Origin of the sequence: Sphingomonas sp. TX0543, from assembly GCF_048565505.1 — a bacterium.
Lineage (GTDB): Bacteria > Pseudomonadota > Alphaproteobacteria > Sphingomonadales > Sphingomonadaceae > Sphingomonas.
On record NZ_JBLZUS010000002.1, the window covers coordinates 277,245 to 389,400 of the forward strand.

General features: G+C 64.8%; 115 protein-coding genes, 1 tRNA gene and 4 pseudogenes (2 of these 120 only partly in view). 55 read left to right on the forward strand and 65 right to left on the reverse strand.

Annotation, left to right across the window (positions count from 1 at the left end):
* The 9 genes from ACM61V_RS01870 to gluQRS all read right to left on the reverse strand — a co-directional run.
* Positions 1-209 carry the 5' portion of an SURF1 family cytochrome oxidase biogenesis protein gene (locus ACM61V_RS01870; RefSeq protein WP_137785396.1) on the reverse strand. The gene continues 409 nt to the left of window position 1, outside the view, so only the first 209 of its 618 coding nucleotides appear in the window; its start codon is at positions 207-209; the stop codon falls past the left edge of the window.
* Positions 206-562 (reverse strand): DUF983 domain-containing protein, encoded by a 357-nt coding sequence (locus ACM61V_RS01875; protein ID WP_137785562.1) that lies wholly within the window; start codon positions 560-562, stop codon positions 206-208. Before ACM61V_RS01875 ends, ACM61V_RS01870 begins: the two co-directional genes overlap by 4 nt.
* Before the next feature lie 82 nt (positions 563-644).
* On the reverse strand, positions 645-1,571 hold the full coding sequence (locus ACM61V_RS01880; RefSeq protein ID WP_137785397.1) for a cytochrome c oxidase subunit 3: 927 nt from the start codon (positions 1,569-1,571) through the stop codon (positions 645-647).
* A 34-nt stretch (positions 1,572-1,605) separates the two neighbouring features.
* On the reverse strand, positions 1,606-2,145 hold the full coding sequence (locus tag ACM61V_RS01885; RefSeq protein WP_137785398.1) for a cytochrome c oxidase assembly protein: 540 nt from the start codon (positions 2,143-2,145) through the stop codon (positions 1,606-1,608).
* Positions 2,142-2,282: a hypothetical protein gene (locus ACM61V_RS01890; RefSeq protein WP_171007464.1), complete on the reverse strand. Its 141-nt coding sequence runs from the start codon at positions 2,280-2,282 to the stop codon at positions 2,142-2,144. The genes ACM61V_RS01885 and ACM61V_RS01890 overlap by 4 nt, the downstream gene beginning before the upstream one ends.
* A complete protein-coding gene (locus tag ACM61V_RS01895; RefSeq protein WP_137785399.1) occupies positions 2,279-3,190 on the reverse strand; it encodes a heme o synthase in 912 nt (303 codons plus the stop codon). Before ACM61V_RS01895 ends, ACM61V_RS01890 begins: the two co-directional genes overlap by 4 nt.
* A gap of 255 nt (positions 3,191-3,445) precedes the next feature.
* Positions 3,446-4,003: a cob(I)yrinic acid a,c-diamide adenosyltransferase gene (locus ACM61V_RS01900; protein ID WP_137785400.1), complete on the reverse strand. Its 558-nt coding sequence runs from the start codon at positions 4,001-4,003 to the stop codon at positions 3,446-3,448.
* A gap of 95 nt (positions 4,004-4,098) precedes the next feature.
* Positions 4,099-4,335 carry a twin transmembrane helix small protein gene (locus tag ACM61V_RS01905; RefSeq protein WP_137785401.1) on the reverse strand — a complete coding sequence of 79 codons (237 nt, stop codon included), beginning with the start codon at positions 4,333-4,335 and terminating at the stop codon, positions 4,099-4,101.
* A gap of 9 nt (positions 4,336-4,344) precedes the next feature.
* A complete protein-coding gene (gluQRS, locus tag ACM61V_RS01910; RefSeq protein ID WP_137785402.1) occupies positions 4,345-5,190 on the reverse strand; it encodes a tRNA glutamyl-Q(34) synthetase GluQRS in 846 nt (281 codons plus the stop codon).
* Between the two features lie 133 nt (positions 5,191-5,323).
* Here gluQRS and ACM61V_RS01915 point away from each other — a divergent pair, with 133 nt between their 5' ends.
* The 5 genes from ACM61V_RS01915 (at position 5,324) to ACM61V_RS01935 (ending at position 11,160) form a co-directional block, all read left to right on the forward strand.
* The gene (locus ACM61V_RS01915; RefSeq protein ID WP_419714238.1) at positions 5,324-6,688 is read left to right on the forward strand and encodes a glycosyl transferase family protein; all 1,365 of its coding nucleotides are present in this window, start codon (positions 5,324-5,326) and stop codon (positions 6,686-6,688) included.
* Entirely contained in the window at positions 6,685-7,692 is a 1,008-nt protein-coding gene (locus ACM61V_RS01920; protein ID WP_249341390.1) for a hypothetical protein, read from the forward strand. Before ACM61V_RS01915 ends, ACM61V_RS01920 begins: the two co-directional genes overlap by 4 nt.
* Positions 7,693-7,736: 44 nt before the next feature.
* Positions 7,737-8,651, forward strand: coding sequence for a sulfite exporter TauE/SafE family protein (locus tag ACM61V_RS01925; RefSeq protein WP_137785404.1), 915 nt, complete (start codon positions 7,737-7,739; stop codon positions 8,649-8,651).
* 41 nt (positions 8,652-8,692) lie between these two features.
* Positions 8,693-9,415: a TIGR02186 family protein gene (locus ACM61V_RS01930; protein WP_137785564.1), complete on the forward strand. Its 723-nt coding sequence runs from the start codon at positions 8,693-8,695 to the stop codon at positions 9,413-9,415.
* 80 nt (positions 9,416-9,495) lie between these two features.
* The gene (locus ACM61V_RS01935; RefSeq protein ID WP_137785405.1) at positions 9,496-11,160 is read left to right on the forward strand and encodes an ATP-binding protein; all 1,665 of its coding nucleotides are present in this window, start codon (positions 9,496-9,498) and stop codon (positions 11,158-11,160) included.
* A gap of 36 nt (positions 11,161-11,196) precedes the next feature.
* Here the strand turns inward: ACM61V_RS01935 and ACM61V_RS01940 are convergent, their stop codons facing one another.
* Positions 11,197-12,657, reverse strand: a complete 1,461-nt coding sequence (locus tag ACM61V_RS01940) for a M23 family metallopeptidase (RefSeq protein WP_137785406.1) — start codon at positions 12,655-12,657, stop codon at positions 11,197-11,199.
* 196 nt (positions 12,658-12,853) lie between these two features.
* Between ACM61V_RS01940 and ACM61V_RS01945 the strand changes: the two genes are divergently transcribed.
* The 7 genes from ACM61V_RS01945 (at position 12,854) to ACM61V_RS01975 (ending at position 19,210) form a co-directional block, all read left to right on the forward strand.
* Entirely contained in the window at positions 12,854-15,331 is a 2,478-nt protein-coding gene (locus tag ACM61V_RS01945; RefSeq protein ID WP_137785407.1) for a helicase-related protein, read from the forward strand.
* 13 nt (positions 15,332-15,344) lie between these two features.
* Positions 15,345-15,647, forward strand: coding sequence for an RNA-binding S4 domain-containing protein (locus ACM61V_RS01950; RefSeq protein ID WP_137785565.1), 303 nt, complete (start codon positions 15,345-15,347; stop codon positions 15,645-15,647).
* Between the two features lie 37 nt (positions 15,648-15,684).
* Positions 15,685-16,026 (forward strand): ferredoxin FdxA, encoded by a 342-nt coding sequence (gene fdxA / locus ACM61V_RS01955; protein WP_137785408.1) that lies wholly within the window; start codon positions 15,685-15,687, stop codon positions 16,024-16,026.
* Between the two features lie 259 nt (positions 16,027-16,285).
* Positions 16,286-16,819: a CarD family transcriptional regulator gene (locus ACM61V_RS01960; RefSeq protein ID WP_137785409.1), complete on the forward strand. Its 534-nt coding sequence runs from the start codon at positions 16,286-16,288 to the stop codon at positions 16,817-16,819.
* Positions 16,820-16,931: 112 nt separating this feature from the next.
* Complete coding sequence (locus tag ACM61V_RS01965) at positions 16,932-17,675, forward strand: GIN domain-containing protein (RefSeq protein ID WP_137785410.1); 744 nt, start codon at positions 16,932-16,934, stop codon at positions 17,673-17,675.
* A 56-nt stretch (positions 17,676-17,731) separates the two neighbouring features.
* The gene (locus ACM61V_RS01970) at positions 17,732-18,460 is read left to right on the forward strand and encodes a head GIN domain-containing protein (RefSeq protein ID WP_137785411.1); all 729 of its coding nucleotides are present in this window, start codon (positions 17,732-17,734) and stop codon (positions 18,458-18,460) included.
* A 45-nt stretch (positions 18,461-18,505) separates the two neighbouring features.
* Positions 18,506-19,210, forward strand: a complete 705-nt coding sequence (locus tag ACM61V_RS01975; protein ID WP_137785412.1) for a GIN domain-containing protein — start codon at positions 18,506-18,508, stop codon at positions 19,208-19,210.
* 9 nt (positions 19,211-19,219) lie between these two features.
* On the opposite strand, the gene ACM61V_RS01980 is transcribed toward ACM61V_RS01975, so the two are convergent.
* Positions 19,220-20,479 (reverse strand): aspartate kinase, encoded by a 1,260-nt coding sequence (locus ACM61V_RS01980; RefSeq protein ID WP_137785413.1) that lies wholly within the window; start codon positions 20,477-20,479, stop codon positions 19,220-19,222.
* 59 nt (positions 20,480-20,538) lie between these two features.
* Between ACM61V_RS01980 and ubiG the strand changes: the two genes are divergently transcribed.
* Complete coding sequence (gene ubiG, locus ACM61V_RS01985; protein ID WP_137785414.1) at positions 20,539-21,294, forward strand: bifunctional 2-polyprenyl-6-hydroxyphenol methylase/3-demethylubiquinol 3-O-methyltransferase UbiG; 756 nt, start codon at positions 20,539-20,541, stop codon at positions 21,292-21,294.
* A gap of 3 nt (positions 21,295-21,297) precedes the next feature.
* On the opposite strand, the gene ACM61V_RS01990 is transcribed toward ubiG, so the two are convergent.
* A complete protein-coding gene (locus ACM61V_RS01990; RefSeq protein ID WP_137785415.1) occupies positions 21,298-21,528 on the reverse strand; it encodes a hypothetical protein in 231 nt (76 codons plus the stop codon).
* A 102-nt stretch (positions 21,529-21,630) separates the two neighbouring features.
* On the opposite strand from ACM61V_RS01990, the gene ACM61V_RS01995 reads away from it, so the two are divergent.
* Positions 21,631-23,451, forward strand: a complete 1,821-nt coding sequence (locus ACM61V_RS01995; RefSeq protein WP_137785416.1) for an ABCB family ABC transporter ATP-binding protein/permease — start codon at positions 21,631-21,633, stop codon at positions 23,449-23,451.
* Positions 23,452-23,461: 10 nt separating this feature from the next.
* Here ACM61V_RS01995 and ACM61V_RS02000 read toward each other — a convergent pair whose 3' ends face one another.
* A complete protein-coding gene (locus ACM61V_RS02000; protein WP_137785417.1) occupies positions 23,462-23,734 on the reverse strand; it encodes a GNAT family N-acetyltransferase in 273 nt (90 codons plus the stop codon).
* 73 nt (positions 23,735-23,807) lie between these two features.
* On the opposite strand from ACM61V_RS02000, the gene recQ reads away from it, so the two are divergent.
* The 4 genes from recQ to ACM61V_RS02020 are packed head-to-tail and all read left to right on the forward strand — an operon-like array spanning position 23,808 to position 27,461.
* Positions 23,808-25,574 (forward strand): DNA helicase RecQ, encoded by a 1,767-nt coding sequence (recQ, locus tag ACM61V_RS02005; protein WP_137785418.1) that lies wholly within the window; start codon positions 23,808-23,810, stop codon positions 25,572-25,574.
* Positions 25,575-25,621: 47 nt separating this feature from the next.
* Positions 25,622-26,056: a TIGR01244 family sulfur transferase gene (locus tag ACM61V_RS02010; RefSeq protein ID WP_137785419.1), complete on the forward strand. Its 435-nt coding sequence runs from the start codon at positions 25,622-25,624 to the stop codon at positions 26,054-26,056.
* Between the two features lie 15 nt (positions 26,057-26,071).
* A complete protein-coding gene (locus tag ACM61V_RS02015) occupies positions 26,072-26,467 on the forward strand; it encodes a hypothetical protein (protein WP_137785420.1) in 396 nt (131 codons plus the stop codon).
* A 10-nt stretch (positions 26,468-26,477) separates the two neighbouring features.
* Positions 26,478-27,461: a sterol desaturase family protein gene (locus ACM61V_RS02020; protein ID WP_137785421.1), complete on the forward strand. Its 984-nt coding sequence runs from the start codon at positions 26,478-26,480 to the stop codon at positions 27,459-27,461.
* Here ACM61V_RS02020 and ACM61V_RS02025 read toward each other — a convergent pair.
* Complete coding sequence (locus ACM61V_RS02025) at positions 27,356-27,754, reverse strand: DUF1489 family protein (RefSeq protein ID WP_137785422.1); 399 nt, start codon at positions 27,752-27,754, stop codon at positions 27,356-27,358. The two genes, ACM61V_RS02020 and ACM61V_RS02025, sit on opposite strands and share 106 nt — an antisense overlap.
* 15 nt (positions 27,755-27,769) lie before the next feature.
* Positions 27,770-29,167: a magnesium transporter gene (mgtE, locus tag ACM61V_RS02030; RefSeq protein WP_137785423.1), complete on the reverse strand. Its 1,398-nt coding sequence runs from the start codon at positions 29,165-29,167 to the stop codon at positions 27,770-27,772.
* A gap of 142 nt (positions 29,168-29,309) precedes the next feature.
* On the opposite strand from mgtE (ACM61V_RS02030), the gene ACM61V_RS02035 reads away from it, so the two are divergent.
* Positions 29,310-29,765, forward strand: a complete 456-nt coding sequence (locus tag ACM61V_RS02035; protein ID WP_137785424.1) for a peptidylprolyl isomerase — start codon at positions 29,310-29,312, stop codon at positions 29,763-29,765.
* A 52-nt stretch (positions 29,766-29,817) separates the two neighbouring features.
* Here the strand turns inward: ACM61V_RS02035 and ACM61V_RS02040 are convergent, their stop codons facing one another.
* Positions 29,818-30,711: a LysR substrate-binding domain-containing protein gene (locus tag ACM61V_RS02040; protein ID WP_137785425.1), complete on the reverse strand. Its 894-nt coding sequence runs from the start codon at positions 30,709-30,711 to the stop codon at positions 29,818-29,820.
* Positions 30,712-31,015: 304 nt separating this feature from the next.
* On the opposite strand from ACM61V_RS02040, the gene ACM61V_RS02045 reads away from it, so the two are divergent.
* Complete coding sequence (locus ACM61V_RS02045) at positions 31,016-33,307, forward strand: CDC48 family AAA ATPase (RefSeq protein WP_137785426.1); 2,292 nt, start codon at positions 31,016-31,018, stop codon at positions 33,305-33,307.
* Positions 33,308-33,312: 5 nt separating this feature from the next.
* Here the strand turns inward: ACM61V_RS02045 and ACM61V_RS02050 are convergent, their stop codons facing one another.
* On the reverse strand, positions 33,313-34,581 hold the full coding sequence (locus ACM61V_RS02050) for an MFS transporter (protein ID WP_137785566.1): 1,269 nt from the start codon (positions 34,579-34,581) through the stop codon (positions 33,313-33,315).
* A 41-nt stretch (positions 34,582-34,622) separates the two neighbouring features.
* Positions 34,623-34,958, reverse strand: coding sequence for an antibiotic biosynthesis monooxygenase family protein (locus ACM61V_RS02055; RefSeq protein ID WP_137785427.1), 336 nt, complete (start codon positions 34,956-34,958; stop codon positions 34,623-34,625).
* Between the two features lie 133 nt (positions 34,959-35,091).
* Here ACM61V_RS02055 and ACM61V_RS02060 point away from each other — a divergent pair, with 133 nt between their 5' ends.
* A complete protein-coding gene (locus ACM61V_RS02060; RefSeq protein WP_137785428.1) occupies positions 35,092-35,712 on the forward strand; it encodes a class I SAM-dependent methyltransferase in 621 nt (206 codons plus the stop codon).
* 25 nt (positions 35,713-35,737) lie between these two features.
* Here ACM61V_RS02060 and ACM61V_RS02065 read toward each other — a convergent pair whose 3' ends face one another.
* Positions 35,738-36,883 carry a phospholipase D-like domain-containing protein gene (locus ACM61V_RS02065; protein WP_137785567.1) on the reverse strand — a complete coding sequence of 382 codons (1,146 nt, stop codon included), beginning with the start codon at positions 36,881-36,883 and terminating at the stop codon, positions 35,738-35,740.
* A gap of 118 nt (positions 36,884-37,001) precedes the next feature.
* Between ACM61V_RS02065 and rpoZ the strand changes: the two genes are divergently transcribed.
* Positions 37,002-37,346: a DNA-directed RNA polymerase subunit omega gene (rpoZ, locus tag ACM61V_RS02070; protein WP_137785429.1), complete on the forward strand. Its 345-nt coding sequence runs from the start codon at positions 37,002-37,004 to the stop codon at positions 37,344-37,346.
* An 81-nt stretch (positions 37,347-37,427) separates the two neighbouring features.
* Here the strand turns inward: rpoZ and ACM61V_RS02075 are convergent, their stop codons facing one another.
* Complete coding sequence (locus ACM61V_RS02075) at positions 37,428-38,090, reverse strand: MBL fold metallo-hydrolase (RefSeq protein ID WP_137785430.1); 663 nt, start codon at positions 38,088-38,090, stop codon at positions 37,428-37,430.
* 89 nt (positions 38,091-38,179) lie between these two features.
* Between ACM61V_RS02075 and pabB the strand changes: the two genes are divergently transcribed.
* The 4 genes from pabB to msrA all read left to right on the forward strand — a co-directional run bounded on the left by pabB (position 38,180) and on the right by msrA (position 42,260).
* Positions 38,180-39,970, forward strand: a complete 1,791-nt coding sequence (pabB, locus tag ACM61V_RS02080; RefSeq protein WP_137785568.1) for an aminodeoxychorismate synthase component I — start codon at positions 38,180-38,182, stop codon at positions 39,968-39,970.
* A 62-nt stretch (positions 39,971-40,032) separates the two neighbouring features.
* Positions 40,033-41,232, forward strand: coding sequence for a pyridoxal phosphate-dependent aminotransferase (locus tag ACM61V_RS02085; RefSeq protein WP_137785431.1), 1,200 nt, complete (start codon positions 40,033-40,035; stop codon positions 41,230-41,232).
* Positions 41,233-41,427: 195 nt separating this feature from the next.
* On the forward strand, positions 41,428-41,568 hold the full coding sequence (locus tag ACM61V_RS02090) for a hypothetical protein (protein WP_171007465.1): 141 nt from the start codon (positions 41,428-41,430) through the stop codon (positions 41,566-41,568).
* Positions 41,568-42,260 (forward strand): peptide-methionine (S)-S-oxide reductase MsrA, encoded by a 693-nt coding sequence (gene msrA / locus ACM61V_RS02095; protein ID WP_171007466.1) that lies wholly within the window; start codon positions 41,568-41,570, stop codon positions 42,258-42,260. Before ACM61V_RS02090 ends, msrA begins: the two co-directional genes overlap by 1 nt.
* Here the strand turns inward: msrA and ACM61V_RS02100 are convergent.
* The 8 genes from ACM61V_RS02100 to ACM61V_RS02135 form a co-directional block, all read right to left on the reverse strand.
* Entirely contained in the window at positions 42,244-42,420 is a 177-nt protein-coding gene (locus tag ACM61V_RS02100) for a Trm112 family protein (RefSeq protein WP_137785432.1), read from the reverse strand. The genes msrA and ACM61V_RS02100 overlap by 17 nt on opposite strands.
* Positions 42,417-43,022: an LON peptidase substrate-binding domain-containing protein gene (locus ACM61V_RS02105; protein ID WP_419713772.1), complete on the reverse strand. Its 606-nt coding sequence runs from the start codon at positions 43,020-43,022 to the stop codon at positions 42,417-42,419. Before ACM61V_RS02105 ends, ACM61V_RS02100 begins: the two co-directional genes overlap by 4 nt.
* A 1-nt stretch (position 43,023) precedes the next feature.
* Entirely contained in the window at positions 43,024-43,920 is an 897-nt protein-coding gene (locus tag ACM61V_RS02110; RefSeq protein ID WP_137785570.1) for a tetratricopeptide repeat protein, read from the reverse strand.
* Between the two features lie 110 nt (positions 43,921-44,030).
* Positions 44,031-44,879 (reverse strand): TorF family putative porin, encoded by an 849-nt coding sequence (locus ACM61V_RS02115; protein WP_137785434.1) that lies wholly within the window; start codon positions 44,877-44,879, stop codon positions 44,031-44,033.
* A gap of 155 nt (positions 44,880-45,034) precedes the next feature.
* The gene (locus tag ACM61V_RS02120; RefSeq protein WP_419714239.1) at positions 45,035-46,540 is read right to left on the reverse strand and encodes a SulP family inorganic anion transporter; all 1,506 of its coding nucleotides are present in this window, start codon (positions 46,538-46,540) and stop codon (positions 45,035-45,037) included.
* Between the two features lie 26 nt (positions 46,541-46,566).
* The gene (locus ACM61V_RS02125; RefSeq protein WP_137785435.1) at positions 46,567-47,262 is read right to left on the reverse strand and encodes a carbonic anhydrase; all 696 of its coding nucleotides are present in this window, start codon (positions 47,260-47,262) and stop codon (positions 46,567-46,569) included.
* 69 nt (positions 47,263-47,331) lie between these two features.
* Positions 47,332-48,648: an ATP-binding protein gene (locus ACM61V_RS02130; RefSeq protein ID WP_137785436.1), complete on the reverse strand. Its 1,317-nt coding sequence runs from the start codon at positions 48,646-48,648 to the stop codon at positions 47,332-47,334.
* Positions 48,645-49,355 (reverse strand): response regulator transcription factor, encoded by a 711-nt coding sequence (locus tag ACM61V_RS02135; protein ID WP_137785437.1) that lies wholly within the window; start codon positions 49,353-49,355, stop codon positions 48,645-48,647. The genes ACM61V_RS02130 and ACM61V_RS02135 overlap by 4 nt, the downstream gene beginning before the upstream one ends.
* Before the next feature lie 122 nt (positions 49,356-49,477).
* Here ACM61V_RS02135 and ACM61V_RS02140 point away from each other — a divergent pair.
* Positions 49,478-49,552, forward strand: a tRNA-Gly gene (locus ACM61V_RS02140).
* A gap of 572 nt (positions 49,553-50,124) precedes the next feature.
* Here ACM61V_RS02140 and ACM61V_RS02145 read toward each other — a convergent pair.
* The 3 genes and pseudogenes from ACM61V_RS02145 to ACM61V_RS02155 form a co-directional block, all read right to left on the reverse strand.
* A pseudogene (locus ACM61V_RS02145) lies at positions 50,125-51,162 on the reverse strand (recombinase family protein); the annotation flags it as partial.
* A 2-nt stretch (positions 51,163-51,164) separates the two neighbouring features.
* The gene (locus tag ACM61V_RS02150; RefSeq protein ID WP_171007468.1) at positions 51,165-51,620 is read right to left on the reverse strand and encodes a recombinase family protein; all 456 of its coding nucleotides are present in this window, start codon (positions 51,618-51,620) and stop codon (positions 51,165-51,167) included.
* Positions 51,617-52,354: a hypothetical protein gene (locus tag ACM61V_RS02155; RefSeq protein ID WP_137785439.1), complete on the reverse strand. Its 738-nt coding sequence runs from the start codon at positions 52,352-52,354 to the stop codon at positions 51,617-51,619. Before ACM61V_RS02155 ends, ACM61V_RS02150 begins: the two co-directional genes overlap by 4 nt.
* Positions 52,355-52,840: 486 nt before the next feature.
* Between ACM61V_RS02155 and ACM61V_RS02160 the strand changes: the two genes are divergently transcribed.
* Positions 52,841-53,140, forward strand: coding sequence for a hypothetical protein (locus ACM61V_RS02160; RefSeq protein WP_137785440.1), 300 nt, complete (start codon positions 52,841-52,843; stop codon positions 53,138-53,140).
* Between the two features lie 33 nt (positions 53,141-53,173).
* Here the strand turns inward: ACM61V_RS02160 and ACM61V_RS02165 are convergent, their stop codons facing one another.
* From ACM61V_RS02165 to ACM61V_RS02180, 4 genes are read right to left on the reverse strand one after another with little or no spacing between them, the layout of a single operon-like run.
* A complete protein-coding gene (locus ACM61V_RS02165) occupies positions 53,174-53,929 on the reverse strand; it encodes a ThiF family adenylyltransferase (protein WP_137785441.1) in 756 nt (251 codons plus the stop codon).
* Positions 53,930-53,940: 11 nt separating this feature from the next.
* The gene (locus ACM61V_RS02170) at positions 53,941-54,339 is read right to left on the reverse strand and encodes a multiubiquitin domain-containing protein (RefSeq protein ID WP_137785442.1); all 399 of its coding nucleotides are present in this window, start codon (positions 54,337-54,339) and stop codon (positions 53,941-53,943) included.
* Positions 54,340-54,353: 14 nt separating this feature from the next.
* Complete coding sequence (locus ACM61V_RS02175) at positions 54,354-55,247, reverse strand: hypothetical protein (RefSeq protein WP_137785443.1); 894 nt, start codon at positions 55,245-55,247, stop codon at positions 54,354-54,356.
* Positions 55,244-55,918 (reverse strand): hypothetical protein, encoded by a 675-nt coding sequence (locus ACM61V_RS02180; RefSeq protein ID WP_137785444.1) that lies wholly within the window; start codon positions 55,916-55,918, stop codon positions 55,244-55,246. Before ACM61V_RS02180 ends, ACM61V_RS02175 begins: the two co-directional genes overlap by 4 nt.
* 126 nt (positions 55,919-56,044) lie before the next feature.
* On the opposite strand from ACM61V_RS02180, the gene ACM61V_RS02185 reads away from it, so the two are divergent.
* Positions 56,045-56,677, forward strand: a complete 633-nt coding sequence (locus tag ACM61V_RS02185) for a hypothetical protein (protein ID WP_137785445.1) — start codon at positions 56,045-56,047, stop codon at positions 56,675-56,677.
* 18 nt (positions 56,678-56,695) lie between these two features.
* Here the strand turns inward: ACM61V_RS02185 and ACM61V_RS02190 are convergent, their stop codons facing one another.
* The 7 genes from ACM61V_RS02190 to ACM61V_RS02220 all read right to left on the reverse strand — a co-directional run bounded on the left by ACM61V_RS02190 (position 56,696) and on the right by ACM61V_RS02220 (position 63,403).
* Complete coding sequence (locus tag ACM61V_RS02190; protein WP_137785446.1) at positions 56,696-57,523, reverse strand: hypothetical protein; 828 nt, start codon at positions 57,521-57,523, stop codon at positions 56,696-56,698.
* A 4-nt stretch (positions 57,524-57,527) separates the two neighbouring features.
* Complete coding sequence (locus tag ACM61V_RS02195; RefSeq protein ID WP_137785447.1) at positions 57,528-58,616, reverse strand: hypothetical protein; 1,089 nt, start codon at positions 58,614-58,616, stop codon at positions 57,528-57,530.
* The gene (locus ACM61V_RS02200; RefSeq protein ID WP_137785448.1) at positions 58,616-58,903 is read right to left on the reverse strand and encodes a hypothetical protein; all 288 of its coding nucleotides are present in this window, start codon (positions 58,901-58,903) and stop codon (positions 58,616-58,618) included. Before ACM61V_RS02200 ends, ACM61V_RS02195 begins: the two co-directional genes overlap by 1 nt.
* Positions 58,904-58,922: 19 nt before the next feature.
* Positions 58,923-59,783, reverse strand: a complete 861-nt coding sequence (locus tag ACM61V_RS02205; protein WP_171007469.1) for a ParB/RepB/Spo0J family partition protein — start codon at positions 59,781-59,783, stop codon at positions 58,923-58,925.
* 97 nt (positions 59,784-59,880) lie between these two features.
* Positions 59,881-62,271, reverse strand: a complete 2,391-nt coding sequence (locus tag ACM61V_RS02210; protein ID WP_137785450.1) for a hypothetical protein — start codon at positions 62,269-62,271, stop codon at positions 59,881-59,883.
* A complete protein-coding gene (locus ACM61V_RS02215) occupies positions 62,268-62,561 on the reverse strand; it encodes a hypothetical protein (RefSeq protein WP_137785451.1) in 294 nt (97 codons plus the stop codon). The genes ACM61V_RS02210 and ACM61V_RS02215 overlap by 4 nt, the downstream gene beginning before the upstream one ends.
* A complete protein-coding gene (locus ACM61V_RS02220) occupies positions 62,558-63,403 on the reverse strand; it encodes a hypothetical protein (protein ID WP_137785452.1) in 846 nt (281 codons plus the stop codon). Before ACM61V_RS02220 ends, ACM61V_RS02215 begins: the two co-directional genes overlap by 4 nt.
* A 646-nt stretch (positions 63,404-64,049) precedes the next feature.
* Between ACM61V_RS02220 and ACM61V_RS02225 the strand changes: the two genes are divergently transcribed.
* The 6 genes from ACM61V_RS02225 to ACM61V_RS02250 all read left to right on the forward strand — a co-directional run bounded on the left by ACM61V_RS02225 (position 64,050) and on the right by ACM61V_RS02250 (position 71,624).
* A complete protein-coding gene (locus ACM61V_RS02225) occupies positions 64,050-66,935 on the forward strand; it encodes a MobA/MobL family protein (RefSeq protein WP_171007471.1) in 2,886 nt (961 codons plus the stop codon).
* Between the two features lie 182 nt (positions 66,936-67,117).
* Positions 67,118-67,876, forward strand: coding sequence for a hypothetical protein (locus ACM61V_RS02230; RefSeq protein ID WP_419713773.1), 759 nt, complete (start codon positions 67,118-67,120; stop codon positions 67,874-67,876).
* Positions 67,877-67,946: 70 nt separating this feature from the next.
* Positions 67,947-68,825, forward strand: coding sequence for a 3'-5' exonuclease (locus ACM61V_RS02235; protein ID WP_137785455.1), 879 nt, complete (start codon positions 67,947-67,949; stop codon positions 68,823-68,825).
* 88 nt (positions 68,826-68,913) lie between these two features.
* Positions 68,914-69,543 (forward strand): MobA/MobL family protein, encoded by a 630-nt coding sequence (locus ACM61V_RS02240; protein WP_137785456.1) that lies wholly within the window; start codon positions 68,914-68,916, stop codon positions 69,541-69,543.
* 198 nt (positions 69,544-69,741) lie between these two features.
* A protein-coding gene (locus ACM61V_RS02245) for an IS5 family transposase (protein WP_137785457.1) occupies positions 69,742-70,499 on the forward strand; the annotation gives its coding sequence in 2 pieces (ribosomal slippage) (positions 69,742-70,063 and positions 70,063-70,499; 759 coding nt in all).
* A 93-nt stretch (positions 70,500-70,592) separates the two neighbouring features.
* The gene (locus tag ACM61V_RS02250) at positions 70,593-71,624 is read left to right on the forward strand and encodes an IS110 family transposase (RefSeq protein WP_419713774.1); all 1,032 of its coding nucleotides are present in this window, start codon (positions 70,593-70,595) and stop codon (positions 71,622-71,624) included.
* A 455-nt stretch (positions 71,625-72,079) separates the two neighbouring features.
* Here ACM61V_RS02250 and mgtA read toward each other — a convergent pair whose 3' ends face one another.
* Positions 72,080-74,638, reverse strand: coding sequence for a magnesium-translocating P-type ATPase (gene mgtA, locus ACM61V_RS02255; RefSeq protein WP_137785458.1), 2,559 nt, complete (start codon positions 74,636-74,638; stop codon positions 72,080-72,082).
* A gap of 310 nt (positions 74,639-74,948) precedes the next feature.
* Between mgtA and ACM61V_RS02260 the strand changes: the two genes are divergently transcribed.
* Entirely contained in the window at positions 74,949-77,312 is a 2,364-nt protein-coding gene (locus ACM61V_RS02260) for a phosphoketolase (RefSeq protein ID WP_137785459.1), read from the forward strand.
* Positions 77,309-78,478 carry an acetate/propionate family kinase gene (locus tag ACM61V_RS02265; RefSeq protein ID WP_419713775.1) on the forward strand — a complete coding sequence of 390 codons (1,170 nt, stop codon included), beginning with the start codon at positions 77,309-77,311 and terminating at the stop codon, positions 78,476-78,478. Before ACM61V_RS02260 ends, ACM61V_RS02265 begins: the two co-directional genes overlap by 4 nt.
* Before the next feature lie 35 nt (positions 78,479-78,513).
* Here ACM61V_RS02265 and ACM61V_RS02270 read toward each other — a convergent pair.
* From ACM61V_RS02270 to ACM61V_RS02300, 7 genes are all read right to left on the reverse strand, one after another.
* A protein-coding gene (locus ACM61V_RS02270; RefSeq protein WP_119592876.1) for an IS3 family transposase occupies positions 78,514-79,877 on the reverse strand; the annotation gives its coding sequence in 2 pieces (ribosomal slippage) (positions 78,514-79,529 and positions 79,529-79,877; 1,365 coding nt in all).
* Between the two features lie 1,176 nt (positions 79,878-81,053).
* Positions 81,054-81,260: a hypothetical protein gene (locus ACM61V_RS02275; RefSeq protein WP_137785475.1), complete on the reverse strand. Its 207-nt coding sequence runs from the start codon at positions 81,258-81,260 to the stop codon at positions 81,054-81,056.
* A gap of 65 nt (positions 81,261-81,325) precedes the next feature.
* The gene (locus ACM61V_RS02280) at positions 81,326-82,036 is read right to left on the reverse strand and encodes a Crp/Fnr family transcriptional regulator (RefSeq protein WP_171007473.1); all 711 of its coding nucleotides are present in this window, start codon (positions 82,034-82,036) and stop codon (positions 81,326-81,328) included.
* Positions 82,037-82,286: 250 nt separating this feature from the next.
* The gene (locus tag ACM61V_RS02285; protein ID WP_137785477.1) at positions 82,287-82,523 is read right to left on the reverse strand and encodes a hypothetical protein; all 237 of its coding nucleotides are present in this window, start codon (positions 82,521-82,523) and stop codon (positions 82,287-82,289) included.
* Positions 82,524-82,651: 128 nt separating this feature from the next.
* A complete protein-coding gene (locus ACM61V_RS02290; RefSeq protein WP_137785478.1) occupies positions 82,652-83,284 on the reverse strand; it encodes a YoaK family protein in 633 nt (210 codons plus the stop codon).
* A 52-nt stretch (positions 83,285-83,336) separates the two neighbouring features.
* Positions 83,337-83,738 carry a hypothetical protein gene (locus ACM61V_RS02295; protein ID WP_137785479.1) on the reverse strand — a complete coding sequence of 134 codons (402 nt, stop codon included), beginning with the start codon at positions 83,736-83,738 and terminating at the stop codon, positions 83,337-83,339.
* A 5-nt stretch (positions 83,739-83,743) separates the two neighbouring features.
* A complete protein-coding gene (locus ACM61V_RS02300; RefSeq protein ID WP_137785480.1) occupies positions 83,744-83,998 on the reverse strand; it encodes a YciI family protein in 255 nt (84 codons plus the stop codon).
* 235 nt (positions 83,999-84,233) lie between these two features.
* Between ACM61V_RS02300 and ACM61V_RS02305 the strand changes: the two genes are divergently transcribed.
* The 3 genes and pseudogenes from ACM61V_RS02305 to ACM61V_RS02315 form a co-directional block, all read left to right on the forward strand.
* The gene (locus tag ACM61V_RS02305; RefSeq protein ID WP_137785481.1) at positions 84,234-84,701 is read left to right on the forward strand and encodes a hypothetical protein; all 468 of its coding nucleotides are present in this window, start codon (positions 84,234-84,236) and stop codon (positions 84,699-84,701) included.
* Between the two features lie 293 nt (positions 84,702-84,994).
* Positions 84,995-85,792: an alpha/beta hydrolase gene (locus tag ACM61V_RS02310; protein WP_137785482.1), complete on the forward strand. Its 798-nt coding sequence runs from the start codon at positions 84,995-84,997 to the stop codon at positions 85,790-85,792.
* 137 nt (positions 85,793-85,929) lie between these two features.
* Positions 85,930-86,178, forward strand: a pseudogene (locus ACM61V_RS02315) (alcohol dehydrogenase catalytic domain-containing protein); the annotation flags it as partial.
* 129 nt (positions 86,179-86,307) lie between these two features.
* On the opposite strand, the gene ACM61V_RS02320 reads toward ACM61V_RS02315, so the two are convergent.
* Positions 86,308-86,481: a hypothetical protein gene (locus ACM61V_RS02320; protein ID WP_171007447.1), complete on the reverse strand. Its 174-nt coding sequence runs from the start codon at positions 86,479-86,481 to the stop codon at positions 86,308-86,310.
* 2 nt (positions 86,482-86,483) lie between these two features.
* Complete coding sequence (locus ACM61V_RS02325) at positions 86,484-86,729, reverse strand: DUF6582 domain-containing protein (protein ID WP_137785483.1); 246 nt, start codon at positions 86,727-86,729, stop codon at positions 86,484-86,486.
* A 185-nt stretch (positions 86,730-86,914) separates the two neighbouring features.
* Between ACM61V_RS02325 and ACM61V_RS02330 the strand changes: the two are divergent.
* From ACM61V_RS02330 to ACM61V_RS02340, 3 genes and pseudogenes are all read left to right on the forward strand, one after another.
* Positions 86,915-87,026 (forward strand): annotated as a pseudogene (locus ACM61V_RS02330) (hypothetical protein); the annotation flags it as partial.
* Positions 87,017-87,268: a TetR/AcrR family transcriptional regulator gene (locus ACM61V_RS02335; protein ID WP_349290315.1), complete on the forward strand. Its 252-nt coding sequence runs from the start codon at positions 87,017-87,019 to the stop codon at positions 87,266-87,268. The pseudogene ACM61V_RS02330 and the gene ACM61V_RS02335, both read left to right, overlap by 10 nt.
* A complete protein-coding gene (locus ACM61V_RS02340; RefSeq protein WP_212742151.1) occupies positions 87,259-87,408 on the forward strand; it encodes a hypothetical protein in 150 nt (49 codons plus the stop codon). The genes ACM61V_RS02335 and ACM61V_RS02340 overlap by 10 nt, the downstream gene beginning before the upstream one ends.
* On the opposite strand, the gene ACM61V_RS02345 is transcribed toward ACM61V_RS02340, so the two are convergent.
* Positions 87,381-88,844, reverse strand: a complete 1,464-nt coding sequence (locus ACM61V_RS02345) for an FAD-dependent oxidoreductase (protein WP_419713776.1) — start codon at positions 88,842-88,844, stop codon at positions 87,381-87,383. The genes ACM61V_RS02340 and ACM61V_RS02345 overlap by 28 nt on opposite strands.
* Positions 88,845-88,919: 75 nt before the next feature.
* Between ACM61V_RS02345 and ACM61V_RS02350 the strand changes: the two genes are divergently transcribed.
* Entirely contained in the window at positions 88,920-89,408 is a 489-nt protein-coding gene (locus ACM61V_RS02350; RefSeq protein ID WP_419713777.1) for a MarR family winged helix-turn-helix transcriptional regulator, read from the forward strand.
* Positions 89,409-89,564: 156 nt separating this feature from the next.
* Here the strand turns inward: ACM61V_RS02350 and ACM61V_RS02355 are convergent, their stop codons facing one another.
* Together ACM61V_RS02355 and ACM61V_RS02360 are read right to left on the reverse strand one after the other, a co-directional pair.
* Complete coding sequence (locus ACM61V_RS02355) at positions 89,565-91,094, reverse strand: FAD-dependent monooxygenase (protein WP_419713778.1); 1,530 nt, start codon at positions 91,092-91,094, stop codon at positions 89,565-89,567.
* The gene (locus ACM61V_RS02360; protein ID WP_419713779.1) at positions 91,084-92,232 is read right to left on the reverse strand and encodes an FAD-dependent oxidoreductase; all 1,149 of its coding nucleotides are present in this window, start codon (positions 92,230-92,232) and stop codon (positions 91,084-91,086) included. The genes ACM61V_RS02355 and ACM61V_RS02360 overlap by 11 nt, the downstream gene beginning before the upstream one ends.
* An 82-nt stretch (positions 92,233-92,314) precedes the next feature.
* Between ACM61V_RS02360 and ACM61V_RS02365 the strand changes: the two genes are divergently transcribed.
* On the forward strand, positions 92,315-93,001 hold the full coding sequence (locus ACM61V_RS02365) for a TetR/AcrR family transcriptional regulator (RefSeq protein ID WP_419713780.1): 687 nt from the start codon (positions 92,315-92,317) through the stop codon (positions 92,999-93,001).
* 71 nt (positions 93,002-93,072) lie between these two features.
* Here ACM61V_RS02365 and ACM61V_RS02370 read toward each other — a convergent pair whose 3' ends face one another.
* From ACM61V_RS02370 to ligD, 3 genes are read right to left on the reverse strand one after another with little or no spacing between them, the layout of a single operon-like run.
* Entirely contained in the window at positions 93,073-94,101 is a 1,029-nt protein-coding gene (locus tag ACM61V_RS02370; RefSeq protein ID WP_419713781.1) for an ATP-dependent DNA ligase, read from the reverse strand.
* Positions 94,098-94,895, reverse strand: a complete 798-nt coding sequence (xth, locus tag ACM61V_RS02375) for an exodeoxyribonuclease III (protein WP_137785485.1) — start codon at positions 94,893-94,895, stop codon at positions 94,098-94,100. Before xth ends, ACM61V_RS02370 begins: the two co-directional genes overlap by 4 nt.
* Positions 94,892-96,775: a DNA ligase D gene (gene ligD, locus ACM61V_RS02380; protein WP_137785574.1), complete on the reverse strand. Its 1,884-nt coding sequence runs from the start codon at positions 96,773-96,775 to the stop codon at positions 94,892-94,894. The genes xth and ligD overlap by 4 nt, the downstream gene beginning before the upstream one ends.
* A 135-nt stretch (positions 96,776-96,910) precedes the next feature.
* Between ligD and ACM61V_RS02385 the strand changes: the two genes are divergently transcribed.
* Positions 96,911-97,303 (forward strand): hypothetical protein, encoded by a 393-nt coding sequence (locus ACM61V_RS02385; protein ID WP_137785486.1) that lies wholly within the window; start codon positions 96,911-96,913, stop codon positions 97,301-97,303.
* Positions 97,300-97,479 carry a hypothetical protein gene (locus ACM61V_RS02390; protein ID WP_137785487.1) on the forward strand — a complete coding sequence of 60 codons (180 nt, stop codon included), beginning with the start codon at positions 97,300-97,302 and terminating at the stop codon, positions 97,477-97,479. The genes ACM61V_RS02385 and ACM61V_RS02390 overlap by 4 nt, the downstream gene beginning before the upstream one ends.
* Positions 97,480-97,611: 132 nt before the next feature.
* Here ACM61V_RS02390 and ACM61V_RS02395 read toward each other — a convergent pair whose 3' ends face one another.
* The 5 genes from ACM61V_RS02395 to ACM61V_RS02415 all read right to left on the reverse strand — a co-directional run bounded on the left by ACM61V_RS02395 (position 97,612) and on the right by ACM61V_RS02415 (position 102,947).
* A complete protein-coding gene (locus ACM61V_RS02395; RefSeq protein WP_171007474.1) occupies positions 97,612-97,785 on the reverse strand; it encodes a hypothetical protein in 174 nt (57 codons plus the stop codon).
* A gap of 725 nt (positions 97,786-98,510) precedes the next feature.
* A complete protein-coding gene (mgtE, locus tag ACM61V_RS02400) occupies positions 98,511-99,878 on the reverse strand; it encodes a magnesium transporter (RefSeq protein ID WP_137785488.1) in 1,368 nt (455 codons plus the stop codon).
* A 276-nt stretch (positions 99,879-100,154) separates the two neighbouring features.
* Complete coding sequence (locus ACM61V_RS02405) at positions 100,155-100,784, reverse strand: response regulator transcription factor (RefSeq protein WP_137785489.1); 630 nt, start codon at positions 100,782-100,784, stop codon at positions 100,155-100,157.
* Complete coding sequence (locus ACM61V_RS02410) at positions 100,781-101,839, reverse strand: sensor histidine kinase (RefSeq protein ID WP_419713782.1); 1,059 nt, start codon at positions 101,837-101,839, stop codon at positions 100,781-100,783. Before ACM61V_RS02410 ends, ACM61V_RS02405 begins: the two co-directional genes overlap by 4 nt.
* A gap of 775 nt (positions 101,840-102,614) precedes the next feature.
* The gene (locus ACM61V_RS02415) at positions 102,615-102,947 is read right to left on the reverse strand and encodes a hypothetical protein (protein WP_171007475.1); all 333 of its coding nucleotides are present in this window, start codon (positions 102,945-102,947) and stop codon (positions 102,615-102,617) included.
* Between ACM61V_RS02415 and ACM61V_RS02420 the strand changes: the two genes are divergently transcribed.
* From ACM61V_RS02420 to ACM61V_RS02450, 7 genes and pseudogenes are all read left to right on the forward strand, one after another.
* Positions 102,927-103,679: a magnesium transporter MgtE N-terminal domain-containing protein gene (locus tag ACM61V_RS02420; RefSeq protein WP_171007476.1), complete on the forward strand. Its 753-nt coding sequence runs from the start codon at positions 102,927-102,929 to the stop codon at positions 103,677-103,679. The genes ACM61V_RS02415 and ACM61V_RS02420 overlap by 21 nt on opposite strands.
* 35 nt (positions 103,680-103,714) lie before the next feature.
* Positions 103,715-104,992 (forward strand): annotated as a pseudogene (locus ACM61V_RS02425) (Nramp family divalent metal transporter).
* Positions 104,993-105,008: 16 nt separating this feature from the next.
* Positions 105,009-105,539: a hypothetical protein gene (locus tag ACM61V_RS02430; RefSeq protein ID WP_137785492.1), complete on the forward strand. Its 531-nt coding sequence runs from the start codon at positions 105,009-105,011 to the stop codon at positions 105,537-105,539.
* A 327-nt stretch (positions 105,540-105,866) separates the two neighbouring features.
* Positions 105,867-107,141 carry a cation:proton antiporter gene (locus tag ACM61V_RS02435; RefSeq protein ID WP_137785493.1) on the forward strand — a complete coding sequence of 425 codons (1,275 nt, stop codon included), beginning with the start codon at positions 105,867-105,869 and terminating at the stop codon, positions 107,139-107,141.
* Between the two features lie 816 nt (positions 107,142-107,957).
* Positions 107,958-108,542, forward strand: coding sequence for a hypothetical protein (locus ACM61V_RS02440; RefSeq protein ID WP_419713783.1), 585 nt, complete (start codon positions 107,958-107,960; stop codon positions 108,540-108,542).
* A 155-nt stretch (positions 108,543-108,697) separates the two neighbouring features.
* Positions 108,698-109,315 (forward strand): hypothetical protein, encoded by a 618-nt coding sequence (locus ACM61V_RS02445; protein ID WP_137785495.1) that lies wholly within the window; start codon positions 108,698-108,700, stop codon positions 109,313-109,315.
* A 14-nt stretch (positions 109,316-109,329) separates the two neighbouring features.
* Positions 109,330-110,502, forward strand: a complete 1,173-nt coding sequence (locus tag ACM61V_RS02450) for a helix-turn-helix domain-containing protein (RefSeq protein WP_137785496.1) — start codon at positions 109,330-109,332, stop codon at positions 110,500-110,502.
* Between the two features lie 93 nt (positions 110,503-110,595).
* On the opposite strand, the gene ACM61V_RS02455 is transcribed toward ACM61V_RS02450, so the two are convergent.
* Together ACM61V_RS02455 and ACM61V_RS02460 are read right to left on the reverse strand one after the other, a co-directional pair.
* Positions 110,596-111,438 (reverse strand): ImmA/IrrE family metallo-endopeptidase, encoded by an 843-nt coding sequence (locus ACM61V_RS02455; protein WP_171007477.1) that lies wholly within the window; start codon positions 111,436-111,438, stop codon positions 110,596-110,598.
* 25 nt (positions 111,439-111,463) lie between these two features.
* Positions 111,464-111,838, reverse strand: a complete 375-nt coding sequence (locus ACM61V_RS02460; RefSeq protein WP_137785498.1) for a helix-turn-helix domain-containing protein — start codon at positions 111,836-111,838, stop codon at positions 111,464-111,466.
* Positions 111,839-112,010: 172 nt separating this feature from the next.
* On the opposite strand from ACM61V_RS02460, the gene ACM61V_RS02465 reads away from it, so the two are divergent.
* Positions 112,011-112,156: the 5' end (the start) of a hypothetical protein gene (locus ACM61V_RS02465; protein WP_419713784.1), read on the forward strand. Its footprint extends 307 nt past the window's final position; only the first 146 of its 453 coding nucleotides appear in the window; its start codon is at positions 112,011-112,013; the stop codon falls past the right edge of the window.

Sequence of the window (112,156 nt, forward strand, 5' to 3'; positions counted from 1 at the left end):
AGACAGAAACCGGTCGCACGACGAAACAGCAACGCGTCATCGGGGAAGCGCGGGAAAGCGATCGCAGGCTTGCCGGGGTTGGCCGCAAGCTGCGCCAGTTGCGCTTCCTTTTCCGGCAGCCGGATCAGGAGCTGCCACAGGCCAAGCCCGATCATCGCCGCCACCGCGAGCGCGACCAGGATCGTGGGCATTACCGGCCAACGCGTCATTGCTTCAATCGCCCCTCATGCGCGGCATTGCGATATTCGAGTGCGATCAGCCAGCCCTTGGCCAGGCGCAGGCTGAACACCACGCCACCAAGCGTCACGGGGGTCCATAGCAGAAGCTGAACCCACAACGGCGGCTCGATCGTCAGCTCCAGCGCCACCGCGCCGATCACGACAAGCGTTCCCAGGATCAGCGTCAGGAACGCCGCCGGTCCGTCGCCAACGTTGAACGCGGCATAGTCCAACCAGCATATGCGACACCGATCGGCAAACTTCACCCAGCCCGCGAACAACGTCCTGCCGCCGCAACGCGGACAGACCCCCCTGAACCCACAATCGAAAGGGCGCGGCGAGATCGTTCCCGCCGCGCCCGCTTGTCCGTTATCCTCGGATCGCGAACCGGCGGGCGAATCCGCCGGTCCCGAACCGCTCTCAGCATCACCCACCGTGAACCGGCGCGCCCCAGCCGCCCCAGACGTAGATGGCGACGAACAGGAACAGCCACACCACGTCGACGAAATGCCAGTACCAGGCCGCCGCCTCGAAGCCGAAATGCTGCCGCGGCGTGAAATCGCCCTTGTATGCGCGGATAAGGCACACGGTGAGGAAGATCGTGCCGATGATGACATGGAAGCCGTGGAAACCGGTCGCCATGAAGAAGGCCGCGCCATAGTTCAGCCCCTTGAACGGGAACGGCGCGTGAATGTACTCATAGGCCTGGATCGACGAGAAGATCAGGCCGAGCACGATCGTCAGCCACAAGCCCTTGAGCACGCTGTCGCGATTGCCGACGCCGAGCAGGCCCCACAGGCCGACCTTTTCGCCGCCGCGCTGATTGTGGATCAGCGCATGGTGCGCCCAGGTGACCGTCGTTCCGCTGGTCAGCAGGATCAGTGTGTTGAGCAGCGGGAATTCGAAGGCGTTGATGACCTCCAGCCCCTTCGGCGGCCACTGAGCGGCGATCGCCGCGGCGCCATCGGCCGCATGCTCGACCTGCCCGTTGACGAAGCTGATTGCGGCGGGAAACAGCGCGAAATCGAAATAGGCCCAGAACCAGCCGACGAAGAACATCACTTCAGAGGCGATGAACAGGATCATGCCATAGCGGAAGTGAAGCTGCACCACCGGCGTATGGTCGCCCGCGTGCGCTTCCTTGATGACATTGCGCCACCAGCAGAACATCGTGAACAGCACCGCGAACAGCCCGGCGAAGAACAGGAAGCCGCCACCGTTGGGCTTGCCCACATGCCCGCCGTGCATCCACATGATGCCGCCCGCGGCCATCGCGAGCGCGGCGAACGATCCGATCAGCGGCCACGGATCGGGTGGCAGGATGTGATAATCGTGGTTCTTCGCGCCGGCCATTCGTTACGTTCCCTGTTCCTAAGTGGCTGGTTCTCTAGCTTGAGGTTTTCCCGGAATCCACCGGGTAAAATGTATAGCTGAGCGTGATCGTCTCGACATCCCTGGTATCGGGATCGGTCAGGATCTTCGGATCGACGAAGAAGATCACCGGCATTCGCACCGTCTCACCCGGCTTCAGCGTCTGCTGCGTGAAGCAGAAACACTCGATCTTCGTGAAATACTTTCCCGCCTGATATGGCGTTACGTTATACGTGGCGGTGCCAGTGATCGGCACCGCGGCGCGATTGGTGGCGGTGAAGAACGCCATGTCACGCGCGCCGACCTTCACGGTCTCGCTGCCCTGCTCCGGCGTGAAGCGCCATGGCAGATGCGTGCTGGTGTTGGCGTCGAAATCGATGCGGATCGCGCGATCCACCGCGCCCGGCGCCGCCAGCCCGCGTTGCGTGGTGCCGTTGAGGCCGGTCGCCTGGCAGAACAAGCGGTAAAGCGGCACGCTGGCAAAGGCGAGCCCGGTCATGAAGCAGATGCCGAGTACCGCCAGCAGCGCGGTGCGGGTGGTGCGCGCGACCCTCACCGCGCCACCATCCCCGCCTTGATCTTGACGATCGTGATGGCGAACACCAGCACGACGAACGCGCCAAGCAGCAGCCCCATCACGATCGCGCGGCCCTTCTGCCGCTGCCGGATCAGCTTTTCATCTTCGCTATTCATGCCATCCACCGGTCTGTCACCAGCGCGCCGAACACGACGAACAGGTAGAGGATCGAAAATTTGAACAGGGCCTTTTCAGGCTTCATCGCATCGTCGGGCTCGGCGGTGCGCGTCGCCACGCGCAGCGCGAGCCAGCCGAACCACGCCGTCATCACCACCGACACCAGCCCGTACACCTCACCCGAAAGCCCGAGCGGCCACGGCAGCACCGCAGCAACGGCCATCGGGATCGTATACAGCCCGATCTGGCGCCGCGTCGTCCGCTCGCCCGCCACAACCGGCAGCATCGGGATTCCGGCATTGGCGTAATCGGTCTTCACGAACAGCGCGAGCGCCCAGAAATGCGGCGGCGTCCACAAAAAGACGAGCAGGAACATCAGTACCGGCAGCAGCGCGATATGCCCTGTCGCCGCCGCCCAGCCGATCAGCGGCGGGAACGCGCCCGCCGCACCGCCGATCACGATGTTCTGCGGCGTGCGCGGCTTCAGCCACACGGTGTAGATCAGCACGTAGAACAGGATCGATGCCGCCAGTATCGCAGCCGCCAGCACGTTGAGCGCCAACCCCATCAGGATCACCGCGAACGCGCCGAGGCCGACACCAAAATGAAGCGCCGCCTGCCGATCCATCCGCCCGGCGGGCAGCGGCCGCGCGGCGGTGCGTCGCATCACGGCATCGATATCCGCTTCATACCATTGATTGAGCGCGCCTGCCGCCCCGGCCGCGAGCGCGATGCACAGGATCGCGGTGAAGCCGAGCACGGGATGGACGCGATGCCCGTCGATCGAGGGCGCGGCAAGCAGCCCGCACAGCCCGGTGTAAACGACGAGCGTCATCACCCGGGGCTTGGTCAGCGCCAGGAAATCCCGCCAATGTGCTGGCGGCAGAAGGGGAGAGGCGGTGCTCATGCTGGTCTGCGCGGGCCATAGCTTGTCGCGCGGCGCGGGGGAAGGGCGGGATGTCGATGGCGTCGATGCGGCGTTCGTGGCAAGTGCCGATCCAGCCAAGCGGCCATTCATCCTGCTTTTGCGGGCTGGGACTGCCGGGAACCGCGCCCATCGCCATAAGCGACGATCGTCGCACCGCCAATGACCGGCCGACCCTTATGCCATTATTGGGAGCGATGAGCGCGACCGCGACAACCGTGCGCGCCGGCCATTTTCCTATCGCGCCCCGCCGGGCACCCACAGCACATCGCCATCAGCGCGAAGGTTCACCGCACGGCAGGCGACGAACAGAAAGTCCGACAGGCGGTTAAGGTAGATCAACGCCTGCGGATTGGCGCCACCGTCGATCCCGACCGCCGATCGCTCCGCCCGTCGCGTGATCGCGCGGGCAAGGTGCAGCGCGGCGGCCGCGCCGCCCGGCAGGACGAAGCTGCGCAGCGGTTCCAGCGCCGCATTCATCTCATCGATCTCTGCCTCGAGCCGCTCGACCTGCGCGGGATCGATGCGCAGCGTCATCTCGGTCGGCGTGAAATCCTCACCGGGCGTAGCGAGATCGGCGCCGAGATCGAACAGGTCGTTCTGGATACGCAGCAGTGCCGCGCGCAACGCCGGATCGTCGATAGTGGCGATCGCGACGCCGATCGCGGAGTTCGCCTCGTCCACATCGCCGATCGCCTGCATGCGCGGATCGGTCTTGGCGACGCGGCTGCCATCGACCAGCCCGGTTGTCCCCGCATCGCCGGTGCGGGTGTAGATCTTGTTGAGCTTTACCATCGTCAATCCTCACGGCGCCGCCATCGACCGGGCTTCGGCGGCGGCGTCAGTCCATAACGGCGCGCGGGCCGCAGGCCGGCAACGCTGTTAAAATCTTACGTCCGCCCCATCGCGAACAGCAGCACGACGCAGATCAGGATCGCCAGCGCCTGAAAAAGGATGCGCTGCTGCATCATGCGGTTCGATTTGAGCTGGCTGGCGGTGGGGCCTGAGCCCACCTCGCCGCGCGCCTCCGCGCTCGCACCCTGAAGAAATGTAATGACGCCGCGCAAGAGCGCGACCACCGTGGCGATCATCGCTGCCACCAGCAGAATGACGAGGAAGATCTTCATGCTCGCTTCCTACGCCGTCACGATCCCGTTGGGAAGCCGCCCGCTCCGCAGCATCTCGGCCAGCACTCGCCCGTCCGCCCCGCCCTCGCGCATCGCCGCGAGCGTCGGGCTGCCGTGCCGTTTGGCGAGGCGCTCGCCATCGGCGCCGGCAAGCAGATCATGGTGGTGCCACGCAGGCACAGGCAAATCGAGCAATGCCTGCAACAGCCGGTGGACATGCGTGGCGGCAAACAGATCCCGCCCACGCACCACGTCCGTCACGCCCTGCGCCGCATCGTCGATCGTCACCGCGAGGTGATAGCTTGCCGGCGCGTCCTTGCGCGCGAGCACCACGTCACCCGCCGACAGCGGATCGGCCGCGATCGGCGCGCCATGATCGGCCCAGACCATCGGCCCGGCGAGCGCCGCCGCCTTCGCCATGTCGATCCGCCAGCAATGCGGCTCGTGCATTCGTCCGTCCGCGTCCAGCCCGCGACAGGTGCCGGGGTACAGCGGCTCCGGCCCATGCGGCGCGGCAAGGCTGGCGGCGGCGGAGATCTCCGCCCGCGTGCAGAAACAGGGGTAGAGCAAACCGCGCGCGCGCAACCGATCCAGCGCGTTTGCATAGAGGTCCAGTCGCCGCGACTGGAACACGACCTCCCCGTCCCACTCCAGCCCCAGCCAGCGCAGATCCTCGATGATCGCGGTGACATGCTCGCGGCGGCTGCGCGTGCCGTCGATATCCTCGATCCGCAAAAGGAAACGCCCGCCCCGCTCCCGCGCAAGGTCATGCGCTCGGATGGCGGACCATGCATGGCCGAGATGCAGTTGGCCGGTCGGCGATGGGGCGAAACGCGTGACGATCACGCACGCCATTTGGCGCTGACGCGCGGTTCCGGCAATCCTGACCAGCAAGCCGCCCGGGCTGTAAAGCTGTCATAATGATTGCGTAACTTACGTAAAATGCGAAACTGTTTGTGCCGAATCGGGGGAGCGGCGCTTGGGGGCAGTGGAAGTTCTGGCGTGGATCGATGCGGCGACCCGTGAGGTCACGCTGTTCGCCGCCGCTGGCTTCCTGATCGGGGGCGTCGATGATCTGTTGATCGATCTTGTGTGGCTCGTCCGGCGCCTCGTCCACGGCAGCGACGCCCCCGTGCTGGACGAACTCACCTCGCCCGCCGTCCCGCATCGCTTCGCGATCCTGGTGCCGGCGTGGGATGAAAGCGCGGTGATCGGCGCGATGTTGCGCGCGACGCTGGCGCGGCTCGATCATCCCGATTTCTGCATCCTGGTCGGCTGCTATCCCAACGACAGCGCCACCATCGGCGAGGTGGCGGCAGTCGCTGCGCAGGATTCGCGTGTGACGCTGGTGGTGGGAGACCGCCCCGGCCCGACAACCAAGGCCGATTGCCTCAACACGCTGTGGCGCGCGCTGGGGCGAAGCGGCGCGCCGGTCGATGCGATCGTCCTCCATGATGCGGAGGACGTGGTGCACCCGGCCGAACTTCGCCTGTTCGACGCACTGATCGATACGCACGCCGCCGTGCAAATCCCGGTACTGCCACTCCCACGCCCTGAATCGCCGCTGGTGGCCGGCCATTACATCGACGAATTCGCCGAGGCGCACGGCAAATCTCTGGTCGTGCGCACCGCGCTGAAGGCCGGCCTGCCGTTCGCCGGGGTCGGCTGCGCGATCCGCCGCGACGCGCTTGCCGCCATCACCACCGATCATGGCGCACCGTTCGACGCCGGGAGCCTCGTCGAGGATTACGAACTTGGCCTGCGCCTCGCCGCTGCGGGCCATGCCGCGCATTTCGCGCGGGTGCGGGAGCACGCTGGCGGCGCGGTTATCTCGGTGCGCGAATATTTCCCTTCGACCATCGGCGCGGCGGTGCGGCAGAAGGCCCGGTGGATGACGGGGATCGCGCTCGCCGGATGGGACCGCCTTGGCTGGGGGCGGATGCGTGATCTCGGCGATCACTGGATGCGCGTTCGAGATCGGCGCGCGACATTGGCGGTGATCGTTCTGGCCGCCGGCTATGCCGCATTGCTCGGCTGGGCAGTGTCGGCGACCGGCCACGCCCTGACGCACTCCCCGCTGCCGAATCCAGGCGCGCCGCTGGCGACCATCCTCACCATCAATCTTGCGCTGCTGCTGTGGCGCGCGGCATGGCGGATCGGCTTTACCGCGCACAATTATGGCTGGCGGGAGGCACGCTGGGCACCGTTACGGATGATCGCCGGCAATCTGATCGCACTGCTCGCGGCGCGGCGGGCGGCGATCCGCTATGCCGCGCTGCTCGCTGGCCGCGCGCCGCAGTGGGACAAGACCGCCCACGCCTTCCCCGCCAGTCTCGGCGGAACCGGGCGGTGATCGGCGAAAGCCGCCCGCTGCGCTTCGTGATGGCGATTGTCGGCGGGTGGATTGGCGTGCGCGTCGCGATCCTGTGGCCGGCGGAAGAGCCAGTGGCTGCGCTTGTCGCCGCCGCCGCGCCTCAGCTGATCGGCGCGCCCGCCGCCGATGCCGGGCCCTTCGCGCCGGCGGCGGCGGCGATCGATCGCGGCGAACCTATCGCGCGCGCCGGATGGACGCGACCGGCCCTGGCACCTGCGTCGCGACAGGGGGAGCCGCTGCTCACGCTCGCGCTCACCGCGCCCGCCCCGGTGGAGGCGATTGCGGATTCCGCACGGCTGAACGCGCCGCAACCGGGCGAAGCGATCGGTGCACCATTGCCGCCGCCCGATCGCGGTGCTGGCTCACGGCTCTCCGCCAGCGCCTGGCTGATCGCGCGCGGCGCGGGCGCGGCGGCGCAATTTTCCCCGCAACTCGGCGGCAGCCAGGCCGGCGCGCGATTGACCTATGCGCTGGGCGATTCGCGCCGCCTTTCCGTTGCGGCGCGGATATCCTCGGCACTGGCGGTGCGCCAACGCGAAGCGGCGATCGGGCTGGACTGGCGGCCCACCGCCCTGCCGATCCACCTTTTCGCCGAACAACGTATCGCACTCGCCGGTTCGCGCGGTGGCCCGGCTGCCGGCGTTATCGCCGGCCTGCCGCCAAAGCCCATCGCGGCCGGCTTCGCACTGGAAGGATACGGCCAGGCAGGCGTGATCGCGCGCGACGGGGGCGAAGCGTTCGTCGACGGTGCGGCGCATCTGCGGCGCCGCGTCGCAAAGATCGGCACGGCGCGCGTCGAGCTTGGTCTGGGCGCCTGGGGTGGCGCGCAGCGCGGCGCATCACGATTCGATGTCGGCCCGGCGGCGAGCATCGCCATTCCCGCCGCCCTTCCGCTTCGCGTTTCGCTGGAATGGCGGCAGCGCGTCGCGGGGGACGCGCGGCCGGAATCCGGCCCCGCGCTGTCGATCGGCGCGGATTTCTAGCGCCCGATCTTCCGCTCCGCCCGCGAAACGCTTACCGCTCGCGCATGGACCTGTATCTGCCGATCGCCAATCTTTCGGTGAACGCGCTTGTCATCATCGCGCTGGGCGCGGGGGTCGGGCTGCTATCGGGCATGTTCGGCGTGGGCGGCGGATTCCTCACCACGCCGCTGCTGATCGTCTATGGCATTCCGCCGACCGTCGCGGCCGCCAGCGCAGCGAGCCAGGTGACGGGCGCAAGCGTCTCGGGCGTGTTCGCGTATTTTCGCCGCGACGGCGTGGATCTGAAGATGGGCGGTGTGCTCGTCGCGGGCGGCATCGTCGGCTCGCTACTGGGCGCGTGGCTGTTCCGCCTGCTGCAATCCGCGGGACAGATCGATACGACGATCGCGATCACCTATGTGCTCCTGCTCGGCACGATCGGCGGGCTGATGCTGAAGGAATCGATCGAGGCGATTCGCATCGTCCACGGCAAGGCGGCGGCGCGGCCCAGGCGGCGGCGGCATCACCCGCTGGTCGCCAGCCTGCCGTTCCGCATGCGCTTTTATCGTTCGGGCCTTTATATCTCGCCGCTCGCGCCGCTGCTGCTGGGCGTGGCGACGGGTATATTGACGATCCTGCTTGGGATCGGCGGTGGCTTCGTGCTGGTGCCGGCGATGATCTATCTGCTCGGCATGGCGACGCAGGTGGTCGTCGGCACCTCGCTGTTCCAGATCCTGTTCGTCACCGCCGCGGCGACAATGGTCCACGCCACCACCACAAAGGCGGTGGATATCGTGCTTGCCGCACTGCTGCTGCTCGGGTCGGTCGCCGGGGCGCAGGTCGGCGCGCGCTTCGCGGAAAAGGCGCGGCCGGAATACCTGCGCCTCGCGCTGGCGATCATCGTGCTGCTGGTCGCGATCCGGATCGGCGTGGGGCTGGGGTGGAAGCCGGACGAGATCTACACGGTCGAGCTGTCGTGAAGCGCTGGGCGATCGGCCTGGCGCTCGCCGCGCCGCTGGTGATGGCCGAGGCCAAGCCGGTGCTGGTGCCCGACGTGTCGCAGCGCGAGATCGAGATCGCCTACAGCTTCACCGGGGCGGAACTGCTGCTGTTCGGCGCGATCCTCCTGCCGCCCGGCGAACCCCGCGCCGATGCACGCCACCCGATCGACGTGGTGGTGGTGGTGAAAGGGCCGGTCGAATCGATCACGATCCGCGAGAAGGAGAAGGTCGCCGGCATCTGGGTGAACGCCGATCGCCTGCGCTACAGTTCTGCGCCGAGCTTCTACGCGATCGCCTCGTCCCGCCCGATCCGCGATCTCGTCGACGATCGGACGCGCGCGATCTACGAGCTGGGGCTGGACAGTCTCCAGCTCTCCCCCACCTCCTCCGCGCCATCCGACGTGCAGGATCGCTTTACCAACGGGCTGGTCGATCTTCGCTCGCGCAACGGGCTTTATTACGAGGCGCCGCGCGCCGTGGAGATCACCGACGGCGTGCTCTATCGCGCCAGGATGAAAATCCCGGCCCGCGTTCCTGTCGGGCGCTTCACCGCCGAGACCTTCCTGATCCGCGACGGCAAGGTGCTGGGCGCGGCGGTGCGCGACATCGACGTGCGCAAATCGGGCTTCGAGCGCTTCGTGGCGCGCGCGGCGGACAAATCATCGTTTCTGTACGGCGTCACGGCGGTGGCGCTGTCGGTGCTGCTCGGCTGGGGGGCTGGGGTGATCGCGCGCCGCGTTTGACGGGCGGCGCGCAACCTCACCGTTAATTTACCAAATTGGGCGATGATTCCCAGGTTCTATCGACCCGTGGGATCTACCGCATGACCGAGATGCCGGCGCCTGGCGCCTTCACGAACACCCGGCCCGAGGCGCCGCACGTTCCTTCCGCGCTGCCAGAGCCGATCGGGATCGTGCTGGAGATCGGCGGCTCTTCCAGCAAGGTGATGCTGGATATGGCGGCGCTGGCGAGCTTCGCCACGCATCCCGATCCGGTAGTGGCCGTCGCGGGACAGGTCGGCAGCCAGATCAAGGTGCCGGTCGGATCGAACTGGCTGATCGCCAACGTGCGCTCGCTGAAGCTCGACGATCTCGATAGCGGGCGGATCATCGCGACGATCGATTTCCTCGGCGAAGGCGGCGAAGAGAAGCTCACGCGCAAGCTCTATCACTTCCGGCGCGGCGTCACCCGCTATCCGACTCCGGGCGCGGAGGTGTTCCCCGTGACGCAGGCGGATCTGCGCCAGGTCTATGCCGCCGATGACCGCGCCTCGATCGAGGTCGGCTCGGTGTACCCGACGCGCGACATTCGCGGTGCGCTGTTCATCGATGCGTTGCTCGGCAAACATTTCGCCTTGCTCGGTTCGACCGGCACCGGCAAATCGACCTCCGCCGCGCTGATCCTGCACCGCATCTGCGAAGCCGCGCCGCACGGCCATGTCGTTATGATCGATCCGCACGGCGAATATTCCGCCGCCTTCCGCACCAACGGCGCGCTCTATGACGTGTCGAACCTGCAGATGCCGTACTGGCTGATGAACTTCGAGGAACATTGCGAGGTGTTCCTCACCAGCGAAGGCGCCGACCGGCAGCTTGATGCCGACATTCTCGCCAAATGCCTGCTTGCTGCACGCGCCAAGAGCCGCGTCGGACAGACCATTCCGAAGCTAACGGTGGACGCGCCGGTGCCCTATCTGCTGAGCGACCTTACCGCGCAGATCCAGGCCGAGATGGGCAAGATGGACAAGGCGAGCAGCAGCGCCCCCTATCTCCGCGTCAAATCCAAGATCGAGGAGATCAAGGCCGATCCGCGCTACAGCTTCATGTTCTCCGGCATGCTGGTGGGCGACACGATGGCGAATTTCATCGCCCGCGTGTTCCGCCTCCCGGGAGATGGCAAGCCGATCTCGATCATCGACGTGTCGGGCGTGCCAAGCGAGATCACCTCGGTGGTGGTGGCGATGCTCAGCCGCATGGTATTCGATTTCGCGATCTGGTCACGCAACGAGCCGCAGCGGCCGATCCTGCTCGTCTGCGAGGAGGCGCACCGCTACATACCGTCTGACCGCGACGCCAGCAGCTCCGTCTCGCGCATCCTGGGACGCATCGCCAAAGAAGGTCGTAAGTACGGCGTCTCTCTCGGCCTTATCACGCAGCGCCCGTCCGATCTTGCGGAGGGCGTATTGTCGCAATGCGGCACGATCATCGCCATGCGCCTCAACAACGATCGCGACCAGGCGTTCGTCCGCGCCGCGATGCCGGAGGGCGCGCGCGGCTTCCTCGATTCGATCCCGGCGCTGCGCAATCGCGAATGCGTGATCTGCGGCGAAGGTGTCGCAATCCCGATCCGCGTCGCCTTCGACACGCTGGAAGAGGAGCGTCGCCCTGCCTCCGCCGACCCGCTCTTCTCCCAGTTATGGAAGGAGGTCGGCCACGAGGAGGAGATCATCGAGCGCACCATCCAGAAATGGCGCGTGCAGGGGAAATAAGGACGAAAACCGCGGGCGGCCGTTGCGCCGCACGGATCAATGCGCCGGTGCGGTCGCCAGCAGAGTCGCCACTTTCGATTTGAATTCGCGCAACGCCTTGCCGGAAAGCACGGCGACACTCGACAGCGAGATGCTGCGCGGGTTCACCGATACGCCGTTCTTCCACACTTCCCAGTGCAGATGCGGCCCGGTGGACAGGCCGGTCGATCCGACATAGCCGATCACCTGGCCGCGCGCGACATGCTGACCCGCACGCACCGCGATCCGGCTCATATGGCCATAGCCGGTGGCGACGCCGCCCGGGTGGTTGAGCTTGACGAAATTGCCATAGCCGCCCGCACGCCCGGCCTGGGCGACCACGCCATCCACCGCCGCACGGATCGGGGCGCCATAGGGCGCGCCGATGTCCATGCCCTTGTGCATGCGCATGAAGCCGAGCAGCGGGTGGATGCGGTTGCCATAGGTGGAGGTGACATGGCCGGCGACGGGCATGCCCATCGCGCCGCGCTGCTCGCTCTGGCCCTTTGCATCCCACCATTGGCTGTTCTCGCCCCAGCGGACGAGCTGAACTTTCCTGCCACCCTGATCGAGGCCGGCGAACTGGAGCTGCCCGATCTGCACCTCACCGGTGGCGGCGCGCGCCTGCTCGGCGATGATGTCGAAACGGTCGTCGGCGTGCACGTCGCGGCCGATCGACACGCGCGAGGCGAGCGCCTTGATATACGCCTCCACCAGCCGGGCGGGTACGCCGGCGGCGCGCGCGGAGCGATAAAGGCTGGAGCCGACCCGGCCGGTCACACGCAGCGGCGTGTGATCGATCGCGATCGGGTGACGTTCCAGCGTCAGCGCGTCGCCGGCACGATTGAGCGTGAGGTTGAGGTCGAACTTCGCGCGGAACGCGAGCCGCTCGAGCGGGCGGGCCACGCGCTTGTCGGCGCGGCGGCCGAGGGTGAGATCCAGCACGGTGCCTGACGGGATATCATCGAGCGCCACCGCCTGCGCGATCAGCGTCGCGGCGGCGGCCGCATCGGCCCGGCCGACACCTGCGCGTTGCAACGCGGCGGCGAAACGGTCGCCGTCGGCCAGCGTCGCGGTAAGCTCGATCACCGGGCGCTCGGGCGTTTCGGCGAGCGGGCGCACGAGGTCGCTCGCCGCCATCCGCCGCCCTGTGCCGCCGCCGAGCCCGAGCGGCGCGATCGCCAGCGGTCGCGCCTCTTCCCAGGCCGCGCCGGCCAGCGGGGCTGACTCATGCCCCGGCACCGGGCGAATTCCCGGCGCGGTCAGGATCGCCGCGCCGCACAGCACGGAGCACGTCGCCAGTCCGCGCCACCAGGTAAGCGAGCCGATCTCGGCACCGAGATCCGGCACCCAGTCGATCCCGCCCAGCAACCCATGCAGCCGCTCGTAATGCGAACGCGGTTTTACCGGGACAAGCGCGCGGCCGAACGAACCGGCGCCGCCGGCCAGCTCAAGTCCAGGCTGTTCACGCAGAAACATCGCGAGGAGGTTTCCCCCAAAAAATCCACCGTCGCCGAGCCCCCGGCGCATCCCGATGCGGGGATGTAATCGGCAAGTTCTAAAGTCAAATTAGCCGCTGGAAACCGCAGGTTCCGATGCGGCGGGGCGTTCGCGCGCTGCGGCAAAGCGGCTCAAACTTGCATCCGCGCCCCGCCCCGCCGATGTAACATCCGACATGCGCGTTCCAGACAATGCCCGCATTACGGCGGTGCTCGGCCCAACCAACACCGGCAAGACCCATCTCGCCGTGGAGCGGATGGCGGCGCATTCCAGCGGCATGATCGGCTTCCCGCTGCGGTTGCTGGCACGCGAGGTCTATGACCGCGTGGTGGCGCTGAAGGGGGCGGAGCGGGTCGCGCTCATCACCGGCGAGGAACGCATCGTGCCGAAGGATGCCCGCTGGTTCCTGTGCACCGCCGAAAGCATGCCATCCGAGCGGGATACCGCCTTCGTCGCGCTGGACGAGGCGCAACTCGGAGCGGACCCGGAACGCGGGCATGTCTTCACCGAGCGGCTGCTTCATGCGCGCGGACGCGAGGAGACGATGATCCTCGGCTCGGCGTCGCTGCGCCCGGTGATCCGCCACCTCGTGCCAGAGGCGGAGATCGTCGAGCGGCCGCGCTTCTCGACGCTCAGCTATGCTGGCGCAAGGAAGATCAGCCGCCTGCCGCGCCGCTCCGCGATCGTCGCCTTCTCGGCGGAGGAGGTCTATGCCGTCGCCGAGATGCTGCGCCGACTGCGCGGCGGGGCGGCGGTGGTGATGGGCTCGCTCTCGCCGCGCACACGCAACGCGCAGGTGGCGATGTTTCAGGCGGGCGAGGTCGATTATCTCGTCGCCACCGACGCGATCGGCATGGGCCTCAACATGGATGTGGCGCATGTCGCCTTCGCGGGGCTGCACAAGTTCGACGGGCGCCGCCGCCGCCGGCTGACGATCGCCGAAATGGCACAGATCGCCGGCCGCGCCGGGCGGCATCAGCGCGACGGCACGTTCGGCGCGCTGGTGGAGGACGGCGCGGAAGCATTTCTGCCCGAAGAGGTGCTGGCGATCGAGGCGCACCGCTTTCCGCCGCTCGACGCACTGTACTGGCGCGAGGGGCGGCCCGATCTGTCCAGCCTCGATTCGCTCATCGCCTCGCTTTCGGCCCGGCCCGGCGATCCGATGCTGCGCGCCGCACCGGAAGCGATCGACCTTGCGGTGCTGCGCCGGCTGGCGGAGGATCCCGCGATCCGCGCCCGCGCGAAAGGGCAGGTGGCGCGGCTTTGGGCGGCGTGCGGCATTCCCGATTTCCAAAAGCTCGGCGCCGACAATCACGCCCGCTTCGTCTCGCGCATCTTCACCTATCTCGCGGATGGCCATATCCCGCATCAATGGTTCGCCGACGAGGTCGCGCGGCTTGATCGCGCCGATGGCGATGTGGAGACGCTGGCCGGGCGGCTCGCGGCGATCCGCACCTGGGCCTATATCGCGCAGCGCGGCGATTGGCTCGCCGATCCGGCGCATTGGGCGGCGCGCACGCTGGCGGTGGAGGAGCGTTTGTCCGACGCGCTCCATACCAGCCTGACCCAGCGCTTCGTCGACAAGCGCACCAGCGCGCTGATCCGCCAGATCGGCGGCGGCGCGGGCGCGCTGCCGGTGACGATCGAGGACAATGGCGATGTCTCGATCGACGTGCACCCGATCGGCCGGCTCGACGGCTTTCGCTTCATCGTCGCGCCGGAGGCGCGCGCGGCAGACAAGCGCCTCCTGCTCGCGACGGCCGAGAAGCGCCTCACGGTGGAGCGCGCGCGCCGCGCCCGCGCGGTGGTGGACGCGCCGGACGACGAACTCTCGATGCACGCGGGCGAGATACGCTGGCAGGGGCACGTGCTGGCCCGGATCGAGGCGGGCCGCTCGCTCGCTCGGCCGGGCGCGGTCCTCGACCCCGCGCTCGATTGCCTCGATGCCGGGTTGCGCCGCGAGGTGGGCGCACGGGTGCGTGGTTGGATCGCGGAGGCGATTCGCGATGCCCTTCCGTCGCTCGCGCGGCTGGCCGACCTGTCGCGCGACGAACAGGCGACCGCCGCGCTCCGCAGCATCGCCGGTGCGCTCGAGGCGGGCGCCGGGTTCGCCGAGCGCTTGCCGCTGCGCGCCGCGATCGACGCGCTTGCCGCCGCCGATCGCCACCGGCTCCGCAAAGCGGGGGTTACGATCGGCGCGCTCGATCTGTTCGACCCGCGCCTGCTCAAGCCGCGCGCCCAGCCGTGGCGGATCGCGCTGCTCGCCGCGCAGGGCACCGCGGGTGCGACGCCCCCCACCGGCGCCACCGCCGTGCCGCGCGATACGCCCGGCGCCTCCCTGGCGATGGGCTTCCGCCCGCTGGCGACGCAGGCGGTGCGCATCGATCTGGTCGAGCGGATCGCGCAGGCCGCGCACGAAGCCCGGAACGGACGCCAGCCCTTCGCCCCCGATCCCGCGCTCGCCACGTCGATGGGGCTGCATCCCGCGACGATCGCGCGGCTGATGACGGAGCTTGGCTTCCGCCCGGTGCAGGATGTGGAGGGCGCGACCGGCTGGCGCTGGCACGGCCGCCCGCAGCCCCGCCGTGCCGAACCCTTGCCGCCGCAGCCAGGCAATGCCTTCGCCGCCCTTGCCACACTGCGCCGTGGCTGACGTGACCGAGGCGATGCGGCTCGATCGCTTCCTGTGGTTTGCGCGGATCGTGAAGACGCGCAGCGCCGCGCAAGCGATGGCGAGTGACGGGCACCTGCGACTGAACGGTCGCGCCGTCGATCGCGCCGCCGCGCCGGTCCGCATCGGCTGCATCCTCACCTTCGCGCAGCACGGCCGCGTCCGCGTGCTGCGCGTCGAGGCGCTGCCGGCGCGGCGCGGCCCACCGGCGGAAGCGCGGGCCTGCTATCAGGAACTTCTCACTGATAACCATTCGCATCAAACGCCGGCAATTGACGACGCCGGTCGCGCAGCATAGCAGCGGGATAATTTCGTCCCAGGGGAGTTTTCCGGCAATGACCTACGTCGTCACCGACGCCTGCATCCGCTGCAAGTACATGGATTGCGTCGAGGTATGTCCGGTCGACTGTTTCTATGAGGGCGAGAACATGCTCGTCATCAATCCGAGCGAGTGCATCGATTGCGGCGTGTGCGAGCCGGAATGCCCCGCCGAGGCGATCCTTCCCGATACGGAGAGCGGGCTGGAAAAGTGGCTGGAGCTGAACAATACCTTCTCCGCGCAATGGCCCAACGTCACCCGCAAGGGCGATCAGACCCCGGAAGACGCCGACGAGCACAAGGGTGAAACCGGCAAGTTCGACAAATATTTCTCGGCGGAGCCCGGCGCGGGGGACTGAGACAGCCGGCGCGCGGGCGCCGAGACCATTGAGATCACGTGCAATGCATCCGCGCGTGAACCCCAGATGAGACAGGCCAGCATCACTGCCATGGTGATGCTGGCAATTTTATTACAGGCATGCTATATGCATCCACGGCGGTCGGAATCGAACCCGACGGCTACCGGAGATGTCCAATCCTTATCCTCTCGCAAAATCCTCGACGTGGCTTTCACCGCGCCGCGGGTGGCGGGATCATATCCTGACGAAAGGCCCCTAAATGGCTGCCAAGGCTCTGCATTTCGATGTCGGTGATTATGTCGTGTATCCCAAGCATGGGGTTGGCAGGGTCATCGAACTGCAGAAACAGGAAATCGCCGGCATGCAGCTCGAACTGTATGTTCTGCGCTTCGAAAAGGAGAAGATGACGCTCCGGGTTCCGACCAACAAGGCGGAATCGGTGGGCATGCGCAAGCTTTCGTCCGACAAGACGATGCGCGAGGCGATGGAAACGCTGAAGGGCAAGCCCAAGGTGAAGCGCACCATGTGGTCGCGCCGCGCGCAGGAATATGAAGCGAAGATCAACTCGGGCGACCTGGTGTCGATCGCCGAGGTGGTGCGCGACCTGTTCCGCGCTGACGACCAGCCGGAGCAGAGTTATTCCGAGCGCCAGATCTTCGAAGGAGCGACGAGCCGTCTCGCCCGCGAGCTCGCCGCGATGGAGCAGATCGACGAGCCGGCCGCACAGGAGAAGATCCTCGAGATACTTCGCGCCGCCGCGGCAATTTACAACAAGGACAAGACGCCCGCCTGATCGCCGGCGCCGTTGCGCAAAATCGAAAGGGGCGGCCGCCGGTCGCCCCTTTTTCGTTTACGGGCGTAATCGTTTGGTGTATTGAAAGCGCAATACACCAGGAGAATTCCCGATGCGCTTTCTGTCGCTTGCCCTGCTTCCACTTGCCGCGATCGCGATTGCCGCCCCCGCCGCTCCTTGGAGCAACGATCGCGGCCCCGGCATCGCTCCCCGGGAGGATGGCGGCGCCCTTTCCTACCCGGCAGACGGTTTCACTGCGATCGGCCTGGCGTTGCCGTCGCAGGTGAAGGTGCGGGTCGGCCCGGGTTTCTCGGTACGCGCGACCGGCCCGGCGCGGGCATTCGCCGATGTGCGGGTATTCCGCGACGGCACCACGCTGCAGATCGAGCCGCGCTATCGCAACCACCCTCGTGACGATCGCGCGCTGCGGGCGGTGCAGTTCGTGGTGACCATGCCGCGCATCGAGAGTGCGAGCATCGGCGGCAGCGGTTCGATCGCCGTCGATCGCGTGTCGGGCCCCCGCTTCGATGCGGCGGTCGGCGGCTCGGGGTCGCTCACCCTGGGCAATGTCGCGGTGGAGCGGCTGACCGGCTCGATCGGCGGGTCTGGCTCGATCGCGGCGGCAGGCAATGCTGGCGAAATCAAGGTGAACATCGGTGGATCCGGGCGGTTCGCCGGGGATCGTCTGCGCGCGCGCGCAGCCAGCGTATCGATCGCCGGATCGGGCGGGGTTCGGGCGCAGGTGGAGGGAGACGCCCGCGTGTCGATCGCCGGCAGCGGAGACGCCGATCTCGGCCCGCGTGCGCGCTGCACCGTCAGTCGCTCCGGCAGCGGCAAGGCGCGCTGCGGCGCATGATCCGATTGCTTGTCCCCCCTACGTGTGTTATTTCGATAATACACAGGAGGTCTCACATGCGCTATTTCACCCTCTTATTGCTCATGCCGCTCGCTGCCTGCGGCACCCTTCACGATGAGGATGCGACGGCGTCGATCCCGCCAAGCGGATCGGGATCGACCCGCGCCTATGCCGCGAGCGATTTCGCCGCGGTGCAGTTGCGCGGGCCGGATGACGTGGATGTGCGCGTCGGCTCGTCCTTCTCGGTCCGCGCCGAGGGCGATCCCAAGGTTCTCGATCACCTGCGCATCGTTCGCGATGGCGATGCGCTGCGCGTCGGCCGCAAGCAAAGCTGGCTCTCGTGGGGATCGGACACCAGGGCGAAGGTGTACATCACCATGCCGCGGATCGCGCGGGCGGGCCTGTCGGGTTCGGGCAACATGACGGTCGATCGCGTCGAGGGCGCGGCGTTCGATGGCAAGCTGTCCGGTTCGGGTGACATCACCATCGGCGCGGTAGCGGTGGACAATGCCAGCTTCTCGATCGCCGGATCGGGCGATATCGCCGCCACGCAAGGCACCGCGCGGCAGATCAAGGTCTCGATCGCCGGATCGGGCAATTTCGAGGGGAAGAATCTTTCCGCCAGTGCCGCGACGGTGGATGTCGCGGGATCGGGCAACGTCAGCGCGGCGGTCGATGGCGCGGCGAAGGTCTCCATCGCGGGCTCTGGCGATGTCGATCTCGGGCCGAAGGCGAAATGCAGTTCGCGCACGGCCGGCTCCGGCTCGGTGCGTTGCGGCGGGTAACGCCCGGGCTTGCGCGCGGACCGGGTTCGCGCAACGGTCTCGCGCATGAGATATACCGCAGCGCTGGCGCTCGTCGCATGCATGGCCACTCCGGCGCTCGCCGCCGAACGCACTTACAGCGTCGGCAGTTACGATCGCCTGCGCGTTGATGGCCCGTTCGAGGTGCATATCACCGCCGGCGGCTCCCCGCGCGCCAGCGCGACCGGCAGCCCGGCGATCCTCGATCGCCTCGATCTGAAAGTGGAAGGGACGACGCTGGCCGTCCGGCTCGGCCCGGGCGGCTGGGGCGAATTGCCGCGGGCAGCATCCAGCCAGACGCCGGTGGTGGTCACGCTCTCCACTCCGCAGCTTCGCACGATCCTGCTCACGGCGGGCGCGCGGGTCACGGCGCGCAAGGTTTCCGCGCAGCGCCTTGATCTCAACGTCAACGGATCGGGCATGCTGGCGATGGAGGGCGTGGAGGCCGATCAGCTCACCGCGCTGGTCATGGGCACCGGATCGATCCGCCTCGCCGGCCGCGCCAATCGCGTTCGGCTGTCGAGCAGCGGCGCCGCCACGATCGACGCCGCCGCGCTCTCCGCCGCCGATCTGACGGTACGCGTCGACGGCACCGGCGAAACCCGCGCCAGCGCGCGCTATACCGCTCAGGTGACGACGACGGGTCTGGGCAAGGTAACCGTGCTCGGCACTCCGAAATGCACGGTCAAGACGGCTGCCGACGGCCCCGTCGTCTGCGGCACGGGCAAGTAGCGGCGGCGCTCAGGCCGCCGCATCCTCCGCATCCAGGCCATAAGCGGTGTGCAGCACCCGCACCGCCAGCTCCGTCTCGTCCTCATGGATCAGCACGGATACCTTGATCTCGCTGGTGGTGATGGCCTGGATGTTGATCCCTCGCGCGCCCAGCGTGGTGAACATCGTCGAGGCGACGCCCGCGTGGCTGCGCATTCCGACGCCGACCACAGAAACCTTGGCGACGCGCGTGTCGTGCACCAGCTCGGCGAAGCCGATCCGCTCGCGCCCCTGATTGAGCGTCTCGATCGAGCGGGCGAGGTCCGCCGCCGGTACGGTGAACGTCACGTCGGTGGAGCCGGAGCCGTGCGCGATATTCTGGATAATCATGTCGACGTTGATGTTCGCGTCGGCCAGCGGCTCGAAGATGGCCGCCACGGCGCCGGGCTTGTCAGGCACGCTGGTCAGCGTGATCTTCGCCTCGTTCTTGTCATGCGCGATGCCGGTGATGAGCTGGCGTTCCACGTCGTCGATCTCCTCTTCGCCCACGATCATCGTGCCGGGCAATGTGTCCGCCATCGGCGCGTCCTCGCCGGTGAAGGACGACAATACCTGAACGCGGACCTTTTCCTTCATCGCCAGGCCCACCGAGCGCGTCTGGAGCACCTTGGCCCCGACGCTGGCGAGTTCCAGCATTTCCTCATAGGTCACCTTGGCGAGCTTGCGCGCACGCGGGACGATGCGGGGATCGGTGGTATAGACGCCGTCCACATCGGTGTAGATGTCGCAGCGGTCGGCCTTCATGGCCGCCGCCACCGCCACCGCCGACGTATCCGATCCGCCCCGCCCCAGCGTCGTCACGCGTCCCTCATGCACGCCCTGGAAACCGGGGATCACCGCCACCTCGCCGCCCGCAAGGCTGGCGTCGAGCGCCTCGGTATCGATCGTGCCGATACGAGCCTTGGCGAACGCGTCCGACGTGCGAATCGGCAATTGCCAGCCCAGCCACGAGCGCGCCTTCACGCCGTATGCCTGCAGGGCGATCGCGAGCAGCCCGCTCGTCACCTGCTCGCCCGCCGAGACCACCACGTCATATTCGCGCGGATCGTAAAGCGGCGACGCCTCGCGGCAGAAGCCGACCAGCCGGTCAGTCTCGCCCGCCATTGCCGAAACGACCACCGCGACCTGGTTGCCGGCATCGACCTCACGCTTCACGCGCGCGGCGACGCTCCTGATGCGCTCGATTCCGGCCATCGAGGTGCCGCCGAACTTCATCACGATGCGCGCCATTGTCGCTGTCGTCCAACCTCGCTCTTGGGGGAAAACGGCGGCACTGATAGGAAGGGCGCATGGCCGACGCAACCGTAACAAAAGTGACCAGCCCGCAAACCTCACCTTCATCGGTCGATCCGCGCGAAGCCGCGCACTTCGGCGCGATGGCGGCCGACTGGTGGAACCCGCGCGGCTCATCGGCGATGCTCCACCGGCTTAACCCGCCGCGCCTCGCCTATATCCGCCAGCGGATCGACGCGCATTGGGGGGCGGACGAGGCGAGCTTCACCCCGCTCGCCGGCAGGCGCGTGCTGGATGTCGGCTGCGGCGCGGGGCTGCTCGCGGAGCCGCTCGCCCGGCTGGGCGCCGCCGTCACCGCGATCGATGCCGCGCCGGAAAATATCGCCGCCGCGCGCGATCACGCGGGGCCGCTCGCCATCGACTATCGCGTCGGAGGAATCGAGGCGGTGGCGGGTGAGACATTCGATCTCGTCACCTGCATGGAGGTGATCGAGCACGTCACCGATCCGCAGCCGTTCGTCGCCGGGCTGGCGGGCGCGGTGGCGCCCGGCGGCCTGCTGATCCTGTCCACGCCGAATCGCACGCCGCTGTCGCGCCTGGCGCTCATCACCGTGGCGGAGGGCACCGGGCGCATCCCGCGCGGGACGCATGACTGGCACCGCTTTCTGAAGCCCGACGAGCTTTCAGCGATGCTGGAAGAAGCGAACATGCGCGTCAGCGATGTGCACGGTCTAACATTTTCGCCCGGCACCGGCTTCGCGCTGGGATCGTCCACCGCGCTCGATTATTTCATGACGGCGCTCTCGGCCTGACGATCAGCCGCGTGGGCGGCGCGCATTCTGCTGCGCCATCTGCAACCCGTTCGACCGGCATGACGCGCTGATCTCGGGAAACGACAGATCGGTGTTGCGCGCCAGTGCGGCCGGTGCCGCGGCCTGGCATTGCTGGATCGTGGCGTAACGCACTGGTTCGACACGCGCTTCGGTGCACATCGCCTGCCCGTCGCCGCACCCCATGATGGCCATCACGTAGAACACCGGACCCATGACCCTGCCTCCACTTGTTACAAAGCCAACGGTCCGCCCCGCCATACAGTTCCGTGACAGGGATTGACGTAGCGCGCCCGGCTCCTGACATGCGAGGCGGACATGCCCCCCATCGATCCCACCACGGCCCTCACTGCCGACCGCCCGCTATGGCCGACGCTCCGGCGTTTCCTGCCCTATCTCTGGCCGGCGGACGCGCCCGGAGTCCGCGCGCGCGTCACCGGCGCGCTGCTGCTGGTGGTGTGCTCGAAGCTGGTGCAGGTCTATGGCGCGCCGTTCGCGTTGCAGGGCGTGGTGGACGGGATGGCGCCGGGATCGCGCAGCCCGGTCACGCTGATCGTGCTGCTCGCGGCCGGCTATGCCGTCGCGCGCTTCGGCACCACGCTGTTCGACAATCTGCGCAACGCGGTGTTCGAAAGCGTCGGGCAGGAAGCGACGCGGACGCTGGCGGTGCGGGTGTTCGGCCATCTCCACCAGCTGTCGCTGCGCTTTCACCTCGAACGCCGCACCGGCGCCGTCACCAAGGTGGTGGAGCGCGGCACCAAAAGCATCGATACGATGCTCTATTTCATGCTGTTCAACATCGCGCCGACGGTGCTGGAGCTTGGGCTGGTCATCGGCATCTTCTGGACGAAATTCGGCTGGCAGCTCGTCGTGGCGACACTGGCGATGGTCGCCCTCTATATCTGGTTCACCCGCTGGGTGACCGATTGGCGCGCGGCCCTGCGCCAGCGCATGAACGATCTGGATACCGGCGCGGTGGCGCATGCGGTCGATTCGCTGCTCAATTTCGAGACGGTGAAATATTTCGGGGCGGAGGCGCGCGAGGGCCGGCGCTATGAAGCGGCGATGACCGCTTATGCCAACGCGGCGGTGAAATCCGAAAACAGCCTGGCGTGGCTGAATATCGGTCAGGCCCTCATCACCAATATGATGCTCGCGGGCGGCATGGCGTGGGTGGTGATCGGCTGGGGACAGGGCAAGTTCACCGCCGGCAATGTCGTGCTGGTCTCGACCTTGCTGTCACAGCTCTTCCGGCCGCTCGATCTGCTGGGCATGGTCTATCGCACGATCCGGCAGGGCGTCATCGATATGGGCGCGATGTTCGATCTGGTCGATACGCCAGCCGAGGTGGTGGACGCGCCGGGCGCCCTGCCGCTTCGCGTGACGAACGGGCATTTGCGGTTTCAGAACGTCCGCTTCGGCTACGATGCCGGGCGCGACATCTTAAAAGGCATCGATCTCGACGTGCCGGCCGGCTCCACCGTCGCGGTGGTCGGCCCGTCCGGCGCGGGCAAATCCACGCTCGCGCGGCTGCTCTACCGCTTCTACGATCTGACCGGCGGCACGCTGACGATCGACGGTCAGGATATCGCCAACGTAACGCAGGCGTCGTTGCGTGCGGCGATCGGCATCGTCCCGCAGGATACGGTGCTGTTCAACGACACGATCGGCTATAACATCGCCTATGGCCGCGAAGGCGCGACGGATGCGGAAATTGCGGCGGCGGCACGCGGCGCGGCGATCGCCGGCTTCATCGAGCGCCAGCCGGAAGGCTATGCCACGCGGGTCGGCGAGCGCGGATTGAAGCTGTCCGGTGGCGAGAAGCAGCGCGTCGCTATCGCCCGCACGCTGTTGAAGGATCCGCCGATCCTGATCCTCGACGAGGCGACCAGCGCGCTCGACAGCCGTACCGAAGCGGAGATCATGGCGACGCTGGAATCGATCGAGCGCGGCCGCACCACGATCGTCATCGCGCATCGCCTGTCCACCGTGGTCCATGCCGATCGCATCGTCGTGCTGGAGGCGGGGCGGATCGTGGAGCAGGGCACCCACGCGCAGCTCCTCGCCCGCGACGGGCTGTATGCGGAGATGTGGCAGCGGCAGGCGAAGGAACGCGAGGAAGCGCTCGCCGCGGAATGACCGGCCGCGATCAGGCCAGCAGGTCGCGATATTCGTCGTGCCGCTGGATATAGGCGCGCACGAACGAGCATTGCGGCACCACCTTCAGCCGCTGGTCGCGCGCGCTGTCCAGCGCCGCACGGATAAGCTTCGATCCCACGCCGCGTCCCTCCAGCGCCTTGGGCACCAGCGTGTGGGTGAAGACGATCCGGTTGCCCTCCATCTGATAGGCGGCGATCGCGCGCTGACCGTCCACGTCCAGCTCGAATTCCTGCTCCGCCCGGTTGTCGCGCACGATATCCATCGAATGTCCTTTCTGGCCGTTGGTCGGCGCGGGCTGGCGCCGCGCCCCTTTCGCCCCCTATAGCGCCCCGGTCATGCTTGCCGATCCCGTTTCCACGCTCCAGCGCGTCTTCGGCTTTCCCGATTTTCGCGGCGTCCAGCGCGATGTGGTGCGTCGTGTGCTGGCTGCGGAGAACACGCTGGCGGTGATGCCGACGGGCGCCGGCAAGTCGCTGTGCTATCAGCTTCCGGCGGTGATGCTTGAGGGGACGTGCGTGGTCGTCTCCCCGTTGATCGCGCTGATGCACGATCAGCTTCGCGCGGCCGAGGCGGTCGGCATCCGCGCCGCCACGCTTACGAGCGTGGACGAGAACCGCGCCGAAACGCGCGGGCGCTTCCTCGATGGCGATCTGGATCTGCTCTATATCGCGCCCGAACGCGCATCGACGCAGGATTTCCGCGAGCTGCTTCGGCGTGGCCGTGTCGCGCTGTTCGCGATCGACGAGGCGCATTGCGTCAGCGAGTGGGGGCATGATTTCCGCCCTGATTACCGGCTGCTGCGCCCGCTGCTCGATTGCTTCCCGGACGTGCCACGGCTGGCGCTGACCGCAACGGCCGACGCGCACACCCGCGCCGACATTCTCGAGCAGCTCGGCATCCCGGCGGCGGGGATGATCGTCGCCGGGTTCGACCGGCCCAACATCCGCTATTCGATCACCCCGCGCGACGGCACGACGCGGCAGATCGTCGATCTCGTCCGCGCCACGCCGGGCCCCGGCATCGTCTATGCGCAGACGCGCGCCGGCACGGAGCGGATGGCGGAGGCGCTGGCCGTCACCGGCCGGCCGGTGCGCGCCTATCATGCCGGGCTCGATCCGGCGGTGCGCGCCGCCAATCAGGCTGCGTTCGTCGCATCGGAGGAGATGGTGATCTGCGCCACGGTCGCGTTCGGCATGGGGATCGACAAGCCCGACGTGCGCTTCGTGGCCCATGCCGGGCTGCCGAAATCGATCGAGGCCTATTATCAGGAAACCGGTCGCGCCGGGCGCGATGGCGATCCGGCAGTGGCGCATCTGTTCTGGGGGGCGGAGGATTTCGCGCGCGCACGCCAGCGCACCGCAGAGGTGGACGCGCATCGCCAGCCGGGCGAGCGCACCCGCCTCAACGCGCTTGGCGCGCTGGTGGAGACGGCGGGGTGCCGCCGGCGCATCCTCCTCCAGCATTTCGGCGAGGATCCGCCATCGTCATGCGGCAATTGCGACAATTGCCTCTCGCCCCCCGCCGCGGTCGACGTGACGGAGGCGGCGCGCAAATATCTCTCCGCCGTGTTCCGCACCGGCCAGATGTTCGGCTCGACCTATGTGGAGCAGGTGCTGACCGGAAAATCGAGCGAGCGCAGCCTGATGAGCGGCCACGAATCGCTTTCCGTGTGGGGGATCGTCGATGGTGAGGAGAGCGCGCTGCTCAAGCCGGTCGGCCGCGCGCTCCAGGTGCGTGACGCGTTGCGCGCCAATCCGCACGGCGGGCTGGAGTTCGGCCCCGCCGCGCGCGCGATCCTGAAGGGCGAGGAGCAGGTGGCGCTCGTCCTGCCGCCAAAGCGCGAACGCCGGCGCAAGGGCGGTGAAGGCGCGGCCCCCAACCCCGTCGGCGATCCGCTGTTCGAGGCATTGCGAGAGAAGCGCCGCGATCTCGCGCGGGAGGCGCAGGTGCCGCCCTATGTGATCTTTCATGATTCGGTGTTGCGTGAGATGGCCGCCGCCCGCCCCGCCTCGCTGGATCGGATGGCGCGCATCGCGGGCGTGGGGCAGCGCAAGCTCGACGCATATGGCGCCGCGTTCCTCAAGGTTATCCACGAAAACTGATCGCTCACCCGGTTCAATCCCGCGACAAGCTGCGTTAGGGGAGTGCCATGCTCGATATCCGCCCCATTGATGCCACCATCTCCGTCGCGCCCCAGATCGCCCCGGAGGATATCGCCGCCATCAAGGCCGCCGGCTTCGTCGCGATCGTCAACAATCGACCGGACGGCGAGGAAGCGGCGCAGCCCGGGGGCGATGCGATCCGTATGGCGGCGGAGGATGCCGGCCTCGCCTATACAGCGATCCCGATCACCCACGCCGGCTTTTCCCAGCCGCAGGTGAGCGCGATGGCGGAGGCGCTGGCCAATGCCGATGGCCCGATCCTCGCTTATTGTCGCTCGGGCACGCGCTCCTGCAATCTGTGGGCGCTCGCGCAGGCACAGAACGGCGCCGATCGCGACGAGCTCACGGCCAAGGGCGCTGGCGCTGGTTACGATCTCACCAACCTGCGCCCGCTGATGGATGCGGTGGCGTCGCGCGGCTGACGCGGATTGGGCACGATGAACTGGCTGGCATTGGGCGGCTCGCTCACGGCGGTGCTCGCGCTGGGCGGCATCGCCGCGTTCCTGCGGCTGGGCCGCGTGGATCGGATGCTGGTGGAAGAGGCCGATGCGATCGTTGCGGCGGATGAGGCGATCGCCGGGTTCGCCGGCGTGTCGGCGGTGATCGGCGCCGATGGCCGCGCCGCTCTGGTGTTTGGCGAAGATCGCCGCGTGGTCGTGCTGAAAGTGCATGGCGCGCGGATCGCGGCCCGGGTGATCGCCTGGGAAGCGGTGCGCGCGGCGCCGGGCGGCATGGTGGTGGAAACCGGCGAGCGGCGGTTCGGCGCGGTCACGCTGCGCGGCGTCGACGCGCTCGATGTACGAAGGCTGGCACCGCAACTGACACGCGTGTAAACTAAGCGGCATGGCGCCGCAGTTGCCCGATCCCGTCAGCCTTGCCGTGCCCGGTTTCGTCCTGCTGGTGCTGGCCGAGATGGTCGTCGCTCATTTCCGCGATCGCCGGCGTTACGAGCCGCGCGACACGCTGACCAGCCTGATGCTCGGGCTAGGCAGCACGGTGGCGGGGGTGCTGTCAGCGGGGGCGGTGTTCGCGATGGCGACATGGGTGTCGCGCTTCCGGCTCTTCGATATCGGCTGGCAATGGTATTGGTTCGTCATCGCCTTCGTGGTCGACGATCTTGCCTATTACGCCTTTCATCGATCGGCGCATCGCGTGCGGTGGTTCTGGGCTAGCCATGTCATCCATCACAGTTCGCAGCATTACAATCTCTCCACCGCGCTCCGGCAGACTTGGACCGGCTTCTTCAGCCTCGCGTTCATCTTTCGCCTGCCGCTGTTCCTGATCGGCTTTCCGCCGGCGATGGTGTTTTTCGTGGCGGGCGTGAACCTCATCTACCAGTTCTGGATTCACACCGAATTGATCGGCCGCTTCCCGCGATGGTTCGAGGCGGTGATGAACACCCCCTCCCACCACCGTGTCCACCACGCCACGAACCCGCGCTATCTCGATCGCAACTACGCGGGCGTGTTCATCATCTGGGACAAAGTGTTCGGCACGTTCGAAGCGGAGCTAGACGAGGAACGCCCGCGTTACGGCATCGTCCACCAGCTCGGCTCGTTCAACCTGCTGTGGGCGGCAACGCACGAGTGGATCGGGATCGCGCGCGATGTGTGGCGGGCGCCGTGGCGTGCGAAGCCGGGCTATATCTGGCGACCGCCGGGCTGGAGCCACGACAACAGCCGGGAAACGAGCGAGACGCTCAGGCAGGCATGGCTGGCCGGTCAGATGAGGCCGAGTTCCACCAGCCTCCCCGCCAGCGCCGACGGCAGCGCCACAGCGCTTTCGCCGTCGGAAAGGTCGGCCGGCGCGTCCGCCGCCTCAAGATAGCGCCAGCCCTGGTGCGCGCGCTTGGGGCGCGCATGGGTCAAGCGCAGCACGGGATCGATATGGATCGCGACGCGCCCGCCCTCCGCCTCGCCGAACGACAGGATCGGCGAGCGTGCGACCAGCGCGTGCCTGATGATCCAGAACAGCGAGCCTTGCCCCGCGATTTCCTCATGCCGCTTCGGCAGATAGCGCGTCGTCAGGAACACCGGCCCCTGCTCGCCGCGCAGGCGCAGGCGTTCGGAGAGATCATCGACGGCGCTGCATCCGAACGCGACCTTGGTGAGATGAAGCATGGCCTGGAATGTGGTTCATGCGCCAAGGTGCCACAAGGCCGCGAGCCCCAGGAACGAGAAGAACCCCATCACATCCGTCGCGGTCGTGACGAACACCGCCGACGACACCGCCGGGTCGACGCGCGCGCGATCGAGCGCCACCGGCACGATCACGCCCACCAGCCCGGCGACGATGCTGGTGAAGATCATCGCCAGCCCGAACACCAGCGACAGCCCGCCGTTGCCGAGGATCACGTAACTGCCGGCCGCGCCGACCGCGCCGAGCGCCGCGCCGTTGCAGATCGCGACGCGAAATTCGCGCAACAGCATGCGCAGCGTGTTCGAGCTGGTCAGCTGGTTCGTCGCCAGCGCGCGCACCACCACCGCCAGCGTTTGCGTCCCCGCATTGCCGCCGAGCGCGGAAACGATCGGCATCAGCGCGGCGAGCAGCGCGAAACGCGCGATCTCGCCCTGGAATACCCCCACCACCGAGGCCGACAATATCGTCGCGCCGAGATTGATGACGAGCCACGCGACGCGGGTGCGCACGGTAATGATCAGCGGCTCGTTGATGTCGCCGTCGCCCGCGCCGGCGAGCTTCAGCGTGTCCTCGCCCGCTTCCTCCTGGATGATGTGTACCACGTCATCGACGGTGATCATCCCGACCAGCCGGCCGCTCGCATCGATCACCGCGGCGGAGATCAGCGCGTATTTCTGGAAGCGCAGCGCCACTTCCTCCTGATCCATGTCCACCGGGATCAGCGTCTGTTCGCGCTGCATCACATCGGCGATGGCGATCGTGCTGGGTGTGCGCAGGATCCACGAAAGGGCGCAGCTGCCGACCGGCCGGTGCGACGGATCGACGACGAACACTTCCCAGAAATCGGTTGTCAGTTCCTCATGGCCGCGCAGGAAATCGATCGTGTCGCCAACCGTCCAGTGTTCCGGCACCGCGATCAGCTCGCGCTGCATCAGGCGGCCGGCGGATTCCTCGGGATAGCCCAGCGCCTCCTCGATCGCGGCGCGATCGTCCGGCTCCATCGCGCGCAGCACCTCGCGCTGCTCGTCGGCATCGAGATCCTCGATGATGGCCACCGCGTCGTCGGTATCGAGCTCCGACGCGATGTCCGCCACCTGCCGCGCGTCGAGCGTGTCGATCACGTCCTCGCGGACGTATTCGTTCATCTCTGCTATTACGTCAGCATCAAGCAAATCAGCCAGCGCCGCAGCGAGGGCGGCGCGGCGATCCTCGGGCGCCAGTTCAAACAGATCGGCGATATCGGCGGCATGAAGCGGCTCGACCAAGGCGCGCGCAGCCTCGTCCTCGCCCGATTCGACCGCATCGAGAACGGCGTCGATGAATTCCGGCCTCAGCCGGTCATCGGCATCCAGACGGCTTTCGTCGTCCACGACCTGAAGTTCGGTGTCGCTCATCGCGTCGCCCCTTTCAGTATCGCGCGCAGACAAAGGCAGGTGATATGGTCACAAGCGCGGATCGACAACCCGCGCGTGCGCGATTTGCCATCACGATGACCGGGCGGTAGGGCGCCGGTTTCCTTAGAACCAGGAGCCAATCATGGCTGATACTTTCAACACGCTTACGATGACGCTCGCCGACGGCGACGTAACGATCAAGCTGCGTCCGGATCTCGCCCCGAATCATGTCGAGCGGATCGCGACACTCGCCAACCAGGGATTTTATGACGGCGTGGTGTTCCACCGCGTGATCCCCGGTTTCATGGCGCAGGGCGGCGACCCCACCGGCACCGGCATGCACGGCTCTGACCTGCCGGACCTGAAACAGGAATTCAATCGCGAGCCGCACGTTCGTGGCGTTTGCTCGATGGCGCGCACCAACAACCCGGACAGCGCGAATTCCCAGTTCTTCATCTGCTTCGACGACGCCCGCTTCCTGGACAACCAATACACCGTCTGGGGCGAGGTGATTTCCGGCATGGAACTGATCGACGCGCTGCCGAAGGGCGAGCCGCCGCGCGAGCCGGGCAAGATCGTAAAGATGCGCGCGGCCTGATCATTGTCATGGCTTGGCAACATCCGGTTCGACCGGATGTTGCCCAATGACGCTATACGCCCTCCTGCCGCAGCGTCGCGAGCAGCCAGTCCCGAAAAATCCGCACCGGTTTTTGCTGTAGCGCGCGCGGGCGGCAGACGAACCAATAGCTGTATGGGCTCTCCACCTCGATGTCGGCGAACAGTCGCACAAGCCGCGGATCGTTCGCGTCTTCAAAATGGCTTTCGAGCATGAAGGCGACACCCAGCCCCTGAGCCGCGGCCTCGAGCATCAGCGCGCCGGAGTCGAAATGATCGATCGCCACCGGCTCCACCTCCGGCAGACCGGCGGCGTGCCGCCAGGTTGAATAGGTATCGGGCATGTCGCGGTGGATCAGCACCGATACATCGCCCAGCTGGTCCGGGCGAACGATCGGTTTCGGCCCCTCCACCAAGCCGCGCGCGCCGATCGCATAGACCATGTTCCGGTCCAGCCGCCGCGCGTAAAGCGTCGGATCGACATCGCGCGCCAGCACGATCACCGCATCGAGCCCCTCGCCCAACCGCGTCAACGCGTGGCCCGCCGTGTCGATATCGAGATGCAACTCGGGATGTTTCGCCCGCAGTTCGCCCAGTTTCGGAAACAGCCGCTGGGAGGCGAACAGCGGCATCACGCCGAGCCGAAGCCGCACGACCTCCGCCGCACTGCTCAAGCCCGCAAGCGAATCGGAAAGCTGATCAAGCACCGGCGCAACCTGCGCAAGCAAGCGCTCGCCATCGCTGTTGGCTACCATTGACTGGTGGCGACGCTCGAACAGCGGGCGCCCGATGAAGCGCTCGAGCGTTTGAATGCGGCGGCTAAGCGCCGGCGCGGACAACGACAATTCCTGCGCCCCGGCCTTCACGGAACCGAATCGGGCAACTGCGACGAATGCCTCGATCGCGGTCAGTGGGGGCAGGCGACGCATGAAATCCCGCTCTTTCTTGTGCATCGCATCATGCGCTCTCCGCCATTCGCAACGCAAGCGCCTCCGCACCTGGATTGCAAAAAATGCATGTGTGTGGATTTATTTCGCACTTGCACAATAATCTCCTCCCCCACATATGAAAGTTGCCTTTCAGGCATCCTCTCCTAAAAACTTTCATGGGCCGATCCTCGCGATCGGCCCTTTTTTTTGCCCGCTGGTTAGTTGCCGTGAATCTGGCTGCGCATCTCGAAACTGGCCTGGCGCGTTTCTATGTTCGCATTCGAAGCGATGTGAAGGAGCGATAGTGGCGGACAGTGAAGAAGCGACGCGCAAGTTGCAGGTGGCAAATGCGCGGCCCGAAGACTCCGGCCACGGCATCGCGCATCTCCCACGCGCGTTCATGGCGGCTTCGGGCATCACCGACGGCGATGTCGTGGAGATTGTCGGAAAGAAATCTACACCGGCTCGCGCCGTCGGTCCTTATGCCGAGGACGAGGGGCTGGAGCTGGTTCGCATCGACGGCCTGCAACGCGCCAACGCGGGCGTCGGCTCGGGCGATTTCGTGGAGGTTCGGCGCACCGAATCGAAGCCGGCTACCCGCGTCGTCTTTGCCCCTGCACAGCAGAACTTGCGGCTGCAGGGCTCGACCAACGCGCTGAAACGCACCTTCTTCAATCGCCCTCTATGCCAAGGCGACGTGGTGGCGACCGCCGGCCACCAGCGGGTGCAAAATATGCCGCCCAACATGGCGCAGTTCGTCAATGCGCCAGCATATGCACTTCAGGAGATCCGGCTGGTCGTCGTAACGGCTGCCCCAAAGGGCATTGTCCATATCGACGAAAATACCGAGGTGGAGCTGCGCCCAGAATATCAGGAGCCTGGCGATGCGCGGCGCGCCGATGTCACTTATGACGATATCGGCGGCATGGCCGGGACGATCGACCAGCTTCGCGAGATGGTAGAATTGCCGCTGCGGTACCCCGAATTGTTCGAGCGGCTCGGCGTGGAGGCGCCCAAGGGCGTATTGCTTCATGGCCCACCCGGCACCGGCAAGACCCGGCTGGCGCGCGCGGTCGCGAACGAGAGCGATGCGCAGTTCTTCCTGATCAACGGGCCCGAGATCATGGGCTCGGCTTATGGCGAGAGCGAGCAGCGGCTGCGCACTGTGTTCGAGGAGGCGGCAAAGAACGCACCGTCGATCGTGTTCATCGACGAGATCGATTCGATCGCACCGAAACGTGGGCAGGTTTCCGGAGAAGCGGAGAAGCGCGTCGTCGCGCAGCTCCTGACGCTGATGGACGGGCTCGAGGCGCGCGCCAATCTCGTCGTCATCGCTGCCACCAATCGGCCGGAGGCAATCGACGAGGCGCTGCGCCGCCCTGGCCGGTTCGATCGCGAAATCGTTGTCGGCGTGCCGGACGAGCGTGGTCGCCGTGAGATTCTGGGCATCCATACGCGCGGTATGCCGCTGGAACAGACCGTCAGCCTCGATGAGCTGGCGCGCACCACCTTTGGCTTCGTAGGCGCGGACCTCGCCGCGCTTACTCGAGAGGCAGCGATCGAAGCGGTGCGACGAATCATGCCGAAGCTCAACCTGGAGGAGCGCACTATCCCCGCCGAGGTGCTCGACACGCTGGCGGTAACGCGCAACGACTTCATGGAGGCGCTTAAGCGTGTCCAGCCGTCCGCGATGCGCGAGGTGATGGTACAGGCGCCAACAATAAGGTGGAGCGACGTCGGCGGGTTGGACGACGCGCAGATGCGGCTGAAGGAAGGAGTCGAGCTTCCGCTCAAGAATCCGGCCGCTTTCCGACGGCTTGGCATCCGCCCCGCCAAGGGCTTTCTGCTCTATGGGCCGCCCGGCACCGGCAAGACGCTGCTGGCGAAAGCGGTCGCGCGCGAAGCGGAGGCGAACTTCATCGCCACCAAATCAAGCGATCTGCTCAGCAAATGGTATGGCGAGAGCGAGCAACAGATCGCCCGTCTGTTCCAGCGCGCGCGTCAGGTTGCGCCGACGGTGATTTTCATCGACGAACTGGACAGCCTCGTGCCAGCGCGCGGCGGCGGGCTGGGCGAGCCGCAGGTCACAGAAAGAGTGGTCAACACCATCCTCGCCGAGATGGACGGGCTGGAGGAATTGCAGTCCGTCGTGGTGATCGGCGCTACCAATCGGCCCAATATGATCGATCCGGCGTTGTTGAGGCCGGGCCGGTTCGACGAGTTGATCTATGTGGGCGTGCCGGATCAGGCGGGGCGACGGCGCATTCTGGCGATACAGACCCAGAAAATGCCGCTTGCCGCCGACGTCGACCTCGATGCGATTGCGGCACTCACCGATCACTTCACGGGCGCCGATCTGGAAGATGTCGTGCGTCGCGCGGGGCTGATCGCGCTACGTGGCTCGCTGGCGGCGACGGAAGTGACGATGGCCGATTTCCGTGCTGCCCTGAAGGAGTCCCGCGCCAGTGTCACGCCAGAGCTGGAGCGTGAGTATGAACAGATCGCCGCCCGGCTCAAGCAAGAGGCAAATGCGCCACAATCGATCGGCTTCGCGATGCCCACGCAAGCCGCCTCCGACGGATCGAAGAGCCGTTAACCGCCTCAGCCGGCCGGCACGTCCTCAATCGTGTCGACCGGCTGATCGCGCAATTTTTTCCAGCAATAGGCAAGCAGCATGACGCACGCGACGCCGGCGGCAAGATACGGCAACGGCCGATGCAACTCGTACAGACCGACGCCGATCGACGGGCCGAGGATGAAGCTGGCTCCGTTGATGCTCGTTACCTTCCCCGCTACCGATCCCTGCGCGTCGTAGCCTACCGCCAGGCTTGATCCCGCGGTGTAACCGGGACGGATGAAGCCGAAGCCCAAGCTCGCGAGCGCATAAGCCGTCGCGATTCCATAAAGCGACATCGCCATCCCGGTAAGCACGGTGCCAGCCGCCGCCAGCACCAGCCCCACCAGCACCAGTGCGCGCGGCGCAAGATTGAGCAGCGGAATTATCCCCCATTGTGCGAGCAAGGATGCGCCCGCGCCCATCATCAGCACGATCCCGGTCGGCTCCAGCGCCAGAGAAGGAGCCAGATGCAGCCGGTCGATCACGAGAAAACCTATCGCCTGCCCGGTCATCGCCTGCGCATGCCCCGCGACCAGCCCCACGATCATCCAGCCGCGAATGCGCGGATCGGCAAACTTCACCTCTTCGCCAGGTGGCTCGGTCGCAGCGCGTACACTGGCGCCGGTCGACTGTCCGCCGATCGAGGGATAGGCGTTAGCGGCGCCATGCACACCGTCCACAGGCTCGCGATCGTCAGGCAGGATGCGCCGCACGGTCAGGAACACGGCGAGTCCGAATGCCGCAAAGATAAAGGCCGGTCCTGCCAGACCGACCTCAAAGGTGCCGAACCGGCCTAAGATGAGGTAAGGAGCGATAGCCGGCCCCAAAATCGTTCCGAGCCCGAATGCCGAGGCCAGCAGGGTGAGCGCGCGGGTGCGCTCCTCGCGCGTCGTATTGCCCGCGACCATCGCCTGCACTGCCGGGGGCGCAGCCGCGCCGAACGTCCCGTAGATCAAACGCCCTATAATGAAGAGCACGAATGCCGCCGTACCGCTTATCCAGCCGTTGATTCCGGCCGCGAGGAACAGCCCGCACAGGCTTAGGCTGACGGTGAAACCGCCCATGCCGAGCAATACCATCGCGCGCCGCCCCTGCCGGTTAGATCGATTGGCCCAGAACGGCGCGGCGATCACCCAAAGCAGTGCGGAAACCGAAAAGGCCGCCGCCACCGCGCTGTCCATCACGCCGAGCGAACGACCAAGCGCCGGCAGAACCGATTGCAGCGCGGTATTCCCGGCCGCGATCGTCAGCATGACGAGGAACAACAGTGTAAAACGACGGTCGAACCCTCGCGTCACGACCGCATCCAGTCATACCCACGCTCGACGCGAGCCACGATCACTTGATAGCCCAGATACCAGTCCGCGCGGCCCCGCGCGCGTGTAGCGGCGTGATCGGGATGTTCGCGCCAAGCAATCGCGTCCGCCTCGTTCGCCCAATATGAAATGGTGATGCCCCGCCCGTCGGCATCGCGCACGGCATCGACGCCGCGATAGCCCGGCTGCGCGGCCGCCAGCGCGTCCATCGCCGCCGCTGCCGCCGCATACTCCTCCTCATTGGCCGCAGTGCGCTGGGAGATGAAGATCACCGCCACCTGCCCCTCCCGACCCACGCTCGTTCCGTCGTGCATCCCGCTCGCTTAGGCGCTTGCCGCGCAGACGCAACCCCGTGATTGCAACTGATAGCGCTTGCCCAGCGTTTGGCAGATGTGCGACGGGGGCGGAATCTCGCTCAATTCGACGTCCGGGAGTGACAGAAGCTCGATGCCCAGTTCGACCAGTGCCGTTCGCCGCGCGCGTTCCCGCCCCGCCGGCGTTCCAGGACCGTGGCAGATGTTCTTCCAGGGTTTCCTCAAGCATCCGGTAATGGTCGGCTCGATCATACCGTCCTCCGACAAGCTGATCGAGAAGATGCTCGGCAAGGTCGACTGGCAACGTTGCAAACTGTTCGTCGAATACGGCCCCGGCGTCGGCACCTTCTGCCGCCCGATCCTTGAGAAGATGGCGCCCGACGCGACCCTGATCGCGATCGATACCAACCCGGATTTCATCAACTATCTACGCCACACGATCGCAGATTCGCGTTTCGTCCCGGTGCACGGCTCCGCGGCTGACGTCGAATCGATCGTTCGCGAACATGGCCATGAGAAAGCGGACTATGTGCTGTCCGGCCTGCCCTTCTCCACCCTCCCCGCCGGCGTCGGACCGGCGATCGCGGCGGCTACGCGGCGCGTGATTCAGCCGGGCGGCGCCTTCCTCGTCTATCAGTTCAGTCCGAAGGTGCGCGATTTCATCGCGCCACATTTCACGCGGATCGACCACGCCATGGAATGGTGGAACGTGCCGCCGGCACAGCTGTACTGGGCCTGGAAAGAAGCCGAGTAGGAATGCGGCGGCGTCGCCCGGCGCGCTAATCATCGATCCCGAAGTTCAGCCCGCGCGATAGCGTCGGGTCGGCCACGCCCACGATCAGATACGCCAGAAATTGCTTTACGCGCTGCCACCAGCCGGTTTCCGCGCGATAGCCGTCCATTGTGATTTCGACCGATCGCGCCACCTCGCCATCGATGTAGTGACGGACATGTGCGGCGAACGCGGCATCCTCGATCCGCAGCATCAGTTCAAGATTGATGAACAGGCTGCGCATGTCGAAATTGGCGCTGCCGATATGCACCGCGTCGTCGATCGCATATAGTTTCGTGTGCAGTTTCGACGGCGCATATTCAAAGATTCGCACCCCTTGCTTCAGCAAGCCACGATAGGTGAAGCGCGCCGCCGCGATCGTGGCGTTATTATCGGATTTGGCGGCTGTGACGATCCGTACCTGGCCCTCGCGTCGCGCCGCGCGATCCAGCCGCCGCAGCATTGTCGGGCTCGGGGTGAAATACCCGGCGATGATATCGGTCCGCATGGCGCGCCGCATGTCGTGCCGGACGGCGCGCGCCCAAGGCGATAGCCGCCGCGTCGGGCCACCGATCAGCCACCGCACCTTCCCGACAGGCTCGCTCCAGCGCGCCAGCGCATGCCCGACGCGCCTGTTTCGACCACCCGCACATTGCACCCATTTGAGCAGCGCATCAAAATAGGGCGCGATCCTCCCCGCCGCTGGTCCTTCGACAAGCAGCCCCAGATCGCGCCAGGCATCCGCGTGGTCGGCGGCGAAATAATCGTTGGCGATATTGAAGCCGCCGATCAGGATCCGCATCTGATCGGCCAACGCCAGCTTCTGATGATTGCGCAACAGATAACGCCGGCCAAAGCGCGGACGGAACCAGCATACCGAAATCCCTGCCGCTGCCAGCGGATCGAAGAAATGTCGCTGTCCCGCCGCCTCGCTGCCAAAACCGTCGACAATCAGCGCGATCTGCACGCCGCGCCCCGCCGCCGCCAGCAGCGCAGCGTTGACGCGCCTGCCCGATTCGTCGTCGGCATAAATGTAGTACAGGATGCGCAGGCTTTCCCGCGCGCCATCGATCAGCGCCACCAGCGCATCGAGACGCGCAGGCCCCTCGGTTAGCAGCGTGAGGCGGTTGCCGTCGACCGTGAACATGTTCATCGCGCCACTGTTGGCCGCGAGCAGCAGCAGCGGCAAGCGCGCTTTTCTTGACTTCGCGGGCGCCAGCATCTAGATCGCAGCGTCTCATCCAGCGGTAATTTTGCGAAGGAAAGCGTCTATGGCGCGCGTAACGGTCGAGGATTGCGTCGACAAGATCCCGAACCGGTTCGATCTGGTTCTGCTGGCAGCGCAACGTGCGCGGCAGGTTTCCGGTGGCGCCGAACTGACGATCGACCGCGATCGCGACAAGAATCCCGTCGTTGCACTGCGCGAGATTGCCGAGGAAACCGTGCTTCCGGGTGGCCTTGAGGAATCGCTGGTGGCAAGCCTGCAACGCGTTCAGATCGACGACGAGGACGAGGCGGATGCCGTTGGCAGCCTTGCCGCGTCGGCCGAAGCGCTACGCCTTACCGCCGCCGCGCCGCCACGTAACCAGAATCTCGGCGCCGATTACGAAGGTTGATCTAAACCTTCACTGATCGGCACAGGCAGAAAAGCCGCGGCAGTCATTATGGCAGTCGCGGCTTTTCTGTTTTATCCCCACTCAGGCTGCCGACAACGCCTCGTCGCTGACGAACATGTTCCACTGCCGCTCGTGCCCGAAGGTGCTGGCTTTGCCATGACCGGGAATGAACGTGGTGTCGTCGCCAAGCGGCCAGAGCTTCGTCACGATCGAATTGATCAGCTGCGGGTGATCGCCCTGCGGAAGATCCGTGCGCCCGACTGATCCCTGGAACAACACGTCGCCCACCTGCGCGAATTTCGACGGCGCGTGGTGAAAGATAACATGCCCGGCGGTGTGGCCAGGTGTGTGATAGACATCTAGCGTAAGTTCCCCCACCGTCACCGTATCGCCATCCTCCAGCCAGCGATCCGGCTCGAATGGCACACCACGAATGCCCCAGTTGCGCCCGTCGTCGGCCAGCCGCGAGAGCCAGAAGCGATCCGCCTCCTGCGGCCCCTCGATCGGTACGCCAAGTTCGTCGGCAAGCGGCTTCGCCTCGCCAGCATGATCGATATGGCCATGCGTGAGCAGCACCTTCTCCACCGTCACACCGGCCTGAGCGATCGCCGCCTTGATGCGCGGGATATCGCCGCCGGGATCGATCACCGCCGCCTTCATCGTATTGGTACACCAGATGATCGTGCAATTCTGCTCGATCGCGGTGACCGGCACGATCATCGCGCGCAATGCGGGTTGGCTCATGGAAAGTCCTCTTCGGCACGCCTGTTGCGGCGATCGTAGCCCGCTCGTTGCCCTTGCCGCAAGGCGATGCGACGGGCATCACCGCCGCGATGCTGCCCCGCCCTCCTTTCGTTTTGCTCGACGACGCGCGCGCCGGTGGCGCACCCGCCCGCCTCTATACCGCGCCCACAGCGGTGATCGAAGCCCGAACGGCGGATGAAGTGCCCCTCGCGCTAGCAGCATTGCGCGCGGCGGTTGCCGGCGGGAAGCAGGCGGCCGGGTTTCTGTCATATGAGGCCGGGCACGTGCTGGAACCAGGCAACGTGGCCGCGCGCGCCAGCGCGAGCCCGCTATTGTGGTTCGGCGTGTTCGACGGATTCACCGAGATTCTCGACCCCATGGCGCTCTTCCCCGATCCCGCCGGAGCGTGGGTCGGCGTGCCCGAGCCGATGGTGACGCGCGCCGACTATGACGCGGCGATCGACCGCGTCCTCGCGCTGATCGCGGCGGGCGACATCTATCAGGCGAACCTTACCTTTCGCGCGCGCGTTCCGTTCGCTGGCGACCCGCTCGCTCTGTACGCCGCTGTGCGGTGCCGGGCCGGCGCGGGCTGGGGGGCAGTCGTTGAGACCGGGAGCGAGATGCTCCTCTCCTTTTCGCCAGAACTGTTCTTCGATATGTCGGCGGGCCGCATCACCTGCCGCCCGATGAAGGGAACGGCGCGCCGCGATCCCGATCCCGCGCGCGATATCTCTGCCGCCGCCGCCCTGGAGGCAGACGAAAAGCAGCGCGCCGAAAACCTGATGATCGTCGATCTGATGCGCAACGATCTATCCCGCGTCGCCATTCCCGGCAGCGTCAAAGTGCCGGCACTGTTCACTGTCGAGCGCTATCCAACCGTCCACCAGATGACATCCGCCGTCACTGCCGATCTCGATCCGGCGCGGGACGCGATCGACGTGCTTGTGGCATTGTTCCCGTGCGGTTCGATCACCGGCGCCCCCAAGGTACGTGCGATGCAGGTGATAGACGAGGTAGAAGGTGGTATCGCGCGCGGCCCATACACGGGAGCGATCGGGCGGATCGACGCTCCGCAGGACGCGCAGTTCAACGTTGCGATCCGCACCTTGCTTGTGAATGCCGCAGCGGCGAAGGAGGGCACGCGGAGCGCCACGATCGGGCTCGGCGGTGGGATCGTTGCGGATTCCCGCGCGTCCGCCGAATGGGATGAGGCGCTCGCCAAAGGAGCTTTCTTGACGCACGACGCACGTTCCTTCGACCTTATCGAGACCATGGCCTTCGATCCCGAGGCCGGCGTGGCGCGCGTGGAGGCCCATCTCGCGCGGATGAAGGCGAGCGCCGAGGTTTTTGGCTTCGCGTTCGATCGCCATGAGGCGCGCAACGAGCTTCAGGCCGCCACGTTCCGCTTGCGTCATGCCGCCAAAGTGCGGCTGCTGGCGGCGCGGTCTGGCCGGGTCGCGATCGAGATCGGCCCGCCGCCGGTATCGCCCGGCGCGCCGATTGAGGTGGCGGTGGTGGATCTGCCGGTGCCGCGCGAGGATTTTCGGCTGCGCCACAAGACCAGTGACCGCAACTTCTATGACGTCGCGCGCACCGCGGCCGGCACCGACGAAGTGGTGTTCGTCGATCCCGAGGGATTTCTCACCGAGGGCAGCTTCACCAATATCTTTGTCCCGCGCGGCGACACGCTGGTCACTCCACCGCTGGCGCGCGGATTGCTCCCCGGCGTCCTCCGTGCCGAGCTGATCGCGCACGCACGCGCAGTGGAAGGCGATCTCACCGTGGCAGACCTTGCGGCGGGATTTTTCGTCGGAAACGCGCTGCGCGGGTTGATGCCGGCGGCTGTTGCAGTTGCGAAATCGGAACGGCGAACGCTATAGGCCGCGCGACATAAGCGAGACGCGCAGTTGCCGTTTCGTGAAACTTCAAAAGGCACGCCGATATGAAGCCCTCCGCCGCGCTCGACCGCATCAGCCCTTCGCCGACGCTCGCCATCACCACCAAGGTGCTGGAACTGAAACGCGCGGGAGTGGATGTGATCGGGCTGGGTGCGGGTGAGCCTGATTTCGATACGCCCGATTTCGTCAAGGAAGCCGCGATTCAGGCGATCCGCGACGGCAAGACGAAATACACGAATGTCGACGGCACGCAGGAGTTGAAGGAGGCGATCGTCGCCAAGTTCAAGCGCGACAACAGCCTTGATTATAGCACGCAGCAGATCAGCGTGAACGTCGGCGGAAAGCATACTTTGTTCAACGCGCTCGTCGCGACACTCAACGCGGGCGACGAAGTGATCGTGCCCGCGCCATATTGGGTGAGCTACCCCGATGTGGTCCAGTTCACCGGGGCGACGCCGGTGATTGTCGCGGCGGGCGCCGCGCAAGGTTACAAGCTGACGCCCGCGATGCTCGAAGCCGCGATCACGCCCAAGACGAAGTGGCTGATCCTCAATTCCCCCTCGAACCCGACCGGCGCCGCTTATACCGTGGCCGAGCTCAAGGCGCTTGGCGAGGTGCTGGAACGGCATCCCCAGGTGTGGATATTTGCCGACGATATGTACGAGCATATCGTCTATGATGACTTCCGGTTTGCGACTATCGCCGAGGTCTGCCCCTCGCTTTACGACCGCACGCTGACGGTGAACGGCTGCTCGAAAGCCTATGCGATGACCGGCTGGCGGATCGGCTTCGCGGCCGGCGCGCAATGGCTCATCAAGGCGATGGCCAAGCTTCAGTCGCAATCGACCTCGAACCCGTGCTCGATCGCGCAGGCGGCGGCGACGGCTGCGCTGAACGGCGACCAGTCCTTCCTCGTCGAGCGGAACGCCGCGTTTAAATCGCGCCGTGATCTCGTCGTCTCGATGCTCAACGACACGCCCGGGATCACCTGTCCCCGCCCTGAAGGCGCCTTCTATGTCTATCCCGAAGTCTCGGGCGTGATCGGCAAGACGACGCCCGGCGGCAAGGTAATCGCCACCGACAGCGATTTCGTCGGCTATCTGCTCGAGGACGCGCGCGTCGCCGCAGTGCAGGGGCTGGCATTCGGCCTCTCTCCCGCGATGCGCATCAGTTACGCTACCGGCGAAGACGTGCTGCGCGAGGCATGTCGGCGGATACAGACTGCCTGCGCCGCCCTCAAGTGAGGCGTGCAGGTTTCAACGGCGAAACACAGCGTTTCGATCGCTGAAATATCGCTGCAACGCGCGAGTCCCTATCTGTGCATCGCTAGATGAACGGCGCCGCCAGCGTAAGTTCAGCTGGACACGTTAAAGTAGTTCCGCCTTTCGATGCTGCATCACGCGCATCGGCATGATCAAAATCCAAGAGAGATTTCGCGAATGAGCCGGTTCCTTAAATCCACCTTCCTGTGGCAGTTCGCAGGCGGCTTCGTCATCGGGGCGGTCGGCCTGTTCGCATTACACCCCGTCTCCGCCACAACGGCCCTACCCGCTGCCCCGGCGCACACCGCCTCGCGGTGATGGCGCGCCGCCGATCGGCACCCTATATTACGGCCATGAACCGTTCTCTATCCGCCCTGACGATCTCCGCGCTTCTGATCGGATGCTCCCCCGTCTCGGCTGACGCCGCGGAACGCGCTGTAATCATCCCGCCTGCGGCAAAAGATGTTCCCTTAACCCCTGGTGTGCAGACGGCGGTGCTTGCCGGTGGCTGTTTCTGGGGCATGGAAGCAGTGTTCGAGCGGGTAAAGGGCGTTCGCTCCGTCACGGCGGGTTATGCGGGCGGCACGGCGCGGACGGCCAACTATGCCAGCGTTTCCGGCGAAGATACTGGTCACGCGGAAGCTATTCAAATCGAGTTTGATCCGCGGCAAGTAAGTTATGGCACCTTGCTGCGCGTATATTTCTCTGTCGCGCATGACCCGACGCAAGTCGATCGGCAGGGGCCGGACAGTGGGCCAAGCTATCGCTCCGCGATTTTTCCGCAATCGGATGCCCAGCGCGCGGCGGCTACTGCCTACATCGGACAGCTAGGTGCGGCGCACATCTGGCCGCGAAAAATCGCCACGCGGATCGAGCAGGGCAAGTTCTTCCCGGCTGAAGAATATCATCAACATTTTTACGATCGTAACCCGACGCATCCCTACATTGTGCGATGGGACAAACCGAAGGTTGCCGCCTTCCGCGCGGCCTTCCCTAATCTGGCGAAGTGAGCGGGCGGGCGTTCTCCACCAGCATGATCGGCGCGCCGCCGCGGATCGGATAAGCGAGGCCGGCGGCGTCGGAAATCAGCTCACGTGCAGCCTCATCATGGCGCAACGGCTGGCGAGTAAGCGGGCACACCAGCTTTTCGAGCAACCATGCATCGATCATTGCAGCGTAACGCGATCTTCGCCGTCGTGCCGGCCAAAGAACTGCAGGAGCTGGACGACCAGTTCGGCCCGATCAGCGATCGTCGGTGTCTCAAGCAGCGCCTGTTTGGCCGCCGCATCGAATGGCGCGATCTGCGCGATTCCGTTGACGAGGCTGGCATCGTCCAGCCGACCCACCGCATCCCAGTCAACCGCATAGCCCTGCGCCTCAGCGAAGCGTTTCGATTCAAGCTCAAGACCCGCCCGCGCTGCGAGCGAAAGTGCTTCGTTTTCGCACGTTGGGATTATTTCCGCCTCGACCTGGCGAAATTTCGTGGTCACGTCGAGTTCGCGCACGACACGAAACAGGGACAGCCCTTCAAGCACGACGTTCGAGCGCCCGTCGTCCAGCATTTCGACGTCCACAATTCGGCCGATACAGCCCAGCTCATAGAGCGGCGGCGGATCACCCTCGCCGCGCGGCTGAATCATCCCGATCCGACGATCGCGCGCCATCGCATCCGATACCAGCGCGCGATAGCGTGGCTCGAAGATATGCAGCGGCAGATGCATCCCCGGAAAGAGGATCGCGCCAGCGAGGGGAAAGATAGACAGCCGGCTCATGTCAGCCGAAGAGGATCGCGGAGAGCTTGCGGCGCTGTTGGGAGACCCATGGATCTTCCAGCCCGACAACTTCGAACAGCTTCAGCAGCTGCTGGCGCGCCGCGCCTTCATTCCAATCGCGCTCGGCGGCCGTAATCTCGAGGAACCCCTCGGCGGCGGCATCGCGGTTGCCCGCGCCCATCTGCGCATTGGCGAGATCGTATCGCGCCTGGAGGTCGCTCGGATCGGCCGCTACCGCCGCTTCCAGCGGCGCGAGATCAGAAACCAGCGGCGCGGATTGTGCCAGTGACAGCGCCGATTTCGCGCGTTCGATATCCGGCTGACGCGCGAGTTCCTCCGGCAATTCAGCGAGCAACGCGGCCGCCCTGTCTATCTCGCCCGCCGCGATCAGCGCACGCGCCTGGCCCGAGAGCACCGCGTGATGATCCGGCGCCATCTCCGCAAGCTGCTCGAAGATCGACAGCGCCCGTTCGGCGTCGCCGGAGGCCAGCACGTCCTCGCCCATTGCGATCAGCGGCTCCAGCTCGGCTTCCTGCTCCTGCGCGTCGCCCGTGATCGGCAACTGGCGCAGCAACTGATCCAGCATCGTGCGCAGCTGCGATTCCGTGCGCGCACTGGTTAGGTCCGCAACGAGCTGTCCCTGGAACATCGCATAGACGGTGGGAATCGAGCGGACCTGGAATTGCGCCGCGATGAACTGGTTCTTGTCGGTATCGACCTTCGCCAGCACCACCCCTTTGTCAGCATAGGCGGCGGCAACCTTTTCCAGCACCGGCGCCAGCGCCTTGCACGGCCCGCACCATTCTGCCCAGAAATCGATGATGACGAGCTTCGTCATCGACGGCTCCACCACGTCGTGGCGAAACGCCTGAACGGCCGCCTTCTCCGCTTCACTCATGCCTAGGGTTGCCAAGGATCGCTCCAGCTTGATTGGAGCCCCTTATGTGGGGTCGGGCCGGGGGAAGCAAACCCCCCGGCCCGCCGGAAACATCGGTTTTCAGTCAGCCGTCAGAACGCCGCCGTTACCGAGAACAACGCCGACGATCCCGCGATCGAGCTGCCATCCCGAGTCGAAGCGAAGTTCGGCTGGAGATAGGCGGCCTTCCGCCGCGTGATGCTGGTGTCGATCCAGGCCGCGCTCAACGTCAGCGGGGTGCCTTTGATTGCGAAGTCCGCGCCTACCATCCAGTCCCAATAGTGGCCGGTCGGCGCGGCGCTGGTGCCATTCGGCCCTAGACCGTTGTTACCGTTCGAATGGCCCAGATGGGCCTTGGCCGTCAGCGGGGTCGTGGGAATGGCAGCGGAAAGATCGGTCCAGATATACAGGTTATCGTTCTTCGCGCCCGGGTGGTCCGGGATGCCCGTCGCATAGCTGGCGGCATCGTTATACCATTTACCGAGCGCCTGCTGCTTGGGCGCGTACGCTACCCCTACGAGGACGCTCGCGGGGCCGGCAGTGCCCGAAAGCTTCACATAGGGTTCCGCGAACGCTGTCTTCTTGGCACCGCCCGGGTACACATAATAAGTGAGGCCGGCATCAACTGAAACACCACTGCCGATCGCCGCCTTGTAGCCGCCGATCAGATCCAGCTCCATGTTTGAACCACCGAACGTTCCCCAGCCGGCAAGATTCGACGCCCAGGTGCCGAGATAAAAGCCGCTCTTGTGCGCGACGGTGAAGCCGCCCTGAATCGCTGCACGCTTGTCGGTCTGGGAAACGCCGCGCAGCCGATAATCGCTAACCACGGCGACGCTGCCGGTGACGGTTATTTCCTTGGGCGGGGCTGCTTCCTGGGCAACGGCGGGGCTGGCGGCAAAACCGAGCGCGATGGCGGAAACGAGAAAAATAGTCTTCATGGAACCTCCTGATTGGCAGAGGCTCCTCCTGCTTGCGCGGCCGCCGATGCTCTCATCCCGAAGGGCGGGCATCGGCTAACCGACAGTCTTTACGCTACTGCAGCATTTTATCTGTTTTGTTGCTGTTTTGTGTCGAACTGTTGCTCGATCTTATGTCACTCGATGAGTGTGGCGATTCGGCCACGCTCGCCTCCGAGCACTTCGACAGGCAAACCGCCCGCGCGACGGCGCTGAAACCAGTCGCGCAGCATCTCGGTACTGGTATGATCCACGGCGCCAAGCCGGGTGACATCGAGCCGAACCGGCTTGCCCACCGGCGCACGATCGAGCGTGTCAGACAGTTTCGGTAACGTCACGAAGGTGGCCGAACCATCGAGCGTGATCTGGTGCGTTTCGCCCTCCGGCTCCTCGAACACGCGCAACCGCAGACGGCGAATGTTTGGCACGAGTTCGAGCACCGTAAGCCCGATGCCGACCAGCACGCCGGTCAACAGATCCGTCGCCACCACCATGATGAGCGTCGCCGCCCAGATGACAACGGGCAGCACGCCATGATCTCGGAACAGATGCTTCGCGTGGGTCAGGCTGACCAACCGCCACCCGGTGACAACCAGGATCGCGCCGAGCGCAGCCATCGGAATCTCGCGCAGGAGCCATGGCAACAGCGCGACGAAGCCGAGAATCCAAATGCCGTGAAGGATCGCCGACGCACGCGTGATCGCGCCGGCCTGCACGTTCGCGGAAGAGCGCACGATAACGCCCGTCATCGGCAGCGCACCCGCCGCGCCGCACAGCAGGTTGCCCACGCCCTGCGCGCGAAGCTCCTTGTTGTAATCTGTGCGGACGCCGCCATGCATCTTGTCGACCGCTGCGGCGGACAGCAATGTCTCAGCCGACGCGATGAAGGCGATCGCCAGCGCGGCGGCGAGGATCGATGGATCGAGCCACTTTGCCCAGAAGCCGCTTTCCGGCGGCGCTATCGCAGCCAGGATCGATTCAGGCACGACAACCTTGGCGACATCCAGGCCCAACGCCACCGTCACGAATGTGCCGGCAAGCACACCAACCAATGCTCCTGGCGCCAGCTTCATCGATTGCGGCCGCCACTTCTCCCAGCCGAGCATCGCAGCAATTGTCACCAGCGCCACGGTGAAAGCGAGTTCCGCAGCCTGCATATTGGTCGCCGACAACCCGAGCAGCCTGCCTGGCATGGCGGCAAGATTGGCGGGGCCACTCGACAGCGGCTTGGCATCGAACAATACGTGAAACTGGCCCACGACGATCAGCGCGCCGATGCCAGCGAGCATCCCGTGGACGACCGCAGGGCTGATCGCGCGAAACCATCCGCCGAGCCGGAAGATGCCGGCCGCGATCTGGATGACCCCCGCGAGAATCAGGATCGGCCCAAGCGCCGACAGGCCCTTGTCGCGCACCAGTTCGAAGACGATCACCGCAAGGCCGGCGGCCGGGCCGCTGACCTGCAACGGCGAGCCGGCGAGCGTGCCAACGACAATGCCGCCGATGATGCCGGTGATCAGCCCCTTTTCCGGAGGCACGCCGGAAGCGACTGCGATGCCCATGCATAAGGGCATCGCAACCAGAAAGACAACGATCGACGAGGTCAGATCGCGTCCGAGAAACTTGAGCCGTGGGATCGACACGCCCGGCGGCGTGATGACCTCATGCTTCACTCCGCCGCCTCCTGCATGATGAATTCTGCCGCGATACGCGGCGCGGCAGGCAACGCGACCGGCAGCGGCGCATCGTCGCGCACGGGCAGAAAGCGCCCGCTTTTCCCGTCCAGCGCCAGCATCTGCCCGGCGTGGATATCGACAAACCAGCCGTGCAACGCGATTTCCCCCCGCGCGATTCCGGCGGCAACCGACGGGTGAGTACGAAGATGCGCGATCTGGACAACCACATTCTCGAGGCTCGCCGCGCGCACCGCCGCACCGTTCTCGAGATCGGGATAAGAGGAATCGAGCACGCATTTCGCCGCGTGGCTGTGGCGCAGCCACGCCGCGACGTTCGGCATGCCTTCGGTCATTTCCGGATTGACCAGCGCCTTCATCGCGCCGCAATCCGAGTGGCCGCAAACGATGATGTCGCGCACATCGAGCGCAGCGACGGCATATTCCACGGTCGAGGACACGCCGCCGTTCATGGTCGCATAGGGCGGAACGATATTGCCCGCATTGCGGCAGACGAAAAGATCGCCCGGGTCCGCCTGCATGATATGTTCGGGAACGATGCGCGAGTCAGCGCATGATATCATCAGCGCCTTTGGACTCTGCCCGTCCGTCGCAAGCTTCGAGTAAAGCGCCTGCTGGTTCGGGAAGACCTGCTTTTCGAAACTGAATACGCGGCCGATAAGGTCGTTCACGGGAGTTGCTCCTCTAGTCATGGAGCAGGGTAATTAAGCGCGTTGTTTTGCTGCGACGCCGCGCAACTGTTAAGTTTTGTGTCCGGGCAATCGGATCGCAGCTTCCAGCCCGTGCGGCACGCGATTCGCCAGACTTAGCGTGCCGCCCTCGGCCTGTACCGCCTGCATCGCGATCGCCAGCCCCAGGCCGAAGCCCACGGTGTCGCGGCGACGCGCCGGATCAAGCCGAACGAACGGCTGAAGCACGTCGGCAAGCCTTTCCTGGGGTATCCCGGGCCCATCATCGATGACCCTGATCGTCACGCCGCCGCCTGTCTTTTCGAGCGCGACCGTGAGTTGGTCGCCATAATGAAGCGCATTGTCGACCAGGTTGGTCAGCGCGCGCTTGAAGCCGGACCGGCGCAACCGCATCTCGAGGTGATCGGGGCCATCATAGTCCGCCATTCTGCCAAGATCATTGGCATCGTCCACCAACGTCGCGCACATCACGGCAAGGTCTACGGAAACCGGCGTTTCGGGATCGCTATCCCCGCCCAGAAACGCGAGCAGCGATGTCACCATCGCTTCCATCTCCGCGACGTCGTGATCGATTGCGGTGCGGGTCTCGTCGTCTTCAACCGATTCGCTCCGCAGGCGCAGGCGCGCCAGGGGCGTTCGCAGGTCATGCCCGACCGCCGCCAGCGCCTGCGTGCGTGTTTCGATCAAGGCGCGGATGCGCGCCTGCATCCGGTTGAATGCGGCAACCAGCCGGCGCACGTCGCCCGGCCCATCCTCCGGCACGGGCTCGACTTCATGCTGCCCCACGCGGTCAGCCGCCACGGCAAGTCGCCGGAGCGGCAGCAACGCACGACGCAGCATCAGTCCACCGATCACCATCAGCGCGATCGCGGGGACCAGCGCCAGCGCGATCCGCTCGAAGCCAAAATTCAGCCGCGCCACCGGCTCGAGCGTGCGGAAATGCAGCCAGCTGTCGTCGTTGAGCCGCAAGCCCCCCGTGACGGCCGAACTCGTGCCCGGCGACGTTAAGCGGATACGCAGATCGCGCGTGCCGAGCGACGGCTCCCATTCCATGATCTGCCGCTGCATCTGATCGAGCGTGGGCGCCACCGGGGGCACGTGCGGCGGCTTGCGATCCCAGTGCATTTCATAGCGATCGGTGGTCAGATCATCGGCCATCGCGGGGCGCTGTTCCGGCGGCCGTTCCTCCACCAGCCGACGACTGATAACGAGGTGCTCAGCCAGCCGCCGCGCCTCGTCGTCACGCACCGAAAACTGGCTCGCGCGCTCGTATAACAGCGTTGAGACGCCAAACTCGATCAACATCGTCAGCAGCAGGATCGCGACAACCTGACCAAGCAGGCCGACAGAGGGAACCAGCCGCCTCAACTGCGCTCCACCGGAACGTTGAGCATATACCCGACACCGCGCACCGTGACGATCGGCGCAATGTTTCCGACGCTGGAAAGCTTGCGCCGCAACCGGCTCACAAGCACGTCGATCGATCGGTCCGAGCTGTCACCCAGCCGCGTCCTGGAGAGTTCGATCAGCCGCTCGCGCGCGATGACGCGTTGCGCATGATCGGCAAGCACGACGAGCAGGTCGAATTCGGCGCCCGTCAGGTCCACCACGGCGCCCGTCGCGGAGATCAATTCCCTGCGCGGCAGGTTGATCGTCCACCCCTCGAAGCGGATCAGACCGGAATCGCCTTCGCCCGACCGGCGATCGAGCGCCGGGCGGCGCAGCACCGCCCGCACCCGCGCCACCAGTTCGCGTACGCCGAACGGCTTGGCGATATAATCGTCCGCCCCAAGCTCAAGACCGACTACACGATCCGTCTCGCTCGACCGGGCCGACATGAAAATGATCGGCACGTCGCTTTTCTGCCGCAACGCACGGCACAGATCGATGCCGCTGGTGCCCGGGAGCATGATATCCAGCAACACGAGATCGACCGGGCCTGAATCAAGCGCCAGCCACATCTCCGGCGCAGCGGATGCAGGGCGGACGACGAAACCGTTCTCCTGCAGCGCGCGCGCGGTGAGCATGCGAAGCGCGGGATCGTCCTCGACGAGCAGGATAACAGGTGCGGTCATCGCGCGAAGGCCTAATCGCGAACCCGTTGCGCGGTCAACGCACAAGGGGGGTTGGCAAGCCCGAACGGCGCTGCTAGTGGCCGCGCCTCACCCGCCGGGTCTGCCCGGCGATGAACGCCAGAGCGGGCGTAGCTCAGGGGTAGAGCACAACCTTGCCAAGGTTGGGGTCGAGGGTTCGAATCCCTTCGCCCGCTCCAACGTTATAGTACTGTTTTTCTGAAACAGGCTGGCCCGTGGCGAGAGCCATGATCGAGGTCAGGCGGCCGATCACCTCAATTGTCACACCCTTCTCCTGCTCAGCAGGCGATACCTTCACCTGATTGATTAGCGCCCTTAGTTGGGGAATGGCTTCAAGGCGGGCTTCGGGGTTGTCGCCGAGAGCGGCGTTCAGCTTGGCGACCTGCCGGCGATAGTCGGCGACGACGGCAGGATGCAGCACGACGGTTGGCAGCTGCTCGACCTGCGATAGCTGCTCCGCGAGCTGATCGCGTTCGGTGCGGGCCTTGGCAAGGACGTCACGGATCTCGACAAAGTCTTCAGCGCCGTTGGCAACGGCGTCCACCAGGCGTTCGATCTTGGCCACAGCTTCGGCGTGCCGCTTTTTGAGACGATCGCCCTCGCGACCGAGTTCTTTGGATCGCTTCGCGAACTCTGCGCGATATTCTTCGACATAGACTTCAATGAGCTTCTCGTTGAGCATGTAGTGCTGCAGTCCATTCAGCACCCGGGTCTCAAGGCGATCGGTCGAGATGATGCGGTTGTTGGAACAGGCGTGCTTCCCACCCTCCTTGTAACGCGAGCACCCCCAACGATTCCCGCTGTGGATCGTCCAGCTACCACCGCACGATCCGCAAGCGACGAGACCGGACAGGATATGCTTCGGACGTCGGTTCTTGTCCGGCGCGCGACTCTGGACCTTACCGAGCATGAGTTGCACTTTATCCCAGAGCGCGTCGTCGACGATGCGCAGCGCCGGCACCTCTTCGACCAGCCATTCGTTCTCGGGGTTGGCGCGGATGAGATGGGTACGGGTGCGTGGGTCGAGTACCTTCCTCGTGCGATTGAAAACCAACTGGCCGCGGTAAAGCCGGTTCTGGAGGATGCCGTTCTTACGCTTGCGATCACCGTAGATGGTGGAGGCTCGCCAGAATCGCGGTCCACTCAGCCGACCGCCCGGTGTTTCCACACCATCCTGGTTCAGTCGTTCGGCGATGGCGCGTGGCGACTGTCCAGCGGCGAACTCCTCAAAGATGCGCCGGACGACCTTGCCCTGCTCTTCATCAACTTCGCGCAGACCCCGGATCAGTTCGCCATTATCGTCGAACCTATTCGCCTTGCGATATCCATAAGCCAATCCCGCTGCCGAGCGCTTCTGGGAAATGGTACCGCGCTGACCCCTCTTGATCTTCGCCGCCAGGTCGCGGCGGAACTGTGCGTCCATCAACCCGCGGAAGGTGGCGGTGATGTCGGTAACCTCACCGTCCGAGAGCGTGAAGAGCCGGGCGCCGGCAAAGGTGATGCGCTCGCGTATCGTGTACGCATCGCCCTGATGCCGCGCGATGCGATCGGTTGCTTCCGCTACCACCTGATCGATCCCGCCGGCTTCAATCCGTGCCAGCATCGCGCTCAACCCCGGCCGACCGTTCTCGTCGATGCCGGCGGCACCGCTTATGGCGTAGTCGGTGAAGACCTCGACGACCGTCCATCCCTCGCGCTCACAACGTTCACGGCAGAGGGCTATCTGATCTTCGATGGATCGAGCATTCTGGAGGGCGCTCGAGAACCGCGCGTAGATGACGGTTTGCATATCTATTTCGACAGATCGGCGCGTCGAGCCGAGACCGAGGCATGGGTGCCGCGCTTGATCCTTGCGATCCAGTCATCTCGAAACGCCGTGTCGAACAACGCGAGGATGGTGTCGGCGATGCCGGTCCGGTCGCTGTCCGAAACACTGACCAATTGAGCGCCGGCGCGCTCGATGTCTTCCTGGATGGCAGAAGTATAGATGCGATCGCGGGCGATGCGATCCGCCGTCTCGATCACGACATAGTCGATGTCGCCCTGCTCGATGATCGCAAGCAAGGCGTGCAACCCAGTGCGCTTTTTCTGTGCAAGCGTTCCACTTCCGCTGCTCGTGTCGTAGAAGATGCCGATGACGGCCCACCCGTTGCGTTCGCAAAGCCCGCCGCAAGCCGCGATCTGATCGACCAGCACATGCGCATCAGGCGAGGAGCTCGATGCGCGGACATAGATGACTGCGTTCATTGCTGATCCTGCTCCGGCCATATCACTCGGTAAGGAACTGAACCCATCGCCACGACCAGCGCCTGACCCTGAAGCGGCGGATACCCGTCCTCTGTCGCGATGATCCGCCATCCGCGCCCGCGCCACGCTTCATGGTCGACGATCTCGTCGATCGTTCGGCCGATGCTGCCCGTGAGGACAGTGTCGGGAATGACGTCGTCCAGCTCGATGCGCAGAACTCCAAACCGCGTCTGGAGAAAAACCGGCTTGACCCTCGCACAGAGCTCCAGCGAGTGGTCGACGATGTTGATATCCAGGTAGTCGCCATCCGGGCGATCAAACCGGTGACTGTGCAGCGGATGCTTGCAGATCTTCATTGGCTGCAGACCGACCGGATCGTATTTAGGCACATGAGTGTGGAGCGCCGGCTTGCGTGGGCGATTCCACAATTGGGGTTCGTGCGGCCAAAATCGCCCAGGCTTCATCAACGCCATGGCGTCGTCCAGCGTAAGTCCCTCGATGGCGAGGAGCGAGATCAGCAGTGGCGACGTTGACCGGACGACATCGCCAATCTCCGTCCGGAAAACGGTCATTAGCGCGGTCTCGCGCTCTTTCTCGATCTGAGCAGCGTCCGCACGAGCTTGGCGCCGTGCTTTTCGCACGCGTCGGCGATCCTCCTCGGTAGGTCCGTCTGAACCGAAGGTCTCTTCGGGGGCGACCGATGGGCTGGTAGAAGGATCGGTGGTTCTGGGCATCATTTCGATTGCCGATGAGCAGCGGCTGCCAATGATGGCATGCCGCCTGAAGGTGGACTAGCGCCCTGGCGCTCGGGTAAGTCGAGCTGGGTGCCCGAACGGCGGACCTGCTTGGCCAAGCTCGGCGGCATCAGTCCGCGCCGCGCACCGAGCGAAGCCGTGTGCGGTCGCGTGCGACGTTCGCGCGAGCAAATGCCTTCACGAATTCGACGACCGCAGGGTCGGGATCGCTGGCCGGACCTGGCAGGCTCGCCCCAACGAACCCCACGCCGTTCCCGGCGGTGGATGGGTTTGCGGCGCGACCTTGATCCGTTGAAACTCTCATCCGTCAGCTTCTGACGGGATGGGTGCCGTTCTAGCGATGTAAGTCCCACGAAACTGCAGGCGATGGCTTTGCGGACCGCGACAAGATTTGTGAGGAGGAAGCGGAAAGGGCTCTGGTGAAGTGATCCAGCAGGGGCTGGGGAAAAATTGAAAGTGTTCAACATGCTCATGATCTTTGTTCTGCTCGTCGCTTCGCTGGCGATCCGGAAGGCGCCGCTGCTGCTCGTCGATATCGCCGCGACCGCGATCGGCATTTTCATCGTCTGGCGCTGCCGTGTGCTGGCGACTGAGCTAATCGCGCAGCGCGGCGACAATCCGGCGTTCACCTCGTTCGACGCCCGGCCGACCCGCCGTCAGCGACGGTTGATGGCGCGCTCGCTCGCCTGGTCGCTGCGAAGGACCGAGATGGCGAGCCTTCTGCCGCTGGCCGATGCTCGTGCCGAGCGGCTCGTGGTGGCGTAGGCGGCGCGCGGCCGGGCGTGATGTCGGACGTGGTCACCCATCGACCTTGTCGGCCGGACGGTGGTCCTCGTTGAGCATGTGATTGCCGTCGACCGCGAACGTCGCGTGGTACTCGCCTTCGAGGTCGAGGTAGAACCCGCGCAAGCGTTTCCAGCGCATCACCGCGAGCGCTGCGGCGAGAGCGTTCATGTCCGCTATCTGGACATTGGAGCGATAGATGTCTGCGCCGCTCGTCTCGATCGGGATACGTCCGCGGGCGGTGGAATGGCCGCGTACCGAAGGGGTGCTCGTGGTGACGCGGACCATCCCCATGAGCTGGTCATCGACGAGCGTGAGCCCGATGCCGGTGTCGATGAAAGGAATGTCGCGCGCCTGCAGTGCCGGAACGATCTCGGCACGCGCCTCGACGCTGTCAACGCAGAGGAAGGCGAAGTCGACCTCATCGAGCAACTTGAAATTGTCAGCGTCGAGGTGCGCCGCGTGCGCCTCGATGCTCGCGTGCATCCGGCCATATATGCGCGCGAAGTAATCGACCTTGAACATCTCGGCGTTGACTTCGGCCTGCGATGCGGCGCCGGGCGCGCGAAACGCATTGTGCTGCTCCATCACATCGCCATCGATGAGGAGAATCCGCTCGACCGGCGTCTTGGCAACGAGATCGAGGATGTACGAGCCGTTGCCGCCACAGCCGATGATGGCGATCGTCCCGCCGACAAGACGTGCCGACACCGCATCGATCCCGGCGCGCGGGCTGGCCGTATCGGCGTAGATGAACGGGGAGACCGACATGATGACGACTCTCAGCTCAGCACGGTGACGTTGGCGTTGATCAGCATGCCGTCGGCCACGGGCACCACATCGCCGGGTGTCAGCGAGCCGGCGGGCCGCGTCGCCACCCCTCGGCGGTAGGTAACCGTGGCGGTCGACCAGGGCCGCTCGAGATCGGGATAGGCGAGCGCCAGAATCTGCTCGAACGTCGCGAGGTCACCGCGCAAGCCGTGCCAGCGTCCGTTGACGCAAACGAGCGTCCGGCCCGCATCGACATTGGCAGGACGCGCGCTGCTGCGCTCGTGCTCGCCGACCAGGTAATAGGGCGCGCGCCGGGCGGCGGGCGTCGCCGTGGACGGATTTACGTCATGCTGGAGGCCTGCGGGCACCGCAGCTCCTTCGCCGACGGTCTTGGTCGTGAGCATCGTCATCATCAGTCTCCTTTTCAGTAGGGATCGAGATCGGCGTTGGTGTGCCGCTGGGTGGCGAAGTCGTATTGCGCCTGGATCACGGCGCTGCGCAGATCCGCGTAGGCTTTCGCGGCGGTGGTGAACCCGCACCAATCGATGCGATCGACGATATCGTGCCAGACGACGGCCGGGTCGTTGCGGGCGATGCCTAGATCGGCGAGCACCTCGGTCAGGAGCGAGAGCGCGATCGTGGAGTTGGGCACGACATTCTTCTGGCGCATGGGGACAATCTGCAGTCGGTCGACCAGCGGCGAGGGTAGGTTGGACGGGTCCGAGCACTGGATGAACCAGCTTACCTCACCCAGGTCGGCGCTGGTGGCGATCCGGTCCTCGCGCCAGGCGCGCCCAAGCATCGGGTCGACCATTGCCACCAAGGCCATCGCGGCATCGGCATTGTGCTCAGCACCAACCACGGTGACGACCGGATTGGCGCATCGCGTCGCGGCCATCGCAGTCACGACAGGCGACACCCATAGGGCTTCGTTGATCTCGCCCGATGCCGACACATTCATCGCGATGACAGGGTCGGACAGGTTTAGGATCACGTGCGGCACGCCCGCGGCGGATGCGAGCATCCGCGCGGCGTGGGTGCGCCCGGAGCCGGCATGTCCAACCAATGCCGTCGCGGGCATCTTGAACCACGGCCGTTCCGCCGCGAGATGGTCGTCACAGGCGTCGGCGACCGCGTCGATGAAATCGCGCTGCCAGTCATGACCGAGGTCGAACGCGATGCCGCCGGGGCCGAGGCGGTCACCGCCCATCAGCGCGAACGGCTCACCGAGGCCGAGCGGCGGTGTGGACGCGGCCGTCGAGTGGCCGACGATCATCGCCGGCGTCGCGGGCTCGAACGGAGCGGGGAGCGTGTTCACTCGCCGCGCCACATTCTCAGCGGCCGCAGGCCGCCGGCAACGCGACCCTCCTTTTTCAGCCGTGCCTCGGTTTCGAACATCTCGTCGACCAGCCGCTTCTCGAGGGCGTGGTCGCCGTTCGCTGCGGCATAGGCGAGGTATTCGCGGAAATGCGGCTTCTGCCAGCGCAGCCAGTCGCACATCCGGTCGCGTTCGCTGCGGCCATCGAAGCGGATCGACCATTCGGGCGCGTTATCGCTGGCGCGCTCGAGATCGAGATAGAAACGGCCCTTACGCTCGCGGATGTAGAGATGGATTGTGCGGCGGGCCGCGGCTTTCTTGCGGCGACGCTCGGCATCCTCGATCGCCTCCTTGCGGGCCTTGCAGGCGATCACCGCGATGATCGGGTCGAGCGGCGCGGCGCCCAAGGTGAGCACTAGCCGGCCCCAGAATTCCAGCCTGTCGGCCTGTTCCTTCGCCATGGCGAGGATCGCCGTGCATTCGGCGCGCGAATCGAACACACCAGACCAGATGCGCACGGTGGAATTGGTGCCGGGGCGCTCGAACAGGAGCGCGACGCCATTTCTTGCGTCGAGATCGCGCACCATGCGAAATGCAATCGGACGAATGCGGGCCGGTTTGAGCGCGACCCGCTCCGCCGCGTCCGCATGCATCCGTTCAAACAGTCCCATGACCTCTCACACTCGTTATGTAGAGAGCTGTGTATAATCCTAAACACTTCGCGTCAAGAGAAATAGAGAACTCTCTATCTGATCGCTGTTCTTGCTCCGCGACGGTTGGCACGGCACGCAGGCGCTGTGAGCGGGCATGCACAACCACCGGCGATTCGATTGGGCTATGAGGAGGCGACGACGCTGCTCATGGCGGCGCTCGAGCAGCCGGAAAGCGCGCGCTCAGCATTTCAGGCGCGAATACGCCAGCTGCAGCGGATCGGGCTGCTGAAGAAGCCCGACGGCAAAGCCTATGAGCGTTTCAGCTACGGCCTGGTCGAACTCGCAGCCCTAGCAACCGCTTTCCGCTTGATGGCGGCGTTCATGCTGCCGATCGTTGCGGTCCGATATGTGAGCGAGCGGTGGGCTGACTTCATCCCTGCGCTTGTCGCCGGGCTGGGGCCTGACCATGCGCGCAGCCGCTGGGGCGAAGGTCAGCCACTCGACGCCAGCTTCGTGGCGATTGAAGGAGTGGCGTTGGCGCGTCTCGGACAGAAGGCGGCGAGCGACACGCGCTACGACGGGCCACTCGGACTGATCACCTGCCACCCGGACAACGACGCCCTAAGCAAGGTATGGGGCGAGACGACGCGGCAGGGCATCGTTTTCGACACGCGGCCGTATATGTCGGCGCTGATTACGAACCTCGCCACGCTCGAAACGGTGAGCGAGGAGCAGGTTGCGGACGAAATTGACCGGCTCCGGTTCAGCGCGCTTTAGCAGCGAAATGCGGGTAACCTAGAGTTCCTGAAGCCTCGCCCGCTCGGCGTGCGTAAGGTTCCAGGGCCTCGCCGGATCCGCGTCGATGGGAACTGCGCGCATGGCAGCCTCCGGAACAGGTTGCAGGGTCGTGAAATCGCAATCGAAGCCAATCATCACCCCCGCACCGCGATTGGCGACACTGCTGATGAGCGGATCGTAGGCCGACAGAAACGGGTGGGCGATGACATCGCTTAATCGCACCGGAATGTTGCGCGACGACAAACGCTCCTCGATCTCCACGATCAGAGTCTCTGGAAGCGTCGTGGCTTCAACGACGATATGTGGGTGCGGCCGATCGGTGAAATAACAGCGTGGCGTGTTCGCCAACGTCAGGGAGCCGGTCAAAGCGCCGCCGTACAAACCTGCGTGCAACGCCATGTTCCGGCCTTCGATGTCCGCAAACACGGCCACTCTATCGGCGATGACCAGCTTCGACTTTCGGTCCTTTTGCCCCCATCGCGCATGGGGGATCAGCTCCTTCTCAACGCCAGCCCAAGCGACCCACTCCGCGATCGGCCGAAGGGCGCAAAGGGTCCAGAGCGGGAAGGTATCCGGAGATATGTCAGCCGCCGTCACCATCGCGATGACGCGTTGAATGCGAGTGATCGATGCGACCCGGCTCTTCAAAAAGGCGAACTGAACCGGCAGGGACGGATCGGTCGGGTCGAGATCCAGGCGTTCGTCGGCGATCCTGACCGATACAGACGCCTGATTTCGCTGGATGATGGCGATGTCGCTTGCGCTCGGGGTCGCGCAGGCGGCGACGATGCTGCGGGCACGCTCCTCGATGATCCCCAGGTCCATGAAGTTACTCATCGCCACATGCCCCGCTCGATGCCGGCGACCGGTTCCGCGTCGCGGGATCGGGATCCCAAACGCGGCCCGACGCACCGCAGAACAGCCGCCGCGGCTGTTCGAACTCCGCGCGGATCGAATGCGTGTCGTATTCGAACCTCGAGTATGCATGTGAGATCACCATGTCGTCCGACAGCACCGGATGCTCGACAAGCTGGGTGATCGGTCGTCCGCGCATTGCCGTGAGCACGGTGTCTGGCGCGGAGCGCCCTAAAATCTCTATCGAGTTTCGATTCCATCTGAAGTTGGGATTTGATTCATCCCAGCCGTGACACCTGACGTGACCATCGGTCGTCCAGATGGTCAGCGCTTGCGACAGCCAGAGTGGTATCTCCGACTGTTCACCCCGGAGGATCTTTGCGACGTCGCCATATTGGGCGGCGGCGTTCAGCACCAGTTGATCGACCCAGCCGTCCGCTCCCTGCCGCGCCAGTTCGGCCTTCCGGGCGAAGCGTAAATCTTGCTGCGGTGACGCGAGTTCGGCCTCAAGGCTGTCGGGGTCCGTGGTCTCCAGTGTTTCGATGGAAGGTCGAAGTTTGTCGTCGAGGCAACGGAACCTCAACCCGAAGGTCACACCATCTCGCGGCAGCCAGAATTCGGTATAGATGATGCGGATATCAACGAGTGTTTCGTAGACGCCGCCGGCCCAATATTCAGCGAACGCCTTGCGGGCTCGCACGCGCAGGTCGTGCAAAACGTCGGCAAGAGCACCAAAGCCGAACGCTGCAAGATCCTTGACGCCTTCGCCTACGAGAAAGGCTACGGAGCCTGCCTGGTTCTCCAGCGCGTCAGGATCGCGTCCCTCCTCATCGACCGATTGGTATCTGACGGCCAGGATGGCGCCGGGCGCAAGCTCGACCTCGACCTCGAAATCATGCAGGTCGCGAAGACCGGCGCCGATGCGGATCGACCGGACGATCGGACGCGGATCGCTGAACGCGACCAACTTCCTTTCGATGTCATCCAGGATTTCAAGCGCGAGATCCGACGCGCTTTGCCTACCATATTCCCTACGCCATATATTCACGATCCGTGACTCCATCAGCCGCCGCCACGGGCGGCAGCCGCGTCTTCCTCGATCAAACGCTCGCGCGCTTCGCACATCAGGACCGGGTTATCATTGGAGACCCAGGACACGTACCGGTGTTCGTTGCAGTAACAGCGCAGGCCCTTCACGGTCAGATACCAATCCCGGGCAGGACAGGTCGCGCAGGCCGGCCACGGATCGGGACGATGCTTGTCCGACAGCTGCGCGAGCACGACGCTGTCGTCCTTCCCGATCAGCTGCTGGATCTCGCCGAACGAGCAGATCCGCGTTTCCCTAGCCATCGCGTCTCTCCGAGAGCTGTCAGACATCGCGGTCGAACCAGGTCTTGAGAACCTCGGCGAAGCGGTCGTGGATGAGCTTTGCGAACTCCAGCCGGTAGCTGGGATGCAGCTCGAGCATGGGCTTGACCTTGATCGCGAACCCGCCGCGATGGTCGGGCTGGACGGTGGCGATCACCTTGTCGTGGCGGTTGCGCACCTCGAACGGCCTGATCTCGGCCTTGTTGGCGGCCGCCGCCTTGAGCTCGGCGGCGACGCGGGTTGCCGCATAGCCCTTGCTTGCGATGAGGCCGGCGCGCTCGATGAGGCGGGCGCGGGTTTCGTCGTTCTCGATCAGCGGCGCGAGCTCGATCCACTGGGTGAGGCTGATCGCACGGCGATCGGGGAAAGCATCGAGGATCGCGGCCGGCGCCTTCTGGAACGCCAGCCCCCGGTTCATCGTGCTCTTGTCAACACCGACCATCTTGGCGAGCGCGGCTTCGGTCTTGACGATGCCGTCGCCCAGCATTCGGGACCATCCGTCGGACAGATCCCACAGGCTGACCGGCACGGCTTCGCGGTCGTCGCGGTAGGCGATGCCGATCGCGGCGTCGCGCGGGAGATCCGTGTGCATACGGATGCGCAATTCGACCCCGGCGACGATACACGCCTCCCGGCGCCGCGACCCGGCAAACAGCTCGATAACGCCATCCTTGGCGGTCTCGCCGTGCGCGTCGTTGATCTGGCCGACCTCCTTGATTTCGTCGGCGAGAGCGGCGACACTGTCGGGCGAATGCGACGTCCGCGCGCGCGGGTTGAGCGACGAGAGCCGCACCGTCGCCGGATCGACATGGACGATCCGGGTGGTCGAGCGGAAGGAAGGAAGGGGAAGCTGGTTGGGCATCGCGTGTTCCTCGATTGGTGACAAGAATCGATCTGCCCGATGGGCGCTCGCCCTAGCGATGTAAGTCCCTGCAAATGCCGCGCGCAGGACCGTTGCCTCAGGGCACATGCGCATGATCTGCGGTAATCCCGGCTAGCCCGGTGAATAGCGGCACCAGAATGCGCGAGATCTCGCGGTCTGATCGGACCGCTGCATAGAGCGCGGGCGCGGCGTCGCGCATCATCACGACATGCCTGGCAATGAGGCCGGCATGCTGGACATTATTCAGCGCGAGTGGTGCCCACATCGGTGCGCCGTCGGCGAGCCAGCCATGGAGGTGACGGTCGATGTCGGGCCGGAACCATAGGGCGGGCACGAACAGCTGCGCGCTTGGCACGAGGCCGGGAAGCAAGGCGTCGCCGGTGAGCACTGCCGCCAGCGGCGCATCCTCCGAACGAATCTTCCCATCCTTGCTCGTCGTCCAGGTCCGCGCCCTGTCGATGAGCGCTCGTAGATGCACGCCGAGAGCCCCCATATTCGCGATCAGTGGCGACAGGTTGCGCCGGATTGAGTCCCCGGTGCTCTTCTTGCTGTCCGGAGTGTGGCGAGTGAACAGATCATCGGCGCGATTGAGCTCGATCATCCCCGTGGCGGCGACCACAGCGTCATCGGATGGCCATTCGTCGATCATGCCCGTTTCATCGACGTCGATCGACTTCAGCATCGAGCGCAGCAGTTCGCGGTTCGCAGCGCTTGGGGCGCCTGCCATGGCGGAAACAGTACGATGGAGTTCCTTCTCGTCGAATTCTGCCGTCATGGCTATGTCAAGCCCGAACCGCGGACCGCGAGCGTGGCCGGGAAAGATGTCGAACAGCGCGACGCGAAGCAGATCGATGAGTGTCAGCCCCATGTAGCGGGGCAGGTCCGTATCATAGTCGGTGATCGAATAGACCGGCTTGCCGCGCTCGGCGTCGGAAACCGTATTCGCCGTAGACGCATCGTTGAGACTGATGCGAAGATGCCATTCGGTGCTTCCCGCGACGGCAACAGGGATGGGGTGCAGGACGTCGAAGCTGCGGCCGCCGAGATATGCCTGCACCATGTGATGCGAATGCGCGCCCTCGGCGATGAGAAAGCCGGCGCGAGTGCGGGCCTGTACGGCGGCGTGAACGGCGGCGGGCGTGCCGCACGCCGCGAGACCCTCATTCGTATCGAGGCGCGGGGCGCCTTGTCGTTCATAGAGGCGCCGCATCAGCTCGAGTGCGATCTCGCGCGCGCGGGCTGCTTCGAACAGCTGGGCGATCGCGCCGAGTGGGCCGGCGAAGGTCAGCGGGAACGCTTCCGACGGTGCTGCCATCCATGGCAGGACGCGGTAGAGCCGGTCGAGCCGCCGGGTCACGATGAGTTTGTAGATGAGGTCCGTGCGGATACAATCGAGCAACGCTAGTCGCGCTGCGCGATCGGTCAGTCCGAGGCGGCCAAGGCCGATCCGAGTCGCGATGGGCCATGCCGTGTGCTCGAGCGTATTGCCGAGGCCGGCGCAGATGAGCCGGTCCAACCCGGCGTTTGCGGCGCTCAACCCGGCCTCGATATCGGCATGCCTGGCGGGCGCCCTTGCAACCTTTGCCTTCGTCTTCAGCACGTGTACCAGTCGGCGGATGCGCTCACCGATCGCCTCGCTGGCAACGGTGAACATCGCCGTTGCCTGGATGATCCGGCGTGCGACCTCCAGGGCGCCGCCGATCCGCGCGCGTTCAGCTTTGGCCGTCGCGGCGCGATCGGCTTCCGATATTCGGGCGCAGTAAAGCTCCAGGTCGGCCACCAGCAGGGCGCGGGCCTCCTTCACGGCATTGCGGTGCCGGATGGTGTGCACCTCGCCGGACGTGATTGCTTCGTCGCAAATCCGATCGAACGCCGCAATGAGATCGATCAGCGCATGGCCGACCGGAACCGCACCGCTCGCGGTCGCAAGCCCGAGCACCTCCTGCGCTTGATCATGTGCAACCCACATGGCGCGGACGGCGGCTGCGGCCTGACGCTCCGCCATGCTGAGGGCTCCTTCCGCGCCGCCACGCTTCAGCCGGTCGAGAAAGTCGACCGCCCAGCCGATCTGCCATCCGGCGAGCTTCCAAAGGGCGGCGGGTGCGTAGCGAAACCCGGTGACGTCGTAGAGCCACGACAGGATGGCATCGCGGCTCTGGGCCTGCGCGATGGATGCGGCCGCGTCGGCGCTGCCGGCTACGGGACCGCATCGATCGAGATACGCGGTGATCTCAGGTTCGCGCGTGCCGACAATCGCGGCCCCAGGCCACGAGACGGGGTCGGCACCAAGTTCACGATGCGGAAGCAGCGCCAGCTTGAGATTGGTACCCGGCGCGACCTTGGCGATCTGATCGTCCGATGCCGTGCCATCGGCTCGCAACACCCCAGGGAGCGTGATCCCGGAGCGATGAGCAAGCCCTTCGATATCTGTGCGGCTGTCACGATCGAATGCGCGGTCCGGCGTCATGGCGCACCGCCTTCACGCAGCTGCTGAACCAGCACCCAGCCGGCCAGGATATTCTCACGGCTCTTCTCGGCGCCATCCCACTGATCGACGATCGCGCGGAGGTCTTGATAGCGGTTGTAGAGCTTCACGATCTCCTCCTCCCGCGAAACGAGGAGATCGGGACGCGTGGCGTCGAACCCGGCATAGACCTTATCGAGCATCCGCGCGGTATTCGCGAGATCGTTGCGATACAGCGTGATGTCAGTGACCGTGCGCTCCGCGCCGTCGATCGTGATGTTGATCGCAGTCATTCTTCCTCCTCCCTGGTAAAGCGGATGTTGGCGTCATGGTCGTCGAGCCAGCCGGCGGCGTGGCCGCGCGTGCGCTCCGTCGGCACCGCGATGTTCTTCGCGCGGGCCGTCGTGACCGCGAGGTGGCCCTGCCGCGACAGCGGCGGTTTCCAGCGCCACCGGCGATCGGGCGTCGCGGCCTGGTGCGCAGCGAAGCGGCGGCAGTCGTCCCGATAGCGGGTCTCGGCATCATCGTGGAGCGCTGCGGCGCCGATCCGGGCGAGGCGCTGTCCGCCCATATCGATGACGGCAGGCAGCATGGCGCCGAACCGCTGGTCCAACTGGTTGACCGCGGCATTCTCGAACCCGCGCTTGAGCGTGGCGGTCGATAGCGCGAAGAGCCCGCGATGCGCGGCGGCGTGATCCGGCCTCAGCCCGAACGCTTTCGCCGGCTGGCCGAGCCCGAGCTTGGGGTGCTTGAGCCAGTAGCCCTCGATGGCGCCTCGCTTGAGGAGATGAGATTGCTCGCACCACGCGAAGCCCGCGACCTCGAGCATCGCGTCAGCCTCGCAGGCATGGCGCAGGCGAACCAGCAGGCAGGCGGGATCGTCGCCGGGGTCGGCCGGTGCTTTCTCCAGGCGGTCGAGCGCCTCGCGCCAGTCGAGGTCGTAGAACCCAGCGACGGCGAGGATGTGCGCGGATCCGAACCCCTTGTCGGCGAGCATCCCGCCGTGAACATAGGCCGGATAGTTCGGGTGGTAGCCAAGCGACGCGAACTCGGCGTCGAGCGCGACGATCCGATCCAGCGCGGTCTGACGGCTTGCAGCCAGGTGGGCGATGTCGCGATCAATCGCCGCGAGCAAGTCGCGGGCGTCGGCGGGCGTAGCGTGGTCGGATATGACGAAATCTCCTTCGAGATTCGTCTTCGACGCTGCGGGTTTTGGTAGCGATGTAAGTCCGGCCGCGGGCATTCGCCGGGCGGCCGTTCGTGGCGGTCCTGCCAAATAGTGATGCGTGATCATCGGGCGGCCCGGCTCCTGTGCCGGACGGGGTTGCCCAACCCCGAGCTTATGGGAGATGGTCCGGCTCGTGCACAGGTGAATCTTCACCGCACGTCATTTTTCGGTCGCGACCGCGACTTGAATGCCGTGACGAAGCTGTCGAGAAGCCGGACTTACATGGGTTGAATCCGCTCGATCGGCCAGACTGGCCGGCATGGACCGTTGTCATCACTCGTTGGCCGACCATCGACCGTGTCGCCCGGCGAAGACGTATGCATCGGCGTGGATGGAGGTGGCGGCTCGTTTCGGTTCGATAACGAACCGCCGTGGGCAGACACGTAATGGGAGCGGGGTTTCAGATTTAGGGCGGGGGGCGCATTAAATGAATTCGCCTTCGTCGAATTCGGGCGGCTCCGCCGGCCCTGTTCCACCCCCGCCCCCGATAGAAGTGTTCGTCGTCCTGCCGGACGGCAGTTGCACCCCTGCAACCTCGGCTACGCTCAAAATCGTGCTTCGCCAGGCTCGCTCGGAAGCGACCAAACAGCGCCGGTTGGCGGCCAAGGAGAAAGCCGACGAGTTGCAGCGCAACCTCGAAGATCGCGCGGCGGCCAGGCGGTTTCTGCAGGAGCTTGCCGAGATTGATCGCGAGAGTCGCCGGATGGCGGCAACACTGCGTGCCAAGGTCAAGGCCGACCGGCCGGCACCGCAGACATCAGACGTCGTGAAGCGCGTCACGATGCCGCCGTCGCGCAAGCCGATCTCGATGACGACGATCCCGTCGTCTTGGGTGATCGACGATTTCGGAATGCGCGGCGTTCACTACAGCCAAAGCTATATCGGGCGGAAATCGCCCGGCTTCTATCGTGGTGCCGCGCGAGACCGCTGGCTCTACGAAGCACGCGATGAGGCCGTGCTACGTGACGCCGAGGGCGAGCCGATCATCATCGCCAATCTCGGCGACGACCTCGATGAAATTAGCGCCGCGTGGCAGGCGATCGAAGATGCGACAACACGCAAGAACGGCAAGATCCAGATCCGCCTCATCGTGGCGCTGGATGCTGACGCCAGCGATGCCGAAAAGGCCGCGGCGCTCAACCATTTCTGCAAGACGGTGCTCGAACCTCTGGGTCTGCCGTACAGCGCGGTGATCCATCGCGCGCCCGACGGCGGCGATAGCCGTAACGTCCATGCGCACATCCTCACCAACTTTCGTCCGACGACACGCATCGAGCCCTATTGCTGGTCGTTCGCTGATCATGTCCGCGGCGAGCTCGACGGCCGCGACGGGGTGCAGATGCTGCGGCATTTGTGGGCGCATTCGATGTCGGAAGCCGCGGAAAAGGCGCAGCGTAATATGCGCTACACGGGTTTGGGTTACGGTGCGCGCGGCCTCAACCTCGAGGCTGGCGAGCACCTCAATGAGGCCAGGAGCGCGATGGCTCGCCGCGGCAAGACCGTGTGGGCTTACGAGCGCAACCGGATCAAGAACGCGCGCAATGCGCTGCGCCGGTCGATCCACGACGCCGACAAGAAGATCGCTGCGCTTACGCAGTTGCGTGACGCCGCCATCGCGGAGATGCGGGCGCGGGAGGCTGAAGCGAGAGCGCCGCGAAAGCTCGTGCACGCGAATGCTCCTCGCGTCCATATGCCGCTGATCGCGGCACCTGCTTCCAATTCCACGCAATCGCCGCGCCTCACAGCCTCCCAGCCCGAGTCATTCGCGAATCGTCTCAGCGCCGCTACAGTCGCGCCGACTGCGCCGCCTCCGATGATCCAAGACGCGCAACACGTTGGGAAGCGGCCGCTCCGGACTGCTGCCGGGCGATCAGCCACGCCGTCGATCCCGCTCATTGTGCCCAAGGACTTGCGGCAACCGTCCAGCATGGCTGCTGCAGGCCGCGAGATCGAAATGACGCGGGTGAGTGCCGCCCCAAGCGGTCAGCCTGTGACCGTGCGACCACCCCTGACCGCAGGTGCAGGGGGCACGCCGCGAACGACAACGCTCATTACCGCTCGGACGCTTGTGGCTACCGATAGGAAGGTTTCCAGCCAGCATTCCCACGACCGCAGGCTGTCCGTCGCCGACAAGGGAGCGCCCCCGTTTCCTCTGTTGTCACTACCCGGTGCCGCTCCAGCGCAACAGTCATCGTCTCAAGGCACCAGCCCAGCAAAAGTCCTCGAACCGTCAATAACAGCAGAGGCGCACATCACGCCGCTTGCGTCGCGGATGGGGGTAGACGGTGATGATGAGACGGTAATGCGGACGCGCAATTTGCTTGCCGCTCTGAACACCTGGCGTGAAGCCGATCGCGGCGTATCGCTCGTCGCGCCGGGTGCGGCTGGGCCGAAGAAAACGCGGGATTCGGAAGACCGGCGAGGCGATGCGGCTCATGGGTTGGGCACGCCGAACCCTGCGGCCGTGCCGCCGGCGGTTCGCACCTATCGTGGACGGCGGACGTTTGCGAAGAGTGCCGATAGGGGCCCGCAAAACACCCTCGATGTAATCCCCGATCGCGAATGGCTCGAGGATCATCCGCGCACCGAGTTCGATGATCGCGCCGTGCGGGCGCTCGAGCGTGATGAGCATCTGATCGACCGATTGCGCAGAGCGGATATCTATGTCGGCGATTTCAGGGACGGCTCGTTCGGAATCGATCCGCGCATGACCGGTGCCTTGGACGTCGATGACGACTGGCTCATGCAACGGCACGTTCAGCGCGCGCTAAGCGATTTCCGCAGCGAGCAACAGCAGGTGGTCGCCGCGCTCAGCGCAGAAGCGCAACTGCGCCCGCTGGCATTCAGCAAGACCGGCGTGCGGTTCTGGCCGAACGACCTCGACTTACAACTCAAACAGCGGGTCGATCGTTGGGCGCGGGACGAATTCTTTGGCAGCGACGTATTCGCCATCGAACTGGCGGTGCGCCAGGCCCATCGTGACAATGACGTGGCTGAGCAGCGTTCGAAGGCGCGGGCGCTTGCGAAGGCTGATGTCGCAACGATGGCGCCAGAGGACCGGCCCAAGGTGCCCCGACGCCGCAGTGATGACGGCGGCCTCGACGGTGTCCGCATCGTCGCCTTCTCCAAAAAGACGGGCAAGCCGACCAGACCACTGCTGATGCTAATACGCTATGCTGGAGAGTATCCCAACCGCATCGACGTGGCGCGCCGCTCGGGCCTTGAGGCCACAGACGATGTGCCGGAAACGATCCGGACATTACTCAAGGGATGGCAGCACGATCCTCGCGTGCGGCAGCTTGTCGTGGCGACGGTCAGCCTGAGCCGCGCGGCGAGCCGGCCGGTCTGGCCACTAGAGCTCAGCGCCGAAATGCGCGCAATCGTCACAAACGTGACGGCGCCGTCCTGGTCGCCTCAAGAGTTACACCTGTCGCGCTGAGACATCACGCATGCGACCGGCGTGGAAAAGCGCCGGCGTCGCCGAACGCCGTACAGGTCGGCCGCGCGTGCGACGCGCGGCCAGGAAGAGAGAAACGCTGGCGCTTGGGCTTGAGAACTGGAGGGTGAAGGAAAAGGGCATATGGCTCTTGGCCTTCCAGTTCTCCTGCCAAGGAGACTGTCATGAAATCTCAAATCTTGCCGCCTGTGATCCAGGCGGTTGGTATCGCCTGCGTACCCGTCGACGACATGCCGCCGGGCACCACGCTCGCGCGCAAGCCAGTGGCGGCGGCGATCGTCACGCTCGTCGAGCGCGACGACGGACACCGCGACGTTGCGATCAACTGCGTGACCGACGCCCGCGACATGGAATTCCCGCTGCCGGTGCTCGTCAACGACGCGCTGATCGCGGGCGTGCCGATCATCATTACCGAGGCGGATTGTGACGTCCTGGCCATCGATGCGACCTCCCGACGGTTCTTCAGCGAGCCTACGATCGGTGTGCTGGCCAAGGGACAGACGCTGATCGATCCGGTGGCGATGTTCGGTGCAGGGCATGACGAGGCGGCTCTGTGCCGGCGGCTGGGGATTCCGGCCAACCTCGTCCTCGACAGCGATGTGGCGCGGTATTGGAATCGCGATGCGCCGTTGGCGGTCGAGGACGTGGCGTTGGCCGCCGCCGTGTCGCGGGTGATCTTGTGGGCGCACGGCGCTTCATTTCTGCGTGGGTTTCCGGATGCGTTTTTCGAAACGCTCCTGCCGCTTCGTTTACGGCTGCTCGACATCGAGATCGAACGGCCCGGACTGAAGCCCCTGCTCGCCTCGCGCCCGTTCCATCGGGCGGCGTCATTCGCCAGCTATTACCGCGACTATTGCGTGAGGCGCGATGCGGGTGACGAGAGTCGATGGCTGACCTTCGAGGACGGCCAATCCTACGTCTGACATCCAACTTCATCAGTCACCCTCGACACGGCCCCGTTTCGGCGGGGCTGTGTCGTTTAGGAGAACGACCATGCACGACTGGCTGTCGCCTGACGCCGAGCGCGCTGCTGCGATCCTCGAAGCGCACCCCGACTATCGCGTCCTGCGATCCTTGCCGCCGTTAGATCTGGTGCCCCTGCCCGAACCGGAGGGAAAACTCCGCACCGCCGCGATCCTCGACACCGAGACCACCTCGCTCGACCCTGCCACCGGGCACATCATCGAGCTCGCGATCTGCCAGGTCAAATTCGATGCGCGTGGGCGCATCGTCGCGATCGGGCCGGCTCACGATTGGCTGGAAGATCCGGGCTATCCGTTACCGCGCGAGATCGTGCGGCTGACCAAGCTCACCGATGCGGATCTGGCAGGTCAGCGTATCGATGACGTAGCGGCGTTAGACTTGCTGTCGAATGCCGATCTGATCGTCGCGCATAACGCCAGTTTTGATGCCGTTTGGATCGAACGCCGGTATCCGGCGGTCGCCGGCAAACCGTGGTGCTGCTCGCTCAAGGACATCGATTGGCGTGGCTTTGGCTATGAAGGGCGTCAGCTCGGCGCGCTTCTGGCTGAGGTGGCTGGGTTCTTCAATGCACGCCACCGGGCAGATGCCGATGTCGCCGCCCTGGTCGCATTGCTCATCGCGATGTTGCCCTCGGGGCGCACGGCGTGCAGCGAGATGATCCTGTCCGCGCAGCGTCCGACCGTCCGCATCACGGCCGATGGCGCCCCGTTCGAGGTCAAGGACCGGCTCAAGGCGCGTGGCTATCGCTGGGATCCGACCATCCGCCGCTGGTGGAGCGAGGTGGCCGTTACGAACGCCGACGAAGAACAAGCCTGGCTGGCCGCCGAAGCGGCCTGCCACAATCCGACGATCGAGCCCCTCACCTGGCACCGACGCCACCGCGCCTGACCACCGAAACCATCACTTTTCACAAAATCCCGCAGCCACGCCCGCGGGAATCGCCGCGACGTGCGGCTATCACCCAAGGAGAAGACCTATGTTCAGCCTCTATCACGATCGTCCGTTCAACATTCGCTATGCGGTGCACCAGCAGAATGGCCGCTACACGCCCGAACTGCTGCGCACTCACCGCACGGCCCGCGCGTCGTGGCTCTATATTCATCGCCAGCATGGCATCGACTTGGTCGGGCCGACTCCCGATTGGTCGGTGCGAGACGACCTTGTTGCTTATGGCCGTTGCGCACCCGCCAGGGCAGCGAGCCATACATCGCTTGATGGCGTTGGATTGTGGGATCAGGCCGATGCCCATGCTGCGGCAATCAGGCCCGATGAACCTGTTCTCGCGCATGCGGTCGGCTCGTTGCCGATCGGCGAGGATGTCGCCAGCTGGCGCAACTTGATCGAAGGGTTCGCCGAAGACCATTTGACCTCGCAGGGTATGGCAGTCGACTGGGCAATTCACCACCGCGTTGGCACAAACGACACGCCCGAGATCCTGCCACACCTCCACATGTTGATCACGACGCGAGTATTCGATCCGTCACACGTAGACGTTGGACGGGTGCGTCAGAATTGGCTACGCACAGATAAGGCGCGCAAGTCGCTCACCGAGAAATGGTGGGCGCATTCAGGACTCGTGCCACGCAGCTACACAATTGCTGCGTAGATCGCGACTCGGCCGATTGGACCGGCAGCGAGCGCGGCGCACGACAGCAGGCCAGCGGCCGGTCTGACCTGTGTTCACAAAGTTGGCGGGACCTCCGCCGCAGGCTTACCCTTGCACCCAACCGACAGATGCTAACGTGGGTCAGGACCCATTGATGTGAGGGCTGCGATCTGATCAGGCTCCGAGAGGAGACTGGATATGAGCGACCTGTATTGGCTGACGGATGAGCAGATGGCGCGGCTTGCGCCGTATTTTCCCAAGAGCCACGGTCGGCCGCGGGTAGACGATCGAAGGGTGCTGAGCGGGATCATCTTCGTGAACCGCAACGGGCTGCGCTGGCGCGATGCGCCGAAGGATTATGGGCCGCACAAGACACTCTACAACCGCTGGAAGCGGTGGGGCGAGATGGGTGTGTTTACGCGGATCGTGGAAGGGCTGTCCTCCGCGGGCGCCGAGCGCCGGACGGTGATGATCGATGCCACCTATCTGAAGGCGCACCGCACGGCATCGAGCCTGGCGGCAAAAAGGGGGATCTTGGTCGCCTGATCGGTCGCACCAAAGGCGGCATGAACACCAAGCTTCATGCGATTACCGATGCCAACGGCCGTCCCTTGAGATTCTTCATGACCGCCGGCCAGGTCAGCGATTATATTGGCGCGGCGGCTCTGCTGGACGAGTTGCCGAAGGCGCAATGGCTGCTCGGCGACCGCGGCTATGATGCCGACTGGTTCAGGGACGCGCTGCAGGAGAAAGGCATAAAGCCCTGCATCCCGGGCCGAAAATCGCGCAACGAGCCCATTAAATACGACAAGCGCCGCTACCGTCGCCGTAACCGCATCGAGATCATGTTCGGCCGCCTCAAGGACTGGCGCCGCGTCGCCACACGCTACGATCGATGCCCGACCGCCTTCTTCTCCGCCATCGCGCTCGCTGCCACCGTCATCTTCTGGCTATGACCTATGAGATGGGGTGGTTGCCGCCCTCCCTGACGGCATCAAGTTGTGCCAGCATAGTTTTGGTTCAAGCTACGCGCAGAGAGGACGGCAACCATGAGTATCGATACGATGATTGGTGTGGACCTGGCAAAGTCTGTTTTCCAGATTCACGGGGCGTCGATGAACGGCGAGATACTGTTTCAACGCAAGCTGTCGCGGCAGGCCTTTAGCGTGTTCATGGCTCAACACTCAGCTGCCGTGGTCGTCATGGAGGCGTGCGGTAGTGCCCATTACTGGGCCCGTTTGTTGAGCGGATTTGGTCACGAGGTCAGGCTGATCGCGCCACGCTATGTGCGCCCATTTGTGAAGCGGCAGAAGAACGACGCAGCCGATGCCGAAGCGATTGTGGTGGCGGCTCAACGGCCCGAGATGCGCTTTGTCGAACCCAAGACCGTGGCTCAGCAGAGCGCGGCGATCCTGTATCGATCACGCCAGCGCCTGGTACGTCAGCGGACAGAGACAGTGAACGCCTTGCGGGCAGCCTTGTATGAGTTCGGGCACATCGTTCCTCAGGGTATTCAGCACGTCAGCCGCATTGGCGCGATCCTGGAGGCGCCCAATAGCGATTTGCCGCCTTTGATGCGCGAGGAGTGCCTCGCGATGCTCGATCAGGTCGCGGCGCTCAGTGGTTGGATTGATACAAAGACCGCAAAGATCAAGGAACTCGCAGCCACCACGCCGATATCGAAGCGATTGCAAACCATGCCTGGCGTCGGTCCGCTAGTGGCGATGGCAGTGGAGACCTTTGCGCCTGAAATGGCGACCTTTAACAATGGCCGCGACTTTGCGGCCTGGCTTGGATTGGTCCCGCGACAGTTTTCATCAGGCGGTAAGGAACGGCTTGGGCGGATCACCAAGGCTGGCCAGAGCGACATCCGGCAAATGCTGATCATTGGCGCGATGTCGCGATTGAATTGGATGGGACGCAAGTCGATCCCGGAAAGCTCATGGCTGGCACGCATGATGGCTCGCAAGCCGCGCATGCTGGTCGCCATCGCATTGGCTAACAAAATGGCACGCCAGATCTGGGCCATGCTGACCAAGAATGAAGATTACAGGAATCCGACGCCGGTCAAGGCTGCCTGATAAGGCAAACTTAGACAGGTTGGATGAAAGGGGTGTGAGAAGGCAACGACCCGAATGGGCAAAATGATCGAACAGATCTGGATCAGGAAAACCAGTTCAGGACTCTGAGTGATAAAGCTCGCCAATGAGATTTGGCCCTGATCCGCTGATCACCATACCGGCCAGCGGCCTTCGAAAGCGCCGTAATCAAGGCCTGACAGAAGACCGCACTCGATCACCAGTTCAGAAGGTCAAAACCCTCTTGCATCACGGGCGGCAACCACAGAAGTCCTGACCCTAGCGACCGCTTGGCTTGTTACGCTGGCGCACAAGCATGCTGAGGCTTCGCCGTCAGTGAGCCGGCCGCGCGCCAGCTGATTAGCCTATGGGCGTCGGGCTGGCCGTTCCGAGAAAGTGCGCGCTCGAAGATGACTCGATCGGCCCATTTTCCGGATGCAACTCGACTTACGACGCCGCTATCTTGTCCGTTCGACCCACCCCTGCTTCACAAGCTCCGCGCAAATTAAATAGACCGCGACGATGATGCCGAGGACAAGCGTGATGCGCCAAGGGGGCGTCACGAATCCGAACCAAGCGCCGGGCGGGGTAAACGGCAGGATCATGGCGACCGCCAGCGCGCCAAGCGACGACGCGGCGAGCCACGGCCGCGGCAGATCGCGCCAGGGTCGACCGTTGGTTCGGATGATGAAGATCACCAGGATCTGCGTCGCCATCGATTCGAGGAACCAGCCGGTCTGGAACTCGGGTGCGGCGGCATGGAACAGGAAGAGGAGGCCGCCAAACGTCAACATATCGAACAGTGACGAGAGCGGCCCCATGATCGCGGCGAACCGGACCAGCGCCTTCATGTCCCACACTTGCGGTCGCGCCACGGCTTCGGGACGGACGGAGTCGAAGGGGATGCCGATCTCCGATACGTCGTAGAGCAGGTTGTTGAGCAGAATCTGGGTCGGCAGCATCGGCAAGAAGGGCAGGAACAGCGACGCTGCTGCCATCGACAGCATGTTGCCGAAATTGGAGCTTGCACCCATCCGGACATATTTGAGGATGTTGGCGAAGGTCCGCCGCCCTTCCTCGACCCCGTCGGCGACGACCGCCAGATCGGAATCGAGCAGGATCATGTCGGCCGCTGCCTGTGCCACGCCGGTGGCGCCTGCGACCGACAGGCCGACGTCCGCCACTTTGAGCGCCGGCGCGTCGTTGATCCCGTCACCCAGATAGCCGACTATGGCCCCCTTGGCCTGAAGCGCCTTGACCAGTCGTGACTTCTGGTCCGGCGCGAGCCGACCATAAGCATCGACCGACTGCACTTGCACCGCCAGCGCGTCGTCGGAGAGATTGGCGATATCGGCGCCCGACAGGACATTTTCGGCGCCGAGCCCGACCAGGCCTGCAAGGCGCTTCACCACCACTGGATCGTCTCCGGACAGGATCTTCAACCGGATCCCGGCGGCAGCCAGCCGGGCGATGGCGGCCTTGGCGGTCGGCTTCGGCGGATCCTCGAAGGCACACAGTCCCTCGAAAACGAGTCCCGCTTCGTCGGGATCGGCAAGCTCGTGCGGGTCGCCGGTCCAGGCGCGGGATGCCACCGCGACGGCGCGCTGGCCTGCCTCCGCCAGCGTGGTGACGCGGGCAAGCGCCGCGGCACGCGCCGCGTCGTCCATGGCGGCGATGGCATCGCCGTTCCGGCTGGAGACGCAGAGCGCCAGCACCGCTTCCGGCGCGCCCTTGACGATGAGCAGCGCGCCTTCGGCGCCGCTCGCCAGTACCGACCCCAGGCGGCGCGTATAATCGAAGGCGCGGCGCTCGAGCGAGGCCCAGCCTTTCGCTGCATCGGTCGCGCAAGCGATCAGCGCGGCATCCATCGCCCCGCGGTCGCCGCCGAGCGTGGCCGCGATCGCGCCGAGGTGTGAGGCTCGCGGATCATCGCCGCCCGACGCGTTCAGGCTGCGCGCGAGGCGGATCTCGGCCGAGGTCAGCGTACCCGTCTTGTCGGTGCAGAAGATCGTCATCGCGCCGAGATCGTGGATCGAGGCGAGTCGCTTCACGATCACCTTGCGCTTGGCCATTCGCACCGCGCCGCGCGACAGGGTGACTGTGGTGATCATCGGCAACAACTCGGGCGTGAGCCCGACCGCGAGCGCCACGGCGAACAGCAGGGATTGCAGCAGCGGGCGACCGAAAAAGATATTGATAGCGAGGACCACCACGACCAGCGCGAGCGTCAGCCGGGCGGTGAGCAGGCCGTAAGCGCGAAGATCGCGCTGGAACGGTGACGGCACCTCGGTCTGGACGAGCGCCGTGGCAGCAGCGCCGAACAAGGTTGCCGAGCCCGTACCGACCACCAGCGCGACCGCTTCCCCGGTCTGGAGGACGGCACCCCGAAACAGCCCGCCGACCGCTTCGGCCGCGGTCGTGCCGGCCACCGCCCCCGGTTCCTTCTCGACAGGATAAGGCTCACCGGTGAGCGCGGCCTCGTTGACGGTACAGGCCGACGCGGTCAGCACCAGCGCGTCAGCCGGTATGATATCGCCCGCGCGTACCCGGATCACATCGCCGGGCACTACCGCCTCGACCGGCACCTGTACGAAATCGCCGTCGCGCTTCACCTCGGCCTTGAGCGCGACTGAGCGCCGCAGCACCTCGGCGGCTTGCTCGGCATGACCTTCCTGGAATGTGTCGAGACCGACCGAGAAGGCAAGGATGGCAACGATGATCGCGCCGCCGATCGCATCGCCCGTCGCGATCGAGACGACGCCCGCCGCCAGCAGGATCAGCGACAGTGGTTCAAGCAAACGGCGGAGGATCGCGCGGATCGGGCTGACCCGCCGATGCTTGGCATCCGCGTTCTCGCCAAAGCGCTTCAGCCGCTCGGCCGCTTCAGACGCGCTGAGGCCGTTCTGCGTACAGCCAAGAGCCTTGCTCTGGTCGTCAGTGGAAAGCGTCCAGAATGGCTTCTTGGCGTTTGCGTTGGAGAGGGGCGGCTGCACTGTCTTGGGCTGAACTGTAGCCATACGATCTCCCCACAAGCGGGAGCACAATTGTCTCTCAGTCGCCGGATGCCTGCAGGTGCCGCAGCGATAGCCTGAGCATAGGCTTGATCCCTGGCGGAAGCACGATCAAACTATATGGGTCGCGCTCGTCTTATCTCGGAAACATCGCTCGCTTAAGAGCGCGACAAAGCCCATTGCGGATAGGCTATGTCTCCTGACAGCGTCGTGGAGACCCTCGCAAACTGCGCCCGCCCGGCTCAACTGCCGAGCAACAACTGGTTCGGCCAGCAGATGCAATGGCTTAGTCGCACCGCCAACGCCGGAGATACGCATGACCGAACCCCTGTCGCCCGATCTCCTCGCCCGGATGAACGCCTATTGGCACGCGGCCAACTACCTGTCGGTCGGACAGATCTACCTGCGCGACAATCCGCTGCTCGAACAGCCGCTGACGCTGGAGCACATCAAGCCGCGCCTGCTCGGCCACTGGGGGACGACCACCGGGCTCAATTTCCTTTATGTCCACCTGAACCGGCTGATCGTCCAACACGATCTAAATATGATCTACGTCATCGGCCCAGGCCATGGCGGGCCGGGCCTGGTGGCGCACACCTATCTCGAGGGCTCCTATACCGAGCTTTTTCCCGCGATCGAACGCGACCGGTCGGGCATGCGGCGGCTGTTCCGGCAATTTTCCTGGCCGGGCGGCGTGCCGAGTCACGTCGCCCCGGAAACACCGGGATCGATCCATGAAGGCGGCGAGCTCGGCTATTCGATTGTTCACGCCTATGGCGCGGCGTTCGACAATCCCGACCTGATCGTCGCCTGCGTCGTCGGCGATGGCGAGGCGGAGACCGGGCCGCTCGCGGCGAGCTGGCATTCCAACAAATTCCTCAACCCGGCACGTGACGGCGCGGTGCTGCCGATCCTGCATCTGAACGGCTTCAAGATCGCCAATCCGACAGTGCTGGCGCGGATCAGCCGCGAGGAGCTGACCGACCTGCTGCGCGGCTATGGCCATGAGCCTTTCTTCGTCGAGGGCGATGATCCCACGCTGGTCCACCAGCAGCTTGCCGCAACGCTCGATATCGTGCTGGCGCGAATCCGCGCGATCCAGACCGAGGCGCGCGCAGCCGATGCGCCTGCGGGTGGAGCGGCGCGCCCGCGCTGGCCGATGATCGTGTTCCGCACGCCCAAGGGATGGACCGGGCCGAAAGAAGTCGACGGCAAGCCGGTCGAAGGTACGTGGCGTGCCCACCAGGTGCCGATCGCCGACTTTAAGAATCCCGAACACCTCGCACAGCTCGAAGACTGGATGCGCAGCTATAAGCCGCAGGAGCTGTTCGACGGTAACGGCAAGCTGATCGAGGAGCTGGCCGCCCTCGCGCCAACGGGGCATCGTCGCATGGGCTCCAATCCTCATGCCAACGGCGGCCTGCTGCTGAAGCCGCTGAATCTGCCCCACTTCCGGGACCATGCCATTGCGGTCAGCTCGCCAGGCGGTGTGCAAGCCGAAGCGACCCGGACCCTCGGCCGCTATATCCGCGATGTCATGCGCCTCAACCTGCCGGCGGCAAACTTCCGCCTGTTCGGGCCCGATGAAACCGCATCGAACCGGCTCGAGGCTTCCTATGAAGTGACCGGCAAGACGTGGATGGCCGATATGGAGGCGGTCGACGAAAATCTCGACCCGTCAGGACGCGTGATGGAGGTACTGAGCGAGCACCTCTGCCAAGGCTGGCTGGAAGGCTATCTGCTGACCGGCCGCCACGGCTTCTTCTCCTGCTACGAGGCCTTCATCCATATCGTGGATTCGATGGTCAACCAGCACGCCAAATGGCTCAAGGTCAGCGCGAAGATCCCGTGGCGCAAGCCGATCGCATCGCTCAATTACCTGCTGACCTCGCATGTCTGGCGGCAGGACCATAATGGGCTGTCGCACCAGGACCCGGGCTTCATCGATCATGTCGCCAACAAGAAGGCCGATGTCGCCCGCATCTATCTGCCGCCCGATGCCAACTGCCTGCTGTCGGTGGCCGATCACTGCCTGCGGAGCCACGGCTACATCAACCTCATCGTCGCCGGGAAGGATCCGGAATGGCAGTGGCTGACGATGGATGAGGCGATCGTCCATTGCACGGTCGGCGCCGGCATCTGGCAATGGGCGAGCGACGAGGGTGAGCCGGATGTCGTGCTAGCGTGCGCCGGCGACGTGCCGACGCTCGAGGCGCTCGCCGCAGTCACGCTGCTGCGCGACTATGTGCCCGACATACGCATCCGCTTCGTCAATGTCGTCGATCTGATGGTGTTGCAGCCCCAGTCCGAACATCCGCACGGCCTGTCCGACGAGGATTTCGATGAACTGTTCACCACCGACAAGCCGGTGATCTTCGCCTTCCACGGCTATCCGGCGATGATCCACAAGCTCACCTATCGTCGGCGCAACCACGACCAGATCCATGTCCGTGGCTACAAGGAGGAAGGCACCACCACCACGCCGTTCGACATGGTCGTGCTCAATAATCTCGACCGTTACCAGCTCGCGCTCGATGCGATATCGCGCATCCCCCGGTTCAAGGATCGGGTGGCGGCCGAGACGCAGCGCTATTGGGCGACGATGGAGCGCCACAAGCTCTACGTCGCCGAGCATGGCGAGGACATGCCGGAGGTTCGCGACTGGCGCTGGGTGCGATGATCGTCCTCACCCTCAACAGCGGCTCCTCCTCGCTCAAGTTCGGGCTTTACCGTGTCGAAGGGGCCGAGACCGAAGCGCTGATGACGGGCGAGACGGACGGTACCGAGTTGCAGGCCGAGGACGCAAAGGGTTCGGCCTTGCCGGGAACGCCGATCAAGGCGGAGACGCCGGAAGCAACGCTACAGGCGATCGCGTCGCTTCTAGCGAAGACCAGCCTTTCGGCGCCCGAGGCGATCGGTCACCGGATCGTGCACGGCGGTCCGAAGCTTCGCGTCCACTGCGTGATCGATGACCGGGGGGAACGCGATCTCGAAGCGGCAAGTGCGATGTCGCCGCTTCACGCCCCCGCCGCGCTTGCTATCATCCGACTTGCCAAACAGACCTGGCAGGACGTGCCGCAAGTGGCATGCCTCGATACGGCCTTTCACGCGGAAATGCCCGACATCGCCCGTATCCTGCCCATTGCGAAGGAACTCCAACTCGAAGGCATCCAGCGCTACGGATTTCACGGGCTGTCCTGCGAATCCATCGTCCATCAGTTCGGCAATGCGCTACCGAAGCGCCTGGTCATCGCGCATCTCGGCAGCGGAGCGAGCGTGACGGCAGTGCAGGACGGACGCTCGATCGACACCAGTATGGGGCTGACGCCATCAGGCGGCATCATCATGGCGACGCGTAGCGGCGACATCGATCCAGGCGTCCTGATTTATCTGATGCGCGAGAAGAAATACGATGCGGCCGCGTTGGAGGATCTGGTCGATCATCGCTCGGGGCTCTTTGGCATCTCCGGCGTGAGCGGCGATCTGCGCAAGCTCCACGAGGCGGAGCCCTCAAATCCCGACGCTCGGCTGGCGGTCGCGATGTTCTGCATGTCCGTCGCAAAGGAAATCGCGGGCATGATCGTGGCCTTGGGTGGCGTCGACACAATCGTATTCACTGGCGGCATCGGCGAACATGACGCGGTCGCGCGCGCGGGCATCTGCCACGCGCTGCGCTGCTTCGGCGTTTGCCTCGACGATGCCGCCAATCGGACGAAAACCGGGCATATCGATCGATCGGATTCCGCGTGCGAACTACGCGTTCTTACATCGCGGGAAGATGAGCAGATCGCCCGTCACGTCGGCGCTTGTCCGTCGTCAGAACATTCGGCACAACTCGCGGCGTAGATTAGCGGAGTGCGGACCTCGTCAGGGGGTTGATGTTAGGCGGCGAACTTGCGGTGCTGCAAGCGCCGATGTTCGATGGTCTGTCGCTTGATCCTTTCGCGCAGTTTGATGATTGCCGGTGCCCTGCCGAAGTAGGCATCGGCGGGCGTCACGTTGCTGAGGCTCTCGTGGTAACGCTGGTGGTTGTAGTGCTCGACGAAGGCCTCGATCCGGGCCTCGAGGTCGCCGGGCAGGAAGTAGTTTTCCAGCAGGATGCGGTTTTTCAGGGTCTGATGCCAGCGCTCGATCTTGCCCTGGGTCTGCGGGTGTAGCGGGGCACCGCGCACATGGCTCATCTTCTGGGCCTCGATGTATTCCGCCAGTTCGCCGGCGATGTAGCTGGGGCCATTGTCCGACAGCAGCCTTGGCTTGTGCAGCACCGTGGCGCTGTCGCAGCCCGATGCGGCCAGTGCCATGTCCAGCGTGTCGGTCACGTCCTCGGCGCGCATGTTGGTGCACAGCTTCCAGGCGATGATGTAGCGTGAGAAGTCGTCGAGCACGGTCGACAGGTACATCCAGCCCCACCCGATAATCTTGAAGTATGTGAAGTCGGTCTGCCACATCTCGTTCGGCCGGGTGGTCTTGGTGTGGAACTGATCGGCGGCCTTGATCACCACATAGGCCGGGCTGGTGATCAGGTCATGGGCCTTCAGAAGGCGGTAAACCGTGGCTTCCGACACGAAGTAACGCCTTTCGTCGGTAAAGCGCACCGCCAGCTCCCGTGGGCTCAGCTCGGACTGCTCCAGTGCCAGTTCGATGATCTGATCATGGATGTCAGGCGGGATCCGGTTCCACACGCGGCTCGGTGCCGATGGCCGATCTTCCAACGCCTCCGGTCCGCCTTCGAGGAACCGGTCGTACCAGCGGTAGAACGTCCGGCGTGCGATCCCCAGCTTGTCGAGGGTGAGCTTCGCCGGCAGATGCGACTGCTCGACGATCCGGATGATCTCGAGCTTCTCGGATGCGGGATATCTCATTCGTCGTCGCCCCCATCCGCGATCATGCTTTTTTTGAGCAGACGGTTTTCGAGCGTCAGGTCGGCCACGCATTCCTTCAGGGCACGGGCTTCGCGGCGCAGGTCCTGCACCTCGCCGCTGGTCGCGGCACGAGCCGTGTCACCCGCCAGGCGCCGCTTGCCCGCTTCCATGAACTCCTTCGACCAGGTGTAATACAGGCTCTGGGCAATGCCTTCCTTGCGGCATAGTTCGGCAATGCTGTCTTCGCCACGCAGCCCATCGAGCACAATGCGGATCTTGTCTTCGGCCGAAAAATGCCGCCGGGTCTGCCGCCGGATGTCCTTCACCACACGCTCAGCAGGGGCCTTGGCAGGCGATTTTTTCAAGGAGTGTTGGGGCTTCATCTTCGTTCCTTCGTCACTACGACGAAGCCCCAACACTCCTTAATTCACAACCTCAAATCTGTGCCATTGGCGCTGACGGGGAACAGCAACGTTCTGACGTGGTATCTGATAGCCGGGTGGGGCTTTTACTCTAATGAAGGGAGGCCCTGATAAAGCTGGCGAACCAATCATCGGGCCAAGAATTCCGTCGGCCTAAGAGGCCGCGTGATGCTTGTCGCCGCACATCAAGCAACCTAGCCACGGTCACTGGTGTGCCGACGGCGACCGGCGAGGTATCTGCGCATACCACGAGCAGCGTCCCATCCGGCGTAAGAGGACTCCCGTCCCGAGGCGGACCAGGTTCGCGCCAATCCGTGGCGGCGCCCGACGAATTCCGGATCGCCGCCACGGACCGCCCCCAAGCCGACGAGCACCCCAGGGCGTCAGGTCGGCAAGCCCCGGTGCGGATCGAATCTCAGGGCGATCCTAGGCTGGCTTCGCGCCTGGCGTTCCGCACTTCGCGAACTGGCCTTTAGAGTTGCGGCACTTGCCGGTCACCTTCGTCGAAGCCTTTGGCGGACACTTAATGAACTTGCCCTTCGCGTCCTTGCACGGGGCCGCCACCACTGGCGACGCGATCATTGCCGTCGCAGCGAGGGCCATAGCGATCCGAAACATCCTTATCTCCTCTTTCGTTTCGTGTCCGGAACACTGCGCTCGATAGACAGATTGCGCAAGATCACCTCGAGGGCTCACGGTGTGATCCCCTCCTGCAGACGAACGCAGACTACGTCGTTTGAAGAGCTAGTGGCACTTCGTAGCCAGGGATCAGCCGGACTGTGAAGTTCGGCGGTGGGTCGCCAAGTTCACGGTGGTCTTGGACGGCTACTCTCGCCGCGCACCGCGAGCGAACCGCTGTCATCCTCGACAGCACTTTCTCGTCTGCGTGCTCCTATCGTGCCGTAACCATGCTGGCGCATGCGTCACGACCTCGTGATGGTGAAACGAAGCCGCGATCCGAGCTCGACGTCACTTCAAGTGAATGCTGCTCGCGCAGATCGTGGGCGGCGAGACCCGAGCCCGGTCCTGCGCGATCGTCGTATCCCCTAACGCCAAGGCAAGGCGGTCAAGACATTTGAGAACGTTTCCGCAAGCACGCGCTGCCGTGACCGGTCGAATGGAGTGAGGGGGACCTTGTCACGGCGATCCCTTGACCAGTGGCGCCGTCTGTCCTTCCTTCATCGCGGAAAGCCTTGCCTCGTAGGCATCTGCCATCACGCGATGCGCCTTCACGACGGCCGGATCGCCTTCGCGCTGGGCGCGGCGCCGCTCTTCGTCCAGCCGTTTACGCAGATACTCTGCATCGCCGTCCACCGTCCCACCCCAGCGGGAATCCGGATGCATTGGCTTCGCCTCCGCGTCCCCTAGGATGAACGCGCCAGCGCTCATCGGGTCCTTCCCGACTCCCGTCACGATGTCGCGGGGACGAAGCCCACCCTCTTCGCGAGCTTCGCGTCGTTTTGAAGCGCGATCCAGCCCTTCCGCTGCGTAAGGAAGCCGTCCGTCCGGAGCGACCGCAGCATGCGGTTGACGTGGACGCTGGTCAGCCCCAGCAGATCGCCAAGATCGGTCTGCGTCAGCGGCAGCGGCATGCCGTCCCCATTGGTGAGGCCGGCAGAGTAGTAGCGTTCCCGCAGTTCGAGCAAAAGGTGGCCGAGCCGGTCGGCCGCGTCCAAGCTCCCCAAGCGCACGACCTGTGCGAAAATGTAGAGGTCATCCAGCCGCCGCGCGCGCTCGTAGGCGAGCGCAAGCTCCGAGCGCGCCTCTAATGTAGCCGGGTCAGGCATCACGCAGACGCTGACCGGGGTGATGGCCCTTAGACTGTCGCCCGAATCGTCGCCGACATCGACGACCATCTCGCCCGGAACGTATAGTCGGATCAGCTGGCGCCGGCCGTTGGCCAGCACCCTGACCCGGGCTGCGGATCCTTCGAGAATAGCGAGCCGCTTTTCACGGGCAGACCCTTCGGCCGCGAATTTGCCGAGGTCGGCGCATGCGGGCAGCCGTCGGGACGAATCCAGGGCTTGTTTCACGAGCCACCAATCCGCCGGTCCGAGGTCGGCGAGTCCGACTAGCCTGTGAATCAGCGCATCGCCCGGCTGCCCGTCGCGCGTGACCATCGCTCCGCCGTCCCGGTCATGTCGCAGTTGTATTCTCTTCGCACTCGGTCTCATGAAAGGCTGAACGGCTGTCAAAGTCATGCTGGGCTTCCTTCCGTGCCCCGGCCCGCAGCCCAGCATGCACCGCATCCGGCAGCGTGACAACCCGACCCCCGACTCCTCCCTGGCTGGTGAATCGGGCCGGTTTTCGACTACGCCTCAGGTTCGCGCGGATATGGCAGGAGGCGGCGAATTGAACGTCGTGCATCCGTCAGTGGCGGTCCGCGACCCATCCCGCATCGTGTCCCGCGAAGAACTTTTCGATCTCGTCGTCAGTCGGAGACCGGACCCGACCTCCTTCCAGCGTATCGACGGCATACTGAAGATGGATGGCGGGCAGCGAATCCCCACTGCGGTCAAGCAGTGCCAGCGCCATTTGCATCAGCGAAAGCGCGACCTCGCGCTGCCTTGCCGCATTTTCCCTACACACCACGTTCGCGTTCTCCACGGCCCTCCACTCCCGCGCCGAAACGGCCGGCTCGGCACCTTATCCTATGGACCCCTTGAGCGAAAAGACCTTTCCGGCCAAAATGGGGAGGCGCACCATTGCCGGGACGCCGCGCGTTTCCCGTCCTGTTAAGGTCGAACGAAACGACACGCCAAGGCGAGGCCGGCGCTCGACGCCGCTGCGATCCACAGGCTGCCTGCAGGAACCCGCGACTCGCAGAGCGCTCCGGCGACCCCACCGACGACGAGGGCGAGCCAGAGCGCCAAATACGGCACCCACTGCATCGACGGGCGCCCACGGACCGCGTCGGCCAGGCGGTAGCCCAGCTTCACTAGCGTGCCCGTCATGTAGGTCACGCCGACGCCGACGTCCCCGTCGCGCTGGAACACCGCGTTTGAGGCGCCCATCGCCAGACACAGCAGCCCGATGGCGACGCTCGGCAACCCCGACGATCCCGAAACCGCGCCCAGCAAGATGAGTAGCGCGACGAAGGCGGCGGCCGAAGACTTGCGGTCGGAACCGGCAATGCCGGCGAACAGGACGCCGATGGCGACGCCGGAGACGAACAGCGCGATGAGACCGGCGGCAATCAGTCCCACCCTGTCGCCCTGCGAAAGTCCGACCGCCAACCGGGTTGAGTTTCCGCTCATGAACGACACGAAAAGGCCGCCGGACTTCATGAAGCCCACGGCATCGACGAAGCCCGCTTGAGCCGCGAAGCCCATCGCCAGCATGCGGTGCCGAACGTCGTAGCGGATCATCCACCGACCATATCACGATCGACCCGGCCGCGACACCAGCGTCGGCGGGTAGCTATGGAGGCGGGACGGTGGTCGCAGGTCCCGGGCCGTCCGACAACAACCAGGCCCGCGCCTCGTCAACGGTCAGGAAGGCGCGCACTGCTGGCCCGCCCATCGTCCGCTCGACCTGAAGTTTGTTGAGCGTCTTCTTTACCGCCAGCGCGGTCCGCCCGGTCCAGCGCGACTGAAAGCCCGTCGTCATCTGCGCGAGTGCCTCACTCACGGGCTGCGACTGCACGGGGAAGTCGACCGACTCGCTCAGCACGTCGAAGTTCGATCCCCGCCCAATCTCCGCCACGGCGGCGTCGATGGCCCGCTCAAAGTCGGCAACCGTCGCCACGTCCCAGAACCCCGTCATCGTCAGGTGCAGGATGCGATGTTCAGGATCGAAGGAAATCGTGAATGGCTCGGCCATGCGGGTCAGCCCTGTGTCCGAGCCGGAATGCTCGAACTCGCGTTGAAGGCGCCGAAAAGTGGGTCCCACTCGTTGATTACCATGTCCTCGATCAGACCCTCCAACGCGAAGGGATCGGTGGCGATCAGGCGTTCGAGGCTTTCCCTATCGGGAGCCGTCATGATCAGGAGCGCCGCCCTCACGTCGAGGTGGGCCAGCGGTCCCGACGCGAGCAGCGAGCCGTCCCCGAGCCTCTCCCTCAGCCATTGGACGTGCGGCATGACGTGCCGGGCCCAGCCCTCCTCGTCGGATGCTGATACGATACCGCGTAGACGGGCACGGCGACCTCTCCCTTCATCCTGCGGGCAGTTAGACTAAAGCGGCGCGGCGCGTCCATGCCATAGGGCATTGAAGGACGCGCCCTCGCTACGCCGACCTCGAGCGGCCGGCGACGGATCGACTGGAGGCACGCCTGATGATATCGCCTGTTGCAAGTCCGATCGATCGCGAGGTCCAGTGATCTATCTCATCGTCGTCGCCTCCACCATGCTGCTGCTTCCGGCCGCGTCGATCGTGGTCGACGCCGGGTCGGCACCGCTCCTCTGGCTCGTGGGGAAGTGGTTCGTATTCTGGGCGGTGGGCGCCCGTCTGATGCTCGCAGGGCTGCGGCAGTATCTGCAGCCCGCCTTTACCAGCCGCGACATCATGGGCATCGAGAGCGCTGAGGTTTTCGTGCTGGTCCGCGAGCTGGGCGGCGCAAACGTCGCCTCGGGCGTCCTCGGCTTAGCGTCGATCGCCGCGCCCAGCTTTGTGCTCCCCACCGCGATCAGCGCTGGCATCTTCTACGCCGTCGCCGGAGCCGAACACGCTCGCGCCGACCATCGGGGAAGGAACGAACTCGTCGCTATGGTCAGCGACTTCTGGGCGACGGCCATCCTACTCGGCTTTGCCGCTGCATGGGTGCTGACGGGCGGTCTGCGCTGAGGTCTCATGGTCCGCGAGAAGAGTTCGGCGAAATCCAGCGATCGGATGAAGGACGGGCTCAGGCCGCCGTCTAGTTTCGATCTGCGTGTGCCTAGTAGCGCGCGCCCAAGCCTCTCCCCATCCGATGGTCTCGGCATTACTGCGCTGCCCGCCATCGTTCAGACAGGCAGCTGATACCCGTCCTTCGAAGGCGCCACTTTCGGCGCCTGCAGCGGGTGTGCGGCAGGAACCGCGCACGTCTCACGATTGTTGGCTCCCGACCCCTTCATCTGATCCACGCAGGAGCTTGAGCCATGACCGACGTGATATTCATCCACGGGATGTTCCAGAACGACACGAGCTGGGCCGGCTGGGTCTCCAGATTCAGCGCCGCTGGCTACAATTGCGTCGCGCCGGTCTGGCCGCTCCACGAGGGCGATCCGCGCGAGCTCCGCGAGAATCCACCGGAGGGCCTAGGCGACCTGACGCTCGTAGACGTGCTGGGGAGCATCGAGCAGGTGGTCCGCGCGCACGATAGGCCGATAGTCATCGGCCACTCGGTCGGCGGACTGATCACGCAGATCCTGCTCAATCGCGGCCTCGCGTCGGCGGGGGTGGCGATCGACTCCGTCGCGCCGAACGGCATGGTCGACCTCGACTGGGGCTTCATCAAGAACAGCACCATCATTGCCAATCCGCTGATGGGCAACTCGCCGATCAAGATGGACGCGAAGACCTTCCACAGCGCGTTTGCAAACACGCTTAGCGAGCAGGCCGCCACGCAGGCGTTCGAGGCGACCGCTACGCACGACAGCCGGAACGTGCTGCGCGGATGCATGGGAGCGGACGGTCGGGTCGACGTCGACGCACCGCATGGCCCGCTCCTCCTCATTGGCGGCGAGGAGGACCAGATCATCCCGGCGCATCTCACAGAGAAGAACTTCAAGGCCTACACCGATCAGGGCAGCGTGACCGAGTTCGCGCCCTTCGCCGGGCGAAGCCACTTCATCTGCAACGAAGCCGGCTGGGAGGAGGTCGCGGACTGCGCCCTTGCGTTCCTTGAAGCGAACAGCTCCGCAAGCAGCGCGAAGAAGGCAGCGTTGGCCGATTGAGCTCGGCGGTCTGACTGGACCAAGAAGCAGTCTGAGTTGAGGGGCGGTCAGCGAGTCGAATGCACACCTACGTGATCACTGGATATGGGGAGATCGACGATGTCATCCGACTGGCCGAAGAGGCACCGCCCGTTCCCATGCCACGGCAGATTGTGTGCGACATCCGCGCGGCGGCGCTGAACCCGATCGATCTGGCGATCATCAGGGGCGACCCGAAGAGGATCAACCACTACAGGATGCTGCGGCGCATCGGTTTCGACGCGAGTGGCGTCGTCAGCGCGGTCGGCTCCGCCGTCACGCTGTTCAAGCCCGGGGACGAGGTGTTCGTGCGCGCGTCGCGGGATACGATCGGGACGTTCGCCGATGCTCGAGCAACGCGGCGAGGTCGAACCGCTATGGCATCGCGACGCCGCCGAATCGCGGTCGTTCAAGGCTCTGCTCCAGTGGACGGCGATCCGCAGGGACCGCTGGCAGGAATGGGGCCAACTCGCCGAACGCCTGGGCCAACGAGCCTTCTACCAGCACATGCGCGAGCGCACCTTCGAGCTCCTGCCAACCCTCACCGCGCGCTCAAGGCTGGTGACCTCGGCGAGATCCTCGTCGCCGCGGTGCACGTTTTCCAGCGATGCGCTCATGCGCCAGTCGATCGTCGGGGTCTTGGCGTCGTCGTTCCAAGTCGCCTCGGTCATCGTCAGTCCTTCTTGCCGATCTCGCGCCAGCTCTTCTCGCTCACCTCGACGTCGAACTTCTTCGCCGCAGCCTTGATGCGCTTCCACGCCGCCTCGCGGTCGTCGTCGCTCACGCCCTTCACCTGGTTGAAGCGCGCGATCGCGTTTCGAACGTGGCTGGCGTTCTCGAGCGGCTCCTTCTCCTGGTCGGGAAAGGCGAACGCCCGCTTGCCCAGCTTCTCGCGATCCTTCGTGCTGAGCTCCGCCATCGTCATCTCCATATGTTGCAGATGCCAAACGCTCGGCCGGCGCACTTGGGTCAATATCCTCTCTTGGCGGTCCGCGACGTGGCCACCCGCATCACCGCTAAGGGCCGGCCGAGGACAGTTCAAAAAAGTAAACCCGAAGTCTCGCTGCTGTTCTCACTATGTTCGACCTGTGCTGGTTCAGCCAGATGGCTGGCGACTCCGTCATCAGGAAAGTGATCCACGTCGACATGGACGCGTTCTTCGCGTCAGTGGAGCAGCGTGACGACCCTTCGCTGCGGGGCCGGCCGGTGGCTGCGCGACGGTGCACGACAGCGCGAGTCGCCGAGCGCGCGGGGGTGAGCGTGGGCTCCTTCTACCAATACTTCCCCAACAAGGCGTCGATCCTGTTCCGGCTGCAGAGCGACGAGTGGCGCGAGACCACTGACATCCTCAGCGCCATCCTGAGGCACGGGACGCGGCCGCCGCTCGAAAGGCTGCGCGATCTCGTGCACACGTCATCCGCTCGGAATGTGACGAGGCGGATGTCCGCATGGCCCTGAACGACGCGGCGCCGCGCAGGGATGCGGAGATCAAGCGGTATGCCGACGGCATCGCGGACATGTTCTGCGCCTATCTCGAACGGCTTAATGGCATCGAGGGTCGGGCCGCAGATCAGACGATGCCGACACCGCGCAAATAGTCCTCCAGGATCCTGGTCTGGTCACGCGCCACGACCGCGGCGATGTAACCGTCCGGGCGGATGAGAATTCTGTCACCTTGCTCGACGCTATAGGCCTCGACGAAGTCGCGGTGCACGTCGTCGAAGTCAGCGTGCGGTCCGATGCCGTAGATGGCGAGCCACGGGCGCGCGGCGACGCGATCGTCCGACATGTATTTGAGCAGCGTCCAGTGAGGACCGGTCAACAGGTCGAATAATCGCCGCGATCGACCCGAGCGGCCAAGCAGGCGCGCGTCGGGCGCACGGTCACCTCCCTGGCGCAACCTGTCGGCGGCAGGGCCGGGCATCGACAACGGCGAACCGCGATAGCTCAGATCGAGCTGATGCACGTCTCGTCCGCGCCGAAGAGTTCCCTCCTTCATCTGATCGAGCAGCCCGGTCGACAGACCCAGCATGCCCGCGGCGATCGATCGCCGCTCAAGCCCATAGCTGTCGAGGAGCGCATGCGGCGCGCCGCTCAGCACCGCGCCCAGCTTCCAGCCGAGGTTGTAAGCATCCTGGACGCTGGTGTTCAGACCCTGACCGCCGGTCGGCGGATGGACATGGGCGGCGTCGCCGACGAGGAAGACGCGACCCTCGCAATAGCGATCGGCAAGCCTCGCGCTCATCGTAAAGGCCGATGCCCAGGAGACGGTGTCGACGACGATGTCGGTCCGGCCGGTCCGGTCGACGATCATTGCGTTGAGATCGGGGACCGCAATGCCGACCTCGCCTTCCAGCGGCACGGGCGCCTGTATCTGGAACAGGTCCGTTCCGGCGAGGGGACAGAGACTGATCTGCCGCTGCATGTCTCCCTCGCCAAAGCGATGCCAGAAGTCGCGGTCGAGGCCGGACAAGGCGACGTCGGCAACGACCGCCCGGACGCCAAGTGTCTTGCCCGGAAAGTCGATACCCAGTTCCTTACGAATTGGGCTGCGGCCGCCGTCGGCGCCGACCAAGTAACGTGCGCGAATGGTCTCCTCACCCGCTTCCGTGGCGAGGTCGATCGACAGGCACTCGCCAACGTTGCGGAACGCCGTGAGTTCGCATCCGAATTCTACGTGATGGCCGAACTCAGCCAGCCGGTCGCGCAGGATGCGCTCGGTTAGGAATTGCGGCACCATCAGCGGCAGGCCGAAGGGCTCCGCCGCGGTCGGCGACGAACCCTCCATAATCGGTGAGTCTTGGTGGCTGCCATCCGCCAGATACTCCCGCTGCGGCGGATAGATGCCCCCCGTCGAAAATAGCCGGTCGACCACACCTAAGTCCTCGAACACTTCCTGCGTGCGCGGCTGGATGCCCTTGCCGCGCGATCCCGCGAACGGCGTCGGCAGCTTCTCGACGATGCGGAATGCCACGTTCCGGCGCGCAAGGTCGATGGCGAGCGTGAGCCCTGAGGCCCCCGCGCCGCAGATCACCACGTCGGTATCGTTTGTCGGTTTCATGGCGCAGCTCCTGTGTGTATGATGCACATATCTTGAAGGGGCAGATGCGTGTCAACGAAAAAAGTGCATAATACACATATCGTAGCCGAACTGCCGAAGCTGCATCGCTCCCTGATCGACATCATGGCGACGATGAACGAGCCAGAGCGGGACGAGGTAATGCTCAAGGCTGCAGGCCTCGCTCTTGAGCGGGCGCTGTTCCCGCTTCTGGTGTCGGTCGAGCGTCTCGGCCCGGTCGGCGTTGTCGAACTCGCCGGCCGGGTGGGCCGCGACTACACGACGGTCAGCCGACAGATCGCAAGGTTAGAGGAGATCGGCCTAGTGCAGCGCAGGTCGAGCGCTACTGACAAAAGGGTCAAAGAGGCTGAGATCACTGCCAGCGGTAAGATCGCGACTGATGCAATCGATAGGACCCGGGAGGCGATGGCAGTGCGCATGTTCCGCGACTGGAGCGCAAGGGATTTCGATGAGCTGATTAGATTAATGCAGCTGCTAGCGAGCGGCATGCGCAACCACGAACATCTTGATCGCAAATAGGGCTTTGCAGACTCACCCCGGCTGAGCGGCGTCGACGTGTGATACGCGCAATGTCACCTCGCGGTAGTCGAACCGCAGCACGATGCCGTCGCCATCAGCTCCTGGAGGTATTGGAGCAGCACCTTGTCGCTGCCGCCACGCACCAGGTGTGCAACGTCATGCGTTGGGTGTGCCGAACCATTGTTCGGCCGCCCGGATCACAAGTGTCGGGTCCGCATCCCGCTCGCCGGCCCAGGCGACCACGCCGTCGGGACGGGTCAGCACCGCGCTGAGCTCCATTCGATCGTGAGCCTCGCCCACGACATAGTCGATGCGGCCGTGCCAGCGATCGGCTAGCGCGCGGAGCGGTCGGCGCGCATAGAAGTCGATCAGCAGGCCCTTGCCGTTCGCCATCCGTTCGCCGATACGCGTGCCGTCCGTCAGCTCGAAGTCGGGAACGCCGCGACCAACCAGCGGATGAGGATCGCCGAGGTCGTAACGCAGCGACCCTCCCGACACGCGCTCGGCGAAATACGTCGCGCCATCGCGTGTATCGATCAGATCGCGGATGATCGCCTCCAGGGCGCGCGAACTGGGGGTCGGCCGCATGATAGCGACCTGCGCTCGCGACCAGTCGAGCACCTGCGCTCCGACCGGACGGCGCTCCTCCTCGTAACTGTCCAGCAGGCCGTCAGGCGCATCGCCCCGGATGGCGGCGGCCAGCTTCCACCCGAGGTTCATCGCATCCCCCAGGCCGAGGTTGAGTCCTTGGCCGCCGAGTGGAGAGTGTATGTGTGCGGCATCGCCCGCCAAGAGTATGCGTCCCTTGCGATAGGTGCTCGCCTGGAAGGCGCGATCGGTCCACGTCGCGGCAACGTGAAGATCGGTCACGGTGACGCCGGTGCCGGAGACGCGCCGGAGCACGGCCTGGACATGCTCGAGTGTGATCGGCTCGACGCGGTGGCAGGCGCCGCCATCGAACTCGACCATCGCGACCGTGCCGGGCGGCGTGAAGGTATACATGCCGGTTGACGTGTAGTGCCGGCCCGCTGGCAGGCCCACGGGTTCGGCCAAGCCGACCTCGACCGAGTAGCCGGTGAATTCCGGTTCGGTGCCGGAGAACCCGAACCCTCCGAGTTTCCGCACCGTGCTGCGGCCCCCATCGCAGCCGACCAGCCAGCGCCCACGAATAACTTCGTCGCCTGCATGGACGACCACCCCGTCTTCGGTCTGGTCGAGATCAACGACGCCGCACCCGCGCCGAATCTCCACACCCGTCGCCAACGCGCGGGCGGTCAGAACGCTTTCAAGATGCTCCATGGTGACGGCCATGCTGGTGCCCGCAGGCCCGCCTAGCCGGTAAGGCCAACGCTCTTCATCGATCCTGTCTTGGAAGAACTGGATGCCGGCGAAATGGCCGGCAGGCTTACGTTCCTGCTGCATCCAGTGGGCGCTGCTCGAGACGCTCCTGCCCGAGCGATCTTCCGCTTGGACCGGCATGGTGACCTCATCGAGCAAGCCGCGTCGGTAGAACGCCTCGATGGTCGGCGCATTGAGTCCGCGCAAACCGAACGGGAGCCGCTTGAGTGGAGACCCTGGGTCTTGCGAACGCTCGAGGACCAGGACCGCGACGCCAGCAAGCCGCAGCTCGCACGCGAGGAAAAGGCCGACGGGCCCGGCGCCCGCGATCAGAACGTCATAGGTCACCGGATGCCCTCGGCCCTGGCAAGCGCATCGTTGAAGAGTCGACCGCGGCGTAGGGCGCGTTCTCGGCGAACAAGAAGCGTAGCACCTCGTAGCCATCCGCTGCGGCCGCCGCCCCACGCGGGAACATCGCGGCTTCGTAAGCGCCGAGCGCCGTCTCCACGTCACCGGGGTGCTCGACGATCGCCCGGGCGAGCTCCGCACCATCGAACAGCGCGAGGTTCGCACCCTCGCCAGCAGGTGGTGCTAAGTGGGCTGCATCGCCGAGCAGCGTCACCCCGGGCACCCGGTCCCAGCGATGACCAGTCGGCAGGGCGTGCAGCATGCGCAGCACCGGTGCCGTTTCGCCATCGGTAATCATCGCGGTGAGCGCTGGCGCCCAGTCCGCGAATTCGGCAACGATCCGAGCCTTTGCCGCAGCGGGATCGGTGAAGTCGATGCCGGCGAACCACTCTGCGGGCCTGTTCAAGGCGACATATCCGTGGAGGATGGCCCCAGCCTCGCGGTGCGCCAGGATGCCTTGGCCCGGCGCCAGCGCCATCAGTCCGCCACCGCCGACCGCTTCCGCGGCGGCCGGGTGCCTCGTGTCGGCATCGTGCAGATAGGTCTCGACGAACGACGTCCCGACATAGGTCGGTGTCGCGGCCGACAGCAACGGTCGGACCTTTGACCACGCACCATCGGCACCGACCAGAAGCTCGCTGTTCACCGTCGTTCCGTCGGCGAAGGTCAAAACGTGACGTCCGCCCCCGAGCGGCGTCACGTCATTCAGCCGCTTGCCCCACCTGACTGCGTCCTCAGGCAAAGAGTCGAGCAGGATCCTGCGAAGATCGCCACGCATGACCTCAGGGCGTCCACCGGTGCCGTCGTCGGGCTGCTCGAACACCACCACGCCGTCGCGATCGAGCACGCGGGTCGCCTCGCCACCCTCGTGGATGATCGCCCGGAATGCCTCGGTGAGTCCGGCGGCCGCAAGCGCCGCCTGACCATCCTCGATATGGATGTCGAGCTGGCCGCCCTGCGTTCGGGCCTGATCAGACGGGTCCGCCTCGTATATAGTGGCGGTGATACCTTGGAGATGGAGAACGCGAGCGAGCACTAGCCCGCCGAGACCGGCTCCGACGATCGTCACGTGAGTCATTCCATTATCCTCAAGTTGTCAATGGAACGCCGTTCCAGTAATTCTCATTGGAACGTGGTTCCATTCGTGTCAAGGCGCAGCGGTGGTTTCCAAGACAGCGAAGAGCGAGCGGCGGACGGCGCCGCTATCCAAGGACGCGATCATCGCGGCCGCCATCGAGATATTGGACGATAAAGGCGAGGGTGCGCTGACATTCCGCGCGCTCGCCACGCGGCTCCAGACCGGCAGCGGCGCGATCTACTGGCACGTCGCGGACAAGCAGGCGCTGCTGGCTGCCGCGACAGACCACGTCGTCGCTGCGATCATCGTCAATGGTGTCAAAGACGCGGAGCCGCGGGAGGCAATCCGCACCTTCGCGCTCGGCGTGTTCGACGCGATCGACACCCACCCCTGGATCGGTGGTCAGCTGTCTCGCGATCCATGGCAGCATGCGGTGCTGCGAATCCTGGAGGGAGTCGGCGGCCGGATCCAGGCGCTCGGCGTGCCCGCCGATGCGCAGTTCAACGTCGCGACCGCCATCATGAGCTTCATCCTCGGCCTGGCTGGTCAGTATGCGCTCGGAGCCGGCATGTCCAAAGGCGGCGTCGACCGGGCGACCGCGCTTGGCGAGATCGCGACGCGATGGGCGCAACTCGACCAAGACACGCATCCCTTCGTCCGACAAATCGCGACCCAGCTCGCCGAACATGACGACCGCGAGCAATTCCTCGCTGGCATCGACCTCATCCTGTCCGGCATCGAGCCTCTGCGTGAACATGCGCTGTTGTGAAGGACGGATCAGACCCGCCCCAAGAGGTAAGCACTGTCCCATACGGGTCGCCGAGTTCGCCGCGACGCAGGTTAGCTGACGTCAGCTAGGTCCGACGGCCGCAACGCGTAGGCGAGTTGCTCCATCCTGCATTGGCCAACCGCCTTGTCAGGTCGCCACCTCACGAGCCCGGCCCCGTGACGTAAGCGCTCGCTGGTCACTTGGTCGTAACTCACCTCGACGACCAGCTCCGGCTTCAGCGGGAACCACTCGCTCTCCTTGCCGTCATTCCACCGGCTCGGACCGCCCGGCGCCTTGCCCGTAAAGCCGGGCGCCGAGATCAGCGCCTCGAGCCGCTTGGTCAGCTCGGTGCGGTCTTGCTTCGCCAGCGCCGAAGTGAAGCCGACATGGTTGAGCAGGCCAGCATCGTCGTAGAGACCGAGCAGCAGCGATGCGACGAGCTTGCCGTCCTTCGTGCGGCGGAAGCCGCCAACCACGCAGTCGGCGGCGCGATGCTGCTTAACCTTTAACATCGCGCGCTCGCCCGCGCGGTATGGGCCGCCGAGCGGCTTCGCGATCACGCCGTCCAGCGCACCGCCGCTCGCGGCGAGCCACGCCTGCGCGCCCGCCAGATCGGGCGCGTGCGGCGAGAGCAGGATCGTCGCGGTCCCCTCGGCGGCGTGGAAAAGCTCGAGCGCCTTGCGGCGTTCGGCGAGCGGCCGGTCGATCAGCAAGTCACCGCCGACCGCCAAACAATCGAACAGCATCAAGTGCGCTGGCGTCTCGGCGGACAGCCGCTTGATCCTGCTCTCGGCAGGATGGAGCCGCGCCTGCAACGCGTCGAAGGACAGCACGCCGTCGATCGGCAGGATCAACTCGCCGTCGACGACATAGTCGTCGGCTTCGGTGCCCAGCAACGCAACCACGATTTCGGGGAAGTAGCGGGCGAGCGACTTGCCCGACTTCGACATCAGCTCGACGTGTCCGCCCGACCGAGACGCGATCGCGCGGAAGCCGTCCCACTTGGGCTCGTATTGCCAGCCGGCGTCGGACGGAAGCGCGTCGACGAGCTTGGCCTCCATCGGTTCGATACCGGTAAAGGGGTGCGGTCCGCCTTTCACGCGCGACTCCTCAGCTTCGGCTTGTCGGCCAGCTCGATCCACACCGGTGCGTGGTCGCTGGTCTTCTCCCATCCACGCACGTCGCGGTCGACCTGCGCATCGACCAGCCGGTCGGCGAGCGCCGGGCTCAGCAGCAGGTGGTCGATGCGCAGACCGGCGTTGCGGGCGTAGGCATTCCGGAAATAATCGAAGAAGGTGTAGATCGTCTCGTCCGGATGGATCGTGCGCAGCGCGTCGGTCCAGCCCTGGCCGGTCAGCCGGAAGAACGCCTCGCGCACCTCGGGCGCGAACAGCGCGTCCTCCAGCCAGCGCTCCGGCTTGTGGACGTCGCGCTCGGTCGGCATCACGTTGAAGTCGCCCGCAAGCATGACTGGCAGCTTGGACTCGAGCAGCCCGGCGGCGTGCTCGATGAGCTTCTCGAACCAGGTCATCTTGTATTCGAACTTGGGTCCGGGGCGCGGGTTGCCGTTGGGCATATACAAGCCGCCGATCAGAATGCCGTTGACCGCGGCCTCGATGTAGCGGCTCTGCGTGTCGTCGGGATCGCCCGGCAGGCCGCGCCGCGTCTCGTGGATCTCGCCGACCCGGCTGAGCATCGCGACGCCGTTCCAGCTCTTTTGGCCGTGCCAGATCGCGTCGTAGCCGAGGTCGCGGACGGCGGCCTCCGGGAATTTGTCCTGCGGCGCCTTGAGCTCCTGCAGGACGGCGACGTCTGGCTGGCTCTCGGCGAGCCAGCGCAGCAGCACCGGCAACCGGCCGTTGACGCCGTTCACGTTGTAAGTGGCGATCTTCACAGGTCGGGCAATTCTTGGTCGGCGCGCCCCCAGCCCGACAGCGCCTTCGATCCTGCACGTTTCACAAGCTCTGCCGCGTCGCCGATGTGGAAATGGTTGGGCGCGTGGATCGTCTCCATCTCCTTCCAGGTGATGGGCACGGCGACCGGCGCGTTCTCGCGAGCACGCACCCCATACGGCATCACCGCGGTCGCGCCGCGCTGGTTGCGCAGGTAGTCGACGAAGATGCGACCCTTTCGCTGGGCCTTGGGCAACGCGGCGGTGAAGTTGTCGGGATCGCTCTGCGCGACCGCCTGTGCCAACCGGTGCGCGAAGTCCTTCACTTCCGGCCACTCGGCCTTCGGCACCAGCGGGGCGATGACGTGGACGCCCTTGCCGCCGGTCACCATCGGAAAGGTCTCGAGCCCGATCGACTTCAGGATGTCGCGGAAGTGGAAGGCCGCCGTCCGCACCGCCTCGAAGTCCAATCCCACGTCGGGATCCAGGTCGAAGACCAGCCGATCCGCCTTCTCGACGTCCTCGATCCGTGAACCCCAGCCATGGAATTCGATCGTGCCCATCTGGACGCAGGTCAACAGACCGTCAGCGGTATCGATGAAGAGATACGGCTCCTCGTGGCCGTCCTTCTCCATGATGCCGACGTGCTTGACCGTGTCGCCGAAGCTCCCGGCGTCGTGCTTCTGGAAGAAGCATTTCTTCGCGCGGCCCTGCGGACAGCGAACGAGGCTCATCGGCCGGCTGCCAACCCAAGGAAGCATGATCGGCGCGACGGCCGCGTAATAGTCGGCGAGCTGGCCCTTGGTGATGTTGGATTCCGGAAAGATCACGCGGTCGGGATTGGTCACCTTCACCTTCGAGACCGCCGGCGCGGCGATCTCGGCCACGGGCTGCTCGACCTCCAGCACCACCGCCTCCGACTTCTTGTCCGCACGCAGGCCCAGATAACTCGGGTGCCGCAGCGTCCCCTCGTTGGTCATCTCGGTGTAGGCGATCTCGGCGACCAGCTTGGGCTTCAGCCAATGCGCACCGCGAACCTCGGCGCGCGGCGCCTTCACGGTCGGCTTGTCCTGCTCGAGCGGCGCCATCGTCTCCATCAGGCGGACGATCTCGTCGTTGCCGAAGCCGGTGCCGACCTTGCCCGCGTAGCGCAGCATTCCATCCTCGTGCACGCCTAGGATCAGCGAGCGGAACAGCCGGGACTTGTCCGACGACGTCCAGCCGACGATGACGAATTCCTGCCGCTTGATGCACTTCGCCTTCAACCAGCCGCCGGACCGGGAGCCGATGTAGCGGCCGTCCGCCTTCTTCGAGATCACGCCCTCGAGTCCGGCGTCGCAGAACCCGTGCAGCAGCTTCTCGCCGTTGCCCTCGATGTGCTCGGAATACCGTATCCTGTGGCTGCCTTCGGGCAGGATGGCGCGCAGCCGCTCCTTGCGCTCGGTCAATGGCAGCCCGGTCAAATCCTCGCCGTCGAGTTCCAGCAAATCGAAGGCGATGAAGTCGATGCTGGCGGGCGCCCCCTTCAATGCGCCCTGCAGCGTCTGGAAGCTGGAGCGGCCCTGCTCGTCCATGACGACCGCCTCGCCATCGAGAAGGGCGGACCGAACCCCGAGCGCTGCCGCCTCGTCCACGATGCCCGCAAACTTCTCGGACCAGTCGAGGCCCGAGCGCGTGTAGGCGCGCGCCCTGCCGCCACCGACCGCGACGAGCAGCCGGTAGCCGTCATACTTCATCTCGTGAAGCCAGCGGTCGCCGGTGGGCACGGTGTCGACGAGCGTGGCAAGCTGGACCGGCTGGAAGGGCGGGGGGTCGAGCTTCCCCGCCGCCCTGCTCGACGCAGCCCTCGAAACGCGCGGTTCTGTCTTGGTCCCTGCCATCATTGATAGACTCGCCGCGCCCGAGTCTCGTTCCGTCACCGGCGCCGCCTTAGGGAATTGTTGGTTCGATCCGACGGTAGAAACGACTGATGTCGATCGAAGGGCAGAAGTCTACTGATCGCCCACCGGCATGTCGAGGTGGTCGCCGAGGCCGACAAGCTGCTGCCGCTGATGGAAAAGAAACTCGGCCCGGACCACCGCCGCACACTGCAATTGTTGGCGGTGCGTGCGCAGTCGCTCGGTACGCTAGGTCGCTATGCTGAAGTTGCCAAGGAGAGCGAGCGGGTGTGGCGGACGACTGCGGCCCATGAGGGGCCAGCGGCTTTTCAAGCCGCCGCGGGTCGCGCAGATACCGCGGAAACGCAACGCCGCGCCGGACTCTACGATGATGGGTGGCAAATGCTCGCAACGCGCTCGCCGTCGCGCGCGCGTCGCCCGGTCGGGAAACAGCACTCGCCCATGGCGATCCGGACTACTGTCGCCGATTGCCTCATATATTCGGGTCGTGCGGTCGAAGCGCACCGCCCGTGAACATCGATCGCAACAAGGTGGCTGAACTGGTCGGCGATGCGGCGTGGGGTCCACGCTGGATCTTGCGCTCGCGCAAGTGCTGGTGGCCCAGAAGGATATGGTGGGAGCAAGTGCGCGATTATCCGCCGCGCGCTCCGGGCTCGGGAACAACGCCGATCCATTTCAAAAAAGTCTGATTGCGCGCGTTGCTAAGGCAATCGGACAATCGCTATAAAGTCATCGTCTGATGAGCGACCACTATGCGCCCTTAGCCGGTCGCTGGCGTCCTATTTCAACGTCCCAAAAGCAGCCGCCCCACCGCGGGTCAGCTATAAGGTGGGTCTGGCCGCATAGGCGACGAGTTCTATGTCCCGCCGGCAGCGTTCGATGCCGTCGCAAAGCTCGATCAATTCGGATTGAGTGATTTTCGTCGACTTCTTTTGGTCGGCGACGCTCTGCACACACAGGATATGCGGCTCACCTTTTGCAGGATCAGCGCTCACGCCAGCTAAGCCGTGTACAATTAGGTTCCCGGACTCCAACTTTGGTCGCCCAGGCTATCGTCCCGATCGGCCGGCCTATCCTTCAAACGGACCTATCGTGGGCGGACGCCCGGTCGATCTAGGGCTGGTTTGTTTTGGCGACGGCTCGCGCAACGGGATCGGCAGCGGCACGACATGGACATGGAATGCGAAGCGCGATCGCTACGAATACGGCACGTACACCCAATCTACGACCGAGGTGTTCGACACGTCTCTGATGGTCCAGATCTGGTCGGGCGGTGGCCGCATCCGCCTACCAAAACGGATGGTGGGATCTGTACGATGTCGCGGTCGGACCTGACCTGATCACTGCCAGCTATCGACTGAACGGGTTGAACAAACCGCGTCTTCGCATCGATCGTCGTAGCGGCCGAATCAGCGTGCAGGGAACAGCGAGTTATGGGTTCCGCGGTACTTGCGACACGATCGGCAATGCGCCCAGACGCTTTTGACGGGCGCTGAATTACAAGGCTTCGACAGTCCGTTACACCCTTCGGCTGCTTTGCGCCCCAATCACGGTCGTTCAACCGATCCGTCCGAGATCCCACAAGCCGCCGTTCGTGCAAGCGAGAATCTGGCGGCCTAATCGAGTTTGTCCCCATACTGCGCGAACTTCCATTCTGATGGCTACTCAAAGGTTGCGACCTGATTGTGGGATTGTCTCGCTAAGGGAGCCTGTTGAACAGTCACAAGAGCGTGCCTTGCAAGATAACGAGCGCGACGCTGAAATAGATGACGAGTCCTGTGACATCGACCAGTGTCGCGACGAACGGCGCCGACGCGCTCGCCGGATCGAAGCCCAGGCGCTTGAGCAGGAAAGGCAGCATCGAACCAGCCAGCGAGCCGAAGGTGACGATGCCGATGAGGCCGACACCGACCGTCAGCCCGATCAGTTGCCAGTGCGGGCCATAATCGAAGATGCCAAGAACCTGCCACGCGGCGATGCGGATTATCCCGATGACGCCGAGACTGGCGCCGAGCGCGATGCCGACCGGCAGTTCGCGGAGCGCCACCCGCCACCAGTCGCGCAGGCGGATCTGGCCGAGCGCCAACGCGCGGATCAGCAGCGAGGTCGATTGTGAGCCGGAATTGCCCCCCGAACTCATGATGAGCGGGATGAACAGCGTCAGCACCACCGCCCTGGCCAGTTCGTCCTCGAAATGCTGCATGGCGCTGGCGGTCAGCATCTCGCCGATGAACAGGGCGCCGAGCCAGCCGACCCGCTTGCGGTACATGCCGAGGAAGCCGGTGGTGAGATAGGGCTCGCTCGCGCCTTCGACGCCGCCGAACTTCTGCACGTCCTCGCTGCCTTCGGCGAGGATCGCGTCGATCACGTCGTCGACGGTGACGATGCCGAGCAGCTGATGCCGGTCATTGACCACCGGCACCGACAGCAAGTCATGGATCGAGATCAGCCGGGCGACCTCCTCCTGGTCCATGTCCGCCTGAACGGTGATCGGCTCGCGATCGGGCGCGAGAGCGAGGATCGATTGCCGCGGCTCACCGGTGATGAGCTGGCGCAATGTCACCACCCGCAGCAGCGCGCGCGTCTCCGGATCAACGACGTGGATCGCATAGACCGTCTCGCGAGTGCGTTCGACCTCGCGGATATGGCGCAGCGTATCGGCCACCGTATAGGTCGCGGGCACGCTGACGAACTCGGTCGACATGATGGCGCCGGCCGTGCCTTCGGGATAGGCGAGCAGCCGCTTGAGCGGCCAGGCGCTGTCGAAATCGACGCGCGTGAGCAGTTCGGAGCGATCATCACCGTCCAGCTCGCGCAGTACATCGGCCGCGCGGTCGTCGGCCATGCCCTTCAGGATGTCACCGGCACGACCCTGCGGCAGGTCGAGCAGCAAGTCCCCGGCGCGGATCAGCTCCGGCCGGTCGAACACGTCTATCGCGCGTTCGAGGGGAAGATGGGCGAGCACCGCTGCGGCGGTGTCGGCATCTTCCTCGTTGAGACGGGTAACGATGTCGGCGGCGTGCGCGTCAAACAGATCGGCGAACAACGCCAGATCGACCGCGCCGGGCGCGGTGCGGGTATCTTCCATAATCTCACCTCTCGATCCGCCGTCACGGCGGATCGCGGGCGAGCTAACCCCTGCGGGTCAGGCCAGCGTCAGCCGTGACGGCAAGGACAATCGACTACTGTCGCTTGGCATGGGGTTGGGTTTCCTTAGCTCCGCACCACCGGACAGAGCTGGTCGGTGCGGCGCCGAAATGGCGAGAGCGCGCGCCGAGGTCAAGGCGACAGTCGCCAACGACATTCATGTATATCCCTGATATACCATCGTATAACGCTGATATGCTGTCGGCCCAGGCTGGTCTCACGCCGGCGGCAACTTCTCTGCCATCCTGACGAGCTCGGCCAACGATTGCGCGCGCATTTTGCGCATGATCTGTCCGCGCCGGACCTTCACCGTGATCTCGCTTAGGCCAAGAGACGCGGCGATCTGCTTGTTCAAGGCCCCGCCGACTACTTGCGCCATGATCTGCTTTTCCCTGGCATCGAGCGAGTCGTAGCGACGCTGCAAATCGTGGCGGACGGCTGCATGCGCGCGCCGGACGCGGTCCTGGCTGATGCCCTGTTGAATGGCGTCCAGCAGATCCTGCTCATGAAACGGTTTGGTCAGGAACTCGATCGCGCCGGCCTTCATCGCCCGTACCGATGTCTGGACATCGCCGTGGCCGGTGATGAAAATGATCGGCAGAGTCTTATTCGAGCGGAGCGCTTCACGCTGGAATTCGAGGCCGCTCATGCCGGACATCCTGATATCGAGCACCAGACAGCCGGGACGCTCGGGCCGAGGCCAGGCGAGAAACGCTTCCGCTGACGCGAACATGCGCGTTTCCAGACCGACCGATTCCAGCAGGTCGCCAAGCGCATCGCGCACGGACGCGTCATCGTCCACTACATAGACGAGAGGGACGTCCTCGGCAGCTTGCCCGTCAGTCATGCGGCCGGCACCTCCAACAGCGGCAAACCGAACCTGACGCGTGCGCCGCTCGGCTGGTTCGGATCGAGCGAGATGAAGCCGCCATGAGCCTCGATGATCGATCGGCAGATGGTCAGCCCCATGCCGATCCCCGTTTCCTTGGTCGTCCAGAACGCTCCGAAAAGTTTCTCCTGGTCAAGCGTGGACAGTCCTCTCCCGCAGTCGGCGATGGTTACGACCGCATCGTCGCCGATCCGTTCGGACGACAGCTTGATAAGACGGTGATCGCTTTGCCCGTCTTTGATCGCCTCGATCGCGTTAAGGAGCAGGTTTCCGAGCACTTGCTGGAGCTGAGTCTTGTCCGCCAGCGGATAAAGGCCATCCGTCAGATCAAGCCGCACCTCGATGTCCCTGCGGTCGAACTCCTGGCGCGCCAGCGAGAGCGTGTCGCGCAAGACCGCATTGAGGTCGACCGCGACTTTCTGCGGGGGTTCGCCGCGTGCGAGGCGGCGCAGATTGCCGACGATCGTACTGGCACGATTACCGTCAGCGACGATGCGCGAAAGCGCGGCTTGCGCTTTGTCGAGCCGTGGCGGCGTCTGCCCCAACCAGCGCAGGCCGGCGTTACCGCTGGCGACGATGGCGGCGAGAGGCTGGTTGACCTCGTGCGCGATCGATCCGGTCAGCGCGCCGAAACTTGTCAGCCGGGTCAAGCGACCAAGCTGAGCCCGGGCCTCGTGAATCGCAGTCTCGGCAGCAACGATCCGAAGGGCAAGGAAGGTCGTTATCGCGATCGCCGACACGCTGATCGCAAGATTGACGATTCCGGCACCGTGCTCGCCGAACCGGCTGAGCGTGAAACTGATCAGCGTCAAAGAGATGCAGACGATCGCCAGCCGGACCACGCCGCGGCGGCTCAGCACCTGGACCGCGAGCAGGATCGCCGCGACATAGAAGACCGCGGCGGCGATCTCGTAGCTCGTGATTGTGTCGACGATGAAGACGGCGACCAGCAGCCCGGCTAAAGCCACTAGCTTCAGACGCCGATTCCGTACTCCGCGAAGACTATCCGGCAATATTGCTCCCTCGTCCGCCAGGCGCGGCAGCTCGTGTGCATACCGGCGTTCGTATGGAATGATCGTAGAGCGTAGGACAAGCCGCGTCTCGGTCCCAAGAATATACCTTCGTATATCAAATATATACATAGGTGCCGAGACGCCATTTCTCTTAGCGGATTGCTGCTGCCGCAGTTAAGACCTGTGAAGCTATCGTTTCACCAAATCGGCCTTTTTGAATGAACAGGATTGCTCGTCTGATCGGTAGTCCATTCGCTTTTGGCATAGGCCTTTTCCTTGTCATGGTCCTGCTCGGAATTGGCGGTGCATTCGGTTGGCACAGCCCCGTCTTCACCATCGCACGCCATACCATGGTGCTCGCGACAGGGTTGGGACTTCTTGTGATTCTTTGGTCGGGAAGAATGCGAGCCAGGCGCCTTGCCCGCAAGGTCGAGCAGCTTGGCCCGGTAAAACCGGGGCGCCGTCCGGCCTCGCGCGCCCAGCCTGGCGATCGTGCGTGAGGCAGGCCGAGCGTGCCTCGCCACGCAACCATATCGGTCATTCCTCCCGGCGCGCGATTCCCGGAAGGAGGCCGCCGAGGGAACAGCGAGCCGACGCCACGCGGTTTAATGCCAGCGCTCTTGGAGGAATCGCGGTCGAGGGCCGGCACGGCAGCGGCGGGCGTCTCCGCGATCTGATCGCTGTCCCGGGTGAAGCGGGCGCCGCGCAGGTGCAGGCGGTCATAGTCCGATGTGACGGACGCAATGTCCGGATCGATGCGGCATCTTTCCTCGATCTACGGCCGGGCGGACCTCTCGTCGTCGCGGTCGAGCCGATCGATCAGCCGCTGTTCGAGCGGCGAAGCGGCGAGTTTCTGATCCTCGCGGACCTGCTTGACGGGGAAGTGATCGACCGGCCGGCGCAGCGGATCGTCCGGGTCAACGATGCCGTCATCGAATGGGACGGAACCTGCCTGACTTGCGCTGCGATCGATGCGAGCGCGGCTGGCCTCATCCGGCGGCTCGTGCCTCGCGCCTTTGCCGATCGGTTCGAAGGTCACACCGTGGCATGGGACGAAATCGAACCGATGATCGAGCCACCACCCGGCATGGATTTCGTGTTCAGCCATGCGGGCCTTCGGGAACTTCATCCCGCCGACATTGCGGCGCTGATGGATCATCTGCCGTACCGGCAAGGAGCGCGCATTCTGTGCGCGCTCGGGACCGAACTGGCCGCCGATACGCTCGAAGAGGTCGAACGGCTTCGTCAGCCGGAGTTCCTTGAATATCTGCCGCAGGACCGTGCGGTGGCGATCCTCGACAGTATGGCGCCGGACGCCGCCGCCGACCTACTGGAGTCCGTGCCGCGCGACAAATCGGACAAGCTGATCTCGCTCCTGGAGCCGGAGACCTCGAGCGACATCAAGCTGCTGCTAAGCTATCCCCACAATTCGGCCGCCGGCTTGATGACGACGGATTTCGTCATGGCCCTCGATACCGAGACGGTCGAGGAAGCGATCGCCTATGTACGGGGGCAATTGCGTCGCCCGCACCTCGTTTATTACGTCTATATCGTCGACGATCCGCAAGCCCGCAGGCTGCAGGGGGTCATGTCGCTTCGGGACTTGCTGTTGGCCGAGCCGGAGATGCGGCTGTGCGATTGCATGAGCTCGACGGTTCACACCACGCGTCCCGAGGAGCATTGCAAGGAGGTCGCGAGGATCATGGGTGAGTACAACCTCCTCGCCTTGCCGGTGATCGACGAGCTCGGCCGGATGCTGGGTCTGGTGACCGCCGACGATGTTCTCGACCTGATGCTACCCGAATCCATGCGCCGGCACCTGCCGCGGCTGTTCAGTTGATGGAGAGCACGGCTCCCGCGCCCGAAAACATGGCGATGGTTCCGCCCGCTGTTCGCCGGCTTGCCCGGCGCAGACGCCTGCGCGTGCCGAAGGGCGGCGTTCTCGCTTTCCTCGCCGCGCTGGGACCGGGCCTGATCACCACCAACGCCGGCAACGACGCAGGCGGGATCGCCACCTACTCGGTGGCCGGCGCGACCTATGGGCTCGACTTGCTCTGGGTGCTTCCAGCGATCACGCTGAGCCTGATCGTCGTGCAGGAAGCCTGCGCGCGCATGGGGATCGTCACCGGCAAGGGACTGGCCGGGCTCATCCGCGAGAAGTTCGGCATTCGCTGGACCGCGCTGGCGATGGTCACCTTCTTCATCGCTTCGCTCGGCACCACCGCTTCGGAATTCGCCGGCATCGGTTCGGCTAGTGAACTGTTCGGCGTATCGCGCTATATCTCCGTGCCGGTTGCCTTCATCATCGTCTTCTATCTCGTCGTTGGCGGCACCTACCGCATCGTCGAGAAGGTCTTCCTCGCGGCGACGGTCGTATTCTTCGGGTATGTCGGCACTGCGTTCGTCGCGACGCCGGATTGGGGGCCGGTCCTCAAGGCTTCCGTTATCCCGACTTTTCGTGCCGATCAGGGCTATCTGTTCATGGCGATCACGCTGATCGGCACGACGATCACCTCTTACATGCAGTTTTTCCTGCAGGCGACGGAGGTCGAGAAGGGCACCAGCGTCCGCGAGCTTCCATTCGTGCGCGCCGACGTGATCATCTAGTCGGTGTTCGCCAATCTCATCGCGTTCTTCATCGTGATCACGACGGCGCAGACGCTTCATCCCCACGGCATCAAGATCGAAACAGCGGCCGACGCCGCGCGTGCGCTTGCTCCGCTGGCGGGATCCTGGGCTGAAATCCTATTCGCCGTCGGACTTGTCGGCGCCTCAATGTTCGGCGCGACCGTCCTGCCGCTCGCCACGGCCTATGTGGTGACAGAAGCATTTGGCCTGGAGCGGGGGATTGCGCGGAGCTTCAGGGAAGCGCCGGTCTTCATGGGGATTTACGCAGCGACGCTGGGCCTGGGCGTTGCCGTCGCCCTGATCCCGCATATGCCGCTCGTGAAGCTCATGCTTGCCAGCCAGTTCGTGGACGGCCTGCAATTGCCGGTGATCCTAGTGTTCATCGCGTTGATGACGGCCGACCGAGGGCTCATGGGCGAGCATGTCAGCGGGCGCGTGCTGCAGGCTGTGCAGTGGGCCACGGCCGGCATCCTGAGCCTCATGAGCCTGGCCCTGGTGGCAATGACGATGTTGGGCTTCGGATAAAATATAGGAGGTGTGCTTGAGCGAACAGTCCCCGGATAGTCCGGAACCCGGCCCATTCCATGTGCTCGCATTCGCCACGCGTGATGCGGCGGAGCATGCCTATGAAGACCTTGTCGGCATGGGAGTGTCGCCCGGACACATTAACTTATTCGTGCATACCGACCCGATCGAAAAGCGTCGCCGCGACGATACACTGGATCACGACATCGAGACCGGAGGCGCGGTGGGTGCCGGCGCTGCGTCGTTTGCCGGCGGAGTAGGTGGCCTGCTTGCCGGTTTGGGGTTGTTGGTCGTCCCCGGCTTTGGACCTCTCCTCGCTGTGGGTCCGATCGCGGGAGCCTTGACCGGCGCCATCACCGCAGGAGCGTTGGGCGGGCTCGCCGGTTCTCTTATCGGTGTGGGGGTGGCAGAGGCATCCGCGCTCGCTGCTGAGAAACATCTCAAGGCTGGCCATGCCATTATCGTCGTAGCCGGGTCTGCCTGGAACGAAGAAGTCGCCAATGCAGCACAGTGTTCGTCGGGATTGATAGATGTTGACCGCATCTAGGAGTGCACTTGAGTTCCGTCTCCCTGCGGCGGACTCACACGCCGAAATAAAGTGCGCTTGGTTTCGCGCCTGAATTGGCCCCCTAAGCGCTCGTTGCCACCGCGACCGCTGGCGATGCATGAGCCCGAAGCCATCATCCGTCCAATACTGCTCCTTCCCTAAGTCGGCGACAGCAATAGTCGAGTATCTGGATTCGAGTGTCGCTTCCGCGATTGCGGTCATTAACAGAGTGAGCCGGATATATCCGGCGCTGGTGCGTTAAAGTCCCAAGGGTAAATCACCGAGTCCGAAGACATGTCGGTGATGCCGATTCAGCGAAGGGAAAAGATGGACGACAGTCACCGCGCCTTGATATTATTGTTTGGCGGTGGTCTCGTCCTCCTGATCTCGTGGCTGCCGATGCTGTTGAAGCGGGTGCCGCTTTCGCTGCCGATCATATGCCTCGCGATGGGCTACGGCACGTCGTTCACGTCGATCCTTCGTGTCACATCTGTCGCTGATCTGACTACGAGTCATACCGCCGAAGCGCTATGCGAGATCGTGATGCTCCTGGCGTTGATGGGCGCCGGTCTCAGGATCGATCGGGTGTTCGGCTGGCGCGCATGGGGTACGCCGTGGCGCCTGCTGCTCATCGCGATGCCGATTACGATGATCCTGGTCTTCGCAGCGGCGCACTGGGGCCTGGGAATGGCAGCCCCGGCGGCGTTGCTCCTTGCGGCAGCCCTAGCGCCGACCGACCCAGTTCTGGCTGGCGATATCCAGACCGGTCCGCCTGGGGAGGGAGAAGATGGCGAAACCCGCTTCGGGCTAACCGCCGAGGCCGGCTTTAACGATGGACTGGCCTTTCCCCTCATCCTCCTTGCACTGGCTCTCCATGCCGGCACTGCCAACTGGGGACACTGGCTGGGAATCGAGTTCGCCGCAGAGATCCTGATCGGTATCGTTGTCGGCGCGGTGCTTGGCTGGCTCATGGGCCGGGCGCTGTTCCGCCTGCCGCATCTCAGGAAGATATCCGACAGTGGCGACGGGCTGGTGGCGATCGGTGCAACCTTCCTTTCCTATGCCGCGACCGTGCTTCTGCACGGCAATGGCTTCATCGCGGTGTTCGTCGCCGGGCTCGCCATCCGCGCGGTGCGGCCCGAGGACGAGTTTCACGCCGAGATGGCAGCGTTCGCCAATCAGGTCGAGCGTGTGCTGATCATGCTGGTGCTGGTGTTGTTCGGCTGGACCCTGGGCCATGGCCTGCTCGCTTCTTTGACCTGGCAGGGTGGTTTGCTGGCGATTGCGCTCATCCTGCTGTTCCGTCCGATCGCTTGCTGGATTGCGTTCATCGGCTCCTCGGCTCCGCGGACCGCCAAGCGTATGATGGGCATTTTCGGCATCCGCGGGATCGGCACGATCTACTATATCCTCTACGCGACCGGACGCGGCGACTTCGCCGAACGCGAACAGCTCTGGGCGATCGCGGGGACGGCCATTCTCGCGTCGATCATCGTCCACGGCACGGTCTCGACGCCGTTGATGACATATGCCGATCAGCTTCGAAAGCAGCACGGGCGCAACTGGGACCATTCGGAGTACGAAAACTATCCCTCCGCGTAATTAGAGACCCCGGGCGGCGTCGAAGAAGATGATAGCGTTGGGTAAAGCCGGGAGTTCGTTGGCCCATCAACGCTGGCCTGATGGTGCAAAACCGATGATGGGGCATCCTCGCGCCTGACTGCAGAGCAGCCGTGATCGACATAAGCGAAATGAATGCTGTTTGTCGGTGAAGTCGTTCATAGACCCTCGCGGCGGATTATCGCCATGGAGAAGAATATGACACGGATCGCACTAATGATCGCTCTGGCAGGCGCTGCCGTTACCTCGGCAATCCCGGCGCAAGCGAAGGTATGTCGTACCTATGTTCGCGGCCATCACGTCAAATGCCACAAGGCATTCCGTCCTAGCGTTAACCTCAAGCGCAAGCACCCGATAAAGGTCGTCCGTTGCCGCACTCGAGTTGGCCATAACGTCAAGTGCTGACTCTATAAGGGCCGTATCTTCGGAAGGAGAAGCGGCCCTTCTTCTGCCGATTGACAGGCCGGCGGCCGAAGGCCCTTTCGTGTAGGCGTAGGCTACTAAATTGTCAGAAATCGGTCCTTCGGCAATGCGCCCTAAATCCGGCCGTTGCGGCACGCGACCTAAAGTCCCGAAACCAGCCGTTATTGTAAGGGCTCAACGTCGCACCCTATGAAGTGATTATGCCGTATCGGCAGAACTGAGGCAGGCATTATCCGTCGGAACCGTGCTATCGCCACCGCGAAATGGGGGTGTGCATTGATGCACTGTGCGTCTTGGGTGTTAGTCGGCTGCGCAATCAACGGCCTTATACGTGCAATCTACGACTACCAGACGCTGATCGCGGGCTGCGCCGCGGTGGTCGCGGCCTATTTCGCCGCGCGACCTGTCTACCGTCAGCTCGACATGATGCGGCTGCAATCCGACGCGGTGATGCGCGGAATGCTGCTCGACCGCGAGCGCGATCTGCGCCAGGCGCTCGAGGCGCTCGATAAGAATGTCGGCGAGCCGCTCGCGGGCTTGGGGCACGCGGTCTATTGGGAAGAGGGTGACGAGATCGACGAGGAACGCGCCTTCTACCACGACCAAGCGCTGTCGACGGCCCGGACCTGGCTGGGCACCAAGTATCGCTGGCGCGACTCCGCCGAGGTCGAGACCGCGCGGGCCGGCTTGGAAAAGGGCCTGGACGCGCTGATCGACACGCTCGACGACGTCCATCGTCCCGCCCACACTGAGAAGGAGGGCGAGGATTACGCCATGACCGACGAGGAGTGGACGGCTTTCCTGAAGCGCGGCGAGGACGCGAAGGGCGAGGTCCTGGGCAAGCTGAGCAACGCGCGCCAGCTGCTGTCCGCGGTGTCCTCCGGGATCGGCGCCGAGCTCAATGCCGTCGGCCGCCAACTTACCGCGATCGACAGGTCGCTCGCGCGCATGAAGCAGTAAGGTGGCGAGACCTAGCGGCTCATTTCGATCGATTCGCGAAATCACTTGACGCGAGATGATAGATTCGGGAATGTGCTTGCGATCAAAATTTTTAGGGGCAGGCAATGGTTCCATTTCAGCAGCTTCTCGACGAGGCGTTTCCGCCTAGTGCCGACGTGGCGCTGATGCGTTCGGTGTCCCAAGCGATCGCGCTGGCCGGCGACGTGATGGAGAACGAGCCGTTCCTCAAGTCGCTGATCGGTGCGGACATCAAGGGGCATATCCGCCGCGCCGCCGTCTTGTTTAGCGTGCACGAGGGCTGCAAGGTCGGCGACCTGCCGTTCGCGTCGGAAATGACGCGGATGCCGCTGGGCGGCGGGCATTGGGTCGAGTTGCGGTCGGGGGCGTTCCGCGCCCACGTGTGCCGGACGGATGGCCCGGTGGCCTTCCCCGAGGAAACGCCCACCCGCCAGGACCAGCGGCTCAGCAATCAGCTCGAGTTGTTCGATCCCGATCCCGTCGTCGTGCCGTTCCGCGCTCCGTCACCGCAGGAGATGTATGCCTGGCTGACCTTCGGCGCCAACGGGTCCGATCTCACCCACCTGTGCTGGGGCATGCCCGAGGCCGGGCGCAACAGCTGGCTTGCGCGGACAAACGTGCTGACCCGCCTGGGCCCGATCGAGGCGGCGCCAGTTGACGTGCCCGCGCCCGCCGTCGTGCTGCGCTTCCGCGACCACATCGAGGAAGCGTTGCGCAATGACGAGCACGAGTCGACTTCCGACAACGAATCCTGACTGCGGGTAACGGGATGAGCAATGATCGCGGTGCTCCGGCCTCGGCCGGAGCCAAACCGATTCCGGAACGGATCAGGGAAGCCCGGGAGGCTCGCGGCTTCACCGGCGAGGCATTCGCCGAAGCCATCGGTGTCAGTCGGCAGGCGGTGGCGCAGTTCGAGACCGGACAGGCGTCGCCGAGCGGCGAGACGATGGGTAGAATCATCGGTGAGACCGGTCAGCCGATCTCGTTCTTCACCGGCCTGCCGTCGCGTGCGGGCGAGCCGCGTGCTCCGTTCTTCCGCAGCCTGAAACGGATGGAGCAGCACCATCGCCGTCGCATCGTCCGGCGCATGCAATGGGCGGGGGATATCGGAACCCTGCTCGAGCGATTCATCGCCTTGCCGGCCGTGAACTTCCCCGGTCTGGAGTTCGATGCCGAGCACGGCGACGAAGACGACATCGAATGCGCGGCGGAGAGGCTTCGCGACCATTGGGGTCTTGGCCGTGGTCCCATCCGCAACCTCGGTGCCACCATGGAGGCGAACGGGATCCTGCTGGTGCGCGAGCCGGTGCGCTGCCAGGACATGGACGCCGTGAGCTGCTGGATCGGGGGTCGGCCGATCGTTCTTATGTCCGAGGAGGTGGTCGGGGGACCGCGCGACCTCTTCAACCTCGCCCATGAACTCGGCCACCTGGTACTTCATCCGGACATAGAGGTCACCAGCTCGAACCTCGACATGATAGAGAAGCAGGCCAACCGTTTCGCGAGCGCCTTCTTGCTTCCGCGCGAGACCTTCAGCCGGGAGGTGCTCGGCAGCTCAATCGCCTATTTCAAGGCGCTGAAGGCGCGCTGGGCTGTGTCGATCGCCTCGATGGCGTATCGAAGCCGGGATCTCGGGATCCTCTCCGAGAACCAGTTTTCCTACTTGTTCCGGCAGATGAACAGTCTTCGCATCCGTAAGATCGAGCCACTCGACGACGCGTTTCCCGTCAATCGGCCCACGATGCTCGCCGAAGGCCTACGGATGCTGGTCGAGCACGGGGTCTACACGCGGGCGCAGATCGAAGCGGCCCTAGGGTTGAACCTGCGCGATGTCGAGGGACTGGCGGGACTGCCGGGGGGGTATCTGGATCAGCGAGTAGTGCCTATTCGACTAAAGGCTGACTTCGCGCCTGACGTTCGCGTGGACGATGCATTGGGCTGACGCCCCGAAGTATCTAATCAGCGCAGGGTTTGCTCCTTCGGACGGGCATCTGCCTTGGGAGCTCGAGGTGGCGACGGTTCATCGCTCGAAGCCCTAGCGCCGCCGTTTGGCTTTATCGGGCCAGGGCAGGATTCCGTCTAGCTCGCGAAGTCCCGTTCTCTCGCTTTCCCAGCGTTCACGTTCTGCGGGTGGCGGCGGCAGCTCCTCGTTTTCGAACCATAACAGCGTCAGCGTCTGGTCCCACTGTCCGATATGGCGACTATCCTCATACAGGTATCCGCTTCTGGTCCAGTCGTCGAACCACTGGTCGGGCTCGGCGTCGACGGGCCCTGTTTCCGTATCGCCACGCCGCAGCCGCGCGCTTAGCGAATCGCTCGGCAGCATCGTTCCCGGTCTCACCAAAGCGCCAGCTGCACGCAGCGATGTCGATCTGGCGCAAAACCGGACTTTGCCAGCCTCTGAAAGGACGAAAGCGCAAAGTTCGCGCGAAAAAGTTGCAAAGCGTGACGCGGTAGCGATCAGCGACGCGTCAAATTCGTCGGCCAGACTAGCAATCGCGTCCATTCCGGGATCGACGGCATCGACCTTGGGCTTGAACATTTTGTGGGGCAGCAAGAGTTCAGAGGCGAACACATCACACGCAACCTCGCCGGGCGCGCGACGCGCATAGCTCCAGCTCGGTGCCTCATGCTCAGCCGGGATGCCAAGCACTACGTGCGCCACTTCATGGCAGATGCTGAACCGTTGCCGGCGGGAATTCTGCCCGCAATTGACGCATATCCGGTATGTGCCGTCGGGCAGTCGAACCGACCATGCATCTTCTTGGTCGCCCAACGGTTCTGCCGACACCGTGCCACCGATGTGCGCGGCATAGGCTTCCACCGGCACCGGCAAAACCGACGGACCGACGGCCGCGATAAACGCGCGCGCTTTCATGGCGGCATCCTGGTCGTTCAAGGCATCACGCTGACATGAACCTGCGTATGCGCTCGAGCGACAGTGTATAGTCGGCACGGGCGCCCCGGTTCACCACGGTGGTCAGCATATGGAGTTCCTGCGGTGAGATCGTTGGATCATTGCGCGCGAAGTCAGCCAATGCGGGATCCACGTTCGGATGCACTGCCAGGAGTCGTAGAATGTCGGCGTCGCGCGCCGATGGAGTCAGCGCGCCGATAAGTCTGTCGAGCACGTCCTCGGATGGCGATTCCTTGGCGCCCGTTTCCAGCCGGTATACATAAGCGTGATCGACCTCGGCACGCTGGGCAGCTTCCCTTAGACTCCAGCCGCGATCGCCACGCAACGCCTTCAACCAATTTCCAAGCGCCGATTCCGGCATCAGACCTCCTTGACAAAACACGACGTCAGTCACATATGTTGTCCAGTCAGACAACAGCCCTGCGGATCTGAGGCCCAGGGCAATTTTTTGGCCTTATCTGTTGTCTGGCCGGACACCAAAATGGCATCCGGCGAGGCAAAAGGCAAGCCGCTCAGGCGGAGAAAGGTTTGAGATGAACGATCATGCTGCGGCGCACGAGGTGCGCATTCATATCAACCGCGAAGTCTATCATTCGCCCAGTCCGACCACTGGCGACGCACTGTACGAGCTTGGGGATATCCCCAAGAACGAAGCGCTGTACCGCGAAGTCCAGGGCGA

Coding starts and splice junctions, on each gene's coding strand:
- ligD (WP_137785574.1), bottom strand. CDS start 96,775: ATGATGGCAGGGACCAAGACAGAACCGCGCGTTTCGAGGGCTGCGTCG.
- ACM61V_RS02065 (WP_137785567.1), bottom strand. CDS start 36,883: ATGAACATGTTCACGGTCGACGGCAACCGCCTCACGCTGCTAACCGAG.
- rpoZ (WP_137785429.1), top strand. CDS start 37,002: ATGGCGCGCGTAACGGTCGAGGATTGCGTCGACAAGATCCCGAACCGG.
- ACM61V_RS02310 (WP_137785482.1), top strand. CDS start 84,995: ATGACCGACGTGATATTCATCCACGGGATGTTCCAGAACGACACGAGC.
- ACM61V_RS02240 (WP_137785456.1), top strand. CDS start 68,914: ATGTTCAGCCTCTATCACGATCGTCCGTTCAACATTCGCTATGCGGTG.
- ACM61V_RS02110 (WP_137785570.1), bottom strand. CDS start 43,920: ATGAGTGAAGCGGAGAAGGCGGCCGTTCAGGCGTTTCGCCACGACGTG.
- ACM61V_RS02200 (WP_137785448.1), bottom strand. CDS start 58,903: ATGGCTAGGGAAACGCGGATCTGCTCGTTCGGCGAGATCCAGCAGCTG.
- ACM61V_RS02020 (WP_137785421.1), top strand. CDS start 26,478: ATGGCGCCGCAGTTGCCCGATCCCGTCAGCCTTGCCGTGCCCGGTTTC.
- ACM61V_RS01925 (WP_137785404.1), top strand. CDS start 7,737: ATGGACCTGTATCTGCCGATCGCCAATCTTTCGGTGAACGCGCTTGTC.
- ACM61V_RS01900 (WP_137785400.1), bottom strand. CDS start 4,003: ATGGTAAAGCTCAACAAGATCTACACCCGCACCGGCGATGCGGGGACA.
- ACM61V_RS02160 (WP_137785440.1), top strand. CDS start 52,841: ATGCTCATGATCTTTGTTCTGCTCGTCGCTTCGCTGGCGATCCGGAAG.
- ACM61V_RS02415 (WP_171007475.1), bottom strand. CDS start 102,947: ATGGCTGAACACGAAATCCATGCCGGGTGGTGGCTCGATCATCGGTTC.
- ACM61V_RS01945 (WP_137785407.1), top strand. CDS start 12,854: ATGCGCGTTCCAGACAATGCCCGCATTACGGCGGTGCTCGGCCCAACC.
- recQ (WP_137785418.1), top strand. CDS start 23,808: ATGCTTGCCGATCCCGTTTCCACGCTCCAGCGCGTCTTCGGCTTTCCC.
- msrA (WP_171007466.1), top strand. CDS start 41,568: ATGGCGCGCCGCCGATCGGCACCCTATATTACGGCCATGAACCGTTCT.
- ACM61V_RS01965 (WP_137785410.1), top strand. CDS start 16,932: ATGCGCTTTCTGTCGCTTGCCCTGCTTCCACTTGCCGCGATCGCGATT.
- ACM61V_RS02025 (WP_137785422.1), bottom strand. CDS start 27,754: ATGCTTCATCTCACCAAGGTCGCGTTCGGATGCAGCGCCGTCGATGAT.
- ACM61V_RS02435 (WP_137785493.1), top strand. CDS start 105,867: ATGGACGACAGTCACCGCGCCTTGATATTATTGTTTGGCGGTGGTCTC.
- ACM61V_RS02180 (WP_137785444.1), bottom strand. CDS start 55,918: ATGGGACTGTTTGAACGGATGCATGCGGACGCGGCGGAGCGGGTCGCG.
- ACM61V_RS02300 (WP_137785480.1), bottom strand. CDS start 83,998: ATGCCGCACGTCCAATGGCTGAGGGAGAGGCTCGGGGACGGCTCGCTG.
- ACM61V_RS02000 (WP_137785417.1), bottom strand. CDS start 23,734: ATGGATATCGTGCGCGACAACCGGGCGGAGCAGGAATTCGAGCTGGAC.
- ACM61V_RS02170 (WP_137785442.1), bottom strand. CDS start 54,339: ATGACGATGCTCACGACCAAGACCGTCGGCGAAGGAGCTGCGGTGCCC.
- ACM61V_RS02190 (WP_137785446.1), bottom strand. CDS start 57,523: ATGGACCTGGGGATCATCGAGGAGCGTGCCCGCAGCATCGTCGCCGCC.
- ACM61V_RS02215 (WP_137785451.1), bottom strand. CDS start 62,561: ATGACTGCGATCAACATCACGATCGACGGCGCGGAGCGCACGGTCACT.
- ACM61V_RS02015 (WP_137785420.1), top strand. CDS start 26,072: ATGAACTGGCTGGCATTGGGCGGCTCGCTCACGGCGGTGCTCGCGCTG.
- ACM61V_RS02075 (WP_137785430.1), bottom strand. CDS start 38,090: ATGAGCCAACCCGCATTGCGCGCGATGATCGTGCCGGTCACCGCGATC.
- ACM61V_RS02085 (WP_137785431.1), top strand. CDS start 40,033: ATGAAGCCCTCCGCCGCGCTCGACCGCATCAGCCCTTCGCCGACGCTC.
- ACM61V_RS01975 (WP_137785412.1), top strand. CDS start 18,506: ATGAGATATACCGCAGCGCTGGCGCTCGTCGCATGCATGGCCACTCCG.
- ACM61V_RS01990 (WP_137785415.1), bottom strand. CDS start 21,528: ATGGGTCCGGTGTTCTACGTGATGGCCATCATGGGGTGCGGCGACGGG.
- ACM61V_RS01930 (WP_137785564.1), top strand. CDS start 8,693: ATGGCCGAGGCCAAGCCGGTGCTGGTGCCCGACGTGTCGCAGCGCGAG.
- ACM61V_RS02195 (WP_137785447.1), bottom strand. CDS start 58,616: ATGGAGTCACGGATCGTGAATATATGGCGTAGGGAATATGGTAGGCAA.
- ACM61V_RS02320 (WP_171007447.1), bottom strand. CDS start 86,481: ATGACCGAGGCGACTTGGAACGACGACGCCAAGACCCCGACGATCGAC.
- ACM61V_RS01995 (WP_137785416.1), top strand. CDS start 21,631: ATGCCCCCCATCGATCCCACCACGGCCCTCACTGCCGACCGCCCGCTA.
- ACM61V_RS02205 (WP_171007469.1), bottom strand. CDS start 59,783: ATGCCCAACCAGCTTCCCCTTCCTTCCTTCCGCTCGACCACCCGGATC.
- ACM61V_RS02105 (WP_419713772.1), bottom strand. CDS start 43,022: ATGAGCCGGCTGTCTATCTTTCCCCTCGCTGGCGCGATCCTCTTTCCG.
- ACM61V_RS02290 (WP_137785478.1), bottom strand. CDS start 83,284: ATGATCCGCTACGACGTTCGGCACCGCATGCTGGCGATGGGCTTCGCG.
- ACM61V_RS02420 (WP_171007476.1), top strand. CDS start 102,927: ATGGATTTCGTGTTCAGCCATGCGGGCCTTCGGGAACTTCATCCCGCC.
- ACM61V_RS02135 (WP_137785437.1), bottom strand. CDS start 49,355: ATGACCGCACCTGTTATCCTGCTCGTCGAGGACGATCCCGCGCTTCGC.
- ACM61V_RS02260 (WP_137785459.1), top strand. CDS start 74,949: ATGACCGAACCCCTGTCGCCCGATCTCCTCGCCCGGATGAACGCCTAT.
- ACM61V_RS02010 (WP_137785419.1), top strand. CDS start 25,622: ATGCTCGATATCCGCCCCATTGATGCCACCATCTCCGTCGCGCCCCAG.
- ACM61V_RS02150 (WP_171007468.1), bottom strand. CDS start 51,620: ATGAACGCAGTCATCTATGTCCGCGCATCGAGCTCCTCGCCTGATGCG.
- ACM61V_RS02340 (WP_212742151.1), top strand. CDS start 87,259: ATGGCCCTGAACGACGCGGCGCCGCGCAGGGATGCGGAGATCAAGCGG.
- ACM61V_RS01895 (WP_137785399.1), bottom strand. CDS start 3,190: ATGAGCACCGCCTCTCCCCTTCTGCCGCCAGCACATTGGCGGGATTTC.
- ACM61V_RS02295 (WP_137785479.1), bottom strand. CDS start 83,738: ATGGCCGAGCCATTCACGATTTCCTTCGATCCTGAACATCGCATCCTG.
- ACM61V_RS02050 (WP_137785566.1), bottom strand. CDS start 34,581: ATGCTGACGATCGCGGCCGGGAATACCGCGCTGCAATCGGTTCTGCCG.
- ACM61V_RS02455 (WP_171007477.1), bottom strand. CDS start 111,438: ATGAAAGCGCGCGCGTTTATCGCGGCCGTCGGTCCGTCGGTTTTGCCG.
- ACM61V_RS02115 (WP_137785434.1), bottom strand. CDS start 44,879: ATGAAGACTATTTTTCTCGTTTCCGCCATCGCGCTCGGTTTTGCCGCC.
- ACM61V_RS02360 (WP_419713779.1), bottom strand. CDS start 92,232: ATGACTCACGTGACGATCGTCGGAGCCGGTCTCGGCGGGCTAGTGCTC.
- ACM61V_RS02090 (WP_171007465.1), top strand. CDS start 41,428: ATGAGCCGGTTCCTTAAATCCACCTTCCTGTGGCAGTTCGCAGGCGGC.
- ACM61V_RS02265 (WP_419713775.1), top strand. CDS start 77,309: ATGATCGTCCTCACCCTCAACAGCGGCTCCTCCTCGCTCAAGTTCGGG.
- ACM61V_RS02250 (WP_419713774.1), top strand. CDS start 70,593: ATGAGTATCGATACGATGATTGGTGTGGACCTGGCAAAGTCTGTTTTC.
- ACM61V_RS02275 (WP_137785475.1), bottom strand. CDS start 81,260: ATGCATCCGGATTCCCGCTGGGGTGGGACGGTGGACGGCGATGCAGAG.
- ACM61V_RS02035 (WP_137785424.1), top strand. CDS start 29,310: ATGGCTGATACTTTCAACACGCTTACGATGACGCTCGCCGACGGCGAC.
- ACM61V_RS01970 (WP_137785411.1), top strand. CDS start 17,732: ATGCGCTATTTCACCCTCTTATTGCTCATGCCGCTCGCTGCCTGCGGC.
- ACM61V_RS01950 (WP_137785565.1), top strand. CDS start 15,345: ATGCGGCTCGATCGCTTCCTGTGGTTTGCGCGGATCGTGAAGACGCGC.
- ACM61V_RS02460 (WP_137785498.1), bottom strand. CDS start 111,838: ATGCCGGAATCGGCGCTTGGAAATTGGTTGAAGGCGTTGCGTGGCGAT.
- fdxA (WP_137785408.1), top strand. CDS start 15,685: ATGACCTACGTCGTCACCGACGCCTGCATCCGCTGCAAGTACATGGAT.
- ACM61V_RS02235 (WP_137785455.1), top strand. CDS start 67,947: ATGCACGACTGGCTGTCGCCTGACGCCGAGCGCGCTGCTGCGATCCTC.
- ACM61V_RS02040 (WP_137785425.1), bottom strand. CDS start 30,711: ATGCGTCGCCTGCCCCCACTGACCGCGATCGAGGCATTCGTCGCAGTT.
- ACM61V_RS02055 (WP_137785427.1), bottom strand. CDS start 34,958: ATGCACGACGGAACGAGCGTGGGTCGGGAGGGGCAGGTGGCGGTGATC.
- ACM61V_RS02210 (WP_137785450.1), bottom strand. CDS start 62,271: ATGACGCCGGACCGCGCATTCGATCGTGACAGCCGCACAGATATCGAA.
- mgtE (WP_137785423.1), bottom strand. CDS start 29,167: ATGAGCGACACCGAACTTCAGGTCGTGGACGACGAAAGCCGTCTGGAT.
- ACM61V_RS02405 (WP_137785489.1), bottom strand. CDS start 100,784: ATGACTGACGGGCAAGCTGCCGAGGACGTCCCTCTCGTCTATGTAGTG.
- pabB (WP_137785568.1), top strand. CDS start 38,180: ATGCTGCCCCGCCCTCCTTTCGTTTTGCTCGACGACGCGCGCGCCGGT.
- ACM61V_RS01980 (WP_137785413.1), bottom strand. CDS start 20,479: ATGGCGCGCATCGTGATGAAGTTCGGCGGCACCTCGATGGCCGGAATC.
- gluQRS (WP_137785402.1), bottom strand. CDS start 5,190: ATGGCGTGCGTGATCGTCACGCGTTTCGCCCCATCGCCGACCGGCCAA.
- ACM61V_RS02060 (WP_137785428.1), top strand. CDS start 35,092: ATGCCCAGTTCGACCAGTGCCGTTCGCCGCGCGCGTTCCCGCCCCGCC.
- ACM61V_RS01890 (WP_171007464.1), bottom strand. CDS start 2,282: ATGAATAGCGAAGATGAAAAGCTGATCCGGCAGCGGCAGAAGGGCCGC.
- ACM61V_RS02230 (WP_419713773.1), top strand. CDS start 67,118: ATGAAATCTCAAATCTTGCCGCCTGTGATCCAGGCGGTTGGTATCGCC.
- mgtE (WP_137785488.1), bottom strand. CDS start 99,878: ATGGAAGATACCCGCACCGCGCCCGGCGCGGTCGATCTGGCGTTGTTC.
- ACM61V_RS01880 (WP_137785397.1), bottom strand. CDS start 1,571: ATGGCCGGCGCGAAGAACCACGATTATCACATCCTGCCACCCGATCCG.
- ACM61V_RS01935 (WP_137785405.1), top strand. CDS start 9,496: ATGACCGAGATGCCGGCGCCTGGCGCCTTCACGAACACCCGGCCCGAG.
- ACM61V_RS01960 (WP_137785409.1), top strand. CDS start 16,286: ATGGCTGCCAAGGCTCTGCATTTCGATGTCGGTGATTATGTCGTGTAT.
- mgtA (WP_137785458.1), bottom strand. CDS start 74,638: ATGGCTACAGTTCAGCCCAAGACAGTGCAGCCGCCCCTCTCCAACGCA.
- ACM61V_RS01905 (WP_137785401.1), bottom strand. CDS start 4,335: ATGAAGATCTTCCTCGTCATTCTGCTGGTGGCAGCGATGATCGCCACG.
- ACM61V_RS02280 (WP_171007473.1), bottom strand. CDS start 82,036: ATGGTCACGCGCGACGGGCAGCCGGGCGATGCGCTGATTCACAGGCTA.
- ubiG (WP_137785414.1), top strand. CDS start 20,539: ATGGCCGACGCAACCGTAACAAAAGTGACCAGCCCGCAAACCTCACCT.
- ACM61V_RS01940 (WP_137785406.1), bottom strand. CDS start 12,657: ATGTTTCTGCGTGAACAGCCTGGACTTGAGCTGGCCGGCGGCGCCGGT.
- ACM61V_RS02325 (WP_137785483.1), bottom strand. CDS start 86,729: ATGGCGGAGCTCAGCACGAAGGATCGCGAGAAGCTGGGCAAGCGGGCG.
- ACM61V_RS02155 (WP_137785439.1), bottom strand. CDS start 52,354: ATGCCCAGAACCACCGATCCTTCTACCAGCCCATCGGTCGCCCCCGAA.
- ACM61V_RS02165 (WP_137785441.1), bottom strand. CDS start 53,929: ATGTCGGTCTCCCCGTTCATCTACGCCGATACGGCCAGCCCGCGCGCC.
- ACM61V_RS02450 (WP_137785496.1), top strand. CDS start 109,330: ATGAGCAATGATCGCGGTGCTCCGGCCTCGGCCGGAGCCAAACCGATT.
- ACM61V_RS02100 (WP_137785432.1), bottom strand. CDS start 42,420: ATGATCGATGCATGGTTGCTCGAAAAGCTGGTGTGCCCGCTTACTCGC.